The following is a 115343-nucleotide window of genomic DNA, read 5'->3' as shown; positions in this document are numbered from 1 at the left end:
GCCGAAAACCAGGACTTCGGGCCGACTCTGATCATTCAGGGTGACCTGCACATCATTGCCGATGTACTCACCCCATACCGCCCACCAGGTGGCCTCCGGATCCTGCGGGATGGGACCGGACGCGCCGACCGCCATATCGCTGTGCCCCAGCCATTCCCGCCAGGGCTGCCCGCGCGTACCGGTGCCGCTGGGCCCGGAGGGGCGGATGCGAAAGCGTTCGTCATCAGGTCGCCACTCCACCCGCAGCCCGGAAACCGGTAGCACTATCTCATCGGATTGCATGTCACACTCCCGTCGAAAGCCCTTGCAGTGCGGTCGATATCGGCTAGCGGTACTGCATCATCAGGGTCAGCAGTGCGACCGCGGCAGCGCCGCAGCCGCTCGCCAGGACACCTAGGAAGAACTGCGCGCCGACGTAGGGTCGCCGATTCGCACCGACTCGCTCGGACGAGCTGTTGACGGAGATCTCCCGCATCAAGGTCATGACCTTCGACTACCCACGTTCGCCTGTTATGAAACCGTGATAGCGAGATCCGCCGCTCATCGCACGGATTCCACCGCCTCGACGGTGTCGCCGACATAGGCCGACCAGAGGCGGCGATACGGGCCGTCCACCGCCAACAGATCCTCGTGGTCTTGTTCGACCAGCCATCGCTTCAGGGCCACCGCCACCCGACTGTCGTGGCTGGAATGACTCAGAAAGATGCGAGCCACGTGACCACCCCCGGCCACCCTCCTTCAACACCTACGAGAGCATGCATTGCCTGCCACCTCCCAACGGCCCTGCTCCACAAGCCCCAAGGGCGTGCGGCCCGCACAATCTTCCCACCGCAAAAGCCAGGCCATTATGTGAATGCAGTGCCCATTGCAAACAGCCCGACAGGAGTAACGGCCATGCGCTTGCAAGTTAGGTAAGCCTGACCTACACTATAATCGGCGTCAGGATCGAGTGAGGCCCCGAGGGCTGCGGCGGCCCCCGCTCCGCTGCCGGTGGTGGGTTCCATTGAGCTTCAATGGAACCCACCACCCTTCTTTGCGCCAGGCCCGGCGCATGTAGAACGTGTGGCGCTACCGCTCTCCGCTGATGCTCGCGCGCAGCGTTCGGATCCACCAGTCGATCATGGGATCGGATTCCGTTGCCTCCAGGCCGGCGCTGCGGCGAAATTCGTTGCCGAACAAGGGTTCCATCATCACGGCCTGGTGCAGGGCGGCTACGGTCAGTTGGATGTCCTTGCGGGACGTCGGTTTTCGGCCGGCGGCTGCGCGTTCTTGGCGGGCTTGGTCGTACAGCCGGTCGACGACCTCGTTGAGCATTCCGCTGCGGGAGTCGCGCCAGCCGGAGCGGTGCAGTGCCAGCGCCAGTTCGGCGTAACCGCCGGAGTAGAGCCGGTAGAGCGCGTGCACCAGGCCGGCGGGGTCGGCGGGGCCACCGTTCCAGGTCTCCAATACGCCGTGTAGTTCGGCTCTGAGTTCGGCGCCGCCGAATCGCAGTAGGGCCTCCAGTAATTGGTCACGCGTGCCGAAGTGGTGGTTGATCGCGGCATCGGACACGCCGACCTCGGCGGCGACGGCCCGCACCTGCACGGCGGCCGGACCGCCGGCGGTGAGCAGTCTGCTCGCCGCTTCGAGAATCAGGAGCTTGGCTTCGTCGGGTTTGCGCCGTACTCGCATGGCCATCGGCCAATACTACCTTGACGGGTAAAGGTAGCCGTCTTACATTGGACACTCAAGGTAACTGTGTCGTGCGCCCGCCGAGGAGCCACCCATGACCGAGACCGATACGCCTGTCACGGCCGATCCACGGCGCTGGGCAGTGCTGGCGGTGATGTCGTTCTGCATGTTCATCGTCGTCATGGACAACACGATTCTCGTCGTGGCGTTGAAGTCGATACAGCAGTCGCTGTCGGCGACCAATGCGCAGTTGCAGTGGGCGATGGATGCGTACACCCTCACCTATGCCGCGCTGATGTTCAGCGCGGGCGTGCTGGGCGACCGTTTCGGCCGCCGCGCCGTATTGGTCTGCGGCATGCTGTTTTTCGCGGTCGTCTCCACGGCCGGCGCCTGGTCCGGTGATACCTCGCAACTGACCCTGTGGCGTGCGCTGATGGGTGTCGGCGCCGCGGTGGTACCGGGCTGCAGCATGGCGGTGATCACCACCGCGTTCCCCGTGGCCGAGCGGGCCAAGGCGATCGGGCTGTGGTCGGTGGCGAACGGCGTCGGGATCGCCTGCGGCCCGGTGATCGGCGGGGCGCTGGTCGGTACGTTCTGGTGGGGGTCGGCGCTGCTGGTCAATGTGCCGCTGACGATCGCGGCCGTGGTCGCGATCCTGCTGCTGGTCCCCAATACCAAGGCCCCGCAGCGCGGCCGGCTGGACATCGCGGGCGTGGGGCTCTCCATCACCGGAGTCGGGCTGCTGGTGTACGGCGTCATCAGCGGCGGTGAGCCCGGCGGCTGGCTGCGCGCACAGGTCTTCGGCCCGATCGCCGCCAGTGTCGTTCTGCTGGGCGTGCTCGGATGGCACTCGGCGCGGGCGGCGAATCCGGCGCTGGATCTGATGTTGTTGCGTACCAAGAAGTTCGCGGCCGGAGCCGGCACCATGTCGATGACCTTCTTCGCGGTCAACGGCGCGAGTTTCGTGCTGGTGTTCTATGTGCAGATCCTGCGCGGCTTCTCGCCATTGGATTCGGGGCTGCTCATGCTGCCGGTGGCGGTGGGAGCGGCGCTCGCGGGCCAGCGCAGCGATGTGCTGGTGGCCCGGTTCGGCGCCGCGGCCGTGGTCGCCGCGGGCGCGATCGCCCTGTGCGCCGGGTGTATCGGGTTCGCGCTACTCGGGCAGCACGCCGGAATGTGGGTGTTCGGGGTGCTGCAGTTCGTCTGCGGTCTCGGTTTCGGGGCGACGCTGGCGCCATCGATGACCGCCGCCCTGTCGGTGGTGCCGCCCGCCCGGTCCGGCGCCGGCTCGGCGCTGGCAAATACCTTCCGGCAGTTGGGAACCGCGCTCGGCGTCGCCGTGCTGGGCTCGACGCTGGGAACAGCGTACCGGGATCGACTGGGCGCCGGTATCGATGCCCTGCCCGAGCACGCGCGGGGCGAGGCGGGCAACTCCCTCGGATCGACACTGCTCGCGGTGCAGCAGGCGCAGACCGGGGCATCGGGGGCCACACCGGCCGAGCTGGCCGAATTCTCCCGCCGCGCACCGGAATTGGTCGCCGTCGCGCAGAGCTCATTCCTCTCCGCGATGCAGGTGACGATGATGGTGAGTGCCGTGGTCGCCGCTCTGGCCGCAGTGACCGCAATGCTGTGGCTGCCCAGCGGTAAGCGGGAACAGCCCCTCGCCGAACCGGACGAGGCTTCCGTGGCCGCGCCGCCGGGGCCGTCGTGACTCACCCACGTCCGGCCGAAACGATTGGCGCGCAGGCGCTTTCACCACTCTTCGTCCGGAAGTCGGGGCACGGACCGCCCGTCGTGCTCGTTCACGGTGGTCTCCCGGCGCGCCGATCGTGGACCCGTCAGCAGGAGCTCGAGGCCCGCTGGTCACTGCTGATTCCGAGCCGCCGGGGCTTCGCACCGAGCCCCGCCGCGCCACGGCAGGACTTCCTCGTCGACGCCGACGATCTGGTGCAGTGCATCGAGAACATCGACGGCGGTGCGCATCTCGTCGGCTTCTCCTACGGTGGCCTGGGCATGTGTATCGCGGCCGGGCGCAGGCCGTCCCGGGTTCGCTCCCTGACCCTGATCGAGGTGCCGCTCTGGACGGCGGCCCGCTCGGACGACTCGGTACGAAGGCTGGCGGCTGTGGCCGATCGGTTCACCGCCGGCGAATCCGATGCCGCGACCGAACGCGAATTCTTCGCCATGGCCGGTATCGATCGGCGAATTCTCGAGGCCGAGAACGACGATCTCGCGCAGGCGCTGGAGCTGGCACACAATCTTCGTTCCCCGTGGGAGGCCAGCCCCCGGTTCGACAGGATTGTCGAGGCGGCCATACCGGCGCTGATCGTCTCGGGCAATCACACCCCGGCGATCGAGGTGCTCTGCGACGCTGTCGCCGCGCGGATGGGCGGGCAGCGCGTCCGCCTGTCCGGGGCCGGCCACGCGGTCCAGCGGGTGCCCGGCTTCAATGCCGTGCTGGAGGAATTTCTGACCGCGGCGGAACGCTCCCCGCACACCTGAGCATCGAAAAACGGTGCGGCACCGAAGATTTCAGTGCCGCACCGCCGCCGGAATCAGGGTTTCGGGACCTGCATGACCTGGATCGCGGAGATCGCCGTCGCCACCAGCTTGCCGCTCCCATTGTGGGCCTCGGCGGCAATGTAGATGACCGACCGCCCGGGCTTGCGAATGGTGGCGGTCAGGGTCAGGTGCTCGCCGACGAAGACCGGGCGCAGGAAGTGCGTGGTCAGATCCATGCTCGTGGTGGGGTTCTGCGAGGTCAGATAGCTCAGGGGCGCCATGAGGTCGTCGAACATGGCGGCGAGGAAGCCGCCCTGCAGCAGGCCCATCACATTGCCGTACTTCGCGGGGATCTCGACGGTCGCCGAAAGCGATTGGCCGGGAACGAATTCCTCGTACAGCAGGCCCAGGGTCGTGGTCGAGGGCGGCGGCAGCTGCAACTCGATTCCGGGCGGGACCGGCAGATTGTCGAAGGCCGCGATCGCCTGCTTGACGATCTCCTCGTGCCCTTTGATGACGGTTTCATTGGCCATGGATGGCTCCTGTCTCGCCTCGAACAATGTCGTCGTAGTGCTCGTGCGTGAGTTCCCGGTAGCCGTCGGCCGCATCGCGGATATAGATGGGCTCCCCGTCCCGTGGCGCGAAACCCTCACGCTGCAGCGTGAGCTTGGAAAGCTTCAGTGTCGCAGTGGTTTCCAGTGTCGAACGTACCCGAATGAAGACCGGTTGGGCATAAGACGGCAGGGCCGCGTCCAGATGCGCGGCCAGCGCCGCACCATCGAATCGGGCACCGTCCGCGAGCACGACGGCCGCCATCCCGGCCCGGCCTTCACGGCCCGGTACGGTGACGCCGTACACGCTGGCGGCGGCAATGCCGGGCCACCGCGCGAGCTGCTCCTGTACCTCGGTGGTCGAGACGTTCTCACCCTTGTTGCGGAAGGTGTCCCCGAGCCGATCCACGAAGAACAGATTCTTGCGCTCGTCCAGGCGAAACGCGTCCCCGGTATTGAACAGTGCGTCGCCGGCGCGGAAGGCATCGGTGAGGACCTTCGCGCTGGTGGCCTCGGTATCGCGATAGCCGGCGAACGGGGTGCGCTTGCGGATCGGCCCGAGCAGAACCCCGACATCGCCTGGGCCGCACGGCACCAGACGACCCGCGTTCCGCACGAAGTCGTCCCGCTCGAAGTCCCACTTCGCCAGTTTTCCGCCCAGCCGCAGCGTGCCGACCGACCCGACCGTCCCGGACAGGTTGAGCGTGGCGATATTTCCCTCGGTGGACGCGTACATTTCGACGATTCGCGGTATCGCGAACCGATCCTGAAGTTTCACCCAGGCATCGGACTGCAACCCCTGCCCGACGATCACCCGCACCCGGTGCCGGTTGTCGTACTCGCCGGGCGGGGTATTGACCAGATACCGGCACATCTCACCGATGTAGTTGAAACCCGTTGCCTCGAAACGGTGTATGTCCCGCCAGAAACCACCGGCGGAGAATCTCCGACCCAGCGCCAGCGTGGATCCGTGGGTGAGAACGCTCGCCAGGGAAATGACCAGGGCGTGCGTGTGGAACAGCGGCAGGCAGTTGTACACCACGTCCCCCGGTTCGAAACGCCACGCCAGAGCGCCGAGCACCCGGCCGACGGTGGTCAGCCGCTGGTAGCTCATGACGGCGGCCTTGGGGAGCCCGGTCGTTCCGCTGGTGAAAACGTAAGCGCCCGTGTCCCCGAGGGTGCTGCGGGCGGTATCGGGCGGATCGGTGACCGTCCGGCTCGGCTCGAAACGCGCGAGTCCCGCTGTGTCACAGTGGGTTACGCCCGGGTCCTCGTCGACCAGGCACCGGTCCGCCAACTCCCCCACCCGCTCCCGGATGGTCAGGAACGCGGGCAGGCACTCCGAGCCGACGATCATGTGCCGGGCCCCGCATACCGTCAGCGCGTGTGCCAGCCCGTCCCCTCGCGCCTGCGTATTGACAAGGGCCACAACGATTCCGAGCTTGCCCGCCGCCAGATAGTGCCAGAGGAATTCCGGGCGGTTCTCCATGAGCAATGCCAGGACATCGCCCCGGCCCATACCCGCGGCGAGATAGGCGTGCGCGATGCCGTTCACAATGCGATCGGCCTGCCCGTAGTCGAAGCGCCGATCCTCGTAGAGTAGGAACGAGTGCGCCGGCTGCGTGCGACTGCGCCGCTCGAGTTCGAGCGCCAGTGTCCGGTGCGAGCCGGCGCCCTCGAGCACGCCGCGCGCGAGAGTCGCGTACGACCCGATGCGGTGCGCCGGCACGCTAGGCGCCCTCGGGCCGCGGCGCCGGGGCCATGGCGGCGAAGTACATCTGCTGCGCCACCTCCGCGACCAGATCCCAGCGCTCCCAGGTCATGGGCGTCGGTTCCGTCCCGGGCACGAACCGGTAGCGGGACAGATCCTCGATGCCCTTGAGCTGAGCCAGAATCTCGTCATCGATCAGGGCATTGCCGGTGAACTTCGCCGGATCCTGTTCCAGCACAGCCATAATGGCGTCGACCACAATGTCCTCGGTCCGCCAATCCTCGGCGCTGCCGATGGCGAGATTCTGTGTCGCCAGCGTCCCGATCAGGGTGCGCGTCCAGACCGTATTGCAGGCGATCCCGTCCGCCGCGACCTCTTTCCCCAGGCCCAGGGTGAGCAGGGTGGCATTGAGCTTCGAGGACATATAGGCCACCTTGCCGCCCATATGCCGAATCCCCTCGGGATCCAGCGGCGGACTCAGGTTGACGATATGACCCCATCCGCCCGCACGCATATGCGGAATGCAGTGGTGCGCAAGGAGAAACGGCGCCCGGGCATTGATGTTCATGACCAGGTCGTACCGTTTGTGCGGGGTGCCCTCGACCGACTGCAACCACATCGCACCGGCATTGTTGACCAGAATGTCGATGCGCCCGAACCGCTCCACCGTCCGATCGACCAGATTCTTCAGATCCGCGTCGTCACGCACATCGCAGCGCAGCCCCAGCGCCTGTGCCCCACGCGCTTCGACCTCCCGCACGGTCTCCGGCACACTGCCCGGCAACCGGCCGCCGTCCTGCATCGTCTTCGCGCCGATGACGATATTCACGCCCTGCTCGGCCAGGGCAAGGGCCAGTGCCTTGCCGATGCCCCGACTGCCACCGGTGATGATCGCTACCCGGCCTTCGAACTCTGTCACCTTCGGCTCCTCTCGATTGTCTCGACCGTGGTCACTCGGCGACGGCCGCGACGCGTTCGCGCTCGGGAAGGTCGAAGCGTTTGGCGACCTCCTGTTCGAACGACTCGGCCCACGCCTCCAAGCGGTCGACATTGCGCCGCATATCGCGGAAGGTCTGGTCGGCGGTCTTCTCGGTGAGCAGGTCCAGGTGCAGCTGTGCGCAGATCGGCACCTTGGAGTACTCCACGAACAGGTACTTGTCCGGCTGCGGGGCCTGGGCGCCGAACGCGCGCAGATTCGCCTGCATGCGCGACTGAATACCCTTGAATCGTGTTGCGATCGGATGGAATTCGTCCGCCGCGTCCGTATTGCCCAGCAATCCCCGGAACAGCAGCTGGGAGGGCAGCGCCCAGTAGAAGGAGGTATCCCACATCACCTTGGTGAACATGGCGGGCGCGCTGCCGAAGATGGAGTAGTTCCGGTGATACATGCCCAGGTAGTTCGGCCACATATCGTCGAGCATCAGCCGGTTGAAGGTCCCTGCGACCTCAGCGGTCAAGCGGCCCTTGCGATCCAGTTCGATCAGACGGGTGGTGATGGTGTTGGTGTAGGCGATGTAGTCCGATCCCGGGCTGTAGAAGGCGTCCAGGAAGATGCCCGCCTCACCGACACAGGCCCAGCGCTGATGCGAGAAGATCTGCTCGGACGCATAACTCGCATTGCGCACCTGCAGGAAGTCGATCGGCTCGGCCCGATCGATGAACGATGCCAGCGCCGGCTCGTGCTCGGTAATCCATTGCCGCGCTTTCTTTTCCGTCCCGTAGCTGCGGAAGGGGTGGATGTCCTCATCGGTGACGATGCCGATGCTCGTGTTCCCGGAGGAGAGCGGGATCATCCATACCCAATATCCCTTGCCCATCAGGTGATTGGTCGAGAACCACCGGCGTTCCTGGGTGGGCGGACGCCACGTCGGGTTCGCGGTATCGGTCATGCGCTCGACGTCGTATTCGCCACGGAAGCGCCACCACGCCGCATTGATCTTGTGCGGACTCGGCGCGCTCAGGCCGAGTTTGCGCTGCAGCAGCCGCTGCCGCCCGGACGCGTCGACGACGAAGCGCGCCCGCACCGTCTGCTCACCGCTCCCCGCCACCTCGAAATGCACGAGGTGGTCCTCGTCGGTGCTCGACAATTCGATGTCGAGCACCTTCGCCTGTTCGACGAGTTCGATGCCGAGTTCGCCGGTGCCCTCGCGCAGATCCTTCTCGAATCTGCCGCGGTCGATCTGGTACGACGTCACCCGCGGGAACCGCCGGGCCCCCAGCTCGGGCCGAGCCTCCAATGGCCCGTGCGAATCGCCGAAGAACATTCGCAGCCCGAGCTTGTGCAGGTGCCGCCTGTTGAGATACCCGGTGAGGCCGAGTTGTTCGCCGAAGTAGTGCGCACCTCCCTCGACCGTCGCCTCACCCACTTTGTAAGCGCCGTCGGGGATTTCGCCCCCGCTGCGCTCCAGCACCAGCACCGTGAGATCGGGCATGGCCCGCCGGAGCTGTCTGGACAGCGTCAGTCCTGCCAGACCGCCACCGCAGATCACGACGTCGTACCGTTTCGCCGATTGCATCATTCTGCTCCGTTCAAGCTTGTTCGACCGTGGACCGGCTCAGTGCCCGTCCACCAGGCTCGTGAAACTCGGGAAGGCGTCCTCGGCGGACAGCTCCTGGACAATCGTCTTCATCACCTGCGGCTCCGGGTTCTGGATGAACAGGTGGCCGCCGGGCACGGTCGCGAGCGAGAATCCGCCGCTGGTCAACTTGCCCCACCCCTGCAGCTGGTCCAGATCGAACACCGGATCATCGGCGCCGCGCAGCACCGAGATCGGCGCGCGCAGGGTGTAACCGTTCTCGAATCGGTAGTCGCCCAACATCTTCAGATCGGCCCGGATCGACGGCATCCAGTGCAGGATCGAGGTCTCGTCCGCCACCGGGATATCGAGCAGCCGGTTGTCCCGCAGCACCGCGAGCACCCGGCTGTCGGATTCGCTGTCCAGATCGAAGCCGTCGCGGATATGGGTCAGGTTCCGCACATAATTCTCGACCGCGGTCGGAGCGGGCCAGCCGCCGATGACGAGTTTCATCGGCACCTCGTTGTAATGCTGTTCGAGGTACTTGGTGAGCTCGTAGGCGAGCAGCCCGCCCATGCTGTGCCCGTAGACCACGAACGTCCGGTCCAGGTGCGGCAGCATGGCTTCGGCCAGTTCGGCGACGAATTCCGGCATCGAGTCGACCGGGATATCGCCGAGTCGCTCCTCCCGGCCCGGGAATTGGATTCCCACCACCTCGACCGAGTCCGGCAGGTAGCCGGGCCACGGGGTGAACACCGAGGCGCCACCGCCGACGAACGGCAGCGCGAACAGCCGCATCGAGGCGGTATTGGAGCGGCCGATCACCGTGCGGATCCAGCGCTCCGGACCGGTGGCCTCGCCCGCCGATGCCGGTGTGGCGCCGGTGATTTCACCGGAGACGTGCGCGAGCACCTCGCCGGCGAGCTCGACGATCGACGGGCCGCGCATCAGGCCCATGGTCGGGAAGTCGATCTCCAGATGCTTGGCGAGCATATTCCGGATCTGGCCCGCCATCAGCGAGTCCATGCCCAGATCGGTCAGCCCGACATCCTGGGCGAGGCGGTCGGCCGGCATATCGAAGATCCGCGAGATCTGTTGTGCCAGTGCGGTTACCAACCGTGGCAGGCGCTCGTCGTCGGGCAGCTCGGACAGTTCGGCGCGCAGTCCCTCGGTGCCGAACGCCGTCGCGGCGCCGGTGGTGTCCTGGACCGCGAGGTGGGCCAGGCGCGGCGAGCTCCGCACGATCGGCATGACCTGATTCATCTTCGTCCAGTTCACGCCGAACACGCTCGCGCGGCTGACGCCCTGCACCAGGCAGCGGCCGATGAAATCGAGGGCGAGGTCGGGTGCGATCGGCGTCCATCCCAGCCAGGACAGCGTGTCGAGCTTGGTGCGCGCCACGAACCCGACCTCGCCGATGGCGCCCCAGTTCACCGTCAGGGCGGGCAGGCCGAGCTGGTGGCGGTGCACGGCCAGGGCGTCCAGGAACCCGTTCGCCGCAGCGTAATTGGACTGCCCCGGGGTACCGACGTTCCAGCTCATCGAGGAGAACATCACGAATGCGTCCAGCTCGAGCTCGCGGGTGAGATTGTGCAGATGCCAGGCGCCGTCGACCTTCGGCCGCACCGTCCGCAGGAACTGCTCCTCGCTCATCGTGGCCAGCGGGCCGTCCGCGATGACCATGGCGGCGTGGTAGATACCGCGCAGCGGCGGCAGCGCGGAGATCCGCTCCAGCAGATCCCGCACCTCGGCCTCGATCGAGACGTCGGCGCGTTCGAGCACCACCTCGACGCCCTCGGCGCGCAGTGCCGCGATCGGCTGTTCGTTCTCGGCGTCGATCTGCGCCCGGCGGCCGACCAGCACGATGGTGCGAGCGCCCTTGCCCGCCAGCCACTGTGCGGTCCGCAGGCCGAAGCCGGTGTAGCCGCCGGTGATCAGGTAGGTGCCGTCGGGATCGAAGGTCTCCGCACCGTTCTCGGCCGGATAGACCAAAACCTCCGCACCGGAATCGAATTCGACGACGACCTTGCCGATCTGCTTGGCGCCTGCCATGTACCGGAAGGCCGAAGCCACCTCCGCGGCGCCGAAATCGGTATGCGGCAGCGCCGGCAGCGTGCCCGCGCTCACCTGATCGAGCACCTGGGTCATGGCCTCGCGGCAGCGGGCCGGGACCTCGCGCAGCATGCGGTCGATATCGACCGCCGAGTAGCTCAGGTTGTTGCCGAACGGCTTCAACCCCAGCTGGTAATTGTCGTAGATGTCCTTCTTACCGATCTCGATGAACCGGCCGTGCGGGCGCAGCAGCTCGAGACTCTTCGGAATGGTCTCGCCCTGAAGGGAATTCAGCACGATATCGACGCCGTCGTAGCGCTGCCGAATCTCGTCCGCGAAGGCCAGGGAACGGGAATCGAAGACCTCCTCCACCCCCAGGGAGCGCAGGTAGTCCCGCTTCTCCGGGCTGCCGGCGGTAGCGAGAACCGTTGCGCCGAACCGTTGTGCGATGTGCACCGCGGCCAGGCCGACACCGCCCGCGGCCGCGTGCACCAGCACGCGCTCGCCCGCCCGCAGCCGGCCCACCTCCACCAGCGAGTACCACGCGGTCAGGTAGGCCATCGGCAGCGTCGCGGCCTCGGCGGCCGAGAGTGTGCCGGGCGCCGGGTACACCTGCTGCGCGTCGGTGACCACCCGGGAGCCGAAACAGCCACGGGCGAAGGCGATCACGGCATCACCGACGGCGAGCCCGGTCACCTCGGATCCGAGCTCGGTGACCACACCGGCGCACTCCACACCGAGGTTCTTCTCGTAGAAACCGCCGGAGGTCGCGCCCTCGGACAGCACCCCGAGAGTCAGCATGATGTCGCGGAAGTTCAGACCGGTCGCGGTCGGCCGGATGGCGACATCGTTCGGACCCAGGACCGCCGCGGTCTGCTTCTCGTAGCGAAGTTCGTCGATGCCGGGGTCGGCGGGAACGGTGAGCGCGAACGGGGTTTCGTCCGATATCCGGGTGGGAGCGGCGACCGACGCCTCGAACTCGGCGAGCGAAATATGCTCGAAGCGGTCGACGAAGCGAGTATCGCCGCGGTAGGCGATCTCCTCCTCCGCCGTCCGCACGTGCAGCAGTTCACCGAACAGCTGGGCCGCCCGCGCATCGGCTCCGGCGGCCGGATCGAAGTCGATGATCTTCGCCCGCAGATTGCTGTGCTCGCTGAGCAGCACCCGCAGAATCCCCCAGGCGGGGATCTGCGACGGCGCGGTGAGATCGGCCGGATCCACGACCGGGCCACCGGCCGTGGCCACCCAGAACCGTGGCGCCACAGCCCAATCCAGCTCTTCGACGGCCTGCGCCAGGGCCATCACGCTGTAGGCGCCGTGGCGTTCCACCTGCGGCAGCAGCTCGGTGGTGAGCTCGGCCGCGGCGAAGTCCAGGTTCCACAGGTGCAGCACACCGGCCACGGTTCCGGCGCCCGCGCGCACCTGCTCCAGCACCCGCCGCAGATCGGCATTGCTGGTCGGATTCACCTCGAACCTGCGCTCGCTGATCTGCTCGAACGACTCTCCGCGAGTGACGATCACACTGCCCGCGGCCGCCTCGCCCAGCAGGGCGACATAGTGTTCGGCGACGCCGTCGGCATCGGCGAGCACGACCCAGGGGCCCGGTTCGATCCGCGGCTGATGAGGTTCCAGATCCACCCGCGGCGCCCGCGCGGCGATCACCGAACAGCCGGTCTGCTCCGGGTCTGTCATATCGGAGAAGATCTGGACGTGTTCGAAGCCCAAGGTGGGCAGGAACTCTCGCCACTTCTCCTCGGACAGCAGCGGATAGTCCGGCCGCAGATCGTGGTCGGCGAAGCGCCACCAGCCGTCGGTCATACCGAAGGTGAGATCGACCCAGTGCGGCGGATTGGTCTCCTCGACGACCAGCATCAGCCCGCCCGAGGTGAGCAGCTGCTCGACATTGCCGAGGGTGACACGCAGATTCTCGGTGGCGTGCAGGACATTCGCCGCGACGACGATGTCGAAGTAGTGCGGATCGAAACCCTGTGCAGCAACGTCCTGTTCGATATCGAGGATGCGGTAGTCGACGAAGTCGAACTCGGCGAACCGCCCGCGCGCCTTGTTCAGGAACAGCTGCCCGATATCGGTGAACGCGTACTCCGCGCGATCGGCCGGGAGTTCCTTCAGGATCCAGCCGGTGGTGCCGGCCGTGCCCGCGCCCAGCTCCAGCACCCGGATCGGCCGGTCGCTCGGCAGGGTCCGCACGGCCTGCGAAACCACTTCCGCGACAGTGCGATTGCATCGTTCGAAGGAGAACGAGGTCTCGTAGAGATCGACCACCGATTGGAACTCGGTCTCGGGGAAGATGAGTTCGATCGGATTGACCTCGTCGCGCAGTACGGCGGCCTGTTCGGCGCCGCAGCGTTCCAGCACCGCGTATTCGGCCTCGCATTCGGGGTGCTGTTCGCGCAGCCGGGCGAGCGCGGCCGCGGGGTCGACCCGGTCGGGGACGATGCGTACCGACCAGAGGTCACCGTCCTTGCTCGTAATCCCGTGCCGGGTAAGCAATTCCAGCAGGCGGCCGGTGTAGTCGCGGTACTTCTCGGAGACTCCCAGCTCGCCGATGATGGTATCGAGATCGAATTGCCGGCCCTCGGCGAAGTTCATGCCCAGCCGGAAGAAGGTCTCGGTCACATACGCGATGCAGAGCCGGTTCATCTCCGCTTCGGTGCTCGCGTAGTACTCACGGTTGAGCGACCAGTCGCGCACCTCATCGATGATCGGCTCGACCGCCGCCGCCAGCGCCGCCGCCTCCGGCAGGAAATCGGCGGGCAGCAGCGTCTTCACCCGCACCGGCGCCGGACGCCACTGGTACTCGTAGAGCCACTGCAGCAGGGTGTCGCGATCCTCGGTGGGCTGGGTGATGGATTTGCCCTTGAAGCCCTCGAAGTGGGCCACCAGCGAGCCGTCCTCATTGAGCAGCCACAGATCGCCCTCGCAGTAGACGGGATCGTCGAGAACGTGCGCCTGCCCGTAGCAGTACACGCGCTCACCGGCCTTGGCGTAGAAGCTGAACCGCCCGATATCGAACGGAATGTAGAGCGCCTTGTCCTCGGTGTTCGGATCATTGCCCATGGCGATGGAGAGCGACTGGAAGCACGCGTCGAGCAGCGCCGGGTGGATCAGGTGCCGCGATGCCTCGTCGGCGATGGCCGCCGGAGTGTCGATCCGCCCGAGCGAGCGGAGTTCGCCGTACTTGAGCTGCGTGATCGCCTTGAAGGTCGGGCCCAGCATCAGGCCGTTGTTGCGGAACTTCGCGAAGACCTTCGCGGGATCGAACTCGAGCGGGCAGTGCGCGTCGAGTTCTTCGAACGGCACCGGCAATTCGGTATCGGGCGCACCGCGCCGGGCCGTGCCGGAGGAGTGCAGGACCCAGTCCTTGTCGCCGTCCTGGAGGCTGTAGACCCCGAAGTGCATCGAGGAGCTCAGCACCACCTGGATGAGCGGGGCCGGGCGATCGTCGAAAACGAAGAGCGGACGCCGGAATTCGACATTTTCGATCGAGTACCGGTCCGTGCCGAACACCTCGGTCAGGCAGCCGACGACGAGATCGAGGTGCCCCGCGCCGGGGAACACGATGGGCCCCTGCACGCGATGGTCCTCGAGCCACGGGAACACCGAGGTGTCCATGACCAGTTCCCACACATGCTTGTCCGGCTCGTCGGCGACGGGCGTGCGGGTCCCGACCAGCGGATGCCCCAGCGACGGGAAGCGCTTACCGCGCGACAAAGGCGTTTCCAGCCAATAGGTTTCGCGTTGCCAGGGGTAGAACGGCACCGGCACCCGCTCGGAGCGGCCCGCGAAGACGGTCTCCCACACCGGATCCACACCGGCGACATACAGCTCGCCCAGCGAGGACAGCAGTGTGGCGCGGTCGCTCTGTTTGCGATGCAGCGACGGCACCGCGACGCCCCGCACCGCACGCGCGGCCAGCAGCTCCCCGATGGCGGTCGCGTGGATGGGGTGCGGTCCCAGCTCCACGAAGGTCAGGTGCAGATCCTCGACGAGGCGATCGATGGTGGGCGCGAACCGGACCGGTTCGCGAATATTGCGCCACCAGTACCCGGCATCGAGTCCACCGTCGGGCACCACATCGGTGGTGACGGTCGAATACATCGGAATCGCCGCCGTGCCCGAGGTGATATCGGACAGCGAGGCGAGCAGTTCGTCGTGCAGCGGATCCATGTGGTGGCTGTGGAACGCCACACTCACCGCCAGCATGCGGCAGAAGACGCGGTCCCGCTCGAGCTCGAGCCGAATCTCCTCGAGTGCGTCGGGATCGCCCGCCAGCGCGGTCGATTCGGGGCCGTTGAGCGCCGCGACCTCGACCCGCCCGACGTAACCGGCGATGCGCTGCTCCGCGGCGTGGTACGGCAGGCCGACGGCCAGCATCTTGCCCTTACCGCTGGCCTGCTGCTGTACCCGGCTGCGATGGAAGATGACTCGGACCGCATCCTCGAAAGACAGTGCGCCCGATACACATGCGGCGGCGACCTCGCCGATGCTGTGACCGACGACGGCCGCGGGGGTGACGCCCCAGCTCTGCCAGAGGGCGGCCAAGCCGAGCTGCACCGCGAATACCGCGGGCTGCGCGATGAAGGTCTCGCCGATCCGGCTGTCGGCCTCGTCGCGGCCGAGCTCCTCGAGCACGCTCCAGTCGGCGTGTCTGCGCAGTTCGGTGTCCACGCGCTCGACCACCTCGCGGAAAACCGGGTTCTCGGCGAGCAATTCGCGCGCCATGCCCCACCACTGCGGGCCCTGACCGGAGAACACGAAGACCACACCGGCCGGGCCGGGGGTCTTCGCGCCGGTGCGCAGACCGTCGGGATCGCCCCCTCTGGCCAAGTCGCGCAACGTATCTCGCAGTTCCTCCGCGGACGAGCACACCATGGCCAGCCGCTGATCGTAATGCGAACGCGTGCGCACCTGCGCGGCGGCGATCTCCGGCAGCCGGCCCGCCGTCCCGGGATCGGCGAGGAAGTCGGCGTACTCGCCGGCGTACGCCCGCAGCGCGTCCTTGGTCTTGGCGCTCAGCGCGAACAGGACCGGTTCGTCGGCCGGGTGCTCGGTCGCCGAATCCGCTTGCGGCGCAACGGCCGGTGGACCCTCCAGCACCACATGTGCGTTGGATCCGCCGAAGCCGAACGAGTTCACGCCCGCGAAGCGCGGCCCGGTCGTCGGCCACGGCTGGCGGGTCTGCGCGAGCCGTAGCCCCAGCTCGTCGAATGGAATCGTCGGATTCGGCTGCTCCGCATACAGATTCGCGGGAATCTCACCGTTCTCGACGACCAGGCACGCCTTGATGATGCCGACCATTCCGGCGGCCGACTCGAGGTGGCCGACATTCGACTTCACCGCGCCGACGATGCAGGGCCCCTGACCATTTCGCCCCGCGCCCAGCACCTTGCCGAGGGCGCGCGCCTCGATCGGGTCACCGACGGCGGTTCCCGTGCCGTGGGCCTCGACATATCCGATCTGCGTCGGCGCGATCCCCGCGTCGCGGCAGGCATCGAGGATCATCTGCGCCTGCGCGTCCTCGCTCGGCACCGAGATGCCGGTCGTGCGGCCGTCCTGATTCGTCGCGCTGCCACGCAGTACCGCGTAGATGTGATCGCCGTCCGCGACGGCCGCGGAGACCGGTTTGAGCACGATCGTGCCCGAACCCTCACTGCGGATGTACCCGTCGCCGGTCTTGCTGAACGATTGGCAGCGGCCCTCGGGAGACAGGAAGGTGCCCTGGCTGAACCCGATGGTGGCCTCGGGCAGCAGCAGGGTGCTGACACCGCCGACGATCGCCATGGTCGCCTCACCCGAGCGGATGCTGCGGATGGCCAGGTGAATCGCGACCAGCGAGGACGAACAGGCCGTATCGACCGTCATACTCGGGCCCCGTAGGTCCAGCAGGTACGAAACACGGTTGGCCACAATACAATTCGTCACACCGGTCATGGTGTGACCGCCGATCTGATACCGGTTCTCCGGATTGAGCTGGATGATGCCGTAGTCGTGCCCGGAGACGCCGGCGTAGACGGCCACCTTCTCGCCCGCGATCTGCTCGGGGACGATTCCCGCATCCTGCAGCGCCTCCCAGGTGGTCTCCAGGAACAGTCGCTGCTGGGGGTCGATCCGTGTGGCCTCGGTCGGGGTGATGCCGAAGAAGTGCGCGTCGAACGAGGACACATCGTCGAGATAGCCACCGGTATGCGTGCGCATATGCCCGGGCCGGCCCGCGTCGTGGTCGTAGAAGGCGGCGGCGCTCCACCGATCCTGCGGTACCTCGCGCACCGCGTCCCGCTCCTCGATCAGGAGCCGCCAGAAGTCATTCATATTGCGCACTTGCCCTGGGAACCGGCAGCCGATCCCTACCACCGCAATACCCTCGTGTGCGACCGGCACAGAATCAATCGGGGAGTTGTGGACAGATTTCATCGCATAACCTCGTCTTGTAACCGGACATCGATCGATTGCACGCACAGCGCTGTTATCGCATTCGCTACGACGTCGATATGTCTCCCGGAACACCCATCGGGAAAATCATATTCGGATTATTGAAGCGGAACATCCCCCCGATCGGGTGAGGGAACATCGCCGGGGCGTATCGCCGAATTAATAGCGGGCGCACGACAAAGAAAAGATTCGAATTCGCAGACGGTCGGTTCGAGGGATTTTCCACCGCTTTAATTGAATGGAAACAAACCCAGTATCGCGTGGATTCAGCCTGCCGCTGATCGCGTGGCATGCGCACTGCGGCCGAGCTGGACCGGCATATGTTCATAGCCACGGAAGGTCAGCTGCCGCCGCAGCCGGGGCGGGGCCGCCGAGCGCATATCGGGGAACCGCTCGAACAGCGCGCGCAGCGCGTGACCGGCCTCCATCCGGGCCAGATTGGCGCCGAAGCAGGCGTGCACACCGCTGCTGAAGGCCAAGTGCTGGTTGGCATTCGGACGGGCGACATCGAATCGGTGCGGGTCGTCGAAGACCGCGGGATCACGATTGGCCCCGGCCAGTGACAGCATGATCATGGCGCCCTGCGGCAGCTGGATGCCCTCCAGTTCGAGATCGGTCAGCGCCGAGCGGGCCGTGATGAAGACCGGCGGCTCATAGCGCAGCACCTCCTCGACGGCGTTGGGCCAGAGCTCGGGTTCCGCGCGCAGCCGGTCGAGCTGTTCGGGATGACTCAGCAACAGGGTGACGGCGTGACCGATCAGATTGGCGGTGGTCTCGAAACCGGCGCCGATGATAATGCTGGTATTGGCCTTGAGGGCATAGTGGTCCAGATCGCCGCCGGTGATCATGGCGCTCAGGATGTCCTCGCCCGGCGCGCGGCGCAATCGCTCGATATGCCCGTCGAGGTAGTCGTTGAGCTGCTGCGCGGCTCGCATGGCGCGGTCGTACGCGCGCCAGGAGATGCCGACATCGAGCATCGGTGTCATCTCCTCACCCCAGAACAGGAACTTCTCCTGGTCTTCCGGTGGCAGGCCGAGCATTTCGAAGATGATCGCGATGGGTACGCGGGAGGCGAAGGCCTCGACCATATCGACCGAGCCGTTCGCGGGCATGGCGTCGAGCAATTCCTCGGTGACGGTTTCGACCCGATTGCGCAGTTTCTGGATCGCCCGCGGCGTGAACGCCGAGACCACCGGCCGGCGCATCGCGGTGTGTTCGGGTGGGTTCATCCGCAGCATGGCGGGCGGATCGGCCGGATTGGCCGGCGGCGGCACTCGATTCGCGAATTTCTGCAGTAGTTCCGGGATCTCGATCCTGGCGGAACTGCGTACACCGAACCTGTTGTCCCGCAACACCGTTCGCACCACCGCATGGTCACAGGTCACCCAGGGTAGCGGAGTCTTGACCAGAGTGCCCTGCGCCCGGAGCTTTTCGAGGTACGGATGCGGATCCGCGATCCCCTCCGGTCCCAGCATTCGGGCGAAGGTGTCACCCCGCCGGGACTGGACCCGCAGCACCACCCGTGGGACGCCCTGCAACGACAACCAGCGAAGCCAATACTGCAGTGTCATGAGCGCACCTCCAGTTCCGCCCGAACGGCGGCCACCGCCGCTTCGATGCGACTGGCCACCTCGAGTTTGGTGAGAATCCGGCTGACGTGTTCCTTCACCGTGTCCGGACTCATGTACAACCGCGCGCCCACCTCACGATTGGAGAGTCCGCCGACGATGAGCAGCAGAATCTCGCGTTCCCGCGCCGTCAGGCTCGACAATCGCTGGTGCGCATCGGGATCGGCGAGATACGAGGTGAGCGGCGGACGGGTGGTCGGGGCCGCGGCCACCATGACACCCGAGGCCACCAGCTGCAGCGCACGCAGTACCGCTGGCACACCGAAATCGGCCGCCAGCACCACATCCGCGTGCTCGATCTCGACCCGCGCGGCGCCGCGTTGCACCAGCAGCGCGGCGAGCGGCGGATGCGCCATCGAGCGCAGGCGCCGCACAATGGCGGGCAGTCCGGGCAGCGGCGCCACCGACGCGTCCAGCAGGACGACGTCGGGACGCCACCGCAGGGCCTTGTCCACCACCTCGCGACACGAGGACGTCCCGGCCAGGACCAGGCTGTCGGCCGAGTCCAGCGCCTGCTCGAAATCGTCATGGATGTAAGGGGAATCGGACGCGACCACCAGCGTGTGCCGGGTCGCCGGCGCCGGACAGTACCGCCCGCCGATCGCGCTGTGGCGGCTGAGTGTCCGGCGTCCCAACCCTGTTATTCGAGAATTCTGCATGTCTAAACCGGATGCTCGGTTTTATGAAATAGGCCGGTAACATATTCGCCGACAATCGTACCCATGAAACGCTCCACCCAGCCCAAAGGGCGCATCGACCTCTGATCAGCCAGTCGAACCGATGTCCACACCTTCGGGGAGTGTCACGTAAACGTGCATCGAATATTACGGCCGCTTAACTGAAACAACCGTAAACGCAGTAGGGCCGATCGGCATCCCCCCGATCGGGTGGGTACGCATTCTCGCTATTGCGAAATTTGGAATTCCGCCCGAATGTGCGCCGGACGGCCCGGGTCAGCCGGCCTCCACCGGCTCGCCGATGCCACAGCGCCTGCCGTCCGCGGTCAGCGCCAGCAACTCCAGCAGGACCGCCGCACACAGGTGCGCGGTGATGTCGGCGTGGTCGTAGGGCGGCGAGATCTCCACCAGCGATACCGTCTTCAGATTGGGCGGCCGCATACTGCGCAGCGTGGCCAGCGCAAAGGCCGACGAGGGACCGCCCACCTCCGGCGCCGAGGTGCCCGGCGCGAAAGCGGGGTCGACGAAGTCGATCCCGAACGACAGCGCCGTGGGCCGGTCACCGACCACCGAGGCGATCACGCGCGCCACCCCGGTCGGGCCGAGCACCAGCGCCTCGTCCGTGGTGACGGTCCGCATGCCGAAGCCGCGCCCGCCCTCGCCGTGCGCCGCACCGGTACCCCGCACGCCGATCTGCACGCTGGTGCGCAGATCGATGAGCCCCTCGTCGAGGGCACGCAGGGTGGCGGGTGACTCCGACCGGCCGTGCGCGGCGAACTGCACCAGCGACAGCCGGCCGTGTTGCTTTACCGCCGAACGCAATTCGGCGACGGCGAAGCCGTGGTCGCCGCCGACGAGCACCGGCAGTATCCCGGCCCGGTGCAGCTGATCGATATGCTTCTCGATGAGGTCGAGCGTCTGCGCGTGATAACCCCGGCTGATGTCGATATCACCGCCGTCCACCACGGTGACGGTCTCGCTCACCACCAGATTCCGTACCCGGCCGTCGTAATCGACATACGCACTCGCCGAGCGCACCGCATCCGGCCCGAAGCGGGCACCGCCGCGATACCCCGCCATACCGTCGACCGGAACACCCAGGATCATCACATCGGCGCCACCCCCGACGGGCACCTGCCGAATTTCCCTGTACGGCAACCGGAAAAAGGTTCTGGGACCACTGCTGAGCCCAAAATTCGCTTGCCCGAGCATGTTTGACACCCCTCAGCACTCGAGGCCGAAGTGGTACCCACTGATCGGTCTCAAATTCGGACCAGACACTAACAGCTCCGATCTCGATACGAAACCGATCGATACGATGGCCTCGTGCGATACGAAGAGCTCGAGAGCTTTCCCTGTTCCATCACACGACCGCTGGTGATACTCGGTGACCGCTGGACGCTGTTGATCCTCCGGGCCGCCCTCAACGGCGTTCGCCGCTTCAACGCTTTTCAGACCGAACTCGGAATCTCGCGCAGCCGCCTGCAGGATCGGCTCGACCGGCTGATGGAGCATGACATCCTGACCAAACAAAAGCAGGAACACGGCGCCTACGAGGAGTACCGGCTGACCCAGAAGGGCCTGGAAATCCTGCCGATACTCATGGCCTTCCGCGAATGGGGCGACCGCTACATGGCGCCGGACGGGCCGCCGATGTATTTCAACCATCGCGATTGCACCGGCCAGGCGCACACCACGCTGATCTGCGACGCCTGCGGCACCCCGCTCACCGAACGGGATATCACTCCCGTCCCCGGCCCCGGCATGACCGCGCGGGCGTCGTAACTCGTTGTAGCGCTTGACATTACGCGCTCCCACCGGGCGTGTCCAACGCAGCGCGGCGTCAGTATCCGAACTCCGCGCGCACCGCGACCACAGCCGCCTCCAGCCGGCTGGCCACCTCGAGCTTGCCCAGAATTCGGCTCACATGCTCCTTGACGGTGTCCGGGCTGATGCGCAATCGGGAACCGACCTCCCTGTTCGACAGGCCGTCGGTGATCAGCAGCAGGATCTCCCGCTCCCGGCTGGTCAAAGCCGAAACAAGTTCCCGCGCAGCGCAATACGCGACGATGTCAGCTTCCCGCGGACCGCCACACTGCGAGCCCACGGACACCACCGCACCGGACACCAGCACCCGCAACGCCTCGAAGATCGCCGCGATACCGAACTCCGCGGAGAGCACCGCGTCCAGTTCGTCGACATCCTCGTCCCGCGCGGTCTCGCCGAGCAGGAGAGTGATCTTTGACAGCTGGTCCAGCTCGCGCAGCCGGCGCACCGTCCCCGTCCAGCCGACCGCGGGCTCCACCGATCCGTCCAGCACGATCACGTCCGGCCGCAGTCGCTCACAGCAGTGCAGCACCTCGCGCCAGCTGCACGTGCCCGCCAGATCGAATTGCGCGTCGGTTGCGATCGCCTCCTCGAATTCCGTTCGCGCGAAAGGGGAATCGGATACCACCACAAGGCGGCTCGGCCGTAATACGATGGGGTGAGGTGAATCCGGGAACGCATCCGATACCGATCGGGGCGACTCGATCGTGGTTCGTCCGATGGCTCCGTACAACTCCGACTCGATGGACACGGGTCAACCCCCAATGTTAATCAGTCTCGTTCCAAGACCAAAACTACCAACGTTCGGTTTAACCGGACACCACAGCAGGGTGACTTCTGTCACTGAATACGATGACCGGCGCTTCCCGGTTCACCGACCCGCCGTCGCCGGGGCGACGCCGCCGGTCAGCGCGGTAATTCCCTGGGGGTCAACAGGATTCGGGCGCCATGGGCAGCCGGGTAGGCGCGGCCCGCCGCTCGGCAGCGACCATCGCCAGCAGTTCGAAGATCACCGCGACACCGAGGTGCGCGGTGATGTCGGCGGTGTCGTACGGCGGCGAGATCTCGACCAGCGAGATGGTCCGGACATTGGCGAGCTCGAGCCGGCGCAGCAGCCGCAGCGCGAAGGCCGAGGACGGGCCACCGACCTCGGGCGTCCCGGTCCCGGGCGCGTTCGCCGGGTCCACGAAGTCGATATCGAAGGTGATCGCGACCGGATTGCTCCCGACCTCGCCGGTAATGACGCGTGCGAGTTCGTCGCAGCCGAGGGCGATCGCGTCATCGCTGGTGATCGTGGTGAACCCGAGGTCATCGGCGACCAGGTCCGCCCGCGGCACACTGCCCCGCATGCCGATCTGGATGCTCGACGTGGGATCGATCAGCCCCTCCTCGACCGCGCGCCGGTACACCGTGCCGTGCAAGTGCTCGACCCCGAAGTAGTCATCGAGCACATCCCGATGCGCATCGAACTGAACGAGCGAGAGTGGACCGTAATACCGCGCGGCGGACCGCAGTTCGGCAATCGCCAGACTGTGATCACCGCCGATGAGCACCGGCAGGGCACCGAGCGCGTGGACCGCGTCGACGCCGCGCTCGATCAGTTCGAGGGTCTGCTCGTGATATCCCGGCACCACCTGGATATCGCCGCCGTCGACCACCCTCAGCACATCATCGATGACCAGCGCGCGCTCGCGGCTGCCGAGCCGCGCCAGCGTGCTCGCGGAGCGGACCGCCTCTGGTCCGAAGCGCGCGCCGCTGCGATAGCCGGTGGCGCCGTCGATCGGCACCCCCAGCAGGACGGCGTCGACGGCCCCGAATTCGGTGATCTCACCCAACGGCACATGGGGCAGCCGGAAGAAACTGCGCGGGCCGGAGATCGATCGGGACACCGCCCGACTTTCGGTGAATTCAGTCATCGACGGCATCGCCGAGATGCCCGATATTCGCGAACAACCGTAATTGCCAGGCATATTCATCGAACTCGTCGCCGGTTCCCACTTAGGGTGCACCCCCAACTGCCTGCCGCGTGAATGACCGTGACCACTGCCATGTCGAAGTTTGCGACAACCCCGAGGACTCCGCATCCCCCCAGTCGGGTGGATTCGAATAGCGTTGCATTGCAAGGCTTCTCGGCCGTGCTAAATTCGATCCCTATCGAGAATTGGTTGTTCGAAAAGGCCGGTGAGATAACCGCAACGGACACGCACTCGCCCCCCTGTCTCCCCCAGCTCGATCGGACGTCATATGAAAGCGACTGCGGCACAACAGGAAATCACCGAACCGGCCGGCCCGGAGCCGGGGCGCCGCACGCGTGGCAACGGTGCCTCCTACGAGCATCCGGCGGCGTTCCGGATCGGGGTCGGCATCACCACCATCGGTGTACTGCTTCAACTTCCGATGTTCTACTCGGCCCGGGACATGCACTACCAACTCGCCGGAATGCCACTCACCCACGAGATGACGATCGGCATGGCCCTGATCCTGCTCGGCATCGCCTGCACGTTCTACAGCCTGTTCCCACGCCGAAAACTCACCGGCACATCACAGCGGATCAGCATTACACCGCTCGACGACGCACCGATCACGTCGGCTCACATCGCGTTGCTCGCCGTCATCGCCGTCGCGATCACCATCGATGTGATGAAACCGGTCGCCTTCGCCTTCCTGACACCCGGCGCCGCAAACGAATACGGCCTGCGCGGACCGTTGCATCCGCACGCGGACGCCTGGCCGGTCGGTCTCTACCCGCTCGCGGGCATCGGCGGCACCATGATCGGCTCATTCCTGTGGGGATGGCTGGGCGATCGGATCGGTCGGCGCGCCTCCATCCTGCTCAGCGCGGTCATCTTCATCGCCACCTCCTGCTGCGGCACCATGCCCGAGTTCTGGATGAACCTGGTCACCTGTTTCGTCATGGGGCTCGGTGTCGGCGGCATGCTGCCGATCACCTTCACCCTGCTGTCCGAGACCGTGCCGCGCCGACACCGCGGCTGGATGATGGTGCTCATCGGCAGCGATATCGCCGGCGCCTACATCATCGTCAGCTGGCTCTCCGCGACCTGGGCCTCGCCCGAACACTTCGGCTGGCGACTGCTGTGGCTCATCGGATTACCCACCGGCCTGATCCTGCTGCTGCTCAACCGCTGGATCCCCGAATCGCCACGATTCCTGCTCCAGCAGGGCCGAATTCACGAAGCCCATGCGGTCATGCGCCGCTACGGCGCACACATCGTGGAGACCGAATCGGAGCCCGCGGTCGAACAGGATCCGCACGGTGGATCGACCCGACTGTTCACCCGTGCATTCCTGGGCCTGTCCGCGGCGGTCGTGCTGCTGGCGGTGAGCATCGGCACCACCCAGTACGGCTTCCAGCAATGGATGCCCTCGAATCTGCAACGACTCGGCTTTTCCGAGACCAACGCCAGCACGCTGCTGCGCAATGCCGCCATCCTCGGGTTCCCGTTCAGCGTCCCGGTCGCCTTGCTGTACGGATTCTGGAGCAGCAAGAAGACCGTGATCCTGGTCAGTGCCGTCATGAGCGCCGCTCTCGCCGCGTTCGCGATACTCGGCGACCACGTCGTCGACAATCGCGCCCTGCTGTACGTCCTGCTCGTAATTCCGGTGTGGGGCATCAGCATTCTGAACTCGGTCCTGGCCGCCTACACCGCCGAGGTCTACCCCACCGTCATCCGCGCCCGCGGCAGCGGACTCTCCGCCGGCGCGACAAAAGCCGGCGGCGTGTTCATCCTCGCCACCGTCGTCATGGCGATCGCCGCGCCCTCGGTACGAGCCACCGCCGCCCTCGGAGTCATTCCCCTGACACTGGCCATAGTGGCTCTCATCGCGTTCGGCCCGGAAACCCGGCACAGGCAACTCGAAAGTATCGGCAGCTCTCGGCCGACCAGGTTGACGACCAAGTAGTTAGGTGCCATACTAGTTTCGTGACGACGGAGCAACAAGCCCCAACCCTGGCACAGGCGCGATCACAGCTTCGCCGCTACGGCCTGGAATCGGAGATCGACCCCCAGGCGGTGCTCGTCGCGGTCCGACTGCTGGCCGCCGGAGCGAAACTGGGCCAGGCGACCGAGACGCACTTCGCGCGCTTCGGGCTGTCCACCGGACGTTATCGATTGCTGGCAGACCTCGAGGACGCGGGCGGCGAGAAGTCGCCGTCACAACTGGCAAGCGGGCTAGGGGTAACGCGCGCAACGGTAACCGGCCTGATCGACGGCCTGGAACAGCAGGGGCTGGTATGTCGGCGCGCGTCCGCCGAGGATGGTCGCGCCGTAGTCGTGGTACTCACCGCGCGCGGCGCACAGCAGCTTCGCGATATGGCACCCGGGCACTTCAGCCGACTGCAGTCGATGGTCGGCACGCTGACTCGCGCGGAACGTACCACCTTCCTCGAACTACTCGAACGCGTCGACAAGGGCATGGACGCACTACTGACGGACTGACCGGCCGATCACCCGCCGGAATTCACTACGCCCGTATAGTTAGGAACCTAATCACATGGACGCGACGACGGTCGCGCCGTACCGCTTCGTGGTATGGCGCGAGGTCCTGTTCGCCTATCTGGCTCCGGCGGTCTGCGCCGGCGCGAGCGGTCTGGTCACCGGACAGCCGGATCTACTGCGGGCCGCGCCGACCTCGATCGCGGGCACCTCCGCGTTCGTCGCCCTGCTGCTCGGAATATGGCTACGGCACAAGGGAATCCGGCCTCGATCGCCGAGTCCGATTCGATCCGCCGTACTCGCGGCCGGGTCCGGCATCGGCGCGGCCGCACTCGCCGCACTGACCGCGCAAATCCTCACTGCCACAACAGAGTTACCCGAGCGCATCCGCATCGACTTCCCGATCGCGGCCGCACTGGCGGGCGCCGTCATCACTTGGCGGTGGTGCACGATCCAACGAAAGGCCTCGAAATGATCGTCGTCATGGGAGCCACCGGCGCGACCGGCAGCGCACTCCTGACCCGCCTGATCGACCTCGGAATGCCATGCAGGGCGGTGAGCCGGAACCCGGATCGGCTGCGCGCCACCGCACCGGCGAACACCGAGATCCGGTACGCCGATGCGACGGATCCTGCATCGCTGCGCGCCGCGTTCCAGGGCGCCACCCAACTCTTCCTCACCATGACCAACGGCCCGGCCCAGGTCGAACTCGAAACCCGCGCAATCGAAACCGCGGTGGAGTGCGGTATCGAGCACGTGGTCAAACTCTCGGCCCCCACCGCGGCGCCGGACTCACCGGTTGCCATCGCGCGCTGGCACCACTCGATCGAACAGGTACTGCGCGCCAACGGCATCACGCATACGCTGTTGCGCCCCTACGCATTCATGCAGAAGCTGCCGCTGCTCGGTCCCGGGGTGGCCGGGGGCGTCATCGTGGGAACCATGGGTACGGCCGCGTGCAACTACATCGACTGCCGCGATATCGCCGACGTCGCCGCCGCGGCCTGCACCCGAAGTGAAATCGCCGGAGGCACATACACTCTCACCGGCTCACGGACCTACAGCTACCCACAGCTTGCGACCCTGCTGAGCGCGATGCTGGAAACACCGATCCGCTATATCGATCTACCGCCCGCGGAGTTCCGCGAATACCTCATCACCCGATCCGGCATGCCGGACTGGCTGGCCGATCACGTCACGGAAATTCAGCGGCTGGCCATCACCCGACCGGAACACCCGAATGACACGGTCGCCGGCATTCTCGGCAGACCTCCACGGACGATGGAGTCCTACCTGCTCGAGAACCTCGAGGCATTCCGGAAGAGCTAGGCATCGATGCGGTCGGGCCCTACCGGACGACGCAGCCCCGTCGCACCGGGAGACCACGGTCCGCGAGCGCGGCCAGCATGGCCTGCCCGCGATGTGCGCCGACCGCCGAGGAGGTGCCCGCCGGCGCCGGAACATAGGTCGCCGCACCGACTATGGACTCGGCAACGAGAGACCAGAAGCGGCGCACACCCAGTCCGGCGCAGCGCAGCATGGCTTCCTGCACCAGCAGCAACGACGATTCGCAGCGGTGGGCGAGCCAGACATACAGCGCGGGTTCACAAGGCAGCGCGACCACACCGGGTTCACCGGTCAGGCGATCGCCGTCCACGACGCGAATTGTGGTGTCCGCCAAGCCCGCCCAGTCGATGCCGCCGTCATTGTCGTTGTGCAGCCACAGATTCTCCAGGCCGGGATCCCAGGCGCGGCCCTCGGCGACGAGTATGGCCATCACGCGGCCGATGACCGCGTGGATGAGAGCGGTGGCCACGACTTCGGCGGCGATTTCGGGGTTGCTCATCTCGGCGGCGTGGCGGCGGTACATCAGCTCGATACGGCCCCCGCGAATGCCGTCGGCCAGCGGCCACCAGCGCCGTCTGCCCTGTTCGTGCATGGCGGCGACGGCATACACGCGCGGGTGGTCGGGCTGCAGGGCACGCAGCCGGGCGCCGGCGCTGTCGAAGGCGATCCTGGAATCGCGAGGCGGGCACACGGTTACGGGTTCGAGCATTCGAACCTCCTCAATCATCGGTATTCCGGCCACTGTGAACGCAACGAGAACGAAAGATAGGTTAGGCTTACCAAGCTAGTGAGAGCAATCGATACAACAGGAGTAGTTCGTCACCGTGCCCGCCGTAGTCACCAGCAGACGGCGACGTCTGTCCGGACTCCTCCTTCTCACCGTTCTGCTGGGGTGCGCCACGCTCGCGAGCATCGCGCTCGGCTCACGAGCGATACCGCTCCCCGCGGTATTCGACGCGGTGACCTGTCCGGCCGGGTTTCCGCTCTCCTGCCCCGCCGACGGATCCGCCGCACAGGTCGTGCGCGAATTACGCCTGCCCCGAACCGGACTCGCGCTCGTCACGGGTCTGGCACTCGGAATGGCCGGCGCGCTCATCCAGGGCTATACCCGAAATCCCCTCGCTGACGCGGGACTCCTCGGAATCAATGCCGGGGCCGCGTTCCTGGCGGCATTGAGCATCCACCTGTTCGCGCTCACCGCGACGACGCAATACATCTGGTTCGCGTTCGCGGGCGCGCTGATCGCGGGCATCGTGGTATTCGGCGTGTCCTCGATCGGCGGCGGTAAGGCCAGTCCGCTGAGCCTGGTGCTCGCGGGCGCGGCCGTCACCGCGTTTCTCCAGGCCATGACCAATATCGTTGTGCTGCTGGATCAGAACGCACTGAATACGGTGCGCTATTGGGTGGTCGGCGATATCGCCGGGCATGACGCGGCGGTCTTCTGGCAGGTACTGCCGTTCCTCGCTGTAGGCACGGCCTCGGCGCTGGCCGCCGCACCCGGCCTCAACCTGCTCGGACTCGGCGACGATGTGGCCCGCGGGCTGGGCGTGAACATCGCACGCAGCCGGGCATTGGGACTGGCCGCGGTAGTGCTGCTCGCGGGTGCCGCCACCGCCGCCGTCGGCCCGCTCGCCTTCCTCGGGCTGATCGTTCCGCATCTCGCCCGCTCCATTACCGGCCCGGATTACCGCTGGCTGCTGCCCTATTCGGGATTGCTCGGCGCGATCACCCTGCTGATCGCCGACACCGCGGGCAGACTGGTCGCCCGGCCGGGCGAAATCCAGGCCGGAATCACTCTCGCCGCGCTCGGCGCGCCGTTCTTCATTCTGTTGGTACGCCGCCGAAAGCTGGTGAGCCTGTGAGCATTCCCACGCGCCTGGACGGCACACCCGCTCCCGGAACACCGGAAACGGCGGCTGATCGCGCCACCACCGCGAATATCTTGCCCGGGCAGCACGAACCGGCGGCCGATGACAGCACCGTGACGAAAACCGGTGTCGCACACCCCCGTACCGTGCGGCAGGCGCGCCCTGCGCTGCGCCTCGGCGGGTTCTCGACGGTACTGCGCGTGAGCGCACTACTCACCGTCGCCGTGCTCATCGCGGTGCTGCTAGCACTCTTCGCGCTCGATATCGCCACCGGCGACTTCCGGATTCCACTCGGGCGAGTACTGGATGTGCTGGGCGGCGGCGGAACTCGCGCACAGCGGTTCGTGATCTTCGACTCCCGTTTGCCGCGGGCGCTCACCGCGGTCGTGGTCGGCGCGGCGCTGGGGCTGGCGGGCGCGATTACCCAGTCCATCCTGCACAATCCGCTGGCCAGCCCGGATATTCTCGGCATTACCTCGGGCGCGAGCTGCGGTGCGGTGCTGATTCTGGCCGGGACCGGCGGCGCGACCACCGGAATCGCTGCCGCGCCGGGTGTTCCGCTCGCCGCGCTGGCCGGTGGGGTGCTGACGGCCGTCGCCATCTATCTGCTGGCGTGGGGGCGCACGACCTCCGGCGATCGCGGCGTCATGGGATTTCGCCTGGTACTCATAGGAATCGGCGTGAATGCCGCGCTCCTGTCGGTGGTCAGCTGGCTGCTCAGCCGGGCCACACTCACCGATGCGGCGCATGCGCAACTGTGGCTCACCGGATCGCTCGACCGATCGGACTGGTCCACCTTCGCGCCCGCCGCGATCGGATTGGGCCTGACACTGCTGGTTTCCGCGGCCTCCAGCCGCACCCTCGCCGCGCTGCGCTTCGGTACCGACACCACCCGGGTGCTCGGTGTGCGTATTCAAACCCAGCAGGCGTTACTACTCGGCGCGGCGGTCACCGCGGCCGCACTGGCGACCGCCGCCGCGGGACCGATCGGCTTCGTCGGCCTGGCCGCACCGCAGATCGCACGCCGCCTGCTGCGCACGCCAGGCGAACCCGTCATCGCCTCGACACTCGTCGGCGCGATCGCGGTGGTCGGCGCGGATCTGGTGTCCCGCACCATTCTTCCCGTCGATCTGCCGGTCGGCGTGGTGACCGCCGCGATCGGCGGACCCTTCATGCTGTACCTGCTCGTCCGCGCCAATCGGAAGGCGACCCTGTGACAAACCCAAGCGCCGCAAGGACTCTCGCCGCGCAGGACATCACCCTCGGTTACGGCGAGCGCGTCATTGTCGACGGGCTGTCCCTCGATATCCAGCCCGGCGTGATCACCACGGTCATCGGCCCGAACGGCTGCGGTAAATCCACCCTGCTGCGCTCGCTGGGCCGTCTACTCGAACCCCGTGACGGCCGAATCGTCTTGGACGGCAAGGCGATATCGTCCATGAAGACCCGCGATATCGCCCGCGTCATAGGCCTGCTCCCGCAGACGCCGATCGCACCGGAGGGTCTCACCGTCGCCGATCTCGTGGCACGCGGCCGTCATCCGCATCAATCCTGGTTGCGGCAGTGGTCCGCCGATGACGAATCCGAGGTCGCGACCGCGCTCGCGCAGACAGGTATCGCCGATCTCGCCGACCGCACCCTGGACGAACTCTCCGGCGGCCAGCGTCAGCGCGCCTGGATCTCCATGGCCCTCGCGCAGGGCACCGACATTCTGCTGTTGGATGAACCGACAACCTATCTCGATCTCGCGCATTCGCTCGAGGTCCTCGATCTCGTCGATCGCCTGCACGCCGACTTCGGCCGCACCGTCGTCATGGTCCTGCACGATCTGAACCTCGCCATCCGCTACAGCGATCAGCTGATCGTCATGCGTGCGGGCCGCATCATCGCCCAAGGTCGGCCCGGGGAAATCATCACCGCCGAGCTTTTGCGGGAGGTCTTCGGCCTGCGCGCGCGAGTGCTGGAGGATCCGGTCTCCGGGCGGCCGATGATCGTGCCGATCGGCGCACGCCATGTGCACGGCGTGTACGGGCGGGACACGCCTGCTATGACCAATCCCACACAGCTACCGACCGGTTACGACGACTTGTAGTACGCATTCCTGTCGTTGTCTCCGTAAACTTATGGGATGGCAGGTCTTGGTGAACTCGAGAAAGCGGTCATGGACCAGTTGTGGTCGGCCGATGAACCCCAAACGGTACGACAGGTCCATGAGGCCCTCGCCGAACGCCGCGAGCTCGCCTACACCACGGTAATGACCGTTCTGCAGCGTCTCGCGAAGAAGAATCTCGTACTCCAGCAGCGTGATGACCGCGCGCATCGGTACGCCCCCGTGCACACTCGCGACGAACTCGTCGCCAGTCTGATGGTGGACGCACTACAGCAGGCGGACGAAGTAGGCTCACGCCGAGCCGCGCTCGTGCACTTCGTGGAACAGGTCGGAGCCGATGAGGCTGCCGCTTTGCGGGATGCACTCGCTAAGCTCGAAGCCACCGAGGCGGCACGCAGGGAGCCGAAAGACTCCAAGTAGCCCCAGCCTCGGCCCAGGCCCCCACAACGCAGTGAGCTGAGGAATGGACTTAACAGCGCCGGTATTCGCCGGTCTCGCCTTGTTGCTGGCGGGACCGGTCCCGGCGCTGCTCAGCCGAGCCACCTGGCCGTATCGGAGTCCCCGGGCGGCGCTGGTGCTCTGGCAGGCCATCGCCCTCGCCGCAATTCTGAGTGCCTTCGGTTCCGGACTCGCCATCGCCAGTCGACTACTGGTGCCCGGAGCCGACGGCCGGCCCACCACCACCCCGAGCAAGGAGATCGACGCCCTCGGCCTGCCACTATGGCTGGCCCTGGTCACGGTCTTCGCGCTCACCCTGCTCGTCGGCGCGCGCCTGATCTTCTCGGTGGTGCGGGTCGGCGTGCACACCCGTCGCCGCCGCGCCCGACATCGCATGCTCGTGGATCTGCTCGATCAGAGCGGGGTGGCACGCAATTCGGCGGATATCCGGGTGCTCGCCGCCACCGAACCCATCGCCTACTGCCTGCCCGGGCTGCGCCGCCGCGTCGTGCTCAGTCAGGGCACGGTGACCAATCTTTCCCAAGAGGAGTTGACCGCAATCGTCAGCCATGAGCGGTCGCATCTGCGCGCCCGTCACGACCTGGTGCTGGAGGCGTTCACCGCCGCACACGAGGCTTTTCCGCGGGTGGTGCGCTCCAAATCCGCACTGGATTCGGTGAAATTGCTGATCGAATTGCTGGCCGACGACTCCGCGGTGAAGGTCACCGGGCCGACGCCGCTGGCGCGCGCGCTGGTCGCCTGCTCGAATTCGCCCGCGCCGCAAGGGGCTATGGCGGCCGGTGGGCCGACGACTTTGATTCGTATTCAACGCCTCGCCGGGCCGATCGGCGATCTGCGGATCGCCGGTGTGGCCTATCTCGCGGCCGCCGCCATCCTCGTGGTCCCGACCCTCGCGGTCGCGATTCCGTGGTTGCAGGAACTGAGCCGATTGCTCAGCCGTGCCTGAGCCGCTGGACACGACTCCGGAAGCACCGCGCTTCGCCTCCTCCGCGGCAGGTGCGAAACGCTTCGCCGATCTCGGATTGCCGCCCATGCTGGTGCAGGCTCTGCGCCGCAATGGGATCGACACTCCGTTCCCGATTCAGGCCGCAGTGATCCCGGATATTCTCGCCGGTCATGACGTGCTCGGCCGGGCCGCAACGGGTTCGGGCAAGACCCTGGCGTTCGGGCTGCCCATGCTGGTTCGGCTCTCGGGCGCGCCCACCGCGCCCCGCCGCCCGCGCGGGCTGATCCTGGTGCCCACCCGTGAGCTGGCCCTTCAGGTCGAGACCGCGCTCGATGAGCCCTCCTTGTCGGTCGGTCTGCGGCTCGCGACCGCCGTCGGCGGCCTGGCGATCAAGGCGCAGGACGAGAAGCTGGGTCGCGGCGTCGATCTGCTCATCGCCACACCCGGCCGACTGACCGATCTGATCGGCCGCCGCGCCGTTGATCTTTCGGATGTGCAGGTCATCACCGTCGACGAGGCCGACCATATGGCCGATCTCGGCTTCCTGCCGCAGTTGACGGCGGTCCTGAATCGCGTCCCCGAGCACGCTCAGAAGCTGCTGTTCTCGGCCACTCTCGACGAGGCCATCGACAATCTGGTCCAGCGCTATCTGCACTCCCCCACCTCGCACACCGTGACCGCGCAACCCACTGCGAGCGCGCCTGCGAAAATCGTTGCCGAGGAACCGGATTCCGAGCTCCCCGATATCGCGCACTACGCCCTGCACGTGCGCCGTATCGAAAAGCGCCCGGTGGTAACGGAAATCGCCGCCCGCAAGGGCCGCACGCTGCTGTTCGTCCGCACCCAGCACGGCGCGGACAAACTGGCCCGCAAACTCCGCGAGGCCGGCATCTCCGCCGCCGCCCTGCACGGCGGCCAGGGCCAGAACCAGCGCACCCGCACCCTGGCCGCCTTCGCCGACGGCACCTGGCCGGTGCTGGTCGCCACCGATATCGCCGCCCGCGGCATCCACGTGGACGACATCTCCCTGGTCGTACACGTGGATCCCCCCGCCGACCCCAAGGACTACCTGCACCGCACCGGCCGCACCGCCCGCGCGGGCGCATCCGGCACGGTCGTCACCGTGGTAACCCCCGACGATCGGCAAGAGGCCGCCGACCTGGCCCGCCGCGCCGGAGTCTCCGTCACCGACCTGGAGGTCCGCCCGGGCGACCGTCGCCTGGCGGAAGTCACCGGAGCGCGCCGCCCATTCGGCCGCCTCGTCGCCGACCCGTCCACGGTCGCCGCTGCCGCGAAAGCCGCTGCCGCCAAACCGGATACAGCCCCCGAGCGCCACCGCCACCGCATCGATCCGCGCACCGGCGGCCGCCAGCACTCCAAGAAACGCAAACCGAACGCCACCCGCAAAGGCCGCTGATCACCTGCCGACCTGCCGGTAGCTCCGGTGGCGGGTAATGTCCGCCGCGTGAAGTTCATGATGGGGTGCGCCCTGGCCGTCGTCGCCTGTACGACGACGGGATTGCCTGCGGCGCAAGCGGATACCACGCCGACCTGTATCGAGTCGGACAATGGATACAAGGCTGAGTGGCAGGCGAGCTGGGCGATTTATCAAGCCGAGCAGGGTAATTCGACCGATTCGCGGTCTTCGATAGTGGTGGATCTCCCGATCACCATCGCCGCCCCACTACAGCAGGTGTGGTCGGTGTACTCGAACCTGCACAACGATATCGGCCGCCACCCGTTCCTCAAAGATGTGATCACCCACCGCACCTGCGATGACGCGGGCACCCAGGTCTCGGATTTCACCGCACTGGAAGACATTCCGATGGGACCGATCACCTTCCCCGGCCACACCCAGGCCGAACAGCGCCTGCACCCGGCGGAGCACTACTACACCTCCGACAGCTGGGATATCCCGAATATCACCACGCACCAACTGATCACCTTCATCGACAACGGCGACGGCACCACCACGGTCAACGAGCACATCACCTTCCTGGCCGACCCGACCCTGCTCCAATTCACCGCCGACAATGGCGCGGCCTCGCACCGCGCCTACCAGGCGGCCCTGAAACGCGATATCGAAAACGGTTCGCTCACTACCACGCGATAACCAAAGTCGTCTCCTGCGCGGAACGCGTCAGCAGCAACGAGACGCTCGCGTAGGACCCGGCCACCGCCGAATCGGTGAGCTCGCAATGGATTTCCCACTGCAGGTTCACGGCGGGGCACGACGTGGGCGTCAAGGGAAGCAGATGGTGCGGCAGGTCGGAATCCGGCCGGAACAACTCCTGATAAGAGTCGAACCGCCCCCGGCCTGCCGTGAACCGATAGTTCACATGGCAGGCCAGATCCTGAAAACCGCTACACCAATTACGCCCCTCCCGAAAACGGTAATCAGCCGGCACATCGATGCCCATCTCCGCCAACTGCCCGCGTGGATCGTGCTTCACCTCATCGGTGAACGCGTCACTCGCGATATGCCAGGCCGCCGGAGTGAGCAACGCACCCGCCACGAGCGCCAAGGCAGTGCCGCGGCGCAGCGCTCGCGGTCCGGAGCCGAAAGCCCCTCTGCCCCAGCCGAAGACCGCGAACAGGGCCGCGAGGCACAGGACTCCCGCCGCGACCGCGAAGGCCATCCCATCGGCCGCCAACTCACCGCGACTCGGCACCACCGGCGTCGTCCCACCGGATATCCGCCAGGTCAACAGCAGGGACGCCAGCACCACCGGCGACATCCACAGCGCCCCGGCCGCCCAGAAATCCTTGCGCTCCACCACTTCCCGCGCCCGGCCGGGGTTGTCATACCTGCGCGCGATTGCCCCACCCGCGAGCCGGATCCCGCCGATGAGGCCGACAATCACCAGCACCGGCGCGGTGACGACGCCGAACGGCACGGCCAGCCATGCCGCGAATACGCCCATTCCGATCTGGCGCAAACACAGCGATGGCAGCGAGATCAACCCGGCGGGAATGAGGAACAGCGGGAACACCCAGTACGGAACGTCCACCAGCACAGCCACTTCGAAGAAGAGCCCGCCCGCGACCGCGGCGACGAATCCGACCGGTCCGAACGCCGGACCACCGTACCTCGATCGCAATCCACGCCTGCTCGAACCCGGCGTCTCGACTACGGCCTCTCCGCGCGTCATACGCGTGCCTCCCATACACCCAGCCGGCCTCGCCGATTCCGACAAACCGACCGAATCCCCATGCCCTCCCCCAACTTTCACCGAACCCCGATTCTGCCCTGCTCCGTCGGCGTTGCCGAACGAATACCCCTTGCCCCGCCGCAACCCTCGCGGGAAGCGTCGGCCGAATTGGCATGCGACACACCGGCAATGGGGTCGACACGCGACGGTGTCGGGGCCGATTTATCGGATCAGCAATCAGATGGCCACCGACACCGAGGGCAGCGGCCACACCACCGTCGCGGTGGGGCCGCCGCCGTTCGAAGCGCTGTTCATCCCCGCGCCGGAGTGAACCGCGCAGTTCAGGTGAGGTCGGCGTTGCCGTCGATGACCTTGAGCTTGTACTCGAAATGGTTGATGCGCCAGCCCTTTTCGGTGCGGTCGAAGCCGAGGACGTAGCTGCCGATGAACCAGCGGGTCTTGCCGTTGGTGGCATCGTTCTTCAGGTGTACGGCGATGGCGTCGGCGTGCGCGCGGGCGGTGTCGCCGGTGATGTCGATGAGGTGGTTGCCCGCCTGATGGTGGACGGCGTCGAGGGCGCCCAGGCCCTCGGCCCAGTCGGCGGTGATGTCCGTGGCGGGGCGGGTTTCGGGGGTGCCGCCGAAACCGTTGTCGAAGTAGACCTGTTCGGTGAGCACCTCCTCGGCCATATCGGTCCAGCGCAGCTGGTCGCAGTAGACGAAGAGCTTGGTGATGAGGTCGCTGATGTCCAGCCGGTCGGTGAGTACCTGAAGATCGGTCACGGCGGCGAATCTAAGGCACTCGTCACCGGCCGGCAACCGGGTTTCGACGCCCCGGCTACCCGGCACACTCGCAGCATCCAGCCCGGCGTTCCGCCCCTTCCCGAGATCGCCGACTACACTGATGCGCTGCATGCGTTGACATCAGGTAGCGCGCGAAAGCGTGAGTTCGTGCCATTACCTGCCCCCGTAGCATGGAAAACGCGAAAACCCCATGTCAAACTATGAGGCGGCTGAAAAACGTGCAGTTCCTTCCCGGGCAGACTCCCCCCTACGACCTGACCTACGACGATGTCTACCTCGTCCCGAATCGGACGGAGGTGGCGTCGCGTTTCGATGTCGACCTGTCCACCAGTGACGGAACCGGCACCACCATTCCCCTCGTGGTCGCGAATATGACCGCTGTCGCCGGCCGTCGCATGGCCGAGACGGTGGCGCGTCGCGGTGGCATCGTGGTGCTGCCGCAGGATCTTCCGATGCAGGCCGCCGCGGACACCATCGCGTTCGTCAAGAGCCGTTCGCTCACCGCCGACACCCCGGTCACCCTGGATCCGGAGCATTCGGTCTCCGATGCGCTGGCGCTGATTCACAAGCGCGCGCACGGTGCCGTCGTAATCGTCGAGGGCGGCAAGCCGGTCGGTGTGGTCACCGAGGCCGCGTGCGCCGATGTGGATCGTTTCGCCCGGTTGAGCACCATCGCCGACGCCAATTTCGTCAGCGCCCCCGCCGACGCGTCCCCGCGTGAGGTCTTCGACCTGCTCGAGGCCGGTCACTCCAAGCTGGCCGTGCTGGTGAACTCGGACGGCACCCTCGCGGGTGTCATGACCCGCACCGGCACCATTCGCGCGGGCATCTACCAGCCGGCCATGGATGCCAAGGGCCAGTTGCGGATTGCCGCCGCGGTCGGCATCAACGGTGATATCCCGTCCAAGGCGAAGGCGCTCGTCGATGCCGGTGCCGATGTACTGGTGATGGATACCGCGCACGGCCATCAGCAGAGGATGCTGGAGGCGCTGCGCTCGGTGGCGGCCCTGGATCTGGGTGTGCCGCTGGTCGCGGGCAATGTGGTCTCGGCCGCGGGCACCCGCGATCTGATCGAGGCGGGCGCGGACATCATCAAGGTCGGTGTCGGCCCCGGCGCCATGTGCACCACCCGCATGATGACCGGTGTGGGCCGCCCGCAGTTCTCCGCTGTCCACGAATGTGCTGCCGCCGCAAAGGAATTCGGCAAGCATGTCTGGGCCGACGGTGGTGTGCGGCATCCGCGCGATGTGGCTCTGGCCCTCGCGGCCGGTGCCGCCAACGTCATGATCGGTTCCTGGTTCGCGGGCACCTACGAGTCGCCCGGCGATATGCGGATCGACCGGGACGGCAACCACTACAAGGAGAGCTTCGGTATGGCCTCCAAGCGTGCGGTCGCCGCGCGTACGGCCACCGACTCCTCCTTCGATCGGGCGCGCAAGGCACTGTTCGAGGAGGGCATCTCCTCCTCGCGGATGCGCTTGGATCCCGAGCGCCCGGGCGTGGAGGATCTGATCGATCACATCACCTCCGGTGTGCGCAGCTCCTGCACCTACGCGGGTGCGCGCAGCATTGCCGAATTCAATGAGAAGGCTGTGCTGGGCGTGCAGTCGGCCGCCGGTTTCGCCGAGGGCCGTCCACTCCCGTCGGGCTGGTAACTCGGAGTTCGACCCGGCGGGAACCTCGTGGAGCCCGCCGGGTTCGGCATGTCCGGCCAGGTCACGCTGAAGCCGGATGGGCCAGCCGGTAGCATGTCGATATCGGCTCGTGACGACCCGTCACGGTCTACCCCATGCGAAAGGAACCAGTTGTCACCCGCGTCCGAGGGCGCCGTTCAGGAGGGCTCCTCTACCGAGCCGGGTGACAAACCCGGCGCCATCGCTCTCTCAGCCACACAGACGGCCGGGTGGTGCTGACCGTGTCAGCCCTGCTCACCGTTCTCAGCCTGATCGGTTTCATCGCACTGACCGCCGGTACGGCATTGTTCGTTGCCGCGGAATTCTCACTCACCGCTCTGGAACGCTCCACCGTGGAGGCGCACGCTCGTGAGGGCGACCGCCGCGCCCGGCAGGTGCGCCAGGCGCATCGCACGCTCTCGTTCCAACTCTCCGGGGCGCAGCTGGGCATCACCATCACCACGCTGGTCACTGGTTATATCGCCGAACCGGTGCTGGCACGGCTGCTGGAGCCGATATTCGACGCCTTCGGCCTGGATTCCGGTACCTCGCACGGTATTTCGCTGGCCCTCGCGCTGATCCTGGCGACCTCGCTGTCCATGATCTACGGCGAGCTGGTGCCGAAGAACATCGCCATCGGCTCGCCGCTGGCCACCGCCCGCTGGACCGCCGGTCCGATGATGTGGTTCTCCGTGGCGTTCCGCTGGCTCATCAATTTCCTCAATGGCGCGGCCAATTGGGCGGTGCGGCGCCTCGGCATCGAACCGGCCGAGGAGTTGCGTTCGGCGCGTTCCCCGCAGGAATTGGGTTCGCTGGTGCGCACTTCCGCCCTGCACGGCGCATTGGATCAGCGCACCGCGCAGGTGGTGGATCGTTCACTGCAATTCGGTGAGCGCAGCGCGGAGGAGCTCATGACCCCGCGAGTGAAGATCGAATCCCTGGATCAGGATTGCACGATCGCCGATCTGATCGAAATCGCAAGCCGCACAGGGTATTCGCGGTTCCCGGTGATCGAGGGGGATCTCGACAACACGCTCGGCGTCGTGCACGTCAAGCAGGCGTTCACGCATCCGGCGACACAGCGCCGCACCATCAAGGTGAAGACCATCTGCCAGCCCGTGCCGGTAGTGCCCGCCAGCCTCGATGGTGACGAGGTGCTCGAGCGCGTGCGCGCCGACGGTATGCAGGTGGCCCTGGTGGTCGACGAATACGGCGGCACCGCGGGCATTGTCACCATGGAGGACCTCATCGAGGAGATTCTCGGCGATGTCCGCGATGAGCACGATGAGGAGGAGCTCGATGTGCGCCGCACCTCCACCGGCTGGGATTGCTCGGGCCTGCTGCGCGTCGACGAGGTCTCCCGCACAACGGGTTACGACGCACCCGAGGGCGAGTACGAAACCCTCGGCGGGCTGGTGCTGACTCGCCTGGGCCGCATCCCGGTCACCGGTGATGAGGTGCTGCTACCGGAGCCGGGCAATAACCATGCCCTGGATCCGCATACCCGCGGTGGCTGGATTGCCAAGGTGGAGCGCATGGATGGCCGTCGCATCGACCGGGTGCTGTTGCGGCCCGTCGATGCCGAGGGCCTGGCGGAGTGGGAGCAGAATCATGGGTGATTGGACAGCGGTACTGCTCACCCTGGCACTGCTGCTGGGTAACGCGTTCTTCGTCGGCGCGGAGTTCGCTTTGATCTCCGCGCGCCGCGATCGACTGGAAGCGCTTGCCGCACAAGGTAAACGCAGCGCCAACACCGTGATCGAGGCGGCACAGAACCTGTCGATGATGCTGGCGGCGGCACAGCTGGGCATCACCATCTGCTCGATCCTGCTGGGCCGGGTCGGCGAACCCGCTGTGGCGCATCTGCTTTCGGGAGTCTTCGACCTGGTCGGCATTCCGGATTCGCTGCTGCACCCGATCTCGTTCGCGGTGGCGCTGGCCATCGTGGTGGTGCTGCATATTCTGCTCGGCGAGATGATTCCGAAGAATATCGCCCTGGCCGGACCGGAACGCTCTGCGCTGCTGCTGGTTCCGTTGCATCTGATGTGGTTGCGACTGGCCAAGCCGCTGATCGCCCTCTACAACCTGGCGGCGAACCTGTCGCTGCGGGCATTGCGGATCGAACCCAAGGATGAGCTGGATTCGACGGTCTCCTCGGTGGAGTTGGCCGAAATGTTCGGTGAATCGCACTCCGAGGGCCTCCTCGATGAGGAGGAGCATCGCCGCCTCACCCAGGCGCTGGGCTCCAGCGACAGTATTGTCGCCGATGTCATGGTGCCGCTGGCCAAAACCCGTTCGGTCCCGCTGCGCGGTGAGGGCACCACCCTCGGCGATATCGAGAACGCCGTCACCGAAACCGGATTCTCCCGCTACCCGGTCCGCGCCACCGACGGCACCCTGGTCGGCTATCTCCATGTCAAGGATGTCCTGGACCTGGTAGCCGACGAAAAGGCCGGTCCGTCAACGCCCATCCCCCGCACCGATATCCGCCCCCTGCCCACGGTCAGCACCGGCGCCACCCTCTTCGAGGCCCTGGCCCGCCTGCGCCGCACCAATTCCCACCTGGGCCGGGTCGTGGACAGTCGCGGCAATACCGTAGGTATCGTCGCGCTGGAGGACCTGGTGGAGGAGTTCGTCGGCACCGTCCGCGACGCCACCCACCGCATCGCGGAGTGATTGTGCGACAAGATATTCCAGTGCTCGCGCCCGCCGACTGGCGGGCGCGAGCCGCCGCACACCGCGACAGGGTGGACGCCCTGGTAGGCCCCTACCTCGCCCAGCGAGCGATAGGCACCAAACACCCCGTAATCGACTTCCTCTTCACCTATTACGGCCACAAGCCCGCCCAACTGAAGCGCTGGCACCCCGGCTTCGGCACAGCCCTATCGGATTCCCCCGAATACGCGGAATCCCGCGGCTACCACCAACTCCCAGACACCCCGGCCCACACCGCCGACCCCGCCTTCCTCGAAAAGCGCCGCGACACCATCGAATTCGTCACCCGCCTCCTCACGGCAACGGCGACCCGCCCAGCCCAACTCTCCTGCTTCGGCCTACACGAATGGGCCATGGTCTACCGCACAGACGACCTCCGCCACCAACTCCCCCTCCGCCTGGGCTCCGCAGGCACCGACGCCGTAGTCGACTCAATGCAGTTGCGCTGCACCCACTACGACGCCTTCCGCTTCTTCACCCCCCAAGCCATCCCCCTGAACATAGAACCCCTAACCCGCGATACCCAAGAACACCGAGAACAACCCGGCTGCCTCCACGCCAACATGGACTTGTACAAATGGGGTTTCAAACTAACCCCCTTGATCAGCTCCGACCTCCTCTTCGCCTGCTTCGAGTTGGCCTGCGCCGCCCGAGAACTCGACATGAAAGCCAGCCCCTACGACCTCTCCACCTACTCCTACACCCCGATCCGCATCGAAACCCCCTCCGGCAGAGCCGAATACGTGCGAGCCCAAGCCGAAATAGCCACCCGAGCCGAAGTACTCCGCACCCACCTGACAGAAGCCTGCCGCACCCTCCTCAGCTCCGGTAATCAGGTGGATATTCACACCCCACACCTCTAACGTCGCTGCGTGCCGTTACCGATGAGCGAGAACGATGCCGGGCCCGTTGAATTGTCGCGAGCCGATCCGAACACCTTGCTCGGCATGATGCAGCGAGGTCGCGGTGCCTGCTACCGGTCCCGCGGAGTCGAGGGTGCCATCTCGGTGCTGCAGCATTATTTGCGGTCGGGCCGGGACCTCGACCAACCCTTGGACGTCCGAGAGTCCACCACTTGACGTGCGTCAAACACCATCTCACGTCAACCCTATTCTCCCGTGCTGCCGTCGATCAGTTCGCGGAGGAGGTCGGCGTGGCCATTGTGGCGGGCGTACTCCTCGATCATGTGGGTGAGGATCCAGCGGAGGGACTAGGGACAGCACGTCTTCCGAACCATGCTGAGGCTGAGGGTGATTCGTCCGAATCTGCTACGAAGGCCCCGGGCGCAACCCGTCCTGCCCGTAGATGGGTCTCGCTGCCCAGCCGACGCCGGAGAGCAGCCGGACTTCAAGTTCAGCAGCAGGACACGCCTATTTCCGGGCGGACCCTACCGAGCGGTCAGTTTATGGGTTAGCGTTCCGCGATGTAACCGTGACCACAGTGCATGACGTTTGTGCTGCGGGTCACCACAGCAGCTCTTGAGGGAATGGGGGCACCGCGATGGGGCGGTTTTCGGGAATGCGACGGTCTAAGCCCGCGGGGGTTTTCGCGACGACGCTGATCTGTGCGGCGATGCTGCCGGTGGGTGCGGCGTCGGCGGATTTGGCGGATGATCTGGGTAATGCGGTGCAGCAGTTTTTCGATGTGGGGCGCACATCGGTGCCGCGGGCGGAGTGTGGAGGGGATTCGCTGCCCGAGTCCGGGATGCAGGGCGATGTGCCTGCCGCGGACCGCCTCAGCGGGCGCAGCACGCAGGGGTATCGCTGCAATATCTCGTTTGTGGGCGGGTATCAGGGCAAGGGCGCGGGGATCACCTCCGCCACGTACGAGAATTGCTCGTATACGGGTTCGCTGTTCCCGGGCGATATTCTCGGACCCGCACAGGGCGTACAGGTTCTCGATGTCTCGGATCCGGCGAATCCCGTGGAGACCGCGAATCTCACCGAACCGGCCATGCTGGCGGGCACCTGGGAATCACTCAAGGTCAATGCCGAGCGAAAACTGTTGGTGGGCACCGGAGTTCCGATCGGCATCGGTGCGGGATTCCTGTCGGTGTACGACATCTCCGATTGCGCGCATCCGCGTCTACTGAATCCGGGCGCCGGCACGAATCTGCTTATGCCGCTGCCGATTACCACGCATGAGGGCGGCTTCTCCCCCGACGGCCGTACCTACTGGGCCTCGGGTATCGCCCCCGGTTTCGTCAGCGCGGTCGACCTCACCGATCCGGCGAATCCGCATGTGATCTGGCAGGGCCTCACCGGTATCGAGGCGCACGGCTTCGGCATCAGCCCGGACGGCAATCGTATGTACATCTCGGCGCTGGGCGGTTTCACCACCCTCGATATCAGCGCTATACAGCGTCGCGATCCGAATCCGCAGGTCAATCACATCGGCCGGGTGTTCTGGACCGACGGCTTCGCCACCCAGCACAGTATTCCGGTCACCTATGACGGGCAGCCGTACCTGTTCACCGTGGATGAGGGCGGCGCGGGCGGGGTGAAACTCATCGATATCTCCGATGACACCCACCCGCGTGTAGCGGCCAAGATCAAGCTGGCAATCAACCTGCTGGAGAACCAGGATTCGGCCATGGCCTCCGGGATGGGTGGTTCGGTGTTCTCCTATGACGCGCACTATTGCGCCGCCGACCGCCCGGACAATCCGACGGCCCTGGCCTGCGGTTGGTCCGAGGCCGGTGTTCGAGTCTTCGATGTGCGGGATCCCTTCCACGCCAAGGAGATCGCGTACTTCAATCCGCCCGCGCGTACCGGCCACAATCTGGAGCTGTGGAATTCCCCGCACGCGCTGTCGTCGATCATCGGTGTGCCCGGTATGGAGTTCCCGTCGGCGGCGCGCGCCATTCTGGAGGGCAAATTCGATCCGGCACAGGCGCTTTCGGCCCGCACCGGCATGGTGGCCTTCGGCGACCTCTCCACCGACTGGTGTTTCTCACCGCCGGAGTGGCATGGCAGTCAGCTGTGGACCAGCTGCAATGACAACGGTTTCATGGTGTTGCAGCTCGCCGACGATGTTTACACTCCGCCCGCCGATCAGCACTCCGTGGTGGGTTCATGACGGCGAATCGCTGGGTGCGCGCGGCCCTGATCGGCGTGCTGGCCGTGCTGCTGTGCACGGTGGGAATGCTGCTGCGCCCGCTGGTCATTCCCGAAAACACCTCCGCCCCACGGGTTCTGAACCCGACCGAGATCGGCTTCACGCAGGACATGCTGGCCCATCATCAGCAGGCGCTGATGATGGTGCAGCGCTTGGATACCGGCGCCGATCCATCCATTCGGCAACTGGCACAGCAGATCTCCGATACCCAGCGCATCGAGATCGGCACGCTGCTCGGCTGGCTGCGCCTGGCCAATGCCGCACCGACGAATTCACATCCGATGGCATGGCTGCCCGCGAAGGACACGCCTGCCGGACATGACCATTCGACCATGACCGGTAGCGCCGCGACCACCATGCCCGGTATGGCCACCATGCAGGAGTTGGATGCTCTCTCGGCGGCCAAGGGCACGGACGCGGAAACCCTTTTCCTGCAACTCATGCTGCGCCACCATCGCGGCGGCGTCGGTATGGCCCAGGCCGCCGACAAGCTGGTCGAATCGGGTCCGGTGAAGGAATCGGCACGGGCCATGATCACCGAGCAGTCCCAGGAGGCGGGAATCATGACCCTGCTACTGGCCCAGCGTGGGGTACAACCACTCTCATGACGAATCTCGAGGGACGCGTAGCGCTGGTCACCGGGAGCGGACGCGGAATCGGCCGCGCCATTGCCCTGGCCTTGGCGCAGGACGGCGCGGATGTGGCGATCAACTACCGCTCGGATGCGGAGGCCGCCGCCGAAACCGTCTCCGCCATCCAGGCTTTGGGCCGTCGCGCGATAGCGGTTCAGGCCAGTGTGGATTCGATCGAAGACGATGAACGCATGGTCGATCAGGTCATCGACGAGTTCGGATACATCGACCTGCTCGTCAACAATGCCGGAATCGCCAGTCGCGGAAGGTATGTCGCCGATACCGATCCGGCCGAACTACTGCGCGTCATCTCCACGCACGCGCTGGGCGCACACCATGTGTCCCGGCTCGTCTTGCCCTCCATGCGATCTCGCCCGCGCGGCGACATCATCATGATCTCCAGCGTCGCCTCCACCGGGTTCGCGCCCGGTGGCGCGCCGTACACCATGGCCAAGGCCGCATTGGAGGCGCTCGCGTTCACGCTCGCGAAAGAGGAGCAGAAGAACGGTATTCGGGTGAATGTGGTCGCCCCCGGCCTGGTCGATACCGAAATGGGCCGCCGCCTGGTCAAAGCCCTCACCGGTAGCGACGATATTCGCGAACTGGATGCGAGCTCCCCCTTCGGCCGTGTCTGCCGCCCGGACGATATCGCCAATACCGTGCGCTTTCTGGTCTCCCCGCAGGCGGAGTACCTCAGCGGCCAGAAGCTGAATGTCAATGGCGGCGGTTCGGCCTTCGGCTGACCCGCAATCGCATTCGCTGTGGAACTTCTCACCGTGGCACCCGGGTGCTCGTGCCCGGGGCCGGGCGTTATCGTCGAGTGGTTGATCGACGTCGTATACGGAGGGCTTCCACAGCATGACGGTTCCGGTGGATACGCTCACCATCCCCGACCATATTCAGGGCTATCCGGAGCTGGCCTTCGGCGGGTATGTCGCGGGCATGCTCGCGGACCGCAGCGGCGCGAGCACCGTCCGCGTCGACTTCCGTCGTCCCATCGCGGTATCCACCCCGGTGATTCTCACCTCCGACGCCGGCCACTCCGCCCTGACCTCCCCCGACGGCACCCTGCTGGTCGAGGCCCGCCCCTCGGTGCTGACCCTCGAGGCCCCGCCCGCGCCGTCCTGGCCGGAGGCAAAGACCGCGACGGAAACCGCTATTTCCAACCCCAACCGGACGATCACCGCCTGCTACGGCTGCGGTGCTGCCTGCGCCCCGGGCCGCGGCATCCGCCTCTTCTCCTGGACCCGCCCCGGCCACCGCATGATGACTGCCGCCTGGACCCCCGATCCGGCCCTGGCCGCCGAGAACGGTGAACTCGGCACCGAGTCCGTCTGGTCGGCTCTGGACTGCCCCGGCGGCCTGGCGGCCTTCGCCTACTCCGAGATGGCTCAGGGCGCATTCACCGCGGCCCTCACCGCCACCCAACTGCACCCCATCCACGCGGGCGAGGATTACATCTCACACGCCTGGCCGATCACCCGTGACGGCCGTAAACACACAGTCGGCGTAGCCCTTTCGACACCGGACGGTGAACTCTGCGCGCTCGCCGAGGCCCTGTGGATCGAGCCCCGTATCAGCTGAGCCCGCAGTGCCGCACCAGGCCTGGATCGGCGAATACCGAGATGCGAAGCAGTTCACCGGCATCCACGGTGAGCACCGCGATACCGAACGCCTCATACGAACCCTCGGCATTACGGTGGTACGCCGCGGCGGCGGGCTGACCGTTCGCGGAGGTGGGGAGCATGCGCCAGTCGCCGGGCGCACCCAGCGCCTGCGCGGCCAGGAATGCGACGCAGGTTCGCTTGCCGGAGAACCAGGTTCGCGACGGCGGCATCTCGATGACGGCGTCACGATGCAGGATGCGTTGTAGCGCTTCGGCATCAGAGTTCTCGAAGGCGGCCATATACTCGGCCAGCAGCGCCTCACCGCGCGGGTCGGTGGGGTGATTGGGCCGCGAAGCGGTATCCGCTATCTCATCCAGATGGGCACGGGCACGCTGTAATTGACTCTTCACCGCCGCCGTGATGCTCCAACGCCGTCAGGCACGCGTTCGTCGCGATCCGATACAGCCAGGTCCGCACCGAGGATCGCCCCTCGAACCCGTCGTACCCCCGCCACGCGCGCAGATACGTCTCCTGCACCACGTCCTCGGCATCGTCGGGCGAACCGAGCATGCGATAGCAGTGCGCCAGTAGCTCCCGCCGGAGTCGATGCGCCGAGTCTTCCTGCGCCACATGGGTATTACGCCCTCGACGTACCGAGCTCGCTTCCGCTCCGCCGTAACGCGTTGAGGCTAGCGGTGGTTATGGTCGCCGCCGTGGTCGCCGCCGTGGTCGCGGCCGGATTGGTCGGTGCCGGGGCCGCCGTCCTCGCCACCACTGTCGTGACCGAATGTGCACGCCGGGTTGGCGTCATCCTGATACGGGCATGCAGGATTGGGTGGTGCGGGGTCGCCTGGGTCGGCGGCGGCCACGCCCGCGGTGGCCACCCCACCGATAATGAGGATCGCGGCTGCCGCTGCTCTGAGTGTCCTTTTCGGCATAGTGAGCTCCCGTCGTATTTCATTCACATGAGCACTGCACGGTCTCTTCTTCGACACTTCTACAACCGCCGACATTACGCGTCCACTGGGTTAGCTCGTCAATTGCTGTGTGACTCAATGCACAGCGAGCACCGAGCCGATCGCGCCCTGAGTCTGGTAGATCTTCGCCGCCACCTCATCGCACATGGCCACGAATTCCAGGGTGGAGCGGATGCGCGAATCCGGGCGCGCGCCGTCGTCTCCCTTGCAGGTCACCTGCCGGTCATAGATCACCCGGCCCGGCTTCGCGCCCATGACGAGCACCCGGGTGCCCAGGAAGATGGCCTCTTCCACGCTGTGGGTGACGAAGACGACCGTCTTGCGGAGCTCATGCCACAGGTCTAGCAGTTCGAGTTGGAGTTTCTCCCGGGTCATGGCATCGAACGCGCCGAACGGCTCGTCCATGAGGATGATGCGCGGGTCGGTAGCCAGTACCCGCGCGATCTGGCAGCGCTGCTGCTGACCGCCGGAGAGTTCATAGGGTCGGCGACGGGCGTACTCACCCAAGCCGACCAGTATGCGGAGCCCAATGCTGGTGTGCGGCGGGCTGATCGGCGGCCGACTGGCGCAGCGGTCGGCCGTGACGCAGATCAGCCGCGTCACGGCCTGGGTGATACTCACAGCGGCGGCAATGCTGTTCACCGCCGGATTCAGCGGCTAGTTCACAGATTGCCGACGGTGTGTTCCAGCCGCTGCGCGACCAGCTCGCGGGCCTGCTCGCGCAGCGCGGGCCGGAAACCGCTGGGGTACACCGGATCTCCGGGCAGGTAGGTCTTGAGGACCTCCTTGGCGAGGGTGATCTTGTGCACCTCGGTGGGGCCGTCGGCGATGGCCATGACCTGCGCGTAGTTCATCATGTCGACGAACGGCAGGTCGGTGCTGACGCCGATCGCCCCGTGCAGGTGCATGGCGCGCTGGGCGATATCGTGCATGACCTTCGGCATCGCAACCTTGATGGCCGCGATATCGTGCCGCACCTTGCGGTAGTCCTGCTCCTTGTCGATGCGCCAGGCCGTGCGCAGTACGAGCAGCCGGAACTGCTCCATTTCGATCCAAGATTCGGCGATCTTCTCCTGCGTCATCTGCAGCCCGCCGAGCACACCCTTGCGCATGGGCCGCGACACCGCGCGCTCACACATCATGTCGAAAGCCTTGCGCACCATGGCGACCGTACGCATGGCGTGATGCACCCGGCCGCCGCCGAGCCGGGTCTGCGCGACGATGAATCCGAGCCCCTCCGCACCGAGCAGGGCGTCGGCGGGCACGCGCACATCGGTGAAGCGCAGGTGTCCTTCGTTCTCGCTGAAACCGGGGACGGTGAAGTTGCGCACGATCTCCAGGCCCGGGGTGTCCGCGGGCACGACGAACATGGACAGCCGCTTATGCGGTTCCGCCTCGGGATCGGTGACGACCATGACGATGTGGAAGCTGGCGAATTCGGCCGCCGAGTTGAACCACTTCTCACCATTGATGACCCACGAATCACCATCGCGCACAGCGAGAGTCTTGAACGCGGTCGGATCCGAGCCGCCGGTGGGCTCGGTCATGACATAGCAGGACCCGATCTCGCCGTCGAGCAACGGCTGCAGATACTTCGCCTTCTGCTCGGGAGTCCCGAAATGCGCGAGGATCTCGGCATTGCCGGAATCCGGTGCCTGACAACCGAATACCAGCGGAGCCCACTTCGAGGTGCCGATGACCTCATTGAGCAGCGCCAGTTTCACCTGACCGAAGCCGGGGCCGCCGAGTTCCGGTCCGAGGTGACACGCCCACAGTCCCTGCTCTTTCACCTTCTCCTGCAAGGGTTTCATGAGCGCCTGGATCTCCGGGTTCTTCCGGTCGTAGGGCTCCGGGTAGAGCAGATCCAGGGGTTCGACCTCGGTGCGCACGAACTCCGCGACCCAGTCCAGCTTCCGCTGGTACTCCGGATCGGTTTCGAAATCCCAAGCCATGGTCAGCCTTTCGGTGTGATTGCGGCAGGTGTGGCAACACCGCCGAGAATGGTGGTGGTGAGAATGTCCGCGATCCGATCGGGGCTGTGCTCGCCCTCGGGGTGATACCAGGCGCTGACCATATTCAGCATGGCCACCACACTGTTGGTGACGACGTGGTCGGCGGTGTTCAACACCGCCGCCGCATAACCTTCGTCGAAGACCCGCTGCCAGCTGCGCTGAATGCCGTCCCGCAGTTCCTGTAGATCACGAGCGCGTTCGCCGCTGAGCGCACCGGCATCCCGCAGCGCGATAGTGACCTCATGCCGGTGTTCGAGAATCAGCCGCACATGACTGCGTATCAGACTGCGCAGCTTGTCCATCGGCGCGTCATCGCTCTCGGCGATACGCGCGGCGGCTTCGAGCATCAACTGGGTGTAGTTGCGCCGAATCTCGAAGAGCAGCTCTTCCTTGGATCCGATGTGGTAGTACAGCGCCCCACGCTGAATACCGGCCCGATCGCCGATCTCGCCGACGCTGGTGGCGTGAAACCCCTTCTCCGCGAAGAGTTCCAGGGCTGCGCGCACAATCCGCTCCCGGGTCTGTCCCGGATTCGATTCGGCGGCGGGCGGTCGTCCGCGCCGCCGCGCGGGCACTTCGGTCATCGCCACTCACCATCCGATCGCGGGGTCGATCAACCCGACGGAAATGTTCCGCCCAGTACATTACATGTACCCGGAACATCGGTACCCCGAACCACCGCCGCATACCCGCGAGTAACATGACGGGCGTACTTTTTTGCCAACCCGGCTATCTCGAAACGAGGCAGTAGATGACAGAGCGGATTCAGGTCGGCGGACTCCAGGTCGCGCGCGTGCTTCACGATTTCGTGGAAAACGAGGCTCTTCCCGGCACCGGCGTAGACTCCGCCGCGTTCTGGTCGGGTGCCGAGACCGTTATCAATGACCTCGCGCCCCGTAACCGTGCTCTGCTGGCAGAACGCGACGACATCCAGGCCAAGATCGACGAGTGGCACCGCGCCAACCCCGGCGCCGGCTACGACAAGGCTGCCTACAAGCAGTTCCTCACCGAGATCGGCTACCTGCGTCCCGAACCGGCCGATTTCGGAATCGGTACGGAAAACGTGGACGCCGAAATCGCCACCACCGCGGGCCCGCAGCTCGTGGTTCCGGTTATGAACGCCCGCTTCGCCATCAATGCCGCGAATGCCCGCTGGGGTTCGCTGTACGACGCGCTGTACGGCACCGATGCCATCCCCGAGGCCAATGGCGCGGAAAAGGGCAAGGGCTACAACAAGGTTCGCGGTGACAAGGTCATCGAGTGGGCCCGCAACTTCCTCGACGACGCGCTGCCGCTGATCACCGGGTCACACCTGGGCACGAGCAAGTACGCGATCGTGGACGGCGAGCTCGAGGTCACCCTCGAGGACGGCACCGATATCGGCCTGGCCGACGGTGACGCGCTGGTCGGCTACCTCGGCACCCCCGAGGACCCCACCTCGCTGCTGTTCAAGCACAACGGCCTGCACATCGAGATCCAGTTCGATCGCGAGTCCCCGGTCGGCTCCACCGACGACGCCGGCATCAAGGACGTCGTGCTGGAGTCCGCGATCACCACCATCATGGACTTCGAGGATTCGGTCGCGGCCGTGGACGCCGAGGACAAGGTGCTCGGCTACCACAACTGGCTGGGCCTGATGAAGGGCGATCTCTCCGAGAACGTCGCCAAGGGCGGCAAGACCTTCACCCGCACCATGAACCCGGACCGCGTCTACACCGCGCTCGACGGCAGTGAGCTTGTACTGCACGGTCGTTCGCTGCTGTTCGTGCGCAATGTGGGTCACCTGATGACCTCGGACGCCATCCTGGACAAGGACGGCAACGAGGTGCCCGAGGGCATTCTCGACGGCCTGTTCACCGTCCTGATCGCCAAGCACGCGCTCAACGGCGACACCGAGCTGAAGAACACCCGCACCGGCTCGATCTACATCGTGAAGCCGAAGATGCACGGTCCGGACGAGGTCGCCTTCACCAACGACCTGTTCGAGGCCATCGAGGATGTCGTGGATGTCCCGCGCAACACCCTCAAGGTCGGCATCATGGACGAGGAGCGCCGCACAACGGTCAACCTCAAGGCGTCCATAAATGCGGCCAAGGACCGCGTGGTCTTCATCAACACCGGCTTCCTGGACCGCACCGGCGACGAGATCCACACCTCCATGGAGGCCGGGCCGATGGTCCGCAAGGCCGAGATGAAGACCCAGCAATGGATCAAGTCCTACGAGGACTGGAATGTCGACACCGGCATCGCCGCGGGTCTGCCCGGTAAGGCGCAGATCGGCAAGGGCATGTGGGCCATGCCCGACCTGATGGCCGACATGCTGGTCCAGAAGATCGGCCACCCCAAGGCCGGCGCGAACACCGCCTGGGTGCCCTCGCCGACCGCGGCCACCCTGCACGCCACCCACTACCACCTGGTGGACGTGTTCAAGCGGCAGGCCGAGATCGCCAAGGGCGGCCCCCGCGCCACCGTCGACGAGATCCTGGAAATCCCCCTGGCCCAAGACACCAACTGGACCGCCGAGGAGATCCAGCAGGAGTTGGACAACAACTCCCAGGGCATGCTCGGCTACGTGGTGCGCTGGATCGACCAGGGTGTCGGCTGTTCGAAGGTGCCCGACATCAAGGACGTCGGCCTCATGGAAGACCGTGCCACCCTGCGCATTTCGAGCCAGCTCATGACCAACTGGCTGCGCCACGGCATCGTCACCGAAAAGGATGTGCTCGCCAGCCTCGAGCGCATGGCCCCGGTCGTGGATCGCCAGAACGCCGGCGACTCCAGCTACCACGCCATGTCCCCCAACTTCGACGCCTCCATCGCCTTCCAGGCGGCCAAGGAGCTCGTGCTCGAAGGCACCAAGCAGCCCAACGGCTACACCGAGCCGATCCTGCACCGCCGCCGCCGCGAAGCGAAGGCACAGAAGTTCTGCTGATAGCCCAGCGGGATTGAACCGAGGAACCCCCGATCGACATGCTCGATCGGGGGTTTCGCGTAGGTGGACATCGCGGGAACTTACTCGAAGCGGACCGACAACTTGGAGGAGTTCGCTGAGCTGCGGAACCGGCTGAATCGACTCAACTCAGCATGGCCATCGACCAGGTCACCCACGCTTCGCGATGGCCGGTCAGACATTCGTAATCACGAATGTATGGGCGGCGCAGGCAGATCCAGGCCAATGAGCGCTCCACGAGCCAGCGGCGCTGCAGTACCATCAAGCCGGTCATGTTGTCACTGCGTCGCACGATTTCCGGGGTGATCTGGAGTTTCTGCTGGCCCAGGTGACGAGGGTAAGCCTCAATTTGCCAAGAGTTGCGCCTGCTGGGCTTGGAGTTTCATGAACGAATTCGCGACATAGTCGGTGAAGGCCTGCGGGTACTGGACCAAGCTGAACAACTCGTCGTAGTCGCCCGACTCCCACTGGGCCAGGACGACCTCATAACCGCGGACGTGGGTGAAATACACCATCGCGCACTCCGGCATAGTCTCGTCCAACAGCAGGTCGGCGTAGGCAAGAAGAAGGTCGCACACCTTCCGAGAGGTCGGCTGCAGAACGGTGGTCATCCACAGTCGGTATATCTCGCGCTGGTGTGCATCGATCCGCGCGACACTCTCCGATGTCCGCTTGTCGAACAGCCCTTCCGGGTCATAACGGCCCCTCATCGCTCGGTAGGCAATGCCGTTTGACTGGGTCATGGCGTACATCGGCCCGTACAGCCGACTGAGCTGACTCTGCACCCGAGTCAACTGATCAAGATGGCGGTTGTTCCGAGCTGCACTCCAGTGAGTCAGCACGAAGCCAATCCCCACTGTCAGAACACTGGCCGTTGCGGTGATCAGTGCTGTATTCACCTGCGCTCCTGGGAATCTCAGCAGTTCTCACCAGCTTACGTTGGCGGCGCGATGCGGAACAACACGCGCACTAACACGCCGTACACCCTGTTGCGTAGCTGAACTGATCCCCGATACGCCCATTAGCAGCAGCGCTCGGCAGCAGGGAGACAGCAGCATGGGGATGGAAGTCGTTGTCGCGCTCGTGATTGCCTGGGCAATGGGCAAGGCGCGCCGTGTCGGCAAGCGAGTCGATGATCTTACCGGCGAGGCACTCGACGCCACGGTGGATCGGGTATGGGAAGTTGTCGCGCGCAAGCTAGGCGCAGCTCCTTCGATCCAGCAACTGGTGAGCCAAGCGAAGGAAACGGGCGACGCAACGCCTAAAGTGCGCGCCGAAGCACAACGAGCACTGGCCGAGGCTGCAGCGACGTATCCCGAATTCGAGGCTGAGTTGCAGGCGGCACGCGAGCAGGATCGCCCTCCACATACCACCATAATCACCCAGACAGGCACGGCATCTCGTGGCAGCGTCGGTCCGATCAACGCAACCGGCCCGGTGACTGTCAGTACCTCGAACGTAGAGAAGACCATCAACAAGTGGGTGACCCGCGCCGCCTACGCCGTCGAGCAAAATCCACGCACTGCCATCTTCGGTGGGATCGCCCTCCTCGTAATTATCGTCGTCGTTGCCTCGTGTGTGGCAACAGGATTCGACGAGAACCGATCAGCTCCCAGCACCACCGTCGCGCCCGCCTCGGTGGCCGCCTCCACTGTGTCAATCGCATCAACCACGCCTACTCGAACGACCACAGCCACGCCAGCACATGGGCTATTGACCCAAGCTATTGCCCAAGACCGGCATTCGATTGAGTACGGAGTAGTTGACCTGACATCGGGAAACTATATTCCGTTCAAGAAGTTCACGACATCAACGGCGACTTTTTGGGACCCACTCCACGATGTTTCGCCTGATTGGAAGCTAATGGGAGCATCAGCGACAGTCGGTCGGGAAAACCATGCCGGATGGGTTGACGATTCTGGACAATTCACCGATGTCACCGCGCTCATCCTGAAGAATTCACCAGCTAAGCCGGATTTCTCCAGACCGATCAATCAAAGCGCCATCGGGTTCGACAGCGCTGGCGCTTTATATTTGGAGGACGCGACAGAAGTAAAATCCACCGGCGGCGGGGTAAATATCCTCAAGGTTTGGCCAGGTAGCCCTGCAGCCGTCGTAGATACTTTGACCACAACCAAGGGATCCTCGTGGGCACACTCATACTTCTGGAATTGGCATCACGACTTAACACCGATTCCAGAGGATATCTCATGCTCGTCAGTCCGGTCACTCAACGACTTCATATGGATTGATCAGACTCGTTATGTGACCGCGCAGGTCAATGGCAACCACCTACTAATTTGGAACTCCACATCCACTATGTGCCCACTGGAGACAAGCGGCGAGAAGTACGAATCCAAGCTGTTGCCCGATGAAAGCCAATACACGGTGTCGGATCCGTACGTAAATCCAGCAGGCGACACGATCGCCTTCTTCTCAGACACTGGGAATTTCGCCGGAATGTATACAGTATCAGTCAGCGGTGGCAACCCGACGCGCACAGGAGTTACCTCGGCTAAGCTGCACAACCACAGGATTGTTCGATGGATTTGAAATTCACCGGACGGGACTTCCTAGCGGCGCTCCTGGGCATCGAGTTCAAACAAGATCCACCTTCCGAATATGTGCGACCACTCCGCTTCTTGAGAAGATAGTGTTTTGACGTCCCAGAAGATCAGCCGCACAGTCGGACATCACCGCCTAAGACGCTGGCGCCAACTATGCTTGGATTTGCGTGGGTCTCAAGTATCAAGCCCAGCGAATGGATGGATGCCCTCACGTGATGCAACAGATCGACTATGATTCGCCAAATCCAGGGCCGGTGCCGCATGCCCGATACGCCGACAATCCTGATTCGATTTTTTATGGCATTGCAAGACCTCTTAACAAGAGGATTGCGCGGCGCGCCGACAAGCACGTAACGAGACGCGCTCTCTATCGGATGTCCAGACTATGGGTTCCTTCATAGCCCTTTCCGGGCTTCTTGTAGCAGTTTGCGGATTGATCTGGCAGGTACGGGTATTTGCACACCAGGCAAAAGGATCGCGCCTTGCGATAGACCGCGCCACGAAAGAAACGATCGACGAGAATATTCGTCAGCGTCAGCGATCAACGCTGGACTTCATCGGTACCACGATCGAGCGGCAGCACGCGCTGTACACCAAGATCAATTCCGATCCCAACTTCCTCAGCAAGGCGTCCGATCACGACCGACAGGAGTTCATGGACCTGCGGTCGTACCTCGGGTATCTGGAGAACATCGCGGCTGGCGTCAACATGGGAATCTTCGACCGGGATGTCGTCGACCGGACCGTGGGCAACCGACTGATTCGTGCGTGGGAACGATACGGTGACTGGATCCAAGATGTACGCCGACTCCAGCACAATGGGCGGTTGTACGAGGAACTTGAGAGTCTCGTGAAAAAGCTGCCTCCGCTCACACTTGCACCGCAGTCGAACGCAAAGCTGGCCAAGCAGCCATGACAGTCCACGTTCCGTGCTTTGCAGCACATGTGATGGACGCCCGGACCCATCGTTGTGGCTGCCTCCCGATCTCCGTCATATGTCATCGGGGTTCAAGATGGGAGATGGCCCGGGTAGCCGCTATGGGTCGGTCCGGCAGAAGCTTCCAGCCTAGATATTCCCGATGCCGGGAAAGATCGTTGGCTTCACCTCGAAGGGGTTCGGAGCAGCGATCTTAAACGGATCAGGGACACTCATCGCGCCGGGTTGGCCGGGAAATGGAGTTCAGGCTCGACGAGCTCCGGCCGACGGCGGGGAGGTGTGGGCGGATTCCGGCGGTGGGAAGCCTGCGGAGACCAGGTCGCTATAGGTTGCGGCGGAGGCGAATCCGAGCATGCCGAGCGCTTGCCCGACCTGCGCGACGTCCCAGGCGGGGTTAGTGTTCTTCGCAATTTGGATGAAATGAGCGCGCAGCGAGGACGGACCGTCGGCGAGGACGACATCGACACCCGCTGGGAGTGGACCCTTTTCGAGCTTCATACGACTGCCGAGGCAGGGGACCAGAAGGACCAATCCACGAACTGGCACATGCTCGCGCCCAGGGGCGGAACGCAATTGGCGGGCCAGGTCCAGGGTTTGGCGGTAGACGCGTTCGAGCGGGTCAACAGCACCGTCGTGGGACGCCGGTACGCCGTCCACGGTCCAGGGTTCGTCCCGCGCGCAAATCAGGGTTCCGATGAAACGCTCAGTGAATCCGTGTACCGCGACCACAACACAGGTGGACGGCGTCCAGATCACCATATCGGCGGCCTGGCACTGCACCAGCGTGAGGCCGGGCACTGCATAGGATCTGAGCCAGGCCACAACGGTTTGCTCGGTGTTCGACAACCGTGACAGGTCGTTGTTTCGGACTTTCACCAACATGTGCCCTCGGTGGACAGGCTTAACCATCGAGTTTGTTTGACCGTGGGCGGTGTCGCGGTGAAGTTGGGATTCCTTCGAGTCCGTCGGCGGTCGTGGGACGGGTGCGTAGGCAGTCGTAGTGAGCGCACGAACGACATCGGTGACCAGTGCTGCACAGGTGGGGTATCGGTCGTCGGGGGTTCTTGGCCAGAGCGGTGGTGAGTACCGCGTCCAGATACGGCGGCAAGTTCGGGCAGCGATCGCGGGGCGACGGGATGGGCTCGTTCACATGGGCGTAGATCGCTGCTGCGGGATCCTTGGCGGGATACGGGATGTATCCGGTAAGGAGCTGAAAGAGTGTGCAGCCCAAGGAGTAGACATCGGAGCGGTGACCGACATTCGCACTGGTAAATCGCTCCGGTGCGGCATAGGCGAAGGTCGCGACAATACCGGAGGCGGTCACGGTGTCATCGAGAGCACGGGCGATCCCGAAATCGGTCAGCACCGGCCGTTCAGCCCCATTGTGATGCTCGAGCAGAATGTTGAGTGGTTTGACATCGCGGTGCAGCACACCTTGTCCATGGGCGTAGTCCAGTGCCTGAGCGGTACCGGCGATAAGCAGTGCTGCTCTGTCAGGGTCCAGCCCACCCGGCGCACCACCCAAGAGCGCTGCCAGGTCACCACCGGCGACGTAGCGCATCGATAGCCACAGATGTGTGTCCTCGAGGCCGTTCCGGTCATAGACGGCAACAACATTGGGGTGGTCGAGCCGGGACACAAGTTCAACTTCCCGATCGAACGACGCACGAGTCTTGGGATCACCGCTGAACCCATCGTGGATCACCTTCAACGCCACGCCCCGCGGTAACCGCGGATGCCGCGCCAGATACACCGTGCCCTGCCGACCACCTCCGAGCGCCCGCACGATCACATACCCCGCCACTTCCTCCCCGGGCCGCAGCACCACCACTCCCCCTTACCGAGACACCCTGACACACCGCAGTATGCCGAAAGATCCTGTACCCCGCGCTGGTACCCGATTGGCACACCTTCGATTATGTTCGAATCGGACCTGTCGGCAACTACGGCGATTGAGCGCGATGATAATCTCTTCCCCGGCATCGGGGTATTCGGCTGTGCCGCAGCGGCCTCCGCTGTTCTGGACTGTCTCGATGGGTATGGTCACCGTACTGGTGGCGGCGTGCTGTTTGTGGGTGCTGTGGGAGTACGCCTCGCGCGGGGATCAGTTGAGCGCGCTGTTACTCGGGGGCTGGGCGTTGGTGATCACCGGTGGGATCTGGGTGGCGGTCGCGGTGGCCGGGGTGAACGCCTATGGGGCATGGCGCATTTCGGTGGTCGCGCCACTGTTGTTCGTGCTGTCGGTGGCACTTCTGTATACGGGTGCACCGCAGCGGGTGGGGTGGCTGCTGTCCCGCTCGGCCCTGGATCGAGCCGCGGCCACCTGCACCGATGTGGACGGCCTCCGGCGGGTGGGGCTGTATCGGATCGACCATGTGCGGACCATCGACCAGGGCTGCACTTTCAGCCTTGCCGAATCGGGGTTCGGTATCGACGGTTTCGCGTATATCCCGAGCGGCGAACCCCCGCGGCTGCCGCCGAACGCCAGTGCCGGAGATCGTTATCGGCATGTCGAGGGTGCCTGGTACAGCTATGCCAGCTTCCTGGACTTGGCGGCCTGACCGGTCAGCCGATGGTGAGGGCGATCTTGCCCTTCGGATGACCGGTGACCAGGTAGTCGATGGCCGCGGCCGCCTCGGGGAGGGTGAAGGTGCGGTCGATTCGGGGAGTCCAGGCACCGGCTGACGCCAGTTCTGCCACATCCCTGAGCATTTCGGGCTTGGGGAGGGAGAGCAGTCCGGCCAGTTTGTGTTTCACGAAGGCGGAGGTGAGTTGGGCGCGGGCGGTGCGGCCCAGGCCGCCGAACCAGGGGCCGCCGCCTTCGCCGCCGCCGAGGACCAGGGTTCCGGTGGGGGTGAGCAGGGCGCGGAGGTCGGACAGGGGGCGGTTGCCCGCCATATCTAGGATGAAATCGTAAGTGCCGGTGAGGGCTTCACGTTTGTAGTCGATGACCGATGACGCGCCGAGTTCGGTGACGAATTCGGCTGAGCTGCCGCTGCATACGCCGGTCACCTCGGCGCCGAGGTGGTGGGCCAACTGGACCGCCAGGTGGCCGACTCCGCCGCTCGCGCCGATGATCAGGACCTTCCAGCCCGATTGCACCCGACCCACCTCGCGCAGTCCGGTCAGCGCGGTCATACCGGAGATCGGCAGGGTGGCAGCCTGTAGGAAGTCCAGGTTCTTGGGTTTGGGCTGGAACTTCTCCTCTGCCGCACAGGCGAATTCGGCGAACGAACCACCCGTGGTGCCGAAGACCTCATCGCCGCGTTTGAATCGGGTGACCTGCGCGCCGACGGCCTCGACCACGCCCGAGACATCCCAGCCGCGAATGTGTTCATTGGGCCGCCGCAGGCCGAGGGCGGCACGGGCGATCAAGGGCCGTCCGGTCATGGTGTGCCAGACGCTGGGGTCGACGCCCGCGGCGTGCACGCGGATCATCACCTCGGTCGGACCCGGTGCGGGAGTGGGGATATCGTCGTAGGAGAGCATCGCGGTGGTGCCGTATGCCTGCTGGGTGATGGCCTTCATCATGCTTCTTCTTCCGGGTATTCGAATACATCGTCCAGGGCCGCGTCGAACACCCTGGCGATCTGGAATGCCATCTCCAGGGACGGCGAATATTTGCCCTGCTCAATGGCATTGACGGTTTGGCGGGTCACACCGATCCGGTCGGCCAGGTCGGCCTGGGTCATCTCACCGTTCGAAAAGCGCAGGGCGCGAATGTTATTGGTCACCCGAGTCGACTTCACCACGGCCAGTACCCCCGCCGGTAGGCGATGATCTTGGCGCCCGCGCCGACCGCGGCCGAGAGCGTGAAGCCCAGATATAGGACATTGGCGATCCAGAAATGCTCGGCATCGGCCATGGCGAGCACCAGTGCGCCGACGGCGCCGAGCACCACGAACGCATTGCCGACCAGCGCCCCCATCCGGTCGATCTCCCGATCGCGCTGATCCTTGCGATCATCACGCGCGGCGATCGCGATGACGATGGTCGCCACGATCGATACCAGGATCGATCCCCCGACCGCCCACAGCAATGGTGCGACGTATTCGACCTGCGAAAGACCATGGGGCCGCGACCTCGTCAGCACCACGATCAGGTAGATCGTGTACGAGACGACGGCCGCGACCCCGAGGACCCAGGTGCGCTTCTCTTCGAACGGCATGTGCCCAGCGTAAAGAAAACCAGACACGATGTAAAGAATATTTTACACAGCAGTTTTCAGGCGGGGGTGAATCCGACCCGCAGCGCCTCCAGGCCCCGGATGACGACGTTCGGCTTGAACGACGGATTCTCCGAAAGCAGTTCCATGGCACCGACTTTGCGCAGCAGCACCTCGAGCAGGATCTCCATCTCGAGCAAGGCCAAGGGCGCGCCGAGGCAGTAGTGGATGCCAAGACTGAACCCGAGATGCTTCTTGGCCGGGTTCATCGGATCGGAGTAGCGGGTGACATCGGTGCGATCCGGATCCGGGAAGGCCGCCGGATCGTGATTGGCCGAATTGATCAGCACCACAACGCCTTCGCCGGGTTCGAAGTCGTGCCCCGCCACGGTGATCGGGCGGGTGGCGGCGCGGGTGGTGATCTGCACGGACGGCTCCAGCCGCAGCAGTTCATCGGGGGCGGCCGCGATCAGTTCGGGCCGGGCCCGCATGAGGTCGAGTTGTTCCGGATTGCGCAGCAGGCGCAGCATGCCGGTGCCGATGAGGTTCGCGGTGGTCTCGTGCCCGGCGACGAAGGTGGTGATGCAGGTGGCGAGCAACTCCTGTTCGGTCAGCACATCGCCGCGGTCCTCGACCAGGGACAGCACACTCAGCAGATCATCGGTCGGGTGCGCACGTCGCTCGTTCAGCAACTCCCGGAAATAACCCATGAACCCGCGCGAGGCGGCACTGCGGGCGCGCAACGACTCCTCGGGCAGGGTGTAATCGTGGTCGAATCCACGCGCCAGGTCCTGCGACCACTTGTGCACCTGCCCGTATGCCTCCTTCGGCACGCCGATGAGCTCGCACGCGATAATGAGCGGCAGCGGGTAGGCGATCAACTCCACCAGATCGAATTCCCTTGCCGCCAAAGCCCTGTCGACGAGCTGCTCGGTGAGCTCCTCGATGCGCGGCCGCAGCCGGGTCACCATGCGCGGGGTGAACCCCTTGGTGACCAGATTGCGCAGCCGGGTGTGGTCCGGCGGCTCCATCCACAGGAACGAGGTGGGCAGCTCCTCGGCGGCGTTCTCCGGTGAGACGGTCGGGTGCATCATCCCGGCCTCCTCGGCATGGCTCCACGCGGTGGTGGACAGCACCGCCGCGCAGTCCTCGTACCGGGTCAGCAGATGATGTCCGATGGGGGTGCGGTGGATGGGCCCGGCCTCGCGCAGTACGCGCGCCGGGGTGTAGGGGTCGGAACGGCCGTCGGGTCCGAGCAGCTGGGCCATTGCCGTGACAATGGCCGGATCCTGTTCGGCGACAGCGGTGTTCGCGTGCGGCGCGGCCATACGCATTCTCCTGTGTTCGCGGGGCGGTGACATCGGGCGGCGACGTTGCCGCGGAACGGTTTCGGTGATTCGGGACTAGGTGCGCGTGGAGCCGTTGCCACGCAGCATGATCCGGCCGGCGGTGAGCGGATGTGCCAGCGCGGCGGGTGGTTCGACCAGATGCGCCACACGCATGAAGGTCCGCGCCACCGCACGATCGTGGTGCGCGGCCCGATGTGCCTGCGCCACATAAACATTGGTAAGTCGCGTGCGCAGGTCCCGCGATCCGGTGACACCCGGATTGCTCAGATCGGAGGTGGCGGCCAGTCGCCATGCCGCGGCCACCGGCCCAGCGGCGGCGCTGTGGAACCGCGCGGCCAACTCATCGGGCGCGCCACCCGCATAGAGACATTCACGCAGCGCGGCGGCTTGCAGGGCGGCGACGGTCATTCCCTGCGCGTACAGCGGATTGAACGCGCACAGCGCATCCCCGACCACCAGTAACCCCGCCGGGGGCGTGGGCAGTCGATCGAATCGCCGCCGCACCGAAGCCCGGAATCGATACGGTACCGGATCATCCAATGGTTCCGAGTCCGTGATGATTTCGTGGATATCGGGAGCGGACAGCGTGGCGGCGTACGCGCGGAACTCCGCCGGATCGGCCGGTGGATGGTCGCCGAGCATGCCCGCGAGAGTGATCAGCCAGCGGTCGCCCTCGACGCGCACCGCTCCCCCGCCCCGGCCGTTGACATCGGTCGAGATGATCACCGAGGCGTCGCCGCCCAGCTGTCCGGCCCGGTGCCCGAACAGCCGTGAGGAGTAGCCGAGATCCACTTCGAGCCGCTCGGATTCGGGGACGGGTGCGCCGATATCGTTGAGCCAGTATTCGATTCGCGATCCACGCCCGGTCGCATCCACCACCAGGTCGGCGGCGAAGGTTTCGGCCGGGCCGTCTCCGGCGACGGATACGCCCGCCACCCGGGCCGCGTCACCGATCAGGCCGTGCACCGTAATCCCCTCGCGCAGCGACACATTCGCGATGGCGGTGGTCCGTTCGCGCAGTACCGCCTCCAGGAGGGGGCGGCTCGCGATTATCGAGGTCAGCCCGGTGGAGGTCGGAGCCAGGCGCGCCCCGCCGACATACCAGCGGGTCTGCACCAGCACTTCGGCGGCGGTCGCGCCCCGCCGCACCAGTTCTGCGGTGCATCCCGGATACAGCTCCTCGAGCACTGCCCGGCCGCCCTCCAGCAGCCCATGCAGATGGCGCCCCTGCGGAACACCCCGGCGCACTCGCGCGCCGTCGCTGCGGTCGCGCTCGACAATCGTCACGCGCGCAAAGGATTCCGACAGTACCCGCGCGGTCAGCAGTCCCGCGATCCCCGCGCCCAGGACCACCGCGTGCGGCCCCGCCATCACATTGTCACCGGCAGGGCCAGCACGCCACGGTGGATGAGGCTCGGCCGGTATTCGACGTTCTCGGTCGCGATCCGCAACTCCGGCGCGCGGTCGAGCAGGGTGAGCACGGCGGCCTCGGCCTCGATGCGGGCCAGCGGCGCGCCGACGCAATAGTGGATGCCGAGACTGAACCCGAGATGCTTACGCGCGGAACAATTTCCGGCGTAGCGGGTGATATCGAAGGTATCGGCGGCCGGGAAGACCCGATCGTCCCGGCTGGCGGAGGCGGTCAGTACGACCACCCCGTCACCACGCTTGAACTCACGCCCGCCCACCACGGTATCGGCCAGTGCCACCCGGATGGTGAACTGGGTGGGCGCGTCGTAGCGCAGCATTTCGTCCAGCGCCGGGCCGATCAACTCGGGTCGCTCGCGCAGCAGCGCCAGCTGCTCCGGATGCCGCAGCAGCGCGAGCATGCCATTGCCGATCAGGTTGATCGAGGTCTCCATCCCCGCCACCAGCAACAGCAGCGCCATACCGATCACCTCGGGCTCGGTGAGCGTATCGCCGTCGGCGCTGGCGGCCACCAGTTCGCTGAGCAGATCCGGTGTCGGAGAACGCTTCTTGCGGGCGATCAACTCCGCGAAGTACCCCATGCAGGCCACCGCCGCCGCACCGCGCGCCGCCACATCGGCCTCGCCCAGCAGCGAGTCGGGATCGCTGCCCCGGGCAATGGCCAACTGCCACTCCCGGAAGCGCGGTCCGTCGGCCGGGTCCGCGCCGAGCAGCCGCACCGGGATCATGGCGACCGCGAGCGGTACCGCGAGATCGTCGAGAATGTCGAGTTCCCCACGGCGCGCGGCCTTTTCGACGAGTTCATGCACCACCCGCCCGGCCACCGGTGCCAGGTCGCCGACCATGCGCGGGGTGAACGCCTTGGCCACCAGCTTGCGATAGCGCGCGTGCTCGGGCGGGTCCATGCGCACGAAGGAGCCCGGAATGGCCGCGGCGCTGTCCCGGAACGGGCTGATCCCGGCGGAGTAGCCGTGGCCCCAGTCCGCACCGGTGAGCACCGCCGAGCACTCCTCGTACCGGGTGATCAGCGTGACCGGTACATCGCCGAAGGCGTACGGGAACAGCGCGGCCGCGTCCCGCACGCGGCGATAGGCGGGGTAGGGATCGGCCCGCTCACTGGAATCGAAAGCGTCGAAGGTGATTTCGGGAACAGCGGTACTCATCGGCCCTCCACACGGACACGAAGTTCGGACATGCCGCGCACGACCACATTGGGCCGGTACGGCGGCTCTGCCAGCAGGGTCAGTTCATCGACGCGAAGAGCGAAGGCGCGCAGCACCTCTCGCATCTCCAGCCGGGCCAGAGGCGCGCCCAAGCAGTAGTGCAGGCCCAGACCGAAGGACAGGTGCCGCTCGGTGCGGCGGCCCAGCCCATAGCGGCCGATATCGAAGCCGGTCGGGTCCGGGAAGGCCGCCGGATCGCGATTGGCCGAACCCAGCAGCACGATCACCGCCTGGCCGGGCACGAATGTCCTTCCGGCGACCGTGATTTCGGCGCGCGCGGTGCGGGTGGTCAGGTGTACGGGCGGGTCGTAGCGCAGCACCTCGTCCACCGCCGCGGCGGCCAATTCCGGGTCCGCGCGCAGTCGCGCGAATTCGGCGGGATGGCGAATGAGCGCCAGCGCCCCGTTGCCGATGAGATTCACCGAGGTCTCGTGCCCGGCGACCACCAGAATCAGCAGCGTGCCGATGAGCTCGGTATGCGTCAACCGCACTCCCGCCTCCTCGGCCTGCACCAGCGCGGTAATGAGATCCGCGCGCGGGGACCGGCGGCGCTGCTCCACCAGATCGCCGAAGAATTCGGTGAATTCGTGAACCGCCGCGGTGCGCGCGGCCAGCTCCTGCGGCCTCAACAGCAGATCGGGATCGAGTCCGCGCGCGATACCCGCCGACATGGTCCGCACCTGCTCGTGCGCCTCGGCGGGAACACCGAGCAGCTCGCAGATCAGGGTTAGGGGCACCGGATAGGCCAGGGCCTCCAGCAGATCCACCTCGCGCTCGGCGAGTACCTGGGTCATCAGCTCGCCGACCAGTTCTTCGGCGCGCGCACGCAGACCGGTGATGGTGCGGGCGGTGAACGCCTTACCAACCAGGCCGCGCAGCCGGGTATGGTCCGGCGGTTCCTCCACAGGAAGGACCCGGGCAGCTCGACATCGCTGTCGCCGTGCAGCAATTCGGGTTCCTCGGCGTGACTCCAGCGCGGGTCGAGCAGGATGGCCTGCGCCTCGGCGTGCCGGGTGACGAGCTGGGTGTCGTGCGGTCCGGGCACGAACGGTCCCGCGCCGCGCAGCACTTCGTAGCTGTCATAGGGGTTGTGGCGCATATGCGGGGCGATGCTCTCCACGACCGCCAATTGCACCGGGGTTACTTCCGCCACCGCGGCCTGATCCGAACTCACCGGCAACTCCTGAAAGAAATGGGCTGCGAATCTCACCGAACAATTTCGCGTTCATCCTGGGCCGCCATCGGCCCGGTCCGCCCGACTATCGCCGGAAGCTATCGGACGATCACCGTATCGCTTTATCGTGCAACGCAATTGGCTGATCGAGGCTGCTTATCAACGCGCGGGTTTCATAATCCGTTCAGCGCTCGGACACAATTCGCTGTTGTGGTGACGGTCATGAATTCCTCGGATTCGCCGGGCACCCTGCCCACTCGTCTCGCCGGTATCGCGGCCGCACATCCCCGGGTATCGGCGACCTTCTGGTCGAGCGCGGAGAATATCGAGTACGCCGAATTGCACCGGGCCGCCGAGAGCGCCGCGGCGACGCTGCTGGCGCGTGGGGTGCGGCGCGGTGAGCCGGTCGGCATTCTCTGCCCGAATGCCCCGGAGTTCCTGGTCGGCTTCTTCGGTATCGCCGCCGCCGGCGCGGCCGCCACCCCGCTGCCGCTGCCCGCCGGAATCCGCCGGGCCGCGGGCTATCCGCAGCAGCTGGCCGCCATTACGGCCGCGGCGGGGATGCGCACCGTACTGGTATCACCCGCGTTCGCCGAACTGGTGCCGCTGCTCGCCGGGGTGAATGTCGAATTCATCGACACCGCAACCCTTTCCGGACCACACGGCGAGCTCCCCGCCGAGACCGCCCCCGGACTCGATGATCTCGCGGTCGTGCAGTTCACCTCCGGCAGCACCGCCGCCCCCAAGGGCGTGCGGCTGACCCATCGTCAGGTGTCGAGCGGTCTCTCGGCGATCCGCCGCGGTATCGCCCTGGACCTGAACGATCAGGGCGGCTTCTGGCTGCCACTTTTCCACGATATGGGCCTGTTCGGGACGCTCTCGGCCATCCTGCGCGGTATTCCGGCGCACATTTGGTCACCCCTGGCGTTCGTGAAGGATCCGGCGCGCTGGTTACGCGAATTCGCCGCCAGCGGAACGACTGTCACGGCCATGCCGAACTTCGGCTATGAGGCGCTGCTGGCCGCGGTGCCGCCGGAGCAGGTCGCCGAATACGACCTGAGCCGCTGGCGCATCGCTTTCAATGGGGCGGAACCGATTTCGCACACCGTGGTCACGGATTTCTGCGAACGGTTCGCCCCGGCGGGCTTCGCGCCGAGCACCATGTTCGGGGTGTACGGCATGGCCGAGGCCACCCTCGCGGTCGCCTTCCCGCCGCTGGGCCGCGCACCCGTCTTCGAATGGGTCGATCGCACCGAACTCGCGGATGACTCTCTCGCACAGCCGGTCTCGCCCGAGCGGCCCGGTGCGCGAGCGGTCGCGGGAGTGGGCGCGGCGGTGCAGGGCCTGCGCCTGCGCATTGTCGACCCCGAGACCGATGCCCCGCTGCCGGACGGCCGGGTGGGCGAGATCATGATCCAGGGCGATTCGGTCACCGACGGCTATCTGGCGATCGATCCCGCCACCGTGGCCGATCGCTTCACCGACGGCTGGCTGCGCACCGGCGATCTCGGATATCTGCGCGGCGGTGAGCTTTTCGTCACCGGCCGCTGCAAGGACATGATCACCGTGCGCGGGGTCAACCACTACGCCCAGGATGTGGAGGCGGCGGTCAGCGGCGTGCCCGGCATCTACAAGGGCCGCTGCACCGCCGCCATCGATCCCGACGGCGCGGATGTGATCGCGCTGATCGCCGAATCCGAGCTCACCGGCACCGACGCCGAAGCGCTCATCAAGACGATTCGTGAGCGCGTCGCCGCCGAACTCGGCCTGGCCGCCGTCGAGGTGCACCTGGTCGCACCCCGCAGCATCCCGCGTACCAGCAGCGGCAAGCTGCAGCGGCTCGCCGCCCGCGACCTCATCGCCCAGCGGCAGTGAAGCCCAACGGAATTCGCCCCTCTCGAACTGGAGTCCCGCGTGCACAGCTATGACGTCTTCCGCCATTACGAACGCCTGCACTGGAAGCTCAGCGATCTCGACTTCGACACCGTCGACCGAGAGCTGGTGCGGCCGGAGTACATCACCCTGGCCAAGAGTTCGGCCATGGGTGAATCCAATGTCATTGCCGCCGTGCATGGATTCCTCGCCGAATTCGTGGACGATTACGACTTCTCCACCTTCGCGGTGGTGTGGGGCTATCAGGAAGTCCAGCACCACTACGCCTTCCGCAGCTGGCTGCGCGCCATCGGCGAGGATGTGCAGGACAAGGCGGTGGACGCCATGCGCGAACCGTACGCCCCCGGCAGCACGCCCTCGGCCACCTTGGCGACCAATATCATCTCCGAACTCACCGTGAACCACATCTACCGCGCGGTCTCGGCGTGGGTACAGGAGCCGGTACTGAAAGCGTTGCTGCTCAACGCCAGTCGCGATGAGGCCGGGCACGCCCGCGAGTTCATCCACTACGCCACCGAACGCCTGAAGCGTCGGCCCGAGGAGCTGCCCTCGGTGCTGGAAACGCTGTACGTGTACAGCTCCGAGGCCAAGATCAAGCACCCGGTCAGCACCTTCAAGGCCGGGATCGCCGAGCTGGGCGATCACGAGACCATCGACACCGGATTCGACCTGTTCCTCCGAGCAGGTCGCAGCCGAGGGCGAACTCGATGTGCTGCACGACAAGGTGCGGCGCACCTTCGCCACGCTCACCGGCCTGGATCTGTCCAGTAATGCCAAAGTGCGGCGCGCACTGGCCGACGCGATCGCATAATCGTGGAACCTACTGCGCAGCAAGCAGATCCGCCCGCCGTGGCGGTGCCGTGGTCGGTGATACCCGACTATCACTGCTTCGGCTGTTCCCCGCACAACGAGTCCGGATTGCGGCTGAGTTTCACCCCTGATGGGGACGGGCTGGCCGCCCGGTTCTGCCTCGGCCGGTCCTTCGAGTCCTATCCGGGTGTGGTGCACGGCGGCCTCATCGGCGTGATCTGCGATGAGGTGATGGGCAATCTCATCGTGCTGGCCCGGCATGTGCCCGCATTCACCGTCTCGCAGCGCACCCGCTTCCTCACCCCGCTGCTCATCGATCGCGAATATCGGTGTGTGGCAACGCTCTCCGGCGACGGAACCGAGCAGCCCATCCGGGCGTCCGCGGACATTCTGGACGCCGACGGCGCGGTCTGCGCCACCTCGGCCGCGACATATCAGCCGTTCACCCTGGCCGATGCCCGCCACCACCTTTCTCTCGGCGACGACGAGGTCGCTCTGCTCTCGCATGCCCTCACCACGGCTGATGCCCTGCCCCCGAATGGAGTTCGATCATGACGACCACTGAGATCCTGCGCACGGTCACCGAAATCGCCGTCGCCGAAACCGGTTTGCCCGCAACGGTATTGCTGCCCGAGGCCGATCTGCGCGGGATGGCGGGCGTGGATTCGGTGCGCGTGCTGCGGATGATCGCCCGCATCGAGCGCCGCTTCGATATCGAACTCGACGATCAGGATGTGTTCGGCACCTCCACTCTCGCCGACGTGGCGGCCGTGGTGGACAAGATGCTGCGGGAAGCCGCCTGATGTCCGGCGAGGGCGCGGCGATCACCGCCGATACCAATCAGCACTACGATCTCGACCCGGATATCTTCGGCCAGTTCCTGGACCCGCTGCGCAAGTACAGCTCCGCGCTGTACGAATCCGACAGCGACACACTGGAATCGGCGCAGCGCAATAAACTGCGGTTCGTCGCCCGGCGGCTCGGGCTCGGCGGCGGTGAGCAACTCCTCGATATCGGCTGCGGCTGGGGTTCGCTCATCCTGTTCATGGCCCAGGAGTACGGCTGCCACACGCTCGGGGTCAGCCCGGCCCCGCGCCAGCACGAGTACATCGCCGAGCAGGCCACCGTCCGCGGTGTCGCGCAGCTGGTCCACACCCGGGTAGGGCATTTCGAGGAGCTCGACCTGCCCACGGGGAGTGTGGACGCGGTCACCATGCTCGGCTCCATCGTGCATATGCCCGATCTCGACGAGGTCTTCCGGCGGGCGCGCGCGGTACTGCGCCGCGGCGGCAGACTCTATGTCTCGGAGAGCTGTTTTCGGAATGCGGCCGCCCGCAAGGCTTTCGACGAGCGTGCCGGCACCGAGTTCGTGCGCTCGGATATCTTCGGCTGGGGTGAGCTGCGACCGCTGTCGGAGCTGGTGACCGCGGCCGAGGACGCCGGGTTCTCGATTGTCGCGGTGGACGATCTCACCGATCAGTACCGCCGCACCATCGAGGACTGGATCGCCAATGTGGACGCCGCCACCGACCGCATCGATGCCCATCAGCCCGGACTGGCCGCGAAGCTGCAGCACTATCTGGAGGTCGCCAATGCCGGATGGGGTTACACCACAAAGCATTACGCACTCACCTGCCGCAAGGCCCGGTAGGGGACGGCGATGACATTCGAATCCGCACTGCTGCCCGTACCGGAATTGGTGGCGGCCGTCGACGGTTTCCTGGCCGCCTCCCCCGCCGGGCGCGCCTGGGATGTGGAGACCGCGTTCGACTGGGCCGTCGCCGACGCGAACCGGCTGTCGGAGGGGCAGCGCTCGGCGGTGCAGTTCGTGACCCTCATCGAAGATCACCTGCCCGGGTATTTCGATGTGTACCAGCGCAGTTTCCCCGTCGACGACAGCGTGGATCTGCCCACCTTCACGCATAATCGCGAGCTCTACCACTTCACCGTCCGCTGGGCACTGGAGGAGGACACGCATTCCCGGGCGCTGGCGCGCTATCAGGAAGCCGCCGGCATGAGCGATCGCGAGGTACTGCGCGATGAGCTGGCGGTGGAGGGGCGCAAGCCCTTCGAGCTGACCTACACCCATCCGGTGCAGTACTTCGCCTACGCGCTGGTGCAGGAGAAGGCCACCCAGATGTACTACCACCAGCTGCGGGACGTGGTGGACGATCCGGTACTCGGGGCCGTGCTGACCCGGCTCTCCCGCGATGAGGCACGGCATTTCAGCTTCATGGCCGATGTGGTGAGCCGGTATCTACGCGCGCAGGGTGACGCCGCGGTGGAGCCCATTCGCGAGGTGATCGCGGGATTCCGTATGCCGCTGGCCGATACGCTGCGCGGGTACTGGCGGTGGGCGCTGCGCATTGCCGATGTGGCCGATTACGACCACACCGCGGCCTACGATCATCTGCTCAAGGTGATCGACCGCGCGGTGGACACGCGCACCGACAGAGTGGACGAGCTGGCCGATTTCATCGCCCAGTGCCGCAGCCTGAGCTGAACATACGAAGAAGGGCGCTGCCGCCGAAATCCTCGGCGGCAGGGCCCTTTTCGGGTTGAGCTACTGGTCGCCGCCGAGCACCAGAATCGTGGTCGAGCCGTGCGCGATGAGTTTGCCGGCGGCGTCGGTGACCCGGCCCTCGGCGGTCGCGGTGCGGCGGCCCACATGTACCGCGGTGGCGTCACAGGTGAGCCGGGAGCCGTCGAGGGTCACCGACCGAATGAAATTCACCTTGAGCTCGAGCGTCGTATACGCCACGCCGTCACCGAGTTTGGTGAATACGGCGCTGCCCATCGCGGTGTCCATGAGCGTGGCGATGACACCGCCGTGCACGGTGAACATGGCATTGATGGTGGCCGGGTTCGGATCCAGGTAATAGCGCGTGACGCCATTGCCCGCGCTCTCCAGGCGGATACCCAGCGATGCGCCGACGCCGAGATTCTCGTCGAGTCCGCGCTGGAATACCTCGGTGAGCTCACCGACGCGCTTGGCGGACTTGTCCTCGACGTGGTTACCGATGGTGGTCATGAATTCTTCCTCCCTGCCGGACGATGCTCCTCATTCGAGCAGTCGCCGGCGAATTCCGGCGCGCCACAACGCATTCCATTCCAATCTTCGATCGGCTGATCGAGACCTGTGTGCGCGGCCGGCACCCTGCGCGGCGGCCGATAGCGTCGCGCCATGGCGGAAATCGAAATGCGGGACAAGATCGAAACCATCGGCGCGGATTTCTTCGACGACCCGCACGCGCACTACCGGCGCTGGCGCGAACGCGGCCCGGTGCGGCCGGTCCGCTTCCCGGACGGTGTGATCCGCTGGGTGATCGTCGGCTATGCCGAGGGCCGTGCCGCGCTCGCGGACCCGCGCCTGCAGAAGGACATCGCCAAGGTCGACGCCCTGGTGAGCGCGAAACGCGGTACTCCCCCGACGGATCCGCGCCAGCTGGCGCTGCTCACCCACATGCTCAATCTCGATCCGCCGGACCACACCCGGCTGCGCAAGTTGGTCGGTAAGGCGTTCACCGCGCACCGAGTGGCCCGGCTCCGCCCCCGTATCGAGGAGATCGCCGCCGGTCTGCTGGACGCCCTCGCGGATCGCGACGAGGTCGACCTGCTACGCGAATTCGCTGTGCCGCTGCCGATTACGGTCATCTGCGAACTCCTGGGGGTCCCGCTCGCCGAACGCGGTGAATTCCACCGGTGGACCCGCGACCTGGTCGGTGTGGTGGGACGGGAGCGCGAGCGTACCCAAGCGTCTCTGGCCATGGCGGAGTATCTGACCCGGCTGATACACACCAAACAGGCCGAGCCACAGGACGATCTGCTCTCCAGCCTGATCCGAGTCGGCGACGACGGTGACGCCCTCACCGAAAACGAGCTGGTGGCAATGTCTTTCCTGCTACTGGTAGCCGGTTACGAGACCACCGTCAACCTCATCGCCAACGGCACCCACGCCCTGCTACTGCATCCCGAGCGCATATCCGCCCTGCGCGCGGACCCGACCGCCATCCCCGACGCGGTCGAGGAGTTCCTCCGCTACGACGGCCCGGTCAACCTCTCCACCGTCCGCTACACCACCGCACCGATCACCATCGGTGACACCGAAATCCCCACCGGCGAACTGGTTTACATAGCCTTGGCCGCCGCCAATCACGACCCGGCCCGCTTCTCGGCCCCCGATACCCTCGACCCCACCCGCACCCCCACCACCCACCTGGCCTTCGGCCACGGCATCCACTTCTGCCTCGGCGCGCCCCTGGCCCGCCTGGAGGCGACCATCGCGTTCACCGCTCTCCTGCAACGTTTCCCGAACCTGCGCCGCTCCCGCACCGCCACCGTCCACTGGCAGTCCAGCACCCTGATCCGCGGCCTGCTGGAGCTGCTGGTCCATCTGCGCTGACATCCTCAGTTGCACTTCATGGTGGCGCAGGGCTCGACGACAATGATCTCCGATGCCAGCGGGCGCACATAGACCTTGTGGGACAACGGATCTGCCGTGATGCCTTCGGCCGAATCACCAATGTTGATCACGCCTTTGACGGTTCGGGTCGCGGTGTCGATCACGGTGAGACCGGCGGAGCCGCTCGTGCCCGATGCCGGGACGTAGACATTGCCGGCGGCGGGATCGATGGCGATCCAGTACCCGCGATGGCCGAGGTCGATGGTCCCGGCATAGACGCCCTTGGCGAGGTCCAGGACAACGATCTTGCTGTCCGATGTGATGAACGCGGTGTTCGTTCGCGGGTCGACGACGAGCAATTCACCCCCGACGGGCGAATCGATGCTTCCCACAACGGATTTGGTGACCGGGTCGACCGCATAGCTTCCGCTCCCCATAAACGACAAGCCGCGCAAGTTTAAACGACGGCGCGAAGGGCCGATCGGCAGGTGACGGCGAAAAGCCCCGCTCGGATGAGGAGCCGAGCGGGGCTGTGTCCCCCAGGCGAATTCGCCCGGTCTTCACACCTACTTGACAGCCATGGAGGGCTGGTTGATGGTGGTGAAGTATTGTGCCGCAGCGAGAATCACGGCGGGTGCGGTGACCAGGAGCTGGCCGGCGACGGTGCCCAGGAAGCCGACGACGCTCATTCCGGCGACGCAGCCGACGAGCGCGCCGGGCAGGGCGCCGAACATCGCGCTGAGCGCACCGGTCAGCACCGCACCGGTCGCGCCGCCCAGCAGGCAGCCCACGGCCGCGCCGCCGATGCCACCGACCAGGGTGCCGATGGTGGCGCCCATGGTGATGGTGGAGGTCATCCGGCTCCAGGCGGCCTGCTCGCGCTCGTAATCGGTCTTCCAGGGCGCCTGGTTCTCGTAGGGCAGCGCGACCGGCTGGTAGACGGCGTGCTCGAGATCCAGCTGCGGGGTCAGGGTGGCGGAGTGGTCGCTGATCTGGGTGGCGATCGGGAAGACGAAATCATCCACCCGGAAAGACAATTCGGTGCCGCCGAGCACGGTGCCATTGGCGGCCTTGATCTTGAAGACACCATCCTCGACGGCCAGCGACCCGGCATCGGTACGGATGGTCATGGAGCTGTCGGTATTGGTGGCCGTGTAGTTCACGACATCTTTGGTGTCCGCCTGAGCCGAACCGGTGGCTCCGGCGGTGATGGCCAGCGCGGCGGCGAGCAGCGCGGACGCCGCGGCAGTCTTCCTCATCCTGTAGCTTCTTCTCTCTATCATTCCCAGAATCGGGAATCGGCACGTGGTGATACGTGCACGTGTGTCGCGCGTAATTCCTTGGGGTGCAATGTCTTTCGATCTCACAGGTCCAGGACGAGAACATCGGATACAGCGCGGGAGACGCAGGGCATCATGGTCGCCCCGGCGGCTCGCTCCGCGGCGCTGAGCACCGAATCGCGATGCTCGACCGAACCGGACAGCACCGCGGTCTCACAGCTGCCACAGGTGCCCTCCCGGCATGAGGTGACGACCGTGACGCCCGCACTCTCGAGCACATCTATCACCGGCCGTCCGGCCGGAACCCGCAGCGTGCGACCGGTGCGGGCGAGCTGGAGCTCGAACTCCCGATCGGGCGCGGTCTCAAGTTGCCGGGGTACGAAGCGTTCGATGTGCACCGCGACTCCCGTTCGCGCGCCCTCGGTTTCGATGGCGTCGAGCAACGGCGCGGGGCCACAGCAGTACACCTCGGCCCCGCCACGATCGCCCAGGATCGCCGCGACGGGCAGCAGTCCCAATTCGTCCTGCGGCACCATCCGCACCTGCCGATGCCACGACAGTTCACCGGTGAAGGCGAGATGCGCGCGGCTGCGGGCCCCGTAGTACAGGGTCCAGCTCGCTCCGGCGCGCTGCGCCGCCGCCAGCATGGGCAGGATCGGCGTAATGCCGATCCCGCCCGCGACGAACAGGTACGCGTCACTGGGTACCAGTTCGAAGTTGTTGCGTGGCAGCGATACTCGCAGTGCCGCACCCGGTCGTGCGGTGCGGTGCAGGTGATCCGATCCGCCGCGCCCGGCGGGTTCGTGCAGGATGGCGATGCGCCAGCGTCGCTCGTCGGCGGGATCGCCGCAGAGCGAGTACTGCCGCACACCGGCGGTGCCGACGCTCACATCTATATGAGCGCCCGGTGTCCAGTGCGGCAGCGGTCCGCCGCCGACTGCGGCCAGGCCCAGGGAGAAAACGCCCTCGGCCTCGTCCCGTCGATCGGTCACCCGGACCATGAGCTCGGTCATCACATCCCCTTGGAATCAGCGTCGCCCACACTCTGGCCGAGCGCCGCCGCGTGGCGCTCGGGAGTAGCGGGAGTCGATTCGCCCGATCGGTATTGGCTATCGCGCGGCCTGGAGATGCCGTGGCGGCGTGAGACTGGCGGCATGAGCGCTGTGGCGGAGCTGGTCGAACAGACCAAGCAGTTCGTTATTGATCACGTCATACCGGTCGAACGAGAGGTGGTGGTCGACGGTCGCGTCACCGATGACGCACTGCGACTGGACCTGCAGAAGAAAGCCAAGGCCGCGGGCGTCTTCGGACCGCTCTCGGATCCCCGCTACGGCGGCCTCGGGCTCGACACCCGCGGCCAGGCCCGGGTCCTGGAGGCCGCCGGGGCGAGCCTGCTCGGCCCGCTCGCGGTCAATGCCTGGGCCCCCGATGACGGCAATATCCATCTGCTCGCGCATGTGGCCAATCCCGAACAGCAGGAACGCTATCTGGCCCCGCTGGCCGCCGGCGATGTGCGCTCGGCCATCGCCCTGACCGAACCCGCACCCGGTGCGGGCGCCGATCCGCGCATGCTGCAGACCAATGCGCAGGAGACCGACAACGGCTGGATCATCAACGGCGCCAAGCACTTCACCACCGGCGCCCGCGGCGCGGCCTTCATCATCTGCGTCGCCATGACCACCGACGGCCCCACCATGTTCCTGGTCGATGAGAACAATCCGGGCCTGCGGGTGGGCCGTCGCATGCCGACGCTGGATCACACCAGCGCGCCCGGCGGGCACTGCGAGGTCGATTTCGTCGACTGCGAGGTCCCGGACTCCGCGGTGCTCGGCGAGGTGGGCCGCGGACTCGAACTGGCGCAGGTGCGGCTGGCACCGTCCCGGCTGACCTTCTGTATGAATTGGCTCGGCCTCGCGGTACGCGCCCAGCAGTTGACCATCGACCATATCACGCACCGCTCCTCCTTCGGCGTCCCGATCGCCGAACACGGTCTGGCACAGGGGCTCATCGCCGATAACGAGATCGATATCGCCGCAGCACGCAGTCTGGTCCGATCGGTCGCCGAGACCATCGATCTGCAGGGACCGACCTCCGCGCAGGCCCGGCACGAGACCTCCATCGCGAAGACCTTCGTCTCCGAGGCGGTGTGGCGGATATTGGATCGCGCGGTGCAGCTGCACGGCGGCCTGGGCGTCTGCGAGGACCATCTGGTCGCCCGATTCCTGGTGGAGGCCAGGGCATTCCGAATCTACGAGGGTCCGTCGGAGGTGCTGCGCTGGTCGATCGCGCGGCGCGTGCTGCGCGGACCGCGCTGAAGCAGCAGAGAGCGAAAGGCACGACCATGACCACGAGAACACTCGCCGGATTCGCCGCCGCCTATCCCGAACTCGACTACACCGCAATCGATTACGAGTACCTGCGGGCGGTGTCGCAGGAGCTGGTGCCATTCGGCCGGCACGTCGGCACCCGTGTCACCGAGATCAGCCCCGAGCGTTCGGTGGTGGAGATCCCGGCGGACGGTACGGTCGGCAATCATATCGGCACCGTGCACGCCGGAGCCCTGTTCACCGCCGCCGATATCGCCGGGGCGGCGGCCTTCGTGGGCGCGGCCGCCGAACGGCTATACACCATCGAGCGCCTGGTCCTGCGCGGCGGTACAGCCGCCTATCGCAAACCGGCCCAGGGCCGCATCCGCGCCATCGCCACGGTCGACCTGCGCGAACTGGCCGATATTCTGGCCGCCACCGCCTCCGCGCGCTTCGAATTGTCCGGCAGGGCACTGCTTCTCGACGACAACGAGGTGCTGGTCGCCAAGTTCACCTTCGATTACGTCTGCGATGTGACCATCGCCGAAACGGAGTCGGCGTGACCACCGCGACACCCGAATCCCGTTCGGAATTCAGCACTCTCGACGCCACCACGGTCGAGACCGGCGACGGGGTCATCTTCACGCTGCGCTGGCTGCCCGCCGAGCGCGCGGACGCCCCCGTCGTGCTGATCCTGCCCGCCATGGCAATGAAGGCCAAGACCTACTACGCCCTGGCCAAAGCCCTTCACGCCCAGGGCCTTTCGGTAGTCACCACCGATCTGCGCGCACAGGGCGAGGCCCGTCCGGCGCTGGGTGAGCACACCGATTTCGGCTATCGCGAAATGATCGAGATCGATCTGCCCGCCATTCTCACCGCAGTCGAGCAGCGCTTCCCGGACACGCCCATCCACCTGTTCGGCCACAGCCTCGGCGGGCAACTGGCCCTGCTGTTCGCCGCCGCCGAGCCCGGCCGGGTCACGGGAGTCACCGTCATCGGGACCGGCACGGTGTTCTGGTGGGCATTCGGCCCGCGCCGCTGGTACGAGGCACTGAGCCAGATCCAGTGGATCGGTGTGAAATCGCGTATCAAGGGCTTCTGGCCGGGCGGGGTACTCATTCCCGCGCCCATGCCCGGCGGCGTGATGATCGACTGGTCGATCCACTCGCTCACCAGCTACTACCGCCCGCGTGGCACCGGCCGCCGGTACAACAGTCTGCTGGCCGCCATGACGCTGCCGGTGCTGGCCATCTCGCTCTCCGACGACGTGCTCGGCCCGAAATCCAATGTGGACTTCCTGGTTTCGCGCATGCCCGCCGCCGGGGTGACCCAATGGCATATCGACGAGAACTCGCCCGTCGAGCATCGCGACCACTTCATGTGGGTGAAGGACGCCACCGCCATCGCGGCCGGTGTGGCGGCATGGATCACGACCGGCGCACAGCCGGTCTGAAGGAGAGAAGTGGCACGGCTGCAGATCGACTCGGTGTCGAAACAATTCGGCGCCGACTACGCGGTGCGCGAGGTCAGTCTCGACATCGCCGACGGTGAATTCCTGGTCCTGCTGGGCCCCAGCGGCTGCGGCAAGTCCACGCTGCTGCGCATGGTCGCCGGATTGGAGGAGCCCACCTCGGGCCGAATCCTGTTGGACGGCAATGACATCACCACCGAGGCCCCGCAGCGCCGGGATCTGGCGATGGTGTTCCAGAGTTACGCGCTGTACCCGCATCTCACGGTGGCCAAGAATATCGGCTTCCCGCTGCGCGCCCGCCGCCGCCCGCGCGCGAGTATCGCGCAGCGGGTATCAGAGGTGGCCGCCACGCTGGAGCTCTCCGAACTCCTGGAGCGCCGTCCCGCCGCCCTCTCGGGTGGGCAGCGGCAGCGAGTCGCCTTGGCGCGCGCCATGGTTCGTGATCCCGGCGCGTTCCTGATGGACGAGCCGCTCTCCAATCTGGACGCCAAACTGCGCAGCGCGACCCGGGCCGAGCTCATCGCACTGCATCGCCGCCTGAGCGCGACCTTCCTGTACGTGACCCACGATCAGGTGGAGGCCATGACCATGGCCACCCGCATCGCACTGCTCAATGGCGGCCGGATCGAACAGGTCGGCACCCCCGAGGAGCTGTACGACCGGCCGCGCACCACCTTCGTGGCCGGGTTCCTGGGCGCTCCGCCGATGAATCTCTTTCCGGCACAGGTGATTCGGGACGTCAACTCGCTGCGGGTACGCACCGACGGTGTGGACGCGGCGCTGGATATCACCCCCGCGCCGGACTCCGAGACCGAACCCACCGCGGTGATCGCGGGTATCCGGCCCGAACACCTGTATCTGGACGACGCCGCCACCGCCGCGCGCGGGACCGTGACCATGGTGGAGAACCTCGGCAGCGAGGAGCTCGTGCACATCACCGCGGGCGCGGTCGAGCTCTGTGTGCGCGCCAAGCGCCCCGCCGGGGTGCGCGTGGGCGAGGCCGTCGGGCTCCGGGTGGCCCCCGGCGATATCCACCTGTTCGACAAAGACTCCGGACTCCGGTTGCAGTGGCAGGCACCGGAACCGATCGATATGTCCCTACCCGATGCGGCGGCAGTGTCCGTCGCCTGAACTCCCGCCACACCCTTTCGATGAGGAGAGATCCGTGAAACGCACCCTGCCCTTCTTGGGCTTGGTGTTCGCCGCCACGCTCGCGCTGACCAGCTGCGGGCTCGGCGGTACCACCTCCACCGACGCGACCTCGACCGCGCAGGTTCCGGAATTGCAACCGGGCCAGCAGGTTTCGATCGTCTTCGAGTCCTACAACTACGGCCTGGCCGGTGCCTGGACCGATACCTTCAATGCCCTGATCTCCGATTTCGGCAAGAAGTTCCCCAATATCAAGGTCACCGCGCAGAAGCCGCAGGGCAACAGCCCCAACCCGGCCACCGACACCATCTCCAGCGTGCAGAACCAGATCGTCGCGGGCAATCCGCCCGATGTCGTCCAATTGGGCTTCAGCGACCTGGATTTCACCATCCACCAGTTGCAGGCCAAGCCGCTGGACTCGCTCTTCGGCAAGCCCGAGGTGCAGCAGAACTTCGACGGCGTGAAATTCCCGTTCGCCGCCAAGGCTCGCACCCTGGACGATTGGGACGGCCACACCTACGGTGTGCCGTTCGTCTTCTCCACGCCCGTTCTGTATTTCAACGCCTCGCTGTTCACCCAGGCCGGGCTCGACCCGAACAAGCCGCCCGCCACCTGGGCGCAGGTCGCCGACGCGGCCAAGGCCATTGCCGGTAAGACCGGTAAGGACGGCGTCTACCTCGACTGCCTCACCAAGACCGCCAAGGATTGGTGCTTCCAGTCCATGGTGCGTTCCAATGGCGGCCGGGTCATCTCCGAGGACCGGCGCGGCCTCGCGTTCGCCGACGCCCCGGCGGTCGAGGTCACCAAGATGGCACAGGATCTGGTGAATACCGGCAGTATGCCCAAGCTCGCCCAGAAGCAGGGCTACGAGGCGTTCGCGCGCGGCGATATCGGCATGATCCTGGAGACCAGCGCCATTCAGGGCACCTTCGTCACCGGTGCCAAGGACAAGTGGGACCTGCGCTCGACCACCATGCCCCGCTTCGGCGACAAGGCCACGGTGCCAACCAATTCCGGTGCGGGACTGCATATTCTGGCTAATGATCCGGCCAAGCAGCGTGCCGGATGGGAATTGATCAAGTACCTCACCAGTGAGGAGTCGTACATGAAGATCTCACAGAATATCGGCTATCTGCCGCTGCGCTCCGACATGATGAACTCGCCGGCCTCGCTCGGTACGTGGGCCATCGCCAATCCGCTGCTGGCCCCGAACGTGGCGCAGCTGACCAGCATGGAGCCGTGGGTTTCCATGCCGGGCAACAACTATCTGCAGATCCGCGACGGCATGATGGACGCGGTCGAGTCGATCGTGTTCCAGGGCAAGGATGCACAGTCCACACTGAACGCCGCGCGTGACCAGGGCGCCAAACTCCTGCCCACCTCATGAACGGACTCACTCTCGTCCAGCTCACCGACACCCATATCCGGTCGGGTGGTGAGACCGTGCTGGACACCGTGGACACCTATGCCACGTTGAAGCGAGTACTGGATCAGTTGCGGACCGGCGGGCGGCGCATCGACGCCCTGCTGCTCACCGGCGATCTCGCCGACAACGGCTCACCCGAGGCGTATCGCCTGCTGCGCGCGGCCGTCGAACCGGTCGCCGCGGAGCTGGGCGCACAGGTGTTGTACGCCATGGGAAATCATGACGAGCGCACCGCGTTCGGGGTCGAACTGCTCGGCCGCGAGCCGGGCACGGTGGATCCGGCCCAGCCCATCGACCAGGTGATCGAGGTCGCCGGCGTGCGCGTCATCGCGCTCGACAGCACCACGCCCGGTCTGCATGACGGCAAATTGGAGCCCGAACAGCTGGATTGGCTGGCCGAGCAGCTGAGCCGTCCCGCGCCCCGGGGCACCGTGCTCGTACTGCATCATCCGCCGCTGCCCTCGGCCATCGCAGCGGCCGAGGCACTGAAGCTGCGGCAGGCCGAACAGTTGGCGGCCGTGGTCGCGGGCACCGATGTGCGCATGATCCTGTGCGGGCACAACCATATGACCGCCGCGTCCGCGCTCGCCGGAATTCCGGTGTGGGTCGGCCCCGCCATGGCCTATCGCATCCATGCCATGGCACCGCGGGGACGGCAGCGCGCCGTCAGCGGATCCGGTTACAGCCGAATCGATATCGTGGGTTCGGCCGTGATCGCGACCGCGGTCGAGGTGGCCGCGGCCACCGTCATCTACGACCGCGACGAGGCCGGGGAACTCGACCGGCTCGCACCCTACGTCGCGCAGTCCGGGTGATGCGGTGTTCGTAGTTCTCGAACAGGACGCGCCGCCGGTGGCCATTACGGCCCCGGCGGCGCGTCCGCGCCGCACCATGCTGCGGCGCGTGACCCGTATCGCCGCGCCCTATCTGTATCTGGCACCGGCGCTGTTCCTGCTGGTGGTGTGGACCTATCGGCCGCTGTTCCAGGCGATCGAATTGTCCACCTACTCTTGGAATCTGCTTCCGACCTCGCCCATGCGGCCGGTGGGAACAGCGAATTACAGTCGGCTGCTGGAACTTCCGTCGTTCTGGGCGTCACTGCGGCGGACCGCGGTGATGATCATCGGTCTGCTGCCGTTCACGGTCGGGCTGCCGCTGCTCATCGCGCTGGCCAGCCGGCAGGTGCGCGGGCGGGCCCGAACCCTGTACCACGCACTGATTTTCACCCCGTTCCTGGTCGCACCGGTCGCGGCGGCGGCGGTCTGGCGCTGGCTGCTGCATCCCGGCAGCGGCTTCGTCGATCGACTGCTGGGCAGCCATCGCAACTGGGTGTACGACTCGGCCACCGCGCACGGGGTGATCATCGCGGTCACCGGCTGGCAGCTGCTCGGATTCGCGGTACTGGTGGTGTGGGCCGGATTGGCCGGTATCAGTGGCGATTACGACGAGGCGGCCCGGATGGACGGTGCCAGCGCCAGTCAGATCCGCCGCTGGATCACGCTGCCGATGCTCTCCCCCACCCTGATGTTCCTGGTACTCACCACCGTATTGCTCAGTCCCACACTGACATTCCCGCTCATCGACACCATGACCCAGGGCGGGCCGTCGCAGGCCACCACCAATATCTACTACCTGCTGTGGGATTACGCCTTCCACACCTTCGACGCCGGATTGAGCGCCGCCGCGGGCGTCATGCTCTTCCTCGGCTTCGGCGCGGTGGCCGGCGTCCTCGTCTGGATCTCGGAAAAGGTTGCCTTCAACGATGATTGACACATCGATAGGCGAACGACTGCGGACCGCCGGTAGCCATGCGCTGCTGGCGGTCACCGCTGTCGTCTGCGTCTTCCCGCTCTACTGGATCTTCGCCACCGCGCTGCGCCGCCCGCAGGATGTGACCTCCCAGTCCCCGCTGCCCTGGCCGCTGTCGTTCGGCAATTTCAGCACCGCCGCGCACGAGGTCGACATCACCGGCCTGATCGCGAATACCTTTGTGGTGGCGATACTCTCCTCCGCCGGTCAGCTCCTGATCGCACTGCTGGCCGCCTACGCCTTCGCCATGTACACCTTCCCCCTGCAGCGCCTGCTCTACCTGGCATTCGTAGGCATCTGGCTGGTCCCGTTCCAGGTCACCATGCTCCCCAACTACATTCTGCTCACCCGCATGGGCCTGATCGATTCGCTGATCGGCGTGGTGCTCCCCACCCTGTGCTCGGCCATGGGCGTGCTGCTGCTCCGCCAGCATATGAACGCCTTCCCCAAGGAACTCGTGGCCGCCGCCAAGATGGACGGCCGCTCCTCCTGGTCCATCCTGTGGACCGTGGTGGTCCCCAACCTGCGCTCCGCCCTGGCCGCCCTGGGCATCCTGCTGTTCATCAACGCCTGGAACGAATACTTCTGGCCCGCGGTGGTTCTCCGTAAATCCAACGGTGTCCTGCAACTGGGCCTGCGCAGCTTCATGGGCACCGAAGGCGAACAGTGGGGCCCGATGATGGCCGTAGCCGGCCTGGCCTGCCTGCCCGTCCTGCTCCTGTACCTCGCCCTGCAACGCCACATAGTCAACGCCTTCGTCCGCTCCGGCCTGAAGTAGCTGGCACCTCCGATACGACGAAAGCCCCTGGAATCCAGGGGCTTTCGATATGGGATCGATCAGGCGGAGGCGAGAGCCGGTTCGGTGAGGGTGCCGATGAGGGCGGTGTCGTGCGTCGCGGAACGGAACCTCGGGTGGTCCAGGACATCGTGCAGGAATTCGGTGGTGGTGGCTACGCCCGCGCCTCGAATGCTGGTCTCCGCCAGCGCCCGTCGCATCCGGGCGATGGCGGTGGGACGATCTGGACCCCAGACGACGACCTTGGCGAGCAGCGAATCATAGTGCGGGGGAATGGAATAGCCGGTACCGATGTGGGTGTCCACGCGGACGAACTGGCCGCCGGGTAGCACGCATTCGGTGAGTGTGCCGGGGGCCGGGGCGAATTCGCGTTCGGGATCCTCGGCATTGATGCGGCATTCGATGGCGACTCCATTCGGGCGGGTGTTCGGGTCGACGGTGAGCGGCAGGCCGGAGGCGATGCGCAGCTGTTCCGCGACCAGGTCGAGGCCGGTGACCATTTCGGTGACCGGATGTTCCACCTGCAGGCGGCAATTGACTTCCATGAAGTAGAAGTCGCCGTTGGCATCCAGGAGGAATTCCGCCGTGCCCGCGCCGACATAGCCGGCGGCGGCCGCACCGCGTACCGCCGCCGCGCCGATCCGCTCGGCCAGCTCATGGGAGAGACCGGGGGCGGGCGACTCCTCGACCAGCTTCTGGTGGCGGCGCTGCAGGGAGCAGTCGCGCAGGCCGAGATGGATGACCGTGCCGTGGGTGTCGGCCAGGATCTGGGCCTCCACATGCCGGGCGCCGTCGAGATAGCGCTCGATGTACAACCGGCCGTCGCCGAAGACGGCGGTGGCATTGGCACGGGTCTGTTGCCAGGCCGCGGCGAACTCGCTCGGATCGCGGACCACGCGCATACCGCGGCCGCCACCGCCCGCCACCGCCTTGAGGATGACCGGATAGCCGATGTCGGCGGCCAGGTTTCGCGCCTCGTCCACGGTGTCGAGGGGATCGCGGCTGCCGGGGAGCAGGGGCAGGCCCGCATCGGCCATGAGGGCGCGGGCGGTCGACTTGTCACCCAGGCGCGCCATGACCGCGGCGGGGGCGCCGACGAAGATGAGGCCCTCGTCCTCGCAGACCTCCGCGAAATCCGGGTTCTCCGAAAGGAATCCGTAGCCGGGGTGGATGGCGTCCGCGCCGGTGGCGCGGGCGGCCTCGATAATCGCGGGAATGTACAGGTAGCTACGCTTGGCGGGTCCGGGACCGATCTGCACCGATTCATCGGCCAGGCGGACGACGGCCGAATCCCGATCGGCGGCGGAATGCACCGCGACGGTGGCGATTCCGAGTTCGGCGCAGGTACGTTGAATCCGGACGGCGATCTCACCGCGATTGGCGATGAGCACCTTGCGGATCTGCTGGGTCACCGGAGCACCTCGAAGACGATGAGCGGCTGCCCGTGCTCGACCGCTTCGCCGTCCTCGACCAGGAATTCGGCGACCACACCCTCCTTGGCAGCGGTAATGGGAATCATCAGCTTCATGGCCTCGACAATGCCCACCTGCTGACCGGCACGCACCGGATCGCCGGCGTCGGCGAAGGGGGCGGCACCGGGCTCGGAGGCACGGTAGAAGACACCTACCGTCTCCGAGGTGAGCGTGAATGTGTTTGCGGCGGGACCGTTTTCGGTGACAGCCTCGACCTCGACCGGGGCGATGGCGGCCACCGGCGTGGACCCGGCGGAACCGACGGACGCGCCATCCTCCCAGCTGATCCGCAGCAGCACCGGACCATTGGCCACGGTGACCGAGGTGGGCGCGGGCGCGCCATCATTGCGCACCGTCAACGCGTGCCGGGTCAGCACGGCCAAACTGTGGTCGGCCTCGTCCGCGCTCACGGCACGCCCGGTGGACTCGGTGGTACGTGGGTCGGTCATCGGTTCTCCTGAATATCGTGTCGGGCAACGCCGAAGGCGCGAAAACGGGCATGCCGGTGGGCCAGCAGTTCGGCGGCGGACCAGGCCCGCAGCTCATGCACCGTCTGCCGCAGCGCCCGGCGCAGGAGCATCGTTGCGGCCGCCGGGTTCGCATCCGCACCACCGGCGGGTTCGGGCACCACCGCATCGGCGATGCCGAGTTCCAGCAGCGCGGTCGCGTCCACCCGCAGGGCTCGCGCGGCACGCGGCGCCGCGCTCGCGTCCTGCCAGAGGATGGAGGCGCAGCCCTCGGGGCTGATCACCGAGTAGACCGCGTTCTCGCACACCAGCACCCGGTCCGCGAGTGCCAGGGCCAGCGCTCCCCCGCTGCCGCCCTCGCCGGTGATTACGGCGACCACCGGAACCTCCAGTCCGGCAAGCAGTTTCAGCGATTCGGCAATGGCCACCGCCTGCCCCTCGCGTTCGGCGCTGATGCCCGGATACGCGCCCGCGGTATCGATCAGGGTGATGACGGGCAGTCCCAGCCTCTCCGCCAGCCGCAGCACCCGCATGGCCTTGCGGTATCCCGAGGGCGTCGGCATACCGAAATTGCGCCGGCTCAGTTCGGCGGCGGTATGCCCCTTCTGCGTACCGATCACCGCGACCGCGACACCGTCGAGGCGGGCCAGACCCGCGACCATGGCCGGGCAGTCCGCACTGAGGCGGTCGCCGTGCAGTTCGAGGAATTCCTCGAAGGCCCCCGCCAGATGATCCAGGGTGGTGGGGCGGCCCAGTCGCCGTGCGGCCCGCACCCGCTCCCACGGATCACCGCCGGACAGCGCCGCCGGATCGGTAATGACCGCGGCGTCGTCGTTCGAATGCGGACGGGCCGAGCGGGTTGTCATGCCCACCAGCCGAATCAGCCGATCCCGCAGCGCCGAGCGATGGCAGATCATATCGACAATGCCGTGCTCGAGCAGGAATTCGGCGGTCTGGAAGCCGGGCGGCAGGGTCTGCCCGATGGTCTGCTGGATTACCCGTGGCCCCGCGAAACCCAGTCGCGCACCGGGTTCGGCCACGATCACATCGGTGGAGGTGGCGAAGGACGCCGCCACGCCACCGTAGGTCGGATCGGTGATCACCGACACCGTGAGCACGCCCGCGTCGTCGAGCCTGCGCAGGGCGCGGCTGGTCTTGGCCATCTGCATGAGGGCGACAATGCCCTCCTGCATGCGCGCCCCGCCCGAGGCGGTGACCAGCAGCAACGGACGACGTTCGGTCAGCGCCACCTCGGCGGCGGTGGTGATGGCCTCGCCCACCGCGCCGCCCAGACTGCCGCCGAGGAAGCGGAAATCCATGGCGGCCAGCACCACCGGCGTACCGCCCATGGTGCCGCGCACACAAAGCACCGCATCGGACATACCGGTCCGGTACCGGGCATCGGCAAGGCGCTCGGGATAGGGCCGTGAATCGGTGAAACCCAAAGGGTCGGCAAGGGTTTCGGCGTACTCGATGGTCTGCGCCGAATCCGGATCCAGCAGCAGCTCGATGCGCTGGCGCGCGGTCAGCATGCCGTGGTTATCGCATTCGGGGCAGACCCGGTCGGCACGCTCGAAGCGTTTGACGTAGATCATCGCCGTACAACCCGGGCACACCATCCACGTTGTCGCGGCGGCCGTTCCGGTCTCGAGAATGGTCATTGTTCCTCCGTCGGACGAGGCACATACCGGGCACATTCGGCCGGCAATCGCACACCGGCGCTACGCAATTGCGCGACCCGGGTGAGATAGGCCGCCCCGGTCATCAACTGGTTCGCGATATCGGCCACCGACCGATTGGCGGGCGCGGCGAGGTAGCTGCCCGCGACCCAGCTGTTGAAGCCGCCCATGGCCGGCCCGCACCAGATCTGATAGTCGGCCGGGCGATCGGCCTCACCGCGGATACTCCAGCCCGAGGACAGGCCCAGATACCACCGGAATACCAGCGCCATGCGAGCCTTGGGATCACCCTCGGCGCTGACCAGCTGCGCCGGATCGCGTTCGGTGAAGTAGGAGACACACTCCTGCCAAATCTCCGCGAGCGGACGCCGGAAGAGCTTGTCCTCCAGATCCTTTCGGATCTCGACGGGCAGGGCGTCCATACCGTCGTACGCCCGGTAGAGGTCGTACAGCCGCTGCGCCCGGGACGCGAACATGGTGCCCCTACGCAGGACCTGCACCTGCACACCGAGTTCGAACATATCCGAGGAAGGCGCCATGGTGCAGTCCGCGAATTGCGCTGTGGCGAGCAGGTTCTTGGTCGCCTGGGACTGATTCGCCTCCACCGCCGACTGATTCACCGAGCCGGTCACGATATAGGCCGCACCCAGTGCGAAGGCCGCAGCCGCAGCATCGGGAGTGCCGATTCCACCCGCCGCACCGATCCGGACCGCCGCCGCACCGGGAACAGTGTGCGCGATCCGATCACGCGCGGCCACCAGCTCAGGCAGCAGCACCACCAGCGGTCGCCGATCAGTGTGACCACCCGAATCCGCCTCGGCTGTAATGTCATCCGCCATCGGCACCCGCTCGGCGAGCCGAGCCTGTTCGGCGGTGATCCGCCCGCTCTCGACCAACTGCCGCAGCAGCCGCTCCGGCGCGGGCCGCAGGAACAGTTCGGCCACCTCGACCCGGGATACCTTGGCGATCAACCGATTACCACAGACGACCGCACCCTGCCGATCCACGCTCAGCCCGGCGGCACGGTACCGCACCACCTCCGGCGTGAGGTCCATGAAGGCCGAGGCCTCCACACAGCGCACCTCATGCCGCAGGCAGGCATCCACAATCGCCCGCTCCAGCGCGAGCTCGGAGGGACTGTGGATCAGATTGCAGGCGAACGGTTTTCCCCGCAGCTTCGCCGACAGCTCGGCGAGAGCGGCGTCGACCGCGGCCGGTGGAACCCCGGCCGCGCCGTAACTCGCCAGGTATCCGGCCTCGGCCATCGCCACGACCAGTGCGGGCGAGGCGATCCCATTGGCCATCGCGCCCGCCGCATACGCCGCACGCACACCGTGCGCGACCCGGAATCCCTTGTCTCCCAGCCGATCCTGCGGCAATGGCGGCACCGCCGCCAGTACCTGCCCGCGCGCGCCGGCGGCCCAGTCGTCCGTGGTGGCCGCGACCCGGCCCTCCTCGTCCCGCAGAATCCAGCACGGCCGGTCCAGGTCGAGCAGCAGGCCGGTGATATCGGCGGCCGTCCGCGCGAGCCCCGGGGTTCCGAGGGTGGTCATGAGCGCGCCTTCCGATCGGCGAGTTCGACTGCCAGATCCACGAGTTCGTAGATGCGCAGTCCCGGCTTCCACAGCGATCCGTCCACGACGACGGTCGCTCCGTGCGGTCCGCGCCGCACCGATTTGATATGCGCCTCGAGCTCCACACTGCCGTCAGTGGGGAGGAACTGACCGCGATAACGCCAGCTGAACGCGGTATCGGCGGGGATGCGGAAGACGGGATCGGCCATGCCCTCGGCGAATCCGGCATCGAGCATCCACTCCTGGACGGCGTGAATGACCGACTCCACCCCGAGCGAACCCGGGATCACCGGATCGAGGTGGAAGTGCCGGGTGAAGAACCAGTCCGCCGGATCGATGGCGCGCAGCGACCGCAGGTAGCCCGCACCGTACTCACCGCCCTGATCGACCACCTCGACGCAGTCGATCAGCGCGAGTTTCCCGCGTGAGCAGGCGGGCGCGGCGGCATCGGCCCGCCGGGCCGCCACATCGATGACCCGGGTCCTGGCCTCGGGATGCCCTGCCAGCCAGGTCGGCACGAAACGTCCTGCGTCCAAACCGGTTTGATTACCCAGCGCCTCATCACTGAAGTAGCCGAACATGGTCTCGCCCCGGTAGAACGGTTCGCCGTCCACACTCAGCGTGTAATCGAAGGTCTGCAGTGACGATCCCGGCAGGATCGTGGTGGACAGCAGCCGCGAATCCTGTTCGATGGTAGCGTCCCGCAGGTCGACCTGCCGCAGTACGGTCGCGGTACCGCCGAGATTACGCAGGCTGAGCGTCACGCCCGGCTGGGTGCGGGTCGGCCCGGCGTAATAGCCCATCAGCAGCGCCGCCTGCAGCGAGGTCTCCATGTAGACGAAGTGCGGCATGGAGTCGTTCGCCGTATCGGCGTAATACCAGGAATCCGCCGGAGAGTCGTATTCGGTGGTGTACGAAGCACTTTCGAGATTGCCGCGCGCACCGTCGAACTCACACACCCGGTCGACGAGCAGCAGCCCGCCGGTCGGAAGCCGGGTGGCTCGCACGCCGGTGTACTCGGCGAATTCCGGGCCCATGGCAATGGCTTGATCGCCGCGCGCCAGGTGCGCCATATGGAATTCGTTGAGCAGCAGATCACCCGCCGCTCCGCCGGGACCGACCTCCACCCCGGCGGGTTCCGCGACGGTAACCCGTACCGCGACCGGAGCCGTGCCGGGGCCGAAGCTCACGGTGCCCTCGATATGCGGGCGCGGCACCAGATCGAGCCGATCCACCACGAGATCGACAGTGCCGCTGGAGTTCCCGAACGAGGTCTCCCCGACGCTGCCGGTGATCGTGCTCCCGGACAGGCATAACGGCATGCCGGTGAACAGGGCGAACACCTCGGCCACCTGGAGCGCCGCCGACCGTGAATCACCCTCGAATCGTGCTGTGACACGGCCATTTCCAGTACCGCCGTACAGTTCGATCCCGGTGACCTCGGTCAGCGCCAGCGCGCTCGTACCCGCCAGGCGCGCGGCCCGGATGATGCCCGGCCGCTGATGGCCGGGCCCGAACACCGCGCCGATCTCACCGCCCGCCAATAGCTCCAACGCCGCCCGGTCCAGTTGAACGCGCCCGGACCTGGCCAGCGGTTTGAACGCGCCCTCGGCGGCATTACCCGCCGTGCGAACCGAAACCGGAACCGGCACAGGACGAATGGCCCGCCGCCAGATCCCCCGCTGCAAGGCGAGCTGCGCGGACAGCGCGGACCGATGCGCCGCCACCACTCCCGCGCGAATCTCCGCGATCGGATCGACCCGATGGGCAACAGGTGCCGGGGCAGCCGGGGCCACCGGCGCAGCGGGCTTCACCGCCGCCGGTGCGGGTGCAGTCAGGGCATTGAAGGGAATACCGTCGAACTCCAGCACTGTCATGCTGTCCACCGCCTCACCGAGGTTCGGAACTTCTCCGTCAGATCGGGTGTCGTCAATACGGTGACATCCGAGAATCGTTGCAGGACTGTGCCATCGAGCGTCAGGGCCGTCGCGTCGAGCACGGCCTCCATGCGGGTGGCGCGGGGATTGTCCACGACCACCAGGAAGGGTTCGCCCGCCGGCAGCGGCGCGTGGTACTCGATCCGCCCGACCCCGAGGGGCAGGCAGGCCGCACCGAGCAGGCGATGTCCCAGTACGGGCGGGGCCTGCAGGATCAGGTCGGCGAGCACCGGATCGTGCAGCCGGCTCGCGTAGGCGCCGGGAGCCACCGATGCCGAGGGCAGCGCACACTCCAGCACGAGAGCGTCGTCGTTCAGCGCGCGCACCGAGCGCAACCCCTGTAGTGCGGGACCGTGGAACTGGATGCCGTCCCGGTAGATGTACTCCGCGCTCACTCCCGGCCCAGCCGGAACCTGCTGCCGGGCGGCGGCTTCCGGTGCATCGGCCAGCAGCAGCGTGGCACGGAACCGCGCCGCCGAATCACCGAATACGGTGGCCCGCACCGCCATCCGGCCGTCCACCGGCTCGGCCGGGGTCAGCTCGATCTCCAGGGTGTGCACAGGATGGTCGAAGACCACCCCGCGCAGCACCTGGAAGTCCCGCGCACCCACCACGATTCGCCCGGGCCGGGTGCGCTCGGCCAGGTGCACCATCGCACCCAGTCCGAAGGTGGCGGGCAGCACGATGTGCTCCCCCACCCGGTGCGCGGCGATCACCGGCTCCTCGATGAGCCCGCCGATCTCACGCCGCACCCGCGCCGCCGCGGGCTCCACCTCACCTTCCGACAACGCGGTCGCAGCACCGATCAGCAGCACCGGTTCCCGACGGCGTGATTCGCTGAACTGCGCGGTGAACGCGGCCGCACCGGCCGCCGGTGCGAGCAGCGGAATGCCCCGCATCCGGAAGTGCTCACGCAGTGCGGGAGTCACCATCCCGCCGTCCCACGCGCCCCAATCCAGCGCTGTCACATAGCGATCGGGATGCCGCTGTCCCCAGCTCACCGCGAACCGCCCCAGCGCCTCATTGGCCGCCGCGTAGTCCGCCTGCCCGGCATTGCCGAACAATCCGGCCACCGAGGTGAACAGCACCAGATGGCGCGGTTCCCCGGCCGCGGCCAGCACCGCGCCCAGCCCCGCGAGCTTGGGGCGCAGTACCCGTTCGATGGACTCGGCGGTCTTGTCCGGGATGAGCGAATCCGCCAGCACACCCGCACCGTGCACGACACCGGTAATGGCTCCGTGCCAGGGTGTCAGCGCCGCGGTGAGCGCTGCCGTATCGGTGGCATCCACCGCCTGATACGTCGCCCGTTCCCCGAGTTCGGCAAGGGTGGAACGGATTTCGCGCACCGCCCGCACCTGGGCGCAGGCCCGGTCGATATCACGTGGGGTGACACCGGTCCCCGCCAAAGCGCGCACCGCCGCGGTCTTCAACTCCGCGTCGGCGAGATCGAGCGCCCACTCGGGTTCCGGATCCAGAGCGGTCCGGCCCAGCAGCAGGAAGCGACACTCGGCCACCAGCGCCAACTCCAGCACGCAGGTCGCGGTGACGCCGCGCGCACCGCCGGTTACCAGCAGTACATCGGCGTCGGTCAGCAGCGCAGGTCCGAAATCGGTACCGGCGCTGACGTTTTCCGTTATCCGTGCCGGACCGTGCGATCCCGGGACCGGAGTACGGCGCGCACCGTCGGCGTCGATGCCGACCTCCGGGGTATCCGAGGCCGCATCACACAACTCCTCGAGCACATGCTCGGCGAGTCGATGCGGCAGGATCGCCGGATCGATGTCCAGGGCCCGGCAGAACAGCGAAGGCTGTTCCGCCGCAAGGCTCTTGACCACACCACCGAGACCACCCAGCAGCGCAGCCACCGGCTCCGCGTCACCCCGGAATCCGAGGTGACCATCGAGCCGGGTGACGGTCACGAACCCCGCCCGCCCGGTCGCACCGCGCAATGCCGGCAGCGCCTGCCCGGCCACCAGAATGGCATCGGACAGAATCCGCTGCGCCTGTTCCCATTCGGCGGCCACACCGGCGACCACCACGCAGGCGTCCACCGTCCCGGCCGCCGCTCCCCGCGCCCGCCGCACCGTCCAGCCGTGTGCCCGGAACTGCTCTTCGATTGCCTCGCAATCGGTTTCGGCAGTGTCATCCAGGCACACCAGCAGTGCGGTGCCCGCGGAACGGTAGGGATCCACCGCAATATCCACCGGGGGCAGCTCGACGAGTTCGACTACATGCCGCGGGGTCTGCGCCGCGGCCTCAGCTTTTGGGTGAACATCACCCCCGGCCAGCTCGCCCACGATCTGATCGAGCGTGCGTAAAGTACCGAGTTGCTCGGGTCCCAGCACCGGTAGCTCCGGAAAACGTTCCTGCAGAGCACCGATCACCTGAACCCGCTTGATCGAATCCACACCCAGATCCGCTTCGAGATCCATGGTGGGATCGACCATCTCGACCGGATAACCGGTCTTGTCGGCAACTACCTCGCGCAGCGCCCGACGCAGCACATCACCGGAGGGCGCGCCCCCGGCAGCGGGAACAGCCACAACCGGAACCGATACGGTCGGCGCGACGTCAGCCCCGGCCAGCTCGCTCACGATCTGATCCAGCGTGCGCAGCGTGCCCAGTTGCTCCGGGCCCAGCACCGGAAGCTCCGGAAAACGTTCCTGCAGAGCACCGATCACCTGAACCCGCTTGATCGAATCCACACCCAGATCCGCTTCCAGGTCCATGGTCGGATCGACCATCTCCACCGGATACCCGGTCTTGTCCGCGACCACCTCACGCAGCGCCTGACGCAGCACATCACCGGTCAGCGCGTCGGCGGCGGCGACGGGCGCGACCGCGGCAACCGCAACCGGCTCCGGAGCGGCGACGGGCACAGCGATCGCCGCGGGCGGTGCGACCGGCGCGGGCGGTGCGACAACGGTATTCGCGGCGGGCGCGATGCTCGCCGAGGCACCGTTACCGAGGTGCGCGGGCCGCGCGGCGGGCACGGTCGCCACCGGCTCGACATACGCCGGTGCCGGGCGCGGCCGACTCACCGCCGTCCCACTCTCCAGCTCGGCCAGCTGCGCCACCACATCTCCCGCGCGGGAATGGCTTTCGCTGATCGCCACACCGTGATCCTTCACGGCTTCGATGGCGCGCACGGTCAGCTCGTCGAGCCCGCCGTCGCGCAGCGCACCCGCCAGATCACGCGCCAGCTCCAGCTGACCGTCCAGGTAATGCCGATGGGTGCCCAGATGCTGCACCAGCGCGCTGTCCAGCGCACCCGGCGCCAGCAGTCGGTACTGCGGTTCGGCTGACACGTTATTCTCCGAGTTCTCCGAATGTCCGTTGGACAGAACAGGTATGGGCGTGGGTACCGGCACCGGGATCGATGCGATGGCGACCGCCGGCGCGTCGGTGACGACCTGGTAACCGTCCGACAGCGCGGCCGCATAAGCCTCGCGACGGCTGGCCGGCACATACTCCGGCGCCGAAATGGTCACCGCCATAGCGGGTTTGCGTTCCCGGCCCGCCGGTTCCGGTGCGGCATAACGGTTCAACCCGTGCAGCTCGAAGCCGAGCACCGCCAGTCGCACCGCCGCCCGCTTGAGCGTCAGATCCCCATTGCCGATGGGTCCGGGATCGGTGGCGATGGCGATCACGTCATTGCCGAAGGTGCGCCGCACCAGCGAGGTCAGCACCTGCTTCGGCCCGAACTCCACGAAGACCGTGCAACCGTCGGCCCGCATGGCGGTGAGCGCACCCCGGAAATCGACCGGATTGCTCAGCTGCGCGGTGAGCGTGGCGCGATTGCTCTCGACATCCTCGCCATAGGACGCACCCGCGGTATCGGCGTACACCCGCGCATCGGGAGCCCCGATCCGCACCGCCGCCACCGCCGCGCCGAACGCCTCCACCGCATGACCCACGTAGGGCGTGTGGAAAGCACCGGACACCGGCAGATACCGTGTGACCCAGCCCTTTTCGGCACACACATCGGTCACCGCGGCGATACCGTCCGCGCCGCCGCCCACGACCACCTGATCAGGCGCGTTGTCATTGCAGACCCACACGTCCTCGATACCGGCGATGGCCGCCTCGATATCGGCCCGCCCGGCGCCCACCGCGACCATGGTCCCGGCATCGACACCCTCGTGCACGGTCATGGCCGCGCCGCGCGCCCGCGCCAGCCCGAAGAAATCATCGCCGGTGACGGCCCCGGACGCCCACAGCGCGGTGAGCTCGCCGAAGCTGTGCCCGAGATAGCCCTCGGCGCGGAAACCGAAGTCCCGCAATACCTCGAACTGACCGGCCGACAGCGCACCGATCGCCGGTTGCGCGAATTCGGTACGGCGCAAAGCGATTTCCTGCTCCGCACGGGCCTCGTCGACGAAGGCCGGGGGTGGGAAGACCACTCCGCCCAGCCGCCGTGACGCATCGGCGAAGGCCGCGTTGGCGGCGTCGAAGGCCGCACCCACCGGCGGATTGTTCAGCGCCGCATCGAGTCCCATATCGACGTACTGGCTGCCCTGACCCGCGAACAGCGCACCCACCTTGCGGTCGGGCAAGGCGGCGGCGCGGAAGTACACGCCCTCGGGGTGATCCCAGTGCGCCGCACCGGGATTGCGCAGCAGCTCATCCACCGCCAGTCCGCGCAGATCCGCGGCGGTGTCGTCATCGAGCGAGACGAAGCCGATGCGCGCGTAATCGTCGGGGATACCGCCGCCATCGCCGCCATCGGTATCCCGGACCGCCGCCACCAGACCCGATACATCCGGTGCGTGCCAGATATGCGCGCGCGGCGTGCGATGCAGCACGCGCAGCCCGTCGCGAGTGGCGTCCGCCTCCTCCAGCACCAGGTGGAAGTTGGTGCCGCCGAAGCCCATTGCCGAGGCCGCCGCCCGGCGCACCGGCCGCTTCGGATCCCGGATCCACGGCCGGGTGCGGGTATTCACATAGAACGGCGTGGTATCGGCGTCGATTTCGGCATTGGGTGCGTCCACATTGATGGTCCCCGGCAGCACCTTCTGATGCAGTGCCAGCGCCAGCTTCATCACACTCGCGGTGCCCGCCGCACCCTTGGTGTGCCCGATCTGCGATTTCACACTGCCCAGCGCGGCGAACCCGGTCTCCGGAGTCGCTTCGGCCAGAATGCCTTTCAGCGCGGTCAGCTCGGTCTTGTCGCCGACCGCGGTGCCGGTGGCGTGCGCCTCGATGAGCTCGATATCGGCGGGTGAGCACTCGGCATCGGCGTACGCGCGGTTGAGCGCGATGCGCTGCCCCTCGGCGCGCGGCGCGTAGATGCTCTTGGAGCGCCCGTCACTGGAGGAGCCCAGCCCGCGAATCACCGCGTAGATCCGATTGCCGTCGCGCCGTGCGTCTTCGAGCCGGCGCAGCGCCAGCATCGTAATGCCCTCGCCCAGCATGGTGCCGTCCGCGCCGTCGGCGAACGGGCTGATCCGATCGGTCGGCGAGAGCGCGCCGACCTTGCTGAAGCACATGTAGATGAAGATGGTGTTCTCGGTGTCCACGCCACCGGTGATCATCATGTCGGCGCGGCGGTCCTGCAGTTCGGCGATGGCCGTGCGAATCGCCGCCAGCGAGGCCGCGCAGGCGGCATCGACGGTGCAGTTCATGCCGCCGAGGCCGAGCCGGTTGGCCACCCGTCCCGCAACGACATTCGCGAGCAGGCCTGGGAAGGAGTTCTCCTCCCACGGTGCGAATGCCGCGACGAATCGATCGGCAATGGCATCGGCGTCGCCCTCGGAGAGTCCGACCGAACGCGCCGCCTCTTTCAGCACGGGAGTCGAGAGCCGGGCCGCCAGCGGATGCATGAGCGGTACCGGTCCGGTGGTGCCCAGCACCACGCCGGTGCGCTCCGGGTCGTACCACTGCGAGTCATTGGCGCCCGCGTCCACCAGCAGATCGCGTGCCACACCGAGACTCAGTGTCTGCATCGTGCTGGTGACCTCGAGCTGATTGGGCGGCAGCCCGAACTCGAGCGGATCGAAATCCACATCGGGCAGGAAAGCCCCACGGCGCGAATAGGTCTTGTCCGGGACCGATCGGTCGGCGTCGTAGTAGTCGTCCAGTTTCCAGCGCGAGGACGGCACCTCCTCGGTACAGTCCACGCCGTCGATGATGTTCTGCCAGTACTCTCGATGATTGCGTGCCTTGGGCAGTAAGCCCGACATCCCGACGATGGCGATCGGGTCGCGTGCCAGGCGTCTGTCGTCCGTCACGAAATTTCCTCTCGAACCCAAATCCATTGCGCGCTCAGGCGGCAACGGTGGTAGCGGTGGTCGACGAAATGAGTTCGGCCGCAGCGGCGGCGAACAGGCGATGGCCCAGCGGGCTCGGATGCAGACCGTCCTCGGTCCACATCTCCGGGCGTTCCCATTCGGGACGAGCCGCCAGATCCAGTAGCAGGGCGCCGTGCTCGGCGGTAATGCGGGCCAGCACGGTATTGGCGAAGTCGAAGCGCTCACGCAGCAGGCCACGGAACTTCTCCGGAACCGGCAGCCGCGCCGGGATATCCGGGTAGTCGGCGGTGAAAACCGTTGCGCCACCAGCACATAGCGTGCCGAACAGCGCATCGAGGTTGTGCTCGAAGGCACTGGGATCGAACGCGCTGACGAGATCATTGACCCCAACAACGACGCCGTAAACCTCCGAGCGGGAGGCCATCGGCAACTGCCCACGCACCACATCACCGGTAGTCGCCCCGTGCGTCCCGAAATTCCGGATAGCCGCGGGCCGCAGCCCCAACTGCCCGCCCAGCCGCGGCACCCACCCGCGATACCCGCCGGACGCGGCCGGATCGCCGCGCCCCTCCACGAAGCTGTCACCCAGCGCCGTCAAACCCGGCCCGGTCACTGCGGGGCCCCGACATTCTTGCTCACATGCCGTGCGGCTTCGGGGAATCCGACCAGCTCGTACAGCTCGGCCAGTTCCTGCTCACCGAAGAACTTCTCCGGCTGGTACAGCCCGGCGATCAGGCCGAAGAACTTCTTGGAGTAGTCCGGGCTCATGCTCGCCGCACGGAACACCGAGTCGTAGTACGGGGTCAGGCTCAGCTCGGAGATGGCCTGGGTCAGTTCATAGGTGCTGGCACTCTGCGCGTCCCGCTCCCGCTGATACTCGGGCAGCGTCTCCTTGAAAGGCCGTACGCCCGAAAGACTCTCGTCGACCAGGTCGGCGAGCAGCTGGGAGTACTTGAACGAGTCGGTGATACCCCAGCCGGTGAACGGATCCTTGTGGTAGCCGGCATCGCCCACCAGCGCCCAGCCCGGTCCGAAGGACTGGCGGCGGTAGTTGTCCGGGTACAGCATGGGCCGGAACGGCTCTACGCGGCGGCCCGTATCCCGCAGGCGCGCACCGATTTCCGGGTCGATCTGATCGACGATCTCCTGAACGCCGGCATCGGGATCGGCGCGGAAATCCCGGAAGCGATCCCGCTTGCGCATGACCGCGACCAGGTACAGGCCGTCATTGGTCGGCCAGGCCGCGAACTGCTGCTCACCGAAACCGGTGCGGTGGTTCATCCCCCAGTCCACACCCTCGTAGTACGAGTAGTAGATGAAGCACGCGGCGGGCGAACCCTCGTACACCTGCGCCCCGACCGTCTTGGCGACGGTCGAATTGGCGCCGTCCGCGCCGATCACCAACTGCGCCCGGAACTCCTGCTCGGGCCCCTCACCGACGCGACCGCGAATACCGGCCACCCGATCGCCGTCGTTCAGCAGACCGGTGACGGTGAAGCCCTCGATCATCTCGGCCCCGCCCTTACCGGCGGCATCGACCAGGATCTTGTCCAGCACGGTGCGCCGCGGGCAGTACACGGCGTCGATCCCGTCCGATGACGGATCGGCCATACCCTTGATGACGATATCTGTGTAGGTGAAGTTGAGATGCCGCACCGGCGGGCAGCCGGAGGCGATCACCTCGTCCAGCAGACCCCAGGTCTCGAGCAGGCTCAGTCCGGCCTGGTGGATGTAGTGCGTGGACGCGGTGTCACTGGGGAAGGTGGCACGGTCCACGGCGAGCACTCGATACCCCTTGCGGGCCAACAGCATGGCCAGCGGCGCACCGGCCACGCGAGTACCGACAACGATGACGTCGTACATGAGGTGATCACTTTCGGTCGTCGAATTCTGCTTCGAGTGTGTCGCCCGCCGTGTGCGAAAACCGCGGTGAGCCACCGCAATTCATCGGCCGATCGGACCCGGCTATCGCCGCACGGCGGGAGTCCATTTTTCGCGGATGTTCAGCCGCGCGACATGTAGAGCTGATCGATATCCGCGGAATACGCCGTCGCAATCGCGGCCCGCTTCAATTTGAGTGAGGAAGTCAACAATCCATTGGCTACGGTGAAATCACCGGTCACAATGCGAAACTCGCGAATGGATTCCGCGCGCGAAACCAGGGAATTGGCCTCGTCCACGGCCGCCTGGATCGCGGTCGCCGGATCCTGATCGGGATGCTCGGCGCGCCACCGCGTCGCCTGCTGCTCGTCCAGGGTCACCAGCGCGGTGACGAACGGCCGGGCCTCGCCCACCACCATGCAATTGCTGACCAGCCGATGCAGCCGCACCCGGTCCTCCAGCGGCGTCGGTGCGACGTTCTTGCCGCCCGAGGTCACCAGAATTTCCTTCTTACGACCGGTGATTCGCAGGTAGCCGTCCTCGAGTTCACCGATGTCACCGGTGTGCAGCCAGCCCTGCGCATCGACCGGCCGCTGGTCCGCCGCCGCACCCCAGTACCCCGGCGAGACATGCGGCCCGCGCACCAGCACCTCGCCATCGGGAGCGATACCCACCGCGGTACCGGGGATCGGTTTGCCCACGGTGCCAACCCGATTGGTCTCCGGGGCGCTCACCGTCACCGCCGTCGCGGCCTCGGTCAACCCGTAGCAATTGAGGATCTGTACGCCGAACGCCGCATAGAACCCGGCGGTCGATTCATCCAGGGACGCACCACCGGAGATGACATACCGCAGCCTGCCGCCCAGCGCCGCCGCCACGGCATGCTCGGAGCCGGCCGACTCCCCCGCCGTGAGCATGCGCAGCCCGGTGGCCACGGCCACCCGCTCGGCCTCCTCGTCCAGCATGGAACGACAGAACTTGCGAATCTTCTCCAGCGCGTAGGGAATCAGCGCCAGGAAGGTAGGCCGCAGCTCCACCAGCGCGGGCACCAACTCCGGAATGCCGGGCAGCAGATGGGTGCGCGCGCCCCCGGCGAGATTGGCGAAGAGCATGGTCTGGCCGAACACATGCGAGAGCGGCAGCGCCAGCGCGGTCACACCGGCGAACATCGCACCGGTCTGCCGGACCGTATTCGCCGACGAGACATACATATTGCGATGGGTGATCATGCAGCCCTTGGCGAGCCCGGTGGTCCCGCTGGTGTAGACGATCATGGCGAGATCGTCCGCGCGGACCCGGGCGATGCGCTCGTCCAGCGCCGGCGATACGGCCCCGTCGGCCCACGCCGCGATCTCATCGAAGCCCCACACCGTATCCGCGCCCGCGGTTTTCAAGCGGGCGGCGTCCTCGGCGGTCTCGGCGCCGAACCAGGCGCTGCCGCTGTCCCGCAGAATGTGCTCGATCTGCGATGGCGAGGAGGTCGGATACACCGGCACCACAACCGCGCCGACGGCCAGTGCGGCGCAATCCAACAGCGCCCAGGCCAGCCCGGTGCGGCCGAGTACGGCCACCCGGTCACCGTGCGCGACACCGTGATCCAGCAGTGCCGAAGCCAGCGCGCGCACCCGCGTGTCGAGCTCGGCACAGGTCAGTGGTGCGGCCAGCGCATCACACAGCGATTCCCGCTGCGGATGGTCACGGGCCGCAGCAGAAATGATCGAGTACAAACTCGCGGACTCCGGTGGATCGAACCCGTCCCCGGTCGCAGAAACTGTGTTCACGCTTCGAATTCTGGGCGGCGGCAACGATTCTCGTCTCCGCCGACGTCGCCATTCCTACCGCGCGAAAGTCATTTCCTATCGAATGGCCACAGCCGTTTCCGAATGGGCATCATCGAGCTGTATCGCCTCCTCCGATTCGACACAATCCAGAAAGGCCGACACCGCCGGATTCGTTTCCGCGGATCGCCACACCGCATACAAATCCAGGGTCGGCACCGGATCCATTAATTTCACCGCGACCGACTTGCTGGCGGGTGTGCCCATACCCATCGAGATGGCCCGCGGCAGCGATGCGAACCCGACCAGCGGGCGCACCGACACCATATGCGCGGTCGCGCCCGGATCATCGGCGTACTGCGCCACCGACAGCGAGATCCGCGACTCCGCGGCCGCGCGGAAGATGGCGTCGTACATCGACGGACACTGCTCCCGGGCGAAGAGCACACACTCCTGATCCTGCAGTTCGGCGAACGAGACGCCCGGCCGATCCGCCCAGCGGTGCCGCCGCCCCACCACCGCGACCAGCGGCACCCGGTGCAGCAGTCGCCGATACCGGAAGTCCGCGGTACTGGGATGGCCATAGACCAGGGCTATGTCCAACGATCCGTCCGAGAGCGCGGTCAACTGCGGACCCGTCCGTTTCTCCCAGAGCGACACCACTATGTCCGGGTGGCGATCGGTCATGCGCACCAGCGCGTCCGGTAGCACATGCCTGCTCGCGGGCAGGTTGTAGCCGATATTGAGGGTGCCCGCCCGGCCCTCGGCCGTGGCCCGCGCCGAACGCGCGGCACGATCGAGCTGGGCGACAATCTGCCGAGCCTGCAGCTCGAACTCCCGTCCGGCCGGAGTGAGTCGCACCTCGTGCGAGTTCCTCGCGACCAGTTGCACACCGAGCGACTTCTCCAGTTTCTGCAGCTGCGCGCTCAAACTGGGCTGGGTGAGGTGAAGGCGCAGCGCTGCGCGGCCGAAGTGCAACTCCTCGGCGATGGCGATGAACGAAAGTAGATGTCGGAACTCCATGACGCCGGCTCCTTCCGAGTACTCGTCACGGTAGCTTCGCCAGGTAACCAGCGATGAATCCCGGCCGCACAGGGGCCACCAACTCGGTTGCCTGCCAGTGAATCTCCAGCGCTGCCCGAGCTGGTGTGATATGTGTCTCGCGGGAACAAAGGCGCGATGCGGGCCGTTGTGCTATCAGGGTCCCACAAAAATGACCCGACAACAGCATGCCCGTTGTGCCACCATGGGTTTCGACGATGATCAACCGGCCACCAGGGCCGTAACCAGCAGGAAGGAGGAGGCGGCAGTGAATCCGATGTTCTGCGAACAACATTCGAGCGACCGCCTCCGGGTGCTCGCGTAAGCACCACCTCTTTCCCTTCCTGTTCTGCATCCCTTACGAAACATGGTGACCCCCATGCTGTTCCGTCATTCCGAAGACCCGGAGATAACCACCGACAACTGGATACACGCCGGTGTGCTGCTGCTCAACGCCTCCTTCGAGGCGCTGACCGAGATCCGCGCCGACCGCGCTGTGGTGCTGCTGCTCAGCGGTGCCGCCGAAACGGTGCAGGATCGGCGGCCGCACTTCCCGATCCGCTCGAAGCATATGGAGCTGGTGCTGCCGGAGACCATCCGGTTGAACCGCTACATCTACCTCGAGCACCGGATCCTGGTTCATGACGACGACAGCCGGGCCACCCTGCCCGCCATCCTGCGACGCGACAACTACCGGTGCGGTTACTGCGCCGGCTGGGCCCGCACGGTGGACCACATCCGCCCGCGCTCGAAGGGCGGCCCGAACACCTGGGCCAACCTGATCGCCGCGTGCGGGACGTGCAATACCTCCAAGGCTGACCGGACTCCCGAAGAGGCCGGGATGCCGCTGTTGTGGGAGCCGAAGGCCCCCAACGAAATGCAGAAGAGACAGCGTCGGATCTGGAAGGACCTCGCCGCTTCGTAGTCAAGCGTAATCGGAAACGAAAGGAGCACATCCGATGACGAATACCGCAGTTCAGGAGCAGACGCTGGCGGATCTGCTCCCCATCTCCGACTCCGCCAACTACTGGCAGCACGCGGCCTGTAAGGGCGACCCGAACCATGAAGCCTGGTTCCCGTTCCCCTCGCAGGACTTCGACTACGCGCGCGGCATCTGCGCGGGCTGCCCCATCCGCCGCGAGTGCGGTGAGTTCGCCACCCGCACCGGCCAGTCCGGGGTGTGGGGCGGCCACGAGTACGACCGCGGCACCCGGATCCGCGACTGAGCCGATCCCGCGGCGGTCACCCATGCCCTGGTGGGCGGGGGTGACCGCCGTTCTACATAGACTGGGCCGGTGGGTACTCATCGCGCCGCGGGCGGGTCACGAGGTGTCAGCAGGGGGCCGGTTTTGGCAGTGGTTGCGGTGATCGTGCTAGCCCTGGCCGTCGTCGGCTGGGCCTGGCTACAGGAACGTGCCAAGGATCGCGACAGTGCGGCCGCGGCCTCATGCGTCGGCGGCACAGTCACATTGAATGTGACCGTCGATCCGGACATCCTCGTCCCCGTCAAAGCCGCCGCCGAGCGCTACAACACCACCAAGCCGCACGTGCGCGACCACTGCGCGCAGGTGGCGGTGAATCCGCAACCGTCCGCGGCCATGATCACGGCCTTCACCTCGACCAATCCGTGGGATCCGGCGCTCGGCCCGCAACCGGGACTGTGGATTCCGGACTCCTCGCGCTCGGTGGAGCTCATGCGTGTACCCGGTCTGATCGGCGGTACGCCCGCACCGATCGCGGTGAGCCCGATCGCGCTCGCCGTACCGGATCAACTGCGCCAGGCAATGGAGACCGCGCAGGTGCATTGGGCGGATCTGGCCAAGCTGCAACAGGGTTCGCTGAGCGATATCGGGCTCACACAATGGGGTGGGTTGAAACTGGCCATGCCGAGCGGTGATTCCGCGCTCGCGGTGGCCGCAGCGGTCGGCTCCGGGGTCTCCGGCACCGATCCACTCGATGAGAACGCCGTCCATTCCGGGCAGGTGACCTCGGCCATCTCACTGCTCGCCGCGAACGCACCGCCGGTGAAGGACACCGCGGCCGCGCTGGCCGATCTCGCCGCGGCCACCGATCCGGTCGCCGCACCCGTGCACGCGGTCCCCGCCAGTGAGCAGCAGATCCGAGCCCGCAATGGGCTCAGCGCTTTCCGGCCCTCGGAGAACGGTCCGGTGGACGACTTCCCGGCGGCGCAGATCACCGCCGCATGGGTCGATCAGACCGAGAACTCGGTGGCCGGGCTCTTCGCGGATTTCCTGCGCGCACCCGAACAGTCGAAGCTGTTCACCGACAATGGTTTCGGGGCCGCGCCGCCCAATACCGCCGCCGTACCGGTCAAAACCGTATTGACCCAGGTACAGCAGGTGCTGGCGCATCCGGTGCTCGGCGTGAGTTCGACTGTGCTGCTGGATACTTCGTCATCGATGAGCACACCCGACGGTGCGGCCACCCGGCTCGCCAATACCCTCGCCGCGCTGCAATCCACCATGGGTGTCATGCCACCGGAGTTCGGGCTCGGAGTATGGGAGTACTCGAAGAATCTCGACGGCACGACCGCGTACAAGGTCGTGACACCGACCGCGCCGCTCACCGATGCCCAGCGCACCGCGCTCGCCCAGTCGCTCGGAGCGGTCACGGCCGGGACTTCCAAATCCGATCACACCTATCCGACGGTGGCGGCCGCCTACCGCAACGCGGTCAGCAATTACGCCGCGGCGCGCAGCAATACGATCCTGTTGATCACCGACGGACCGGAGGACGACTCCCCCGTCACCGGTGATCAACTGCTCGCCGATATCGCGGCGGCCGGTGATCCGGCGCATCCGGTGCGCGTGGATGTGATCGTGGTCGGCGGTCCGGGCACCCAGACCCTGCAGACGCTGACTCAGCGGACCGGTGGCACCTACACCAAGGTCACGTCCAGCAACGATCTGGCATTCGGCACCGCGGTATCGAAAGCACTGACCACGCCTTGAAATAGTTTTTTCGGCATGTCGCCACAATGTTGCTGTAACCCCGTGCAAGATTCGACCCAGGTTAGAAACTTGCTTCATCCACAGAAGGGGTTCCAATGGCGCACAGTACGGACGCCGAGCATCCGGTGCGGCAGGGTGTAGCGGCCGGCACGTCCATCGCGGCCGCCGTGCTGCTTCTGGTGGTCGGCGTGCTGTCGATTCTGCAGGGCATCTCCGCGGCCGCCTCGGATGATCTGCTGATCGTCGGCACCAATGACTACATCTACAAGTTCAACACCTCGGCCTGGGGCTGGATCCACATTATCGTCGGCGGCATCGTGGTGATCACCGCCATCGGCCTGATGTCGGGTGCGACCTGGGGACGAGTGGCGGCCATCATCATCGCCGCGGTCTCGATCGTGGAGAACTTCCTGTGGCTGCCGTACTACCCGGCGTGGTCGCTGCTGATTATCGCCCTCGACGTGGTGGTCATCTGGGCGGTCACGACCTGGAAGCCGGCCAACGCAAGGTAGCTCGACCGAACGCGCAGCGCCCCCATCGTGAATTCGATGGGGCGCTTTGCTGTCGGTGCCCCGCCCTACATTGGATCCGTGAATCGCACCGATCGGCTCTACGCGATTGTCGAGGAGTTGCGTGCCATCGCGCCTCGACTGCGCACCGCGCGTGAACTCGCCCAGCGCTATGAGGTCAGCCTGCGCACCATCGAGCGCGATATCAGTGCGCTACAGCAGTCCGGGGTGCCGATCTACGCCGATGTCGGACGCCGCGGCGGGTACGCACTCGACAAGCGAATGTCCTTGCCGCCGTTGAACTTCACCGCCGCGGAATCGGTGGCGCTGGCGGTTGCCCTGGAGCGCAGTCTGGATACGCCGTTCGCGCATGCGGGGCGCAGCGCATTGCGCAAGATCCTGGCGGCCATGCCGGAGGCCGATGCGGCCTCCGCCCGGGAACTCGTCGGCCGGGTCGGACTCATCGAGGTCACCGATTCGACTGTCCAGCAAGGGATTCCACCCTTGGTGGAGCAGGCCGTCCAGTCCCGGCGAGTGCTCGAATTCGGCTATCAGGACCGCTTCGGGGCAGTCACCCAACGCCGCGTCGAACCCATGCTGCTACTGCATGGCAAGAACGGCTGGCTCCTGGTGACCTGGTGCCGCCTGCGCGAGGCCAGCCGATGCTTCCGCGTGGACCGCATGGTCGACATCACCCTCACCGACGACCCGATGCCGCCACGCACCCTGCCCGGGTGCGATCTCGACATCCCCGACCACAAACTCCGCATCATGGCCTTCGGATAAATCCGGAAACACCGACAGGGGGTTGTCGCCGGACCGCGAGATCGTGAATCCGCAACCGCAGAACACAACCTCGGAGGACACATGACCGCCCCCACCCCCAACACCGTGGCCTGGTTCCAGATCGGCAGCGACAACCCCGAACAGGTGAAAAGCTTCTACGCCGACCTCTTCGGCTGGTCCTACCTCGCGGATCCGGACTTCGACGGCAACTACGACATGGTCACCTACCCCGGCAACCCACAACCCCGCGGCGGCATAGCGCGCACCCCGGACAGCACCGCCAACCACGCCATCTTCTACGTCCTGGTCACCGACGTAGCCGCCACCATCGCAACCGCCGAAAAACTCGGCGCGAAAATCGAAGCCCCCCTGACCAAGACCCCCAGCGGCCTGATCTTCGCCGAACTACGCGACACCTCAGGCAACCACTTCGGCGTCTTCACCCCGCCCCCGGCCTGATCCGCCGCCAAGCTCGGCCGGGTTATCCGCAGCCCGGCCGACCTGGGCAGCCTCACGGACCAGCCTCCACATCGGCGTATGCACTGCCGCCCTCATCACCGGACTCCTGGGAGGGATCGCACAGCCCCCCCAACAGTGGCCAATACCCAACAATTCGCGGCCCCGGTGGCCCTCCCATCCCCCAGTTTCCTACTCGGACTACTGGCCTGGATGGCCACCGGTTCCTCCGGAAATATGCCGGGCCATTCCGGATCAACCGACCGGCTGCCCTGCAGTCAACAATGCCGGCTACCTACCGTGCGGGCCTGGCAGACTGTTGGTTTGTGCGGCGACCGTGACACCACCGGTGGAGATGGGAGCGTTCCATGAAGGCAGTGCGATTCAGCCGGTTCGGGGGGCCCGAGGTCCTCGAGATCGTGGAACTGCCCGATCCACATCCGGGTCCGGGGCAGGTCCGAATCAAAATGCGTGCGGCAGGAGTCAATCCGAGCGACTGGAAGAAGCGCGCGGGGTTGATAGATGAGGAGCTTCCACAGACCCTGGGTTATGAGGCGGCGGGGGTCGTCGACGAGGTGGGCGCGGGCGTCACACATGTGGACATCGGCGATCGGGTGTTCGGATTCTCCGGCGCGGGTGCGGCACAGGCAGAACTGGTGGTGTTGGACCACTTTGCGACGGTCACACCGTCAATCGACTATGCCGATGCCGCCGCGCTCCCGGCCGCCGTCGAGACTGCCACGCGAGCACTCGATCAGCTCGGCGTCAGGGGCGGCACTTTGCTCGTCAATGGTGCGTCCGGAAGCGTTGGCGCTGCCGCGGTTCAGCTCGCTGTGGCACGTGGGGCGCGGGTGATCGGTGTCGCCAGTCCTGCGAACCACGAGTATCTTCGCTTGCTCGGCGCGGACCCGGTCGCCTATGGCGAAGGGCTCGTCGGGCGGGTTCTCACGGTCGCTCCCGATGGCGTTGATTCCGCGCTCGATGTCGCGGGAAGCGGGGTACTGCCCTCGCTCATTGAACTCGCGGGTGGGGCTGGACAGGTGGTGACTCTCGCCGACTCTGCCGGTGCGCAGGAATTCGGGGTGCGGTTCAGCCGGGGGGATGACGGGCGGGCGATTCATGCGCTGGCGGGGATCGGTGAGTTGATCGAATCCGGGGGGTTTTGGCTTCCGGTGGCGTTGATTTTTCCGCTTGATGAGGTTGCGGAAGCGCATCGGGTTGGCGAGGGCGGTCATCCGCGGGGGAAACTCGTATTGGTTTGCGGGGTACCGGGGTTGGGCACGGGGCCTTCGTAGCGGGCTCGGGTGGGGACCTTCGGTTCCAGCGGGGTTCGGGAGAACCAAGACAAGCGCGGCAGTGCTGGTGGCGTCGCCTGCCGTACCCGGCTTTCGCTCCCCCATTGGGTGCCGCGTTCTCACGTTCCGGCCTGGCTGGAAGGACCTGGTTGCCTTTCAGGACCAAGACAGAGAAAGAACAAAGCCTCAAACAAGAACACGATCAACGACACGACCATGAGCACGAAGGCGACGTACCCCAGATCTGTACAGGCTGCGCTAAAAGGGGGCGTTGTCGCTGTATTCGGGGACCTTGGCCTGACGGCGTGTTGGTTTGCGGCGGCGTTGGGTGGGGGTGCAGTAGACGTGCACCAGTTCGGCGAGTTCGTTCATTACCCGGCCCGGATTGATCAGGGGCTCAACGGGTTCGGGGGTGGGGACGCCGTGTGCGGTGACGGGCGGTACTTGGACTCGGGGGAAGAGGAATTTCATTCCCTCCGGGGAGGTGGTGATGGATTCGCCTGTGGGAGAGCGCCATTCGACCCGGCGGTTCGAGTGGTGGATTATCTGCCAGCCGTTGGCGCCGTTGTCGGCGAGGGTCTTGAGGCGGTGGTGGCGACGGCAGCGGCAGCCGAGGTTGGATTCCGTTGTGCGGCCACCGGATTCCGGGGCGCGGTGGTTGAAGCGATCCTGGTGGTCGAGATCGGTGGACGCGGCGGGGACCATGCAGCCGGGCGCGCGACAGTTCCCATCGAGCGCACGCACCCGGCCCGCGAGGCGTAGGGCGGGTCGGTACCGGGTCTCCGATTCGTCGGCGGTTGCATCGGAACCGGCGGCCGACGCGTCAGGAGTGGCAATGTCGGTGATGATTTCGAAGTGGGCGTGGCGGGCGATTTGGCGGGCCAGGTCGGCGTCGATTGCGCCGAAACCGGCCAGCAGTGCCGGGTTGTCGCGCATGCCCGCGAGGGTTTCGGCGGAGACGCCTACCTGGACAAGGGCTTTGCGGGGGCTCACAGGCTGATCGGGAGTCGCGACGCGCGGGCAGTTCGGGTCAGCGCATTGGCAGGTCAGGCGGTTGGTGCCGTCAGCGAGGGAGACGAGAGCATCGGCGCGGCGCTGGTTGGCGGTGCGTGGATCGTTGCCACAGCATTGGGTTGAGGCCATTTCGCGCAGGCGTTCGTAGAGCGCCTGCGCACCGGCGGCGGGCAGAACTCCATCCAGGATGGCGGTGCCGTTATCCGCCGCGCTCACAGTCACATAGCGATCGGCCTCGGCAGCCTTGCGGCACTCGGCCTGCCCGGCCGGGTCGAGTTCGAGGAGCCAGCGGCGCAGGGTGCGCTTGACCCGCGAGGGGTCCGCGGTCACCGCATATTCGGCGATACGCGGTTCCACCAGTGCCACAAGGTCATCCGAGACATTGAGGAGCACGTCCCGAATGGCGCGAGCACGCGGGAGATCGATCCGCCCCGCAGCGAAAGCTTCCCGCACATGCGGCAACCGAGCATCCAAATCCAGCCCGAACCCGATCATCACATCGGCCTGCCGCTGAGAAACCTTCAACGCGACAGCGATTTCGGTAGCAGCATCCTCCCCCGCGTGCACAGCACGCACCCCCAGTTCGAGCTGCTGCGCCCGACGCAGCCGATACAACTGAGTCATCAACTCAGCCTCCTCAGCCTGCCCCACAGCTATCCGCGAGTGCACCGCCTGCAACCGCTCCACCAACTCATAGCTGGTGAGCTCCGCAACAGCACTTTCGCCCATACGTTCGATTCTACTGCGCCACAAAGCAACACGCTCACCCGAAGCGGCAACACTCCGAGCGAATAATCAACAATCAAATCTTGATCTTGTTTCTCTGTAACGCAACCACGGCAAGTCTTCCGGTCGAGAACGTAAGTTCTCGACCAAAAGTCCGGAAGCTAAAGCCGGGTACGGCACACAAGGTTCCCACTCCGAAAAATCTTGGCCATCCCCCGAACCCCGCTGGGACGGAGCGTAATCCCCGCCCCAGCTACGTAGGCCCCGAGTGGACTCAGTCGTTGATGTAAGAATCAACCGGCGGGCAAGAGCAAACCAGGTTCCGGTCGCCATAAGCCCCGTCGATACGACGCACCGAAGGCCACACCTTCGCCCGCGAATTGCCCAAACCCTGCGGGTAGACAGCAGTTTCGCGACTGTAAGGGTGCTCCCACTCCCCGACCAAGCACTGAGCCGTATGCGGCGCCCCACGCAGCGGATTGTCCTCAACCGGCCAAACACCCGCCGCAACCTGATCGATCTCACCCTTGATAGCGATCATCGCATCGATGAAAGCATCGATCTCTTCAAGGTTTTCACTCTCGGTAGGCTCCACCATGAGCGTCCCCGCAACCGGGAAACTCATCGTCGGCGCATGGAACCCATAGTCCGCCAACCGCTTTGCCACATCATCCACAGTGACACCGGTCCGCTTGGTGATCTCCCGCAGATCCAGGATGCACTCGTGCGCAACCATCCCGTTGTCCCCCGTGAACAACACCGGGAAATGCGGATCCAACCGCCGCGCAATGTAATTCGCCGATGCGATAGCCGTCAGCGTCGCGCGCCGCAGACCATCCGCACCCATCATCCGAATGTACGACCAGGTGATCGGCAGAATCGACGCCGACCCGTACTTGGCGGCCGACACCGCATGCGATCCCGCCACCAGCGGATCACCCGGCAGGTACTGAGCCAGATGCTCACGCACCGCGACCGGACCGACACCCGGACCACCGCCACCATGCGGAATGCAGAAGGTCTTGTGCAGATTCAGATGGCTGACATCGCCACCGAATCGACCCGGACGAGCAAGTCCGACAAGAGCATTCAGGTTCGCGCCGTCGACGTAAACCTGACCACCCGCGTCATGAACCATCGCGCACAGCTCGGCAACCTCATGCTCGTACACGCCGTGCGTCGACGGGTAAGTGATCATGATGCAAGCCAGCCGATCCGCGTGATCGGCGATCTTGGCGCGCAGATCATCGAGATCGACGTCGCCGTTCTCGCGGGTCTTCACAACCTCCACCCGCATACCCACCATGGCGGCCGAAGCCGCATTGGTGCCGTGCGCACTGGACGGAATCAAACACGTATCCCGGTGCGTATCACCACGATCCAGGTGATACCGCCGAATCGCGAGCAGCCCCGCGTACTCACCCTGGCTACCGGCGTTCGGCTGCAACGAAACCCGGTCGTACCCGGTGACAGCGCACAGCCATCCCTCCAGGTCCTCGATCAGCCGGATCAGGCCCGGAGCGTCCTCGACCGGCGCGTACGGGTGCACCCGATTGAACCCCGGCCAGGTGATGGACTCCATCTCCGCCGCGGCATTGAGCTTCATCGTGCACGATCCCAGCGGAATCATGCTGCGGTCCAGCGCAATATCCTTGTCCGACAGCGACCGCAGGTACCGCATCATGGCGGTCTCGGTGCGGTACCGCGTGAACGCCGGATGCGTCAGGATCTCCGAGGTCCGGTTCTCGATATGCGGCCGCAGCCTGCCGTGGAACAGCGCGCCCTCCGGGCCGACCGGAATCTCCACGCCGAAGCAGTCCAGCACGGCCACCACATGCGCGTCGGTGGTCGCCTCATCACAGGCGATGCCCACATGATCGGCATCGACGAGCCGCAGGTTGATCCCCGCACCCTTCGCCTTGGCCACAATCGATTCCGCGCCATCCGGCACATTCACCAGCACGGTGTCGAAGAAGCTCTGATGCACCACAGCGTCGCCCAGTCCCGCGGCCAGCCACTGCGCATGCCCGTGCACCCGGCGCGCGATCGACTTGAGCCCGTCCGCACCGTGGTACGAGGCGTACATGGCGGCCACAATGGCCAGCAGCACCTGCGCGGTGCAGATATTCGAAGTCGCCTTCTCACGGCGAATGTGCTGTTCACGAGTCTGCAGCGCGAGCCGGTAGGCGGCATTTCCATCGGCATCCACCGAGACACCGACCAGACGCCCCGGCAACTGCCGCGCGTGCGCCGTACGCACCGCGAGGTATCCCGCATGCGGTCCACCGAACCCGAGCGGCACACCGAAACGCTGGCTGGTGCCGAAGCAGGCATCCGCCCCCTGCTCCCCCGGCGATGTAATCAGCGTCGCCGCAAGCAGATCCGCGCCCACCGCGACCAAAGCCTTACGCGCATGGGCGGTTTCGATGACCGAAGTCCAGTCGACAATCTTGCCGGAGGCCCCCGGCTGCTGCACGATAACGCCGAAGAAGTCACCCTCGGGCAGCTCGCCGCCGCTCAGATCCGCCTCGACGATCTCGATCCCCAGCGGCTCGGCGCGCGTGAACAGCACCGTCCGCGTCTGCGGGAAGAGATCGGAGTCGATGAGCAGCCGCTGCGACTTGCTGCCCCGGTTCGCCCGCTGCAGCAGCGTCATGGCCTCGGCCGCCGCCGTGGCCTCATCCAGCATGGACGCGTTGGCGACATCCATACCGGTCAGATCGGACACCATGGTCTGGAAGTTGAGCAGCGCTTCCAGCCGTCCCTGGCTGATCTCCGGCTGATACGGCGTGTACGCCGTGTACCAGGCCGGATTCTCGATCAGATTGCGCACCAGCACCGGCGGCGTCAGCGTGTCGTAGTAGCCGAGCCCAATCATGCTGGTGGCCACGGTATTCGCGCCGGCCAGCGCGGCCAGCGCATCGAGTGCCTCATGCTCACCGACAGCGGGCGGCAGGGCGTCGAGCCCATTGCCCTCGGCGCTGTCGAGAATGCTGGCGGGTACGGCCTTCGCGGCGAGTTCTTCCAGCGATTCCACACCGACGGTGGCGAGGATGCGCTCGAGTTCGCCGCTGTCGGGTCCGATATGGCGGTCGGCGAAGGATCGAGTCCAGGTCACGGCAGCTCTCCAAGGGGTGGGCGGGGGTCGGCCCGGTGGCCGACGCGTCGTCTGCCCTCCCCCTCTGTCTTTTGCGCCTGAGAGATTCGGGGCAAGGCCGTTGCGGCCGTACCCCTTTCACCATGGGCGGGTGGCTCGCGACCACCGCTTTCCAGAGGCGCCGAAACTCCGCACGGTCCCTTGTGCCTGAGAGATTGACGGGGAGGTGCTGCTCCTTCGGCGCCCGGATTCTGCCTGTCTTCGAAAAGACCTGCATCCCCGGGACTCTCCCGCACGGCTGCGACGCACCGCCAAGTCTAGAGGTCGGTAAGTTACGGCAATGTTGCCTGGGTCGATTTCACACCCGGCGCGTTACCCCGTCTTGCGGTTCATTCGCGCCTTGCGACGGAAGGACAGCTCGTCCTCCGGTCGCTCGGTGGCGGTGCCGGCCTCGGCACGCTCGGCCGGGAAATTGGCTATCGCCCCGGTCAACTCGCGCATGGCGCCGCCGACCGCGATACCGAAGACGCCCTGCCCGCCCTGCAGTAAATCGACGACCTCCTCGGCCGAGGAGCATTCGTACACCGTCGCCCCATCGGAGAAGAGTGTGATCCCGGCCAGATCCTCGACCCCGCGACTGCGCAGATGATCCACCGCGATGCGAATGTTCTGCAGCGAGATCCCCGCGTCGAGCAGTCGCTTGACGATCTTGAGAACCAGAATGTCCTTGAACGAATACAGCCGCTGACTACCCGATCCGGTGGCGCTGCGGATGGACGGCACGACCAGCCCGGTACGGGCCCAGTAATCCAGCTGCCGATAGGTGATCCCCGCGACCTGGCAGGCGCTGGGCACGCGGTAACCGACGAGTTCGTCCGGCACCGTGTCATCGGGGAACAGCCCTGGCTGCACCACATCCTGCGTGTGCGGTTGGTCTCCCACTGACTACTCCCTTACTGCTGGCCTATCCGGGCTCGTGTCTTGAAATCGGACACTGCATCGACGTCTGGAGCGTGGCCTAACTGTCGAGGCTACTCTCCTGATTGTCCCGGGAATATCGGCGTCGAACCAAGCGTGACGAGCGGCGTGTTTCTAGACCTAAAGTACAGGTCGAGGTAACGATTCGGCCGCCCCCACTTAACTGTCGGTGGCCTTGAAATCGTCCGGCGACACCGACTCCAAGAACTCCTTGAACTTCTCCACCTCGTCCTCGCGCTCGTCCGGCATGACGAGACCGGCCTCCTCGAGCACCGGCTCCTCGGCGTAGATCGGACAACCCACCCGCAGGGCGATGGCGACGGAATCGGAGGGACGAGCCGAGATACGCAGATCGTTCTCGAACACCAGATCGGCGTAGAAGGTGCCCTCCTGCAGATCCACGATCCGCACCTCTTTCAAGGTGTGCCCGAGATCCTTGATGAGGATCTTGATCAGATCATGAGTCAGCGGACGAATGGGCGTGACACCCTCTTGTTCGAGAACGATCGCGGTAGCCTCTGCCTGCCCGATCCAAATCGGTAGATACCTGTCCCCGGAAGCCTCGCGGAGCAACAGCACGGGCTGGTTCTGTGGCTGTTCGACACGGATGCCGATCACACGCATTTCGCTCATGGCCGTGCCTCGCTAGCGCTCGCCACGACCATGCGCAAAGGCGCGCTGTGTTTGATGATTCGCTCGCTTCGCTCACTCACGGCACTGCCTCCCATAAACTCGCCGATCGCCCGGCTATCGACACAGCGGGGCGAGTCGTATCACCGAGTCTAGGCGAAGATTTCAGCCTCCGAGCGAAGCACGCACCGAGGCTTTCACCAGGGCTGTGTGCAGAGTCAGCGACAGTGCCGCCAACTCTCGCACGGTCTCCTCCGCGCGGGCTCGGGCATCCGCGTCCCGACTCTTGGCGATGGGCGCGGCGATTTGCGCGACCATGGCCGCCTCCCGGTCCGCGGCGAGTTTGAAGGCACGCAGATGCCTTGCCTCCAAACCGAATTCGCTCAATGCCTGGGCGGTGCGCGCGAGCGTCACCGCGTCGGCGTCGAAATAGCCTGCCGCACCAGGTGTTATGAGATTCGCGCGAATCAGTTCGGTGAGGAACTTCTCGTCGATTCCCGCCTGCTGCAACAGATCTGCCCGCGGAATCCGGATCTCGTGATCGAACCGGAGTTCCTCGGGCGATACCTCACCTGGCACGACGCCCAGCCGCCGTAAGCGGCCATCCCCGTTGGGCGCCATAGCTTCCCCCTCGCCGAGGATGGCCGCTCGGGCACGGGCTTCCCGTACACCGAGCGTCGCGGCACCGCTGTCGATCGCTTCGAGCTGTTCCTTGATCACCTTCAAGGGCAAGTACTGATCCCGCTGCGCCGTGAGCACGAACCGCAGGCGTTCCACGTCGGCGACGTGGAACCTGCGGTACCCCGAGGGAGTGCGCTCCGGACTGATCAATCCCTCCGATTCGAGGAACCGAATCTTCGAGATGGTGATGTCCGGGAAATCCGGACGCAGCAAATCCAGCACGGAGCCGATCGACATCCCCCCGCGCGTCCACTGCGCTGCGCCAGTCATTCCGCTCGGCCCTATAGTGCGCCCGCCGCCGATTCACTCGACGCGGAGCGCGGGCCGGTGAGAAACACGAGACGGAACTTGCCGATCTGAACCTCGTCGCCATTCTGCAGCTCCGAGGAGTCGACCGGCTCCCGGTTGACGTAGGTGCCGTTCAGGCTGCCCACATCCACAACCTGGAAGGTGTCGTCGTCCTGGCGGAACTCCGCGTGGCGACGGCTGACGGTGACATCGTCGAGAAAGATGTCGCTGTCGGGGTGGCGTCCTGCGGAAGTGGTGGGCTGATCCAGCAGAAACCGCGAACCGGCGTTCGGGCCGCGCTTGACGACCAGCAGAGCCGCACCCGCGGGCAGACCCTCGACTCCTTGCACCGGCTGTTCGCCGGTCTGCTCAGGGCGCGACGTGTCGACCTCGTTCAGGAAATCAGCGCGGAACACCGAAGTGGTCTCTGCTGCCGTCTCCTGGTAACCCGGGTCCTTGTTCTCGCTCACCCTTGCTCTCCTCCTCGAACCGAATAATCCATGCAAGCAGTTGATGCCTTCAGCGGAACTGTTGGCATTGACCGTACCCTGCCGGGCCATACCCGTGCAGGTAGAACTGTGAAGGCTGCTTCAGCCTCCGATAACTCCTTGATAACCTGCGGCATCGAGCAGGTCACCGTATGCGGCATCGAGGGTCTCGGCCGAGTCCAACTCGAGTTCGAAGATCCAGCCATCGCCGTACGGGTCGTTGTTGAGGGTCTCCGGCTCGGCCGTCAGAACCTCGTTCACCGCAACAACTTTCCCGGCCAGCGGGGCGTAGATGTCCGAAACGCTCTTGGTGGATTCCACTTCGGCGATGCTGTCGCCGTTGGCGACATCTTTATCCGTGTCGGGCAGCTGCACGAACACGACATCACCGAGCTGCGACTGTGCGTAGTCGGTGATTCCCACCCGCACCCGGGTGGGTCCCGCGATGCGCACCCATTCGTGTTCTTCGGTGTAGCGCAGGTCGTCGGGTAGGTCGCTCACTGGCGGTGTCCTTTCAACGGGCATTCCTTCCGGGATCGTGTCGATCCGTGTGCCACACACCCTAATGGGCTAGTGATCTTCGTTCGACGGGGCCGGTATGGCTCGGGCGACGGCAATGGCCTTGCCCACGTAGAGAATGCCGGTCCAGACGTAGACCGCCGTGCCCCAGACCAGGAATGCCCCGCCGAACGCGCGGCTGAAACCTGCCAGGGGCCAATCCATTTGACCGGCAAGCGTCCACGGCAGCGCG

General features: G+C 66.1%; 107 protein-coding genes, 1 pseudogene and 1 riboswitch (2 of these 109 cut by a window edge). Of the genes and pseudogenes, 50 read left to right on the top strand and 58 right to left on the bottom strand.

Annotated elements, in window-relative coordinates:
- The 4 genes from GFY24_RS13230 to GFY24_RS13215 all read right to left on the bottom strand — a co-directional run.
- Positions 1-282, bottom strand: the 5' portion of a protein-coding gene (locus GFY24_RS13230; RefSeq protein ID WP_153805326.1) for a hypothetical protein. The gene continues 189 nt to the left of window position 1, outside the view; only the first 282 of its 471 coding nucleotides appear in the window; its start codon is at positions 280-282; its stop codon lies off the left edge, out of view.
- Positions 283-325: 43 nt separating this feature from the next.
- Entirely contained in the window at positions 326-484 is a 159-nt protein-coding gene (locus GFY24_RS13225) for a hypothetical protein (protein WP_153805325.1), read from the bottom strand.
- Between the two features lie 56 nt (positions 485-540).
- Positions 541-714: a hypothetical protein gene (locus GFY24_RS13220; protein WP_153805324.1), complete on the bottom strand. Its 174-nt coding sequence runs from the start codon at positions 712-714 to the stop codon at positions 541-543.
- Between the two features lie 354 nt (positions 715-1068).
- The gene (locus GFY24_RS13215) at positions 1069-1677 is read right to left on the bottom strand and encodes a TetR/AcrR family transcriptional regulator (protein ID WP_228566266.1); all 609 of its coding nucleotides are present in this window, start codon (positions 1675-1677) and stop codon (positions 1069-1071) included.
- An 88-nt stretch (positions 1678-1765) separates the two neighbouring features.
- On the opposite strand from GFY24_RS13215, the gene GFY24_RS13210 reads away from it, so the two are divergent.
- Together GFY24_RS13210 and GFY24_RS13205 are read left to right on the top strand one after the other, a co-directional pair.
- Complete coding sequence (locus GFY24_RS13210; protein WP_153805323.1) at positions 1766-3382, top strand: MFS transporter; 1617 nt, start codon at positions 1766-1768, stop codon at positions 3380-3382.
- A gap of 83 nt (positions 3383-3465) precedes the next feature.
- The gene (locus GFY24_RS13205) at positions 3466-4173 is read left to right on the top strand and encodes an alpha/beta fold hydrolase (RefSeq protein WP_309230802.1); all 708 of its coding nucleotides are present in this window, start codon (positions 3466-3468) and stop codon (positions 4171-4173) included.
- A gap of 53 nt (positions 4174-4226) precedes the next feature.
- On the opposite strand, the gene GFY24_RS13200 is transcribed toward GFY24_RS13205, so the two are convergent.
- The 8 genes from GFY24_RS13200 to GFY24_RS13165 form a co-directional block, all read right to left on the bottom strand.
- A complete protein-coding gene (locus GFY24_RS13200) occupies positions 4227-4706 on the bottom strand; it encodes a PaaI family thioesterase (protein ID WP_194852851.1) in 480 nt (159 codons plus the stop codon).
- Positions 4696-6453 carry a long-chain-acyl-CoA synthetase gene (locus tag GFY24_RS13195; RefSeq protein ID WP_153805320.1) on the bottom strand — a complete coding sequence of 586 codons (1758 nt, stop codon included), beginning with the start codon at positions 6451-6453 and terminating at the stop codon, positions 4696-4698. The genes GFY24_RS13200 and GFY24_RS13195 overlap by 11 nt, the downstream gene beginning before the upstream one ends.
- Before the next feature lies 1 nt (position 6454).
- On the bottom strand, positions 6455-7354 hold the full coding sequence (locus GFY24_RS13190; protein WP_194852850.1) for an SDR family oxidoreductase: 900 nt from the start codon (positions 7352-7354) through the stop codon (positions 6455-6457).
- A 31-nt stretch (positions 7355-7385) separates the two neighbouring features.
- The gene (locus GFY24_RS13185; RefSeq protein WP_153805318.1) at positions 7386-8954 is read right to left on the bottom strand and encodes an NAD(P)/FAD-dependent oxidoreductase; all 1569 of its coding nucleotides are present in this window, start codon (positions 8952-8954) and stop codon (positions 7386-7388) included.
- Between the two features lie 36 nt (positions 8955-8990).
- Entirely contained in the window at positions 8991-17435 is an 8445-nt protein-coding gene (locus tag GFY24_RS13180) for a type I polyketide synthase (RefSeq protein WP_153805317.1), read from the bottom strand.
- A 284-nt stretch (positions 17436-17719) separates the two neighbouring features.
- Positions 17720-19024 (bottom strand): cytochrome P450, encoded by a 1305-nt coding sequence (locus GFY24_RS13175; RefSeq protein ID WP_153805316.1) that lies wholly within the window; start codon positions 19022-19024, stop codon positions 17720-17722.
- Positions 19021-19716: a response regulator transcription factor gene (locus tag GFY24_RS13170; RefSeq protein ID WP_194852849.1), complete on the bottom strand. Its 696-nt coding sequence runs from the start codon at positions 19714-19716 to the stop codon at positions 19021-19023. Before GFY24_RS13170 ends, GFY24_RS13175 begins: the two co-directional genes overlap by 4 nt.
- A 318-nt stretch (positions 19717-20034) precedes the next feature.
- Positions 20035-20892: an arginase family protein gene (locus tag GFY24_RS13165; protein ID WP_194852848.1), complete on the bottom strand. Its 858-nt coding sequence runs from the start codon at positions 20890-20892 to the stop codon at positions 20035-20037.
- A 192-nt stretch (positions 20893-21084) separates the two neighbouring features.
- Here GFY24_RS13165 and GFY24_RS13160 point away from each other — a divergent pair, with 192 nt between their 5' ends.
- The gene (locus GFY24_RS13160; RefSeq protein ID WP_309230801.1) at positions 21085-21543 is read left to right on the top strand and encodes a helix-turn-helix domain-containing protein; all 459 of its coding nucleotides are present in this window, start codon (positions 21085-21087) and stop codon (positions 21541-21543) included.
- 58 nt (positions 21544-21601) lie between these two features.
- On the opposite strand, the gene GFY24_RS43325 is transcribed toward GFY24_RS13160, so the two are convergent.
- Positions 21602-22213, bottom strand: a complete 612-nt coding sequence (locus GFY24_RS43325) for a response regulator transcription factor (RefSeq protein WP_153805313.1) — start codon at positions 22211-22213, stop codon at positions 21602-21604.
- A 301-nt stretch (positions 22214-22514) separates the two neighbouring features.
- Positions 22515-23501, bottom strand: coding sequence for an arginase family protein (locus tag GFY24_RS13150; protein ID WP_228566265.1), 987 nt, complete (start codon positions 23499-23501; stop codon positions 22515-22517).
- Positions 23502-23829: 328 nt separating this feature from the next.
- Between GFY24_RS13150 and GFY24_RS13145 the strand changes: the two genes are divergently transcribed.
- From GFY24_RS13145 to GFY24_RS13130, 4 genes are read left to right on the top strand one after another with little or no spacing between them, the layout of a single operon-like run.
- Entirely contained in the window at positions 23830-25506 is a 1677-nt protein-coding gene (locus GFY24_RS13145) for an MFS transporter (RefSeq protein WP_153805311.1), read from the top strand.
- 20 nt (positions 25507-25526) lie between these two features.
- On the top strand, positions 25527-26042 hold the full coding sequence (locus GFY24_RS13140) for a MarR family transcriptional regulator (RefSeq protein WP_309230800.1): 516 nt from the start codon (positions 25527-25529) through the stop codon (positions 26040-26042).
- 55 nt (positions 26043-26097) lie between these two features.
- A complete protein-coding gene (locus tag GFY24_RS13135; protein WP_153805310.1) occupies positions 26098-26514 on the top strand; it encodes a hypothetical protein in 417 nt (138 codons plus the stop codon).
- Positions 26511-27368: an NAD(P)H-binding protein gene (locus tag GFY24_RS13130; protein ID WP_153805309.1), complete on the top strand. Its 858-nt coding sequence runs from the start codon at positions 26511-26513 to the stop codon at positions 27366-27368. The genes GFY24_RS13135 and GFY24_RS13130 overlap by 4 nt, the downstream gene beginning before the upstream one ends.
- Positions 27369-27387: 19 nt before the next feature.
- Here the strand turns inward: GFY24_RS13130 and GFY24_RS13125 are convergent, their stop codons facing one another.
- Positions 27388-28095, bottom strand: a complete 708-nt coding sequence (locus GFY24_RS13125) for a hypothetical protein (RefSeq protein WP_153805308.1) — start codon at positions 28093-28095, stop codon at positions 27388-27390.
- Between the two features lie 115 nt (positions 28096-28210).
- On the opposite strand from GFY24_RS13125, the gene GFY24_RS13120 reads away from it, so the two are divergent.
- The 7 genes from GFY24_RS13120 to GFY24_RS13090 all read left to right on the top strand — a co-directional run bounded on the left by GFY24_RS13120 (position 28211) and on the right by GFY24_RS13090 (position 34882).
- On the top strand, positions 28211-29248 hold the full coding sequence (locus GFY24_RS13120; RefSeq protein ID WP_309230799.1) for an iron ABC transporter permease: 1038 nt from the start codon (positions 28211-28213) through the stop codon (positions 29246-29248).
- 119 nt (positions 29249-29367) lie between these two features.
- Positions 29368-30471 (top strand): FecCD family ABC transporter permease, encoded by a 1104-nt coding sequence (locus tag GFY24_RS13115; protein WP_375336043.1) that lies wholly within the window; start codon positions 29368-29370, stop codon positions 30469-30471.
- Positions 30468-31346, top strand: coding sequence for an ABC transporter ATP-binding protein (locus GFY24_RS13110; protein WP_309230797.1), 879 nt, complete (start codon positions 30468-30470; stop codon positions 31344-31346). The genes GFY24_RS13115 and GFY24_RS13110 overlap by 4 nt, the downstream gene beginning before the upstream one ends.
- Before the next feature lie 36 nt (positions 31347-31382).
- Positions 31383-31784, top strand: a complete 402-nt coding sequence (locus tag GFY24_RS13105) for a BlaI/MecI/CopY family transcriptional regulator (RefSeq protein WP_153805307.1) — start codon at positions 31383-31385, stop codon at positions 31782-31784.
- 43 nt (positions 31785-31827) lie between these two features.
- Positions 31828-32769 (top strand): M56 family metallopeptidase, encoded by a 942-nt coding sequence (locus tag GFY24_RS13100; RefSeq protein ID WP_153805306.1) that lies wholly within the window; start codon positions 31828-31830, stop codon positions 32767-32769.
- An 85-nt stretch (positions 32770-32854) separates the two neighbouring features.
- Complete coding sequence (locus tag GFY24_RS13095; RefSeq protein WP_153805524.1) at positions 32855-34186, top strand: DEAD/DEAH box helicase; 1332 nt, start codon at positions 32855-32857, stop codon at positions 34184-34186.
- A gap of 48 nt (positions 34187-34234) precedes the next feature.
- Positions 34235-34882 carry a hypothetical protein gene (locus GFY24_RS13090; protein ID WP_153805305.1) on the top strand — a complete coding sequence of 216 codons (648 nt, stop codon included), beginning with the start codon at positions 34235-34237 and terminating at the stop codon, positions 34880-34882.
- On the opposite strand, the gene GFY24_RS13085 is transcribed toward GFY24_RS13090, so the two are convergent.
- On the bottom strand, positions 34869-35921 hold the full coding sequence (locus GFY24_RS13085; protein ID WP_153805304.1) for a hypothetical protein: 1053 nt from the start codon (positions 35919-35921) through the stop codon (positions 34869-34871). The two genes, GFY24_RS13090 and GFY24_RS13085, sit on opposite strands and share 14 nt — an antisense overlap.
- Before the next feature lie 208 nt (positions 35922-36129).
- Between GFY24_RS13085 and GFY24_RS42925 the strand changes: the two genes are divergently transcribed.
- On the top strand, positions 36130-36252 hold the full coding sequence (locus tag GFY24_RS42925; protein ID WP_255458652.1) for a hypothetical protein: 123 nt from the start codon (positions 36130-36132) through the stop codon (positions 36250-36252).
- A 10-nt stretch (positions 36253-36262) separates the two neighbouring features.
- Here the strand turns inward: GFY24_RS42925 and GFY24_RS13080 are convergent, their stop codons facing one another.
- Positions 36263-36703 (bottom strand): nuclear transport factor 2 family protein, encoded by a 441-nt coding sequence (locus tag GFY24_RS13080; protein ID WP_309230796.1) that lies wholly within the window; start codon positions 36701-36703, stop codon positions 36263-36265.
- Positions 36704-36942: 239 nt separating this feature from the next.
- Between GFY24_RS13080 and GFY24_RS13075 the strand changes: the two genes are divergently transcribed.
- From GFY24_RS13075 to GFY24_RS13060, 4 genes are all read left to right on the top strand, one after another.
- Positions 36943-38379: a GuaB1 family IMP dehydrogenase-related protein gene (locus GFY24_RS13075; protein WP_309230795.1), complete on the top strand. Its 1437-nt coding sequence runs from the start codon at positions 36943-36945 to the stop codon at positions 38377-38379.
- A gap of 260 nt (positions 38380-38639) precedes the next feature.
- Positions 38640-40016 (top strand): hemolysin family protein, encoded by a 1377-nt coding sequence (locus tag GFY24_RS13070; protein ID WP_309230841.1) that lies wholly within the window; start codon positions 38640-38642, stop codon positions 40014-40016.
- Positions 40009-41073: a hemolysin family protein gene (locus GFY24_RS13065; protein ID WP_153805301.1), complete on the top strand. Its 1065-nt coding sequence runs from the start codon at positions 40009-40011 to the stop codon at positions 41071-41073. Before GFY24_RS13070 ends, GFY24_RS13065 begins: the two co-directional genes overlap by 8 nt.
- 14 nt (positions 41074-41087) lie before the next feature.
- Positions 41088-41975, top strand: a complete 888-nt coding sequence (locus tag GFY24_RS13060) for a 3-methyladenine DNA glycosylase (RefSeq protein WP_375336042.1) — start codon at positions 41088-41090, stop codon at positions 41973-41975.
- Positions 41976-42220: 245 nt separating this feature from the next.
- Here GFY24_RS13060 and GFY24_RS13055 read toward each other — a convergent pair.
- Positions 42221-42322, bottom strand: a pseudogene (locus GFY24_RS13055) (DUF664 domain-containing protein); the annotation flags it as partial.
- 308 nt (positions 42323-42630) lie between these two features.
- On the opposite strand from GFY24_RS13055, the gene GFY24_RS13050 reads away from it, so the two are divergent.
- The 4 genes from GFY24_RS13050 to GFY24_RS13035 all read left to right on the top strand — a co-directional run bounded on the left by GFY24_RS13050 (position 42631) and on the right by GFY24_RS13035 (position 46445).
- Positions 42631-44190, top strand: a complete 1560-nt coding sequence (locus GFY24_RS13050; protein ID WP_228566264.1) for an LVIVD repeat-containing protein — start codon at positions 42631-42633, stop codon at positions 44188-44190.
- Positions 44187-44837, top strand: coding sequence for a DUF305 domain-containing protein (locus tag GFY24_RS13045; RefSeq protein ID WP_153805299.1), 651 nt, complete (start codon positions 44187-44189; stop codon positions 44835-44837). Before GFY24_RS13050 ends, GFY24_RS13045 begins: the two co-directional genes overlap by 4 nt.
- Positions 44834-45604: an SDR family NAD(P)-dependent oxidoreductase gene (locus GFY24_RS13040; protein WP_153805298.1), complete on the top strand. Its 771-nt coding sequence runs from the start codon at positions 44834-44836 to the stop codon at positions 45602-45604. Before GFY24_RS13045 ends, GFY24_RS13040 begins: the two co-directional genes overlap by 4 nt.
- 115 nt (positions 45605-45719) lie before the next feature.
- Positions 45720-46445, top strand: coding sequence for a PaaI family thioesterase (locus GFY24_RS13035; RefSeq protein ID WP_153805297.1), 726 nt, complete (start codon positions 45720-45722; stop codon positions 46443-46445).
- On the opposite strand, the gene GFY24_RS41895 is transcribed toward GFY24_RS13035, so the two are convergent.
- The 4 genes from GFY24_RS41895 to GFY24_RS13020 form a co-directional block, all read right to left on the bottom strand.
- A complete protein-coding gene (locus GFY24_RS41895) occupies positions 46438-46878 on the bottom strand; it encodes a nuclear transport factor 2 family protein (protein ID WP_309230793.1) in 441 nt (146 codons plus the stop codon). The genes GFY24_RS13035 and GFY24_RS41895 overlap by 8 nt on opposite strands.
- Positions 46838-47098, bottom strand: coding sequence for a sigma-70 family RNA polymerase sigma factor (locus tag GFY24_RS41890; protein ID WP_309230792.1), 261 nt, complete (start codon positions 47096-47098; stop codon positions 46838-46840). The genes GFY24_RS41895 and GFY24_RS41890 overlap by 41 nt, the downstream gene beginning before the upstream one ends.
- Before the next feature lie 59 nt (positions 47099-47157).
- Positions 47158-47406, bottom strand: a complete 249-nt coding sequence (locus GFY24_RS13025; RefSeq protein WP_153805296.1) for a hypothetical protein — start codon at positions 47404-47406, stop codon at positions 47158-47160.
- 114 nt (positions 47407-47520) lie between these two features.
- Complete coding sequence (locus GFY24_RS13020) at positions 47521-47952, bottom strand: ATP-binding cassette domain-containing protein (protein WP_309230791.1); 432 nt, start codon at positions 47950-47952, stop codon at positions 47521-47523.
- 10 nt (positions 47953-47962) lie between these two features.
- On the opposite strand from GFY24_RS13020, the gene GFY24_RS41885 reads away from it, so the two are divergent.
- The gene (locus GFY24_RS41885) at positions 47963-48106 is read left to right on the top strand and encodes a hypothetical protein (protein WP_228566330.1); all 144 of its coding nucleotides are present in this window, start codon (positions 47963-47965) and stop codon (positions 48104-48106) included.
- A gap of 1 nt (position 48107) precedes the next feature.
- Here the strand turns inward: GFY24_RS41885 and GFY24_RS13015 are convergent, their stop codons facing one another.
- Positions 48108-49397, bottom strand: a complete 1290-nt coding sequence (locus tag GFY24_RS13015) for an acyl-CoA dehydrogenase family protein (RefSeq protein WP_153805294.1) — start codon at positions 49395-49397, stop codon at positions 48108-48110.
- A gap of 2 nt (positions 49398-49399) precedes the next feature.
- On the bottom strand, positions 49400-50041 hold the full coding sequence (locus tag GFY24_RS13010) for a TetR/AcrR family transcriptional regulator (RefSeq protein ID WP_153805293.1): 642 nt from the start codon (positions 50039-50041) through the stop codon (positions 49400-49402).
- Between the two features lie 167 nt (positions 50042-50208).
- Here GFY24_RS13010 and GFY24_RS13005 point away from each other — a divergent pair, with 167 nt between their 5' ends.
- Positions 50209-52389: a malate synthase G gene (locus tag GFY24_RS13005; RefSeq protein WP_153805292.1), complete on the top strand. Its 2181-nt coding sequence runs from the start codon at positions 50209-50211 to the stop codon at positions 52387-52389.
- Between the two features lie 142 nt (positions 52390-52531).
- Here GFY24_RS13005 and GFY24_RS13000 read toward each other — a convergent pair whose 3' ends face one another.
- The gene (locus GFY24_RS13000) at positions 52532-52681 is read right to left on the bottom strand and encodes a hypothetical protein (RefSeq protein WP_153805291.1); all 150 of its coding nucleotides are present in this window, start codon (positions 52679-52681) and stop codon (positions 52532-52534) included.
- 70 nt (positions 52682-52751) lie between these two features.
- The gene (locus GFY24_RS12995; protein ID WP_153805290.1) at positions 52752-53306 is read right to left on the bottom strand and encodes a hypothetical protein; all 555 of its coding nucleotides are present in this window, start codon (positions 53304-53306) and stop codon (positions 52752-52754) included.
- A 157-nt stretch (positions 53307-53463) separates the two neighbouring features.
- On the opposite strand from GFY24_RS12995, the gene GFY24_RS12990 reads away from it, so the two are divergent.
- Together GFY24_RS12990 and GFY24_RS12985 are read left to right on the top strand one after the other, a co-directional pair.
- Entirely contained in the window at positions 53464-54960 is a 1497-nt protein-coding gene (locus GFY24_RS12990) for a hypothetical protein (protein WP_153805289.1), read from the top strand.
- A gap of 399 nt (positions 54961-55359) precedes the next feature.
- Entirely contained in the window at positions 55360-55890 is a 531-nt protein-coding gene (locus GFY24_RS12985) for a DUF4760 domain-containing protein (protein WP_153805288.1), read from the top strand.
- 264 nt (positions 55891-56154) lie between these two features.
- Here GFY24_RS12985 and GFY24_RS12980 read toward each other — a convergent pair whose 3' ends face one another.
- Positions 56155-56793, bottom strand: a complete 639-nt coding sequence (locus GFY24_RS12980; RefSeq protein ID WP_194852846.1) for a nuclease-related domain-containing protein — start codon at positions 56791-56793, stop codon at positions 56155-56157.
- 19 nt (positions 56794-56812) lie between these two features.
- Positions 56813-57739: a serine/threonine-protein kinase gene (locus GFY24_RS12975; RefSeq protein ID WP_153805286.1), complete on the bottom strand. Its 927-nt coding sequence runs from the start codon at positions 57737-57739 to the stop codon at positions 56813-56815.
- Positions 57740-57944: 205 nt separating this feature from the next.
- On the opposite strand from GFY24_RS12975, the gene GFY24_RS12970 reads away from it, so the two are divergent.
- Positions 57945-58472, top strand: a complete 528-nt coding sequence (locus GFY24_RS12970) for a hypothetical protein (RefSeq protein WP_194852845.1) — start codon at positions 57945-57947, stop codon at positions 58470-58472.
- 4 nt (positions 58473-58476) lie between these two features.
- On the opposite strand, the gene GFY24_RS12965 is transcribed toward GFY24_RS12970, so the two are convergent.
- From GFY24_RS12965 to GFY24_RS41875, 8 genes are all read right to left on the bottom strand, one after another.
- Entirely contained in the window at positions 58477-59442 is a 966-nt protein-coding gene (locus GFY24_RS12965; RefSeq protein ID WP_228566263.1) for an NAD(P)-dependent alcohol dehydrogenase, read from the bottom strand.
- The gene (locus tag GFY24_RS12960) at positions 59439-59645 is read right to left on the bottom strand and encodes a helix-turn-helix transcriptional regulator (protein ID WP_309230790.1); all 207 of its coding nucleotides are present in this window, start codon (positions 59643-59645) and stop codon (positions 59439-59441) included. Before GFY24_RS12960 ends, GFY24_RS12965 begins: the two co-directional genes overlap by 4 nt.
- Positions 59646-59656: 11 nt before the next feature.
- Positions 59657-60079: a hypothetical protein gene (locus GFY24_RS12955; RefSeq protein ID WP_153805283.1), complete on the bottom strand. Its 423-nt coding sequence runs from the start codon at positions 60077-60079 to the stop codon at positions 59657-59659.
- A 56-nt stretch (positions 60080-60135) separates the two neighbouring features.
- The gene (locus GFY24_RS12950) at positions 60136-61404 is read right to left on the bottom strand and encodes a cytochrome P450 (RefSeq protein WP_153805282.1); all 1269 of its coding nucleotides are present in this window, start codon (positions 61402-61404) and stop codon (positions 60136-60138) included.
- 75 nt (positions 61405-61479) lie between these two features.
- The gene (locus GFY24_RS12945; protein ID WP_153805281.1) at positions 61480-62796 is read right to left on the bottom strand and encodes an NAD(P)/FAD-dependent oxidoreductase; all 1317 of its coding nucleotides are present in this window, start codon (positions 62794-62796) and stop codon (positions 61480-61482) included.
- Positions 62796-64016 (bottom strand): cytochrome P450, encoded by a 1221-nt coding sequence (locus GFY24_RS12940; protein WP_153805280.1) that lies wholly within the window; start codon positions 64014-64016, stop codon positions 62796-62798. Before GFY24_RS12940 ends, GFY24_RS12945 begins: the two co-directional genes overlap by 1 nt.
- A complete protein-coding gene (locus tag GFY24_RS41880; RefSeq protein WP_309230789.1) occupies positions 64013-64981 on the bottom strand; it encodes a cytochrome P450 in 969 nt (322 codons plus the stop codon). The genes GFY24_RS12940 and GFY24_RS41880 overlap by 4 nt, the downstream gene beginning before the upstream one ends.
- On the bottom strand, positions 64870-65250 hold the full coding sequence (locus GFY24_RS41875) for a cytochrome P450 (RefSeq protein WP_228566262.1): 381 nt from the start codon (positions 65248-65250) through the stop codon (positions 64870-64872). The genes GFY24_RS41880 and GFY24_RS41875 overlap by 112 nt, the downstream gene beginning before the upstream one ends.
- Positions 65251-65472: 222 nt before the next feature.
- On the opposite strand from GFY24_RS41875, the gene GFY24_RS12930 reads away from it, so the two are divergent.
- From GFY24_RS12930 to GFY24_RS12905, 6 genes are read left to right on the top strand one after another with little or no spacing between them, the layout of a single operon-like run.
- A complete protein-coding gene (locus GFY24_RS12930) occupies positions 65473-67125 on the top strand; it encodes an AMP-binding protein (protein ID WP_153805279.1) in 1653 nt (550 codons plus the stop codon).
- 39 nt (positions 67126-67164) lie between these two features.
- The gene (locus tag GFY24_RS12925) at positions 67165-67914 is read left to right on the top strand and encodes a ferritin-like domain-containing protein (protein WP_228566261.1); all 750 of its coding nucleotides are present in this window, start codon (positions 67165-67167) and stop codon (positions 67912-67914) included.
- 42 nt (positions 67915-67956) lie between these two features.
- Positions 67957-68508 (top strand): PaaI family thioesterase, encoded by a 552-nt coding sequence (locus tag GFY24_RS12920; RefSeq protein ID WP_228566260.1) that lies wholly within the window; start codon positions 67957-67959, stop codon positions 68506-68508.
- Positions 68505-68756: an acyl carrier protein gene (locus GFY24_RS12915; protein ID WP_153805278.1), complete on the top strand. Its 252-nt coding sequence runs from the start codon at positions 68505-68507 to the stop codon at positions 68754-68756. Before GFY24_RS12920 ends, GFY24_RS12915 begins: the two co-directional genes overlap by 4 nt.
- Positions 68756-69604: a cyclopropane-fatty-acyl-phospholipid synthase family protein gene (locus GFY24_RS12910; protein WP_153805277.1), complete on the top strand. Its 849-nt coding sequence runs from the start codon at positions 68756-68758 to the stop codon at positions 69602-69604. The genes GFY24_RS12915 and GFY24_RS12910 overlap by 1 nt, the downstream gene beginning before the upstream one ends.
- A gap of 9 nt (positions 69605-69613) precedes the next feature.
- Positions 69614-70456, top strand: coding sequence for an acyl-ACP desaturase (locus GFY24_RS12905; protein WP_153805276.1), 843 nt, complete (start codon positions 69614-69616; stop codon positions 70454-70456).
- Between the two features lie 60 nt (positions 70457-70516).
- On the opposite strand, the gene GFY24_RS12900 is transcribed toward GFY24_RS12905, so the two are convergent.
- Positions 70517-70984 (bottom strand): PaaI family thioesterase, encoded by a 468-nt coding sequence (locus GFY24_RS12900; RefSeq protein ID WP_153805275.1) that lies wholly within the window; start codon positions 70982-70984, stop codon positions 70517-70519.
- Between the two features lie 153 nt (positions 70985-71137).
- On the opposite strand from GFY24_RS12900, the gene GFY24_RS12895 reads away from it, so the two are divergent.
- Positions 71138-72355: a cytochrome P450 gene (locus GFY24_RS12895; protein WP_228566259.1), complete on the top strand. Its 1218-nt coding sequence runs from the start codon at positions 71138-71140 to the stop codon at positions 72353-72355.
- Between the two features lie 5 nt (positions 72356-72360).
- On the opposite strand, the gene GFY24_RS12890 is transcribed toward GFY24_RS12895, so the two are convergent.
- The 3 genes from GFY24_RS12890 to GFY24_RS12880 form a co-directional block, all read right to left on the bottom strand.
- Positions 72361-72747: a YncE family protein gene (locus tag GFY24_RS12890; protein ID WP_153805274.1), complete on the bottom strand. Its 387-nt coding sequence runs from the start codon at positions 72745-72747 to the stop codon at positions 72361-72363.
- 174 nt (positions 72748-72921) lie between these two features.
- Entirely contained in the window at positions 72922-73614 is a 693-nt protein-coding gene (locus GFY24_RS12885; RefSeq protein ID WP_153805273.1) for a hypothetical protein, read from the bottom strand.
- Between the two features lie 104 nt (positions 73615-73718).
- A complete protein-coding gene (locus tag GFY24_RS12880; RefSeq protein ID WP_153805272.1) occupies positions 73719-74648 on the bottom strand; it encodes a PDR/VanB family oxidoreductase in 930 nt (309 codons plus the stop codon).
- A gap of 141 nt (positions 74649-74789) precedes the next feature.
- On the opposite strand from GFY24_RS12880, the gene GFY24_RS12875 reads away from it, so the two are divergent.
- The 8 genes from GFY24_RS12875 to GFY24_RS12840 are packed head-to-tail and all read left to right on the top strand — an operon-like array spanning position 74790 to position 82574.
- A complete protein-coding gene (locus GFY24_RS12875) occupies positions 74790-75950 on the top strand; it encodes an acyl-CoA dehydrogenase family protein (RefSeq protein ID WP_153805271.1) in 1161 nt (386 codons plus the stop codon).
- A gap of 26 nt (positions 75951-75976) precedes the next feature.
- A complete protein-coding gene (locus GFY24_RS12870; protein WP_153805270.1) occupies positions 75977-76504 on the top strand; it encodes a YiiD C-terminal domain-containing protein in 528 nt (175 codons plus the stop codon).
- Positions 76501-77394 carry an alpha/beta fold hydrolase gene (locus tag GFY24_RS12865; protein WP_309230788.1) on the top strand — a complete coding sequence of 298 codons (894 nt, stop codon included), beginning with the start codon at positions 76501-76503 and terminating at the stop codon, positions 77392-77394. Before GFY24_RS12870 ends, GFY24_RS12865 begins: the two co-directional genes overlap by 4 nt.
- 9 nt (positions 77395-77403) lie before the next feature.
- The gene (locus tag GFY24_RS12860) at positions 77404-78543 is read left to right on the top strand and encodes an ABC transporter ATP-binding protein (RefSeq protein ID WP_309230787.1); all 1140 of its coding nucleotides are present in this window, start codon (positions 77404-77406) and stop codon (positions 78541-78543) included.
- A gap of 34 nt (positions 78544-78577) precedes the next feature.
- A complete protein-coding gene (locus GFY24_RS12855; protein ID WP_309230786.1) occupies positions 78578-79948 on the top strand; it encodes an ABC transporter substrate-binding protein in 1371 nt (456 codons plus the stop codon).
- Entirely contained in the window at positions 79945-80802 is an 858-nt protein-coding gene (locus tag GFY24_RS12850) for a metallophosphoesterase (RefSeq protein ID WP_153805267.1), read from the top strand. The genes GFY24_RS12855 and GFY24_RS12850 overlap by 4 nt, the downstream gene beginning before the upstream one ends.
- A gap of 4 nt (positions 80803-80806) precedes the next feature.
- A complete protein-coding gene (locus GFY24_RS12845; protein WP_375336037.1) occupies positions 80807-81757 on the top strand; it encodes a carbohydrate ABC transporter permease in 951 nt (316 codons plus the stop codon).
- Positions 81750-82574 (top strand): carbohydrate ABC transporter permease, encoded by an 825-nt coding sequence (locus GFY24_RS12840; protein WP_153805266.1) that lies wholly within the window; start codon positions 81750-81752, stop codon positions 82572-82574. Before GFY24_RS12845 ends, GFY24_RS12840 begins: the two co-directional genes overlap by 8 nt.
- A 59-nt stretch (positions 82575-82633) precedes the next feature.
- On the opposite strand, the gene GFY24_RS12835 is transcribed toward GFY24_RS12840, so the two are convergent.
- The 10 genes from GFY24_RS12835 to GFY24_RS12790 all read right to left on the bottom strand — a co-directional run bounded on the left by GFY24_RS12835 (position 82634) and on the right by GFY24_RS12790 (position 100654).
- Positions 82634-84004 carry an acetyl-CoA carboxylase biotin carboxylase subunit gene (locus GFY24_RS12835; protein WP_309230785.1) on the bottom strand — a complete coding sequence of 457 codons (1371 nt, stop codon included), beginning with the start codon at positions 84002-84004 and terminating at the stop codon, positions 82634-82636.
- On the bottom strand, positions 84001-84513 hold the full coding sequence (locus GFY24_RS12830; RefSeq protein ID WP_153805265.1) for a biotin/lipoyl-containing protein: 513 nt from the start codon (positions 84511-84513) through the stop codon (positions 84001-84003). Before GFY24_RS12830 ends, GFY24_RS12835 begins: the two co-directional genes overlap by 4 nt.
- Positions 84510-86192, bottom strand: a complete 1683-nt coding sequence (accD, locus tag GFY24_RS12825) for an acetyl-CoA carboxylase, carboxyltransferase subunit beta (protein WP_153805264.1) — start codon at positions 86190-86192, stop codon at positions 84510-84512. Before accD ends, GFY24_RS12830 begins: the two co-directional genes overlap by 4 nt.
- On the bottom strand, positions 86189-87763 hold the full coding sequence (locus GFY24_RS12820) for a PfaD family polyunsaturated fatty acid/polyketide biosynthesis protein (RefSeq protein ID WP_153805263.1): 1575 nt from the start codon (positions 87761-87763) through the stop codon (positions 86189-86191). Before GFY24_RS12820 ends, accD begins: the two co-directional genes overlap by 4 nt.
- Positions 87760-89661 (bottom strand): beta-ketoacyl synthase, encoded by a 1902-nt coding sequence (locus GFY24_RS12815; protein WP_153805262.1) that lies wholly within the window; start codon positions 89659-89661, stop codon positions 87760-87762. Before GFY24_RS12815 ends, GFY24_RS12820 begins: the two co-directional genes overlap by 4 nt.
- Positions 89658-95951 carry a polyketide synthase gene (locus GFY24_RS12810; protein WP_309230784.1) on the bottom strand — a complete coding sequence of 2098 codons (6294 nt, stop codon included), beginning with the start codon at positions 95949-95951 and terminating at the stop codon, positions 89658-89660. The genes GFY24_RS12815 and GFY24_RS12810 overlap by 4 nt, the downstream gene beginning before the upstream one ends.
- Positions 95952-95985: 34 nt before the next feature.
- Positions 95986-96585, bottom strand: a complete 600-nt coding sequence (locus GFY24_RS12805) for an SGNH/GDSL hydrolase family protein (protein WP_309230783.1) — start codon at positions 96583-96585, stop codon at positions 95986-95988.
- Complete coding sequence (locus GFY24_RS12800; RefSeq protein WP_153805260.1) at positions 96582-97835, bottom strand: NAD(P)/FAD-dependent oxidoreductase; 1254 nt, start codon at positions 97833-97835, stop codon at positions 96582-96584. Before GFY24_RS12800 ends, GFY24_RS12805 begins: the two co-directional genes overlap by 4 nt.
- A gap of 140 nt (positions 97836-97975) precedes the next feature.
- A complete protein-coding gene (locus GFY24_RS12795) occupies positions 97976-99634 on the bottom strand; it encodes an AMP-binding protein (protein WP_309230782.1) in 1659 nt (552 codons plus the stop codon).
- A 75-nt stretch (positions 99635-99709) separates the two neighbouring features.
- A complete protein-coding gene (locus GFY24_RS12790; RefSeq protein ID WP_153805258.1) occupies positions 99710-100654 on the bottom strand; it encodes a LysR family transcriptional regulator in 945 nt (314 codons plus the stop codon).
- A gap of 397 nt (positions 100655-101051) precedes the next feature.
- On the opposite strand from GFY24_RS12790, the gene GFY24_RS12785 reads away from it, so the two are divergent.
- The 7 genes from GFY24_RS12785 to GFY24_RS12755 all read left to right on the top strand — a co-directional run bounded on the left by GFY24_RS12785 (position 101052) and on the right by GFY24_RS12755 (position 106690).
- Positions 101052-101597 carry an HNH endonuclease gene (locus tag GFY24_RS12785; protein ID WP_153805257.1) on the top strand — a complete coding sequence of 182 codons (546 nt, stop codon included), beginning with the start codon at positions 101052-101054 and terminating at the stop codon, positions 101595-101597.
- Between the two features lie 34 nt (positions 101598-101631).
- On the top strand, positions 101632-101898 hold the full coding sequence (locus GFY24_RS12780) for a WhiB family transcriptional regulator (RefSeq protein WP_153805256.1): 267 nt from the start codon (positions 101632-101634) through the stop codon (positions 101896-101898).
- Positions 101899-102027: 129 nt separating this feature from the next.
- Positions 102028-103644 carry a VWA domain-containing protein gene (locus tag GFY24_RS12775; RefSeq protein ID WP_309230840.1) on the top strand — a complete coding sequence of 539 codons (1617 nt, stop codon included), beginning with the start codon at positions 102028-102030 and terminating at the stop codon, positions 103642-103644.
- Between the two features lie 95 nt (positions 103645-103739).
- Entirely contained in the window at positions 103740-104156 is a 417-nt protein-coding gene (locus tag GFY24_RS12770) for a hypothetical protein (protein ID WP_153805254.1), read from the top strand.
- A gap of 78 nt (positions 104157-104234) precedes the next feature.
- Complete coding sequence (locus tag GFY24_RS12765) at positions 104235-104939, top strand: YafY family protein (RefSeq protein ID WP_309230781.1); 705 nt, start codon at positions 104235-104237, stop codon at positions 104937-104939.
- An 81-nt stretch (positions 104940-105020) separates the two neighbouring features.
- Complete coding sequence (locus GFY24_RS12760) at positions 105021-105398, top strand: VOC family protein (RefSeq protein WP_153805252.1); 378 nt, start codon at positions 105021-105023, stop codon at positions 105396-105398.
- A 365-nt stretch (positions 105399-105763) separates the two neighbouring features.
- On the top strand, positions 105764-106690 hold the full coding sequence (locus GFY24_RS12755; RefSeq protein ID WP_153805251.1) for an NADP-dependent oxidoreductase: 927 nt from the start codon (positions 105764-105766) through the stop codon (positions 106688-106690).
- A 258-nt stretch (positions 106691-106948) separates the two neighbouring features.
- Here GFY24_RS12755 and GFY24_RS12750 read toward each other — a convergent pair whose 3' ends face one another.
- The 8 genes from GFY24_RS12750 to GFY24_RS12715 all read right to left on the bottom strand — a co-directional run.
- Positions 106949-108433, bottom strand: a complete 1485-nt coding sequence (locus tag GFY24_RS12750; RefSeq protein WP_153805250.1) for an HNH endonuclease signature motif containing protein — start codon at positions 108431-108433, stop codon at positions 106949-106951.
- Between the two features lie 271 nt (positions 108434-108704).
- Positions 108705-111548, bottom strand: coding sequence for an aminomethyl-transferring glycine dehydrogenase (gcvP, locus tag GFY24_RS12745; protein WP_309230780.1), 2844 nt, complete (start codon positions 111546-111548; stop codon positions 108705-108707).
- Positions 111549-111711: 163 nt separating this feature from the next.
- A riboswitch (glycine riboswitch) is annotated at positions 111712-111830 on the bottom strand.
- Between the two features lie 69 nt (positions 111831-111899).
- Positions 111900-112469: a MerR family transcriptional regulator gene (locus tag GFY24_RS12740; RefSeq protein WP_309230779.1), complete on the bottom strand. Its 570-nt coding sequence runs from the start codon at positions 112467-112469 to the stop codon at positions 111900-111902.
- 195 nt (positions 112470-112664) lie between these two features.
- Positions 112665-113138, bottom strand: coding sequence for a bifunctional nuclease family protein (locus tag GFY24_RS12735; RefSeq protein ID WP_067570905.1), 474 nt, complete (start codon positions 113136-113138; stop codon positions 112665-112667).
- Positions 113139-113300: 162 nt separating this feature from the next.
- On the bottom strand, positions 113301-114053 hold the full coding sequence (locus GFY24_RS12730) for a MerR family transcriptional regulator (RefSeq protein WP_153805249.1): 753 nt from the start codon (positions 114051-114053) through the stop codon (positions 113301-113303).
- A 44-nt stretch (positions 114054-114097) separates the two neighbouring features.
- On the bottom strand, positions 114098-114574 hold the full coding sequence (gene garA / locus GFY24_RS12725) for a glycogen accumulation regulator GarA (protein ID WP_309230778.1): 477 nt from the start codon (positions 114572-114574) through the stop codon (positions 114098-114100).
- A 120-nt stretch (positions 114575-114694) separates the two neighbouring features.
- On the bottom strand, positions 114695-115093 hold the full coding sequence (gene gcvH, locus GFY24_RS12720) for a glycine cleavage system protein GcvH (RefSeq protein WP_309230777.1): 399 nt from the start codon (positions 115091-115093) through the stop codon (positions 114695-114697).
- 69 nt (positions 115094-115162) lie between these two features.
- A protein-coding gene (locus GFY24_RS12715) for a CDP-alcohol phosphatidyltransferase family protein (RefSeq protein ID WP_309230776.1) crosses the window boundary here: on the bottom strand, positions 115163-115343 show its 3' portion. Its footprint extends 431 nt past the window's final position; 181 of the gene's 612 nt are visible here — the last part of the coding sequence; its start codon lies off the right edge, out of view; the stop codon is at positions 115163-115165.

This window comes from Nocardia sp. SYP-A9097, from assembly GCF_009649815.1.
GTDB lineage: Bacteria > Actinomycetota > Actinomycetes > Mycobacteriales > Mycobacteriaceae > Nocardia.
Note: the sequence above shows the minus strand (reverse complement) of the source record. Positions and strands in the feature narration are given on the sequence as shown.

Bases quoted from the DNA above. Each gene is read 5' to 3' on its own strand.
- GFY24_RS12990 (WP_153805289.1), top strand. From the start codon at position 53,464: ATGGGGATGGAAGTCGTTGTCGCGCTCGTGATTGCCTGGGCAATGGGC.
- GFY24_RS12870 (WP_153805270.1), top strand. From the start codon at position 75,977: ATGACCACGAGAACACTCGCCGGATTCGCCGCCGCCTATCCCGAACTC.
- GFY24_RS12910 (WP_153805277.1), top strand. From the start codon at position 68,756: ATGTCCGGCGAGGGCGCGGCGATCACCGCCGATACCAATCAGCACTAC.
- GFY24_RS12760 (WP_153805252.1), top strand. From the start codon at position 105,021: ATGACCGCCCCCACCCCCAACACCGTGGCCTGGTTCCAGATCGGCAGC.
- GFY24_RS12800 (WP_153805260.1), bottom strand. From the start codon at position 97,835: ATGTACGACGTCATCGTTGTCGGTACTCGCGTGGCCGGTGCGCCGCTG.
- GFY24_RS12930 (WP_153805279.1), top strand. From the start codon at position 65,473: ATGAATTCCTCGGATTCGCCGGGCACCCTGCCCACTCGTCTCGCCGGT.
- GFY24_RS12915 (WP_153805278.1), top strand. From the start codon at position 68,505: ATGACGACCACTGAGATCCTGCGCACGGTCACCGAAATCGCCGTCGCC.
- GFY24_RS12880 (WP_153805272.1), bottom strand. From the start codon at position 74,648: ATGACCGAGCTCATGGTCCGGGTGACCGATCGACGGGACGAGGCCGAG.
- GFY24_RS13105 (WP_153805307.1), top strand. From the start codon at position 31,383: ATGGCAGGTCTTGGTGAACTCGAGAAAGCGGTCATGGACCAGTTGTGG.
- GFY24_RS13215 (WP_228566266.1), bottom strand. From the start codon at position 1,677: ATGGCCATGCGAGTACGGCGCAAACCCGACGAAGCCAAGCTCCTGATT.
- GFY24_RS13035 (WP_153805297.1), top strand. From the start codon at position 45,720: ATGACGGTTCCGGTGGATACGCTCACCATCCCCGACCATATTCAGGGC.
- GFY24_RS13185 (WP_153805318.1), bottom strand. From the start codon at position 8,954: ATGATGCAATCGGCGAAACGGTACGACGTCGTGATCTGCGGTGGCGGT.
- GFY24_RS12965 (WP_228566263.1), bottom strand. From the start codon at position 59,442: ATGATGAAGGCCATCACCCAGCAGGCATACGGCACCACCGCGATGCTC.
- GFY24_RS13045 (WP_153805299.1), top strand. From the start codon at position 44,187: ATGACGGCGAATCGCTGGGTGCGCGCGGCCCTGATCGGCGTGCTGGCC.
- GFY24_RS12850 (WP_153805267.1), top strand. From the start codon at position 79,945: ATGAACGGACTCACTCTCGTCCAGCTCACCGACACCCATATCCGGTCG.
- GFY24_RS13000 (WP_153805291.1), bottom strand. From the start codon at position 52,681: ATGACCGGCTTGATGGTACTGCAGCGCCGCTGGCTCGTGGAGCGCTCA.
- GFY24_RS12790 (WP_153805258.1), bottom strand. From the start codon at position 100,654: ATGGAGTTCCGACATCTACTTTCGTTCATCGCCATCGCCGAGGAGTTG.
- GFY24_RS12840 (WP_153805266.1), top strand. From the start codon at position 81,750: ATGATTGACACATCGATAGGCGAACGACTGCGGACCGCCGGTAGCCAT.
- GFY24_RS12980 (WP_194852846.1), bottom strand. From the start codon at position 56,793: ATGTTGGTGAAAGTCCGAAACAACGACCTGTCACGGTTGTCGAACACC.
- GFY24_RS13135 (WP_153805310.1), top strand. From the start codon at position 26,098: ATGGACGCGACGACGGTCGCGCCGTACCGCTTCGTGGTATGGCGCGAG.
- GFY24_RS12955 (WP_153805283.1), bottom strand. From the start codon at position 60,079: ATGCCGTTCGAAGAGAAGCGCACCTGGGTCCTCGGGGTCGCGGCCGTC.
- GFY24_RS13175 (WP_153805316.1), bottom strand. From the start codon at position 19,024: ATGACACTGCAGTATTGGCTTCGCTGGTTGTCGTTGCAGGGCGTCCCA.
- GFY24_RS12750 (WP_153805250.1), bottom strand. From the start codon at position 108,433: ATGGGCGAAAGTGCTGTTGCGGAGCTCACCAGCTATGAGTTGGTGGAG.
- GFY24_RS12770 (WP_153805254.1), top strand. From the start codon at position 103,740: ATGGCGCACAGTACGGACGCCGAGCATCCGGTGCGGCAGGGTGTAGCG.
- GFY24_RS12895 (WP_228566259.1), top strand. From the start codon at position 71,138: ATGGCGGAAATCGAAATGCGGGACAAGATCGAAACCATCGGCGCGGAT.
- GFY24_RS12875 (WP_153805271.1), top strand. From the start codon at position 74,790: ATGAGCGCTGTGGCGGAGCTGGTCGAACAGACCAAGCAGTTCGTTATT.
- GFY24_RS12780 (WP_153805256.1), top strand. From the start codon at position 101,632: ATGACGAATACCGCAGTTCAGGAGCAGACGCTGGCGGATCTGCTCCCC.
- GFY24_RS13095 (WP_153805524.1), top strand. From the start codon at position 32,855: ATGCTGGTGCAGGCTCTGCGCCGCAATGGGATCGACACTCCGTTCCCG.
- GFY24_RS12830 (WP_153805265.1), bottom strand. From the start codon at position 84,513: ATGACCGACCCACGTACCACCGAGTCCACCGGGCGTGCCGTGAGCGCG.
- GFY24_RS13100 (WP_153805306.1), top strand. From the start codon at position 31,828: ATGGACTTAACAGCGCCGGTATTCGCCGGTCTCGCCTTGTTGCTGGCG.
- GFY24_RS12785 (WP_153805257.1), top strand. From the start codon at position 101,052: ATGCTGTTCCGTCATTCCGAAGACCCGGAGATAACCACCGACAACTGG.
- GFY24_RS13010 (WP_153805293.1), bottom strand. From the start codon at position 50,041: ATGACCGAAGTGCCCGCGCGGCGGCGCGGACGACCGCCCGCCGCCGAA.
- GFY24_RS12815 (WP_153805262.1), bottom strand. From the start codon at position 89,661: ATGACAGTGCTGGAGTTCGACGGTATTCCCTTCAATGCCCTGACTGCA.
- GFY24_RS13130 (WP_153805309.1), top strand. From the start codon at position 26,511: ATGATCGTCGTCATGGGAGCCACCGGCGCGACCGGCAGCGCACTCCTG.
- GFY24_RS13015 (WP_153805294.1), bottom strand. From the start codon at position 49,397: ATGGCTTGGGATTTCGAAACCGATCCGGAGTACCAGCGGAAGCTGGAC.
- GFY24_RS13150 (WP_228566265.1), bottom strand. From the start codon at position 23,501: ATGACTGAATTCACCGAAAGTCGGGCGGTGTCCCGATCGATCTCCGGC.
- GFY24_RS12985 (WP_153805288.1), top strand. From the start codon at position 55,360: ATGGGTTCCTTCATAGCCCTTTCCGGGCTTCTTGTAGCAGTTTGCGGA.
- GFY24_RS41885 (WP_228566330.1), top strand. From the start codon at position 47,963: ATGCGGAGCCCAATGCTGGTGTGCGGCGGGCTGATCGGCGGCCGACTG.
- GFY24_RS12970 (WP_194852845.1), top strand. From the start codon at position 57,945: ATGGGTATGGTCACCGTACTGGTGGCGGCGTGCTGTTTGTGGGTGCTG.
- GFY24_RS12735 (WP_067570905.1), bottom strand. From the start codon at position 113,138: ATGAGCGAAATGCGTGTGATCGGCATCCGTGTCGAACAGCCACAGAAC.
- GFY24_RS13025 (WP_153805296.1), bottom strand. From the start codon at position 47,406: ATGCCGAAAAGGACACTCAGAGCAGCGGCAGCCGCGATCCTCATTATC.
- GFY24_RS13145 (WP_153805311.1), top strand. From the start codon at position 23,830: ATGAAAGCGACTGCGGCACAACAGGAAATCACCGAACCGGCCGGCCCG.
- GFY24_RS12905 (WP_153805276.1), top strand. From the start codon at position 69,614: ATGACATTCGAATCCGCACTGCTGCCCGTACCGGAATTGGTGGCGGCC.
- GFY24_RS13225 (WP_153805325.1), bottom strand. From the start codon at position 484: ATGACCTTGATGCGGGAGATCTCCGTCAACAGCTCGTCCGAGCGAGTC.
- GFY24_RS13005 (WP_153805292.1), top strand. From the start codon at position 50,209: ATGACAGAGCGGATTCAGGTCGGCGGACTCCAGGTCGCGCGCGTGCTT.
- accD (WP_153805264.1), bottom strand. From the start codon at position 86,192: ATGACCATTCTCGAGACCGGAACGGCCGCCGCGACAACGTGGATGGTG.
- GFY24_RS12945 (WP_153805281.1), bottom strand. From the start codon at position 62,796: ATGGCGGGGCCGCACGCGGTGGTCCTGGGCGCGGGGATCGCGGGACTG.
- GFY24_RS12730 (WP_153805249.1), bottom strand. From the start codon at position 114,053: ATGTCGATCGGCTCCGTGCTGGATTTGCTGCGTCCGGATTTCCCGGAC.
- GFY24_RS12755 (WP_153805251.1), top strand. From the start codon at position 105,764: ATGAAGGCAGTGCGATTCAGCCGGTTCGGGGGGCCCGAGGTCCTCGAG.
- GFY24_RS13180 (WP_153805317.1), bottom strand. From the start codon at position 17,435: ATGAAATCTGTCCACAACTCCCCGATTGATTCTGTGCCGGTCGCACAC.
- GFY24_RS13125 (WP_153805308.1), bottom strand. From the start codon at position 28,095: ATGCTCGAACCCGTAACCGTGTGCCCGCCTCGCGATTCCAGGATCGCC.
- GFY24_RS13050 (WP_228566264.1), top strand. From the start codon at position 42,631: ATGCGACGGTCTAAGCCCGCGGGGGTTTTCGCGACGACGCTGATCTGT.
- GFY24_RS13200 (WP_194852851.1), bottom strand. From the start codon at position 4,706: ATGGCCAATGAAACCGTCATCAAAGGGCACGAGGAGATCGTCAAGCAG.
- GFY24_RS12940 (WP_153805280.1), bottom strand. From the start codon at position 64,016: ATGAGTACCGCTGTTCCCGAAATCACCTTCGACGCTTTCGATTCCAGT.
- GFY24_RS12950 (WP_153805282.1), bottom strand. From the start codon at position 61,404: ATGGCCGCGCCGCACGCGAACACCGCTGTCGCCGAACAGGATCCGGCC.
- GFY24_RS12820 (WP_153805263.1), bottom strand. From the start codon at position 87,763: ATGACCACCCTCGGAACCCCGGGGCTCGCGCGGACGGCCGCCGATATC.
- GFY24_RS12900 (WP_153805275.1), bottom strand. From the start codon at position 70,984: ATGACCACCATCGGTAACCACGTCGAGGACAAGTCCGCCAAGCGCGTC.
- GFY24_RS13065 (WP_153805301.1), top strand. From the start codon at position 40,009: ATGGGTGATTGGACAGCGGTACTGCTCACCCTGGCACTGCTGCTGGGT.
- GFY24_RS13085 (WP_153805304.1), bottom strand. From the start codon at position 35,921: ATGACGCGCGGAGAGGCCGTAGTCGAGACGCCGGGTTCGAGCAGGCGT.
- GFY24_RS13040 (WP_153805298.1), top strand. From the start codon at position 44,834: ATGACGAATCTCGAGGGACGCGTAGCGCTGGTCACCGGGAGCGGACGC.
- GFY24_RS13210 (WP_153805323.1), top strand. From the start codon at position 1,766: ATGACCGAGACCGATACGCCTGTCACGGCCGATCCACGGCGCTGGGCA.
- GFY24_RS12885 (WP_153805273.1), bottom strand. From the start codon at position 73,614: ATGAGGAAGACTGCCGCGGCGTCCGCGCTGCTCGCCGCCGCGCTGGCC.